The organism is Muricauda sp. SCSIO 65647 (assembly GCF_021534965.1).
In the GTDB taxonomy this organism is placed as follows: Bacteria; Bacteroidota; Bacteroidia; order Flavobacteriales; family Flavobacteriaceae; genus Flagellimonas_A.
Map to the genome: position 1 here is coordinate 3,694,856 of NZ_CP091037.1, position 115,343 is coordinate 3,810,198.

A 115,343-nucleotide genomic window follows, 5' to 3' on the forward strand; every position below is an offset into this window, starting at 1 on the left:
GGTACCAATGGTAATGCTTTGCCATCTACACTCGCAAGTAAAAAAAGACAACTATTTTGGTCAAAAACCTCCAGGACTTAAAGCAGAGTTATTTCATGATGGAAAATTGGTACTACATCCAAAAGGGGAAAATAGGAGCTTCAATGTTTCTTTTTCGCCTGATGGCAAGGAAATGTTTTTTTCCTACTACAAAGCCACAGAGAAAAACCCGGACCCTACCTATGAAATAAAAACGTTCAAACTGGTCAATGGTAAATGGATAGGCCCTGTAACCGCTTCATTTTCTGGTAAATATTCCGATGTGGACATTAATTTCTCGCCTGATGGCAATTATGTATTCTTTGCTTCTGATAGACCACAACCAAATTCAGCCGGACTCGACATATACTATGCCATAAAAACAGAAGGCGGTTGGTCTGAGCCAATGTACGCAGGTACTGACATCAACACAAATGAAGGAGAGGTATATCCTTCTGTCTCAAAGAATAGAAACGTTTTTTTTCGTTCAACACGTCCAGGCGGCTATGGTGATGATGATCTATATCGAGCCGAATGGGTCAATGGTAATTTTATAAATGTGAAAAATCTAGGCCCGAATGTGAATTCTGTATATGGAGAAAGCAATTCGGTAATTGCGCCAGATGAGAGCTATATACTTTTCTGCACTTCGCGACCTGAAAATGACAACATTCAGCAGATTTACATTTCTTTTCAAATAGGTGAAAATATCTGGACCAAGGCCACTCCAGTCGGAGCTGAAGTGAATACCAAAGCAGGTTCCAGTGCCCCAACGCTGACAGCCGATGGCAAGTATCTTTTTTTTAAGAAAGTGAAAGAGCCTTATCGTGGCATTTATTGGATAAGCACTGAAATTTTTGAAAAATTGAGACCTCTAAATAAACAGTGAACATAATAGATTGGTAACAATCCATTATAAAGAAACTGGGATTGAAAGTGTTGAATTTAAGGGCTGCTGTACGCTGCAGCCTTCTAGATACTTATAACTGAAAATCACTCTTAAAAATCGCAATCCCTTCAAAGGTCAACCGCCGCACCCTTGCCCCATTGGATTTACTTTCTAAGTTTGGGCAAATTAATTGGAATAACAACACGCACCAATCGAACCATCAAACGCGATATACTAAGCCCAAAGGTTTTCGATTGTATCGATACCCTCGATTTTCATCAAGTTTTCCAGGGGTTCGTCCAATACCTTGGCTATTTTCAGCAGGGAAAAAAATGTCAGGTTCCGTTCACCCTTTTCAATGAGGTTGTACCCACTACGGGAAAAACCGCAACGGTCGGCAACGAGTTTCTGTTTCATCTTTTTACTTAGCCGTATGGCACGTAGATGCTCTCCGAGCATGCGTTGCACCACTGTCTTTAACTTTCTTTCTTCTGGGGTAAGATTGACCAAGAGGGTATTGGATTTATACAAAGTTAGCGTACACAATTTAAAAATAAAGGGTTCTGCTGCAATACGTTCAAAACATCCATGAACTGCAGGTTTTTATCCATAAAGAACAACCTTTGACACACGCATATGTACCATACGCAAAATGTTGGAAAAGCAATGTGAATCAAATTACGGACGTTCAGTGTTCTTGCCACGGCCTTTCACCTATTGGCCAAGCTATCTGCAACCCTTGATATTATTTTTTCAAAGCCTACGGAAAGAAAAATATTTATACTAATTGTTGTATATAGAAATTTTTTGTTTATTTGCTCTCAACTTTTTGTAGGAATATTTTCACATCAGTATTAATGAACCACGGGAAATAATAATTGGAACGGTATCAAACAATCAAATTGAATATCGAAAGCAGATAAGAAATGAAAACAAAAAACGTACTTCCATTACCATTATTTATGTCTTTCTTTTTTTTGAACTCCTGTTCTAATGGAGGTATAAATTTTGAAGAAAAGAAAGATAGTATCTCAAACATACTGGACAAACAAAGTGTTCAAAATGCCCCGCTTAAAGATAAATTGACTTACAAAGAGTTTCATCTCACCTCCCTTATGGCCGAAGTAATTAAGGTTAATCCTGATTTTGATAAAATATCAGAGTTTAAAACTAGTAAAGGGGAAAGACCTGCCGTCTACATTAAAAGCTTATTACTAGAGAATGATTTGGGGTCAAAAGATGATGTAGACCCCTCTGTTGATGCATTTACTGATTTAGAAGGTGAAACATGGCATCCCGTACTGACACTCATAAATCAAGGTGTCGGTGGAGCTGATAATGCCACATTTGCCGTCAGTAGTTATAATGAAGATACTGGAGTAGAATTTGTTAAAGCCTATCAACTAAACGAAGTCGGAGAACTTGAATTGGTCGATGAAGATTATACCGAAGATGAATTCTCTAAGACGACCAGTAGTAAAGGTAACTTGTCAGTATATTCCTTATCACTGGTAGAATGCGGTCAACAACCCGCCGCAATTAAGAAAATAGCTTATCAAAATTGCGGTAGAAGTGTCGGAACCATCGGAATCGGAGGTGGAACTAGTGGAATTTCAAAGACTAGTTTAAAAATCACAAAAATGAAGATAAAGGATAAAAAAGAGTCCTGGTTAGAGAAAGCCGATGTCCAGATTTATGGCTGGTTTTTTCCATTTAGATCTTCCAACTGTGAAGATACCGCGAATGTTTGTCCACAAGGAAGCCGTGACTACACTGAAGCGATAGATATATGGTATCCTAATAATAAAAAAGGAATCAATCGACTAAATTTGCCAGAATATCGCTTGAGCAAGTATAGCAATAGGGATGTTAGAAAAGAAAGAAATAAAACAATAAATAAACACCTCATGTATGATGACAATCGCCCTGAAAGGGAAAGCGGAGTATATTTAGCGTATGTTATTTATGAATATGACGGGTGGCCAGCCCCACGAAAGTATATTTCATTTAACAATCATAACCGCTTTGTTGACGGCCTACCCTATCGATCCTACAATCAAAAATATCATTTTCAAATTGTTCGTGCCAATCGGGCATTTAAATGGGCCCCCGCTTTTAACGCCGTCAGACCTTTTGGTACAAGAGTAAATAATAGCGTTATCGAGTATACCTATTCTCCAGAACAATAAAGAGTAATATCGACAAATTAAATACAAAAGAGGATTCATTACTTAAGTCTTTTAACATGAAACCTCTATGTTTATAAACTAATTAAATAATTGTCTTATTAGAATTATTTTATGGATTCAACGAAAGAATGCATTCATAAAAAGAACTCTTTTTTTAGGCTTTTTTCGTTCATTGTGATTGCAATACCAATAATCTGTTTTTCTCAAGACTTAGAAAGAAAAGGAAAGTTTTTTTTCAGTTTAGGGCCGGAATATAGAATAACCCCTGTGTACAAACTCAACAATATCAGCCGGGAAGCCCTATTCACTAACCCTGACATGCAAAACTCTGGTATTTCGTTGAATATTGGGGTTAGCTATTACATTACAGAAAGGTTAAGTGTCGGATTTAATAACTCTTTTCGTTACGACTTAATCGTAAATGAATCGGATGGTATGGGGAATAATACAGGTGTTTCCAATGCAAAAAACGACATAATCTTTGGATATCATTTTAGTCTGGGTTATCATTTTCCCGTTTTTAAGAATGGGGACCTGTTCGCCAATGTAGGAGTCTCTCTACTTAACCGAAACACGGGGTTTTCTATTACTGAACCGGTTTTTAATGGCAATGGCGATATAGTTGGCTCAATAACGTCCCAGATGGACTTCGGCTACGGTGCGAATAGAATATCAATAGGGTATGCAAAAGGCAAGTCTAAAGTTATGATAGGAACTTACGTCTCAACGAACACGGGCTATTTTCAGGAGACTACTACATTTTGGGTTCCCTTTATAAATTATAGCTATGATTTTGGAAAGCTATAAATAAAACGAAAGCATTGGCAGTGAATCGGACCTCAGGTAATTCGAAAAAAGGCCATAACCATGAAACTCAACCGGAAATTGTCAATCCGAAAATTAGAAGAATGACATATACCGTTTGATATTATGTCAAAAAGCACTCCTTGCGGCACCAGTAAAATTTTATCGCTTCAGAAAGCCCTGAAACCGCCAGTTTTTCCAATTCATAAAAGGCCTTCTTCTCTTTAAAAGGAAAAACGGTATCAATTCAAGTCTGAATAATTTTCAAAATAAAGGTTCTTAATATCTTCTTAGTTCATCAAATGAAATAACAAAAATAAAATTGTTGTATATAGAAATATTTTTGTTTATTTGCCTTCAATTATATGTAAGAATATTTTTACAGATTTTTGATAAACTACGGAAGATAATAATTGGGACAGTACCAAATAATCAAACTGAACATCGAAAGCAGATAAGAAATAAAAAGACAAAACGAACTATTTCAAACTAGCCATTAACATTAAAATACAACATAAGATGAAACACTTCTACAAAGGGCCATTAGTACGGACACTCATTGCTTTGGCGATTGTCTCTTGTGAGTCTACGTCAATCGAGGGCATTGAGAATATAGAAACTGATGAATCATTGGGTGAGCGAAAAGAATTTATGAAAGAAACCTCCTTATTGATGGGCAGAGTGCTAGCAGATAGGGATGTAAGAAACGAAGTGGTATCAAAAATGGCAGAAATCGATAGCTATGGCGAATTGGCAAGCTTTTCATACTTACTGGGTGAGCGCAATGTACTGCGCAAGAACGAAGTTAAATTATTGAACACCGACAAAGCTTCGTTTTCAAAAGGAAAATCGTTGTTTAGACAGAAACTGATCGATGAAGTTGTCAATAATATTGAAGAGTATGATTACATTTCTTCTCAATTGACCGATCGAAACGTTGATGTCGGTTCCATAAGTTCAAAGTCCAATCAAGATGAAATTGGCCAAGAACTGGCCCAAATATTGGTCAACGAAGAATTGCAGATTTACTTGCCCTATGAAGACAAAATTATTGCGGGCAAGGGTTCTGAGGATGTTTTCTATGTAACCTACGACCCTTTAGAATATACAAAGACCAACGAAGCATTCAAGTACGACCCATCAATCTCTTCCGGTATGGGGCCAACCTTGCAGCCCATTGGGCCTGTTGACGACGATTTTCTAGATGACCATCAGGTCTTTGTCCTATCACCTATAGATAGTTGTGATATTGATGGCAGGAAGTGCAGCTATGAAGAGCTGTTCCCGGTTAGGGATGAAGAGCGAAACGATATTCACCCACCTTTTGCCAAGGGACCCAAATTATTGACCTATAATGTCAATCATAAGGATATAGAAGAAGATGATATTATCAGTACCGTAATGCCGCGTTTTCGGGTAAAGGGCAAAGATTGGTTAGGTTTTGCAGCCACTCACCAAAGAATAGAGGTGTTTCGAGGTTCACCAGATGGAAAAATTTCAGTACGCGGAGGTGCTATTACCGCTGAATCAAATGTGTACAAAATCGGTTATTTCAGGTTTCGTAAAAAAGGTGTGAAGAAAGGTTGGTGGCACAAGGTCAACAGAGAGTTCGATGCTGACTGGAATATGTCGGAAAACGAACAGGTGATCACAATTTTCTCTAAGCACAGGCTAAGGGGTGAAGTAGCTGCGGAACTGAACACCAAGGCTGGGCTCAAACTTGTCAACGGAAAGGTTATGCCCGTGGCCGAAGCGACGATTTCTTCTAAAGTAAAAATTTCTGTTGGAGGGGCCAAACTAAGGGGCAAGGTCCCGCTAACAAGAAGACAGGTACTTTCAACAATAATAGGAAATGGCATTACCAACGAGACCTATACTGATGGTGGCGTAAAGTACAATGTCAAGAAAGTTGGTATTTTCTCTTACTATCTCAAGCATTATTACACTAACCTTTAATAATTGACCCCAAGGCCGATTTGGTCTTGGGGTTTACAGCTATAAGTTATAGCCAACCTTACTTGCTTTGTCCATTGTATCCATACAGTACTGTCTCTGCATCATTATAATCACAATTGACAATCAATGATGTAGCCTCATGAATACAGGTAAGCTCTTTGATTCGCTCCTTTAACTTCTGTTCGGCCATATACACCCGTACAACGTTCTATACTTCTAAATTTTCCATTTTCGTTAGCGCGACCTATCCATCTCGGAATTGACTTTTATCATATCTTTGATAAGATATCGACCCTATTTTTATCGTATATATTGAAAAAACAAAACTTTCACCTCGATAAAGTTTAATCTCAAAGTATGAAAAAACTATTGTATTGTCTTATACTGACTTTCTTAATGACTTTGTTCGCATGTGAAAATAACGATGACATCTCCTCTCCAGACCCAAATCTATTTCTAGGAACCTGGCAGCTGGTAAGCTCAACAATTGATAATGACAATATTGTTTTGGATGAGTGTAGTGAAAACAGCAAATTGATTTTATATTGGTTCAGTGAACAGGATCCCGTAAATAATGCTCAACTCTATGACTATATACTGGATGAGAACGAAGAATGCGTAATAATTGAAAATATAAATGACGCGAGTTGGGCTCCTGCGCTAAACATAGATGCTTCAGGCAACATCACCCCAACTGTGGGTTTAAGGTTCGTATCAAAGGAAAAGGATACAGTGCTACTGGAACTGGACCGTAAAGATGAGCTACTGACCTTGAGTGGGCAATTATCAGTGGGCGGTGAATCGGTTTCCATACGGAGAGAGTACCGTAAACTATTACAACAAATTTAGTATTGACAAAAAAGTTTGGGTTTAGCTGTTAGCTGTGCTTGTCGAAAACATCTCAAAACGCCTGTAGATCTCTTGCTTCCTAGAGCCAATGTTTTAACAGAAAAGAAAAAACAGTTAGAATTCGTATTTAGTTAATTTTTAAATATGGGCTTTTGATATCTTGTTGACCTATTGTTCTTCTCTTCCCTCAGAAATTTAATTCAATTGGCAGCAGTCGCGACTAAAATTTCAATTTTTCATCTTTATCCCAAAGCCCCCAAAAAGCCCCTACGTCACCTTCGGCCCCAACTTTCCAAGATTCATCGAATGATGAAAAATAGAAAATCTCAATAGCTTCTTCTTTTGACCATTTCTGGGTATTTATGAAATACTTTATGAAATTGACCAGAGACGGATGTGCCCCATCTAGATTGGTGCCTTGACTTGGCCATCCCGTTTCTGAAATAATTACTTTTTTGCCACCCCCCGCTCGTTCAGCTTGCCTGAACATATCTTTCATGTACAAAAGGGAATAATCTAGATCACAACCTTCCCAAAACGGATAGCAATTGGCCAAAATAACATCACAAACTTCCGTTATTCTAGGCCGTTCCCGAAATTCGTAGTAGGCATCGACATAACCGACGGGCACATGTGTTATTGCCTCTTTGCCCCTTTTGATAAAGTCCAACAATTCATCCTCGCTCAAATCGCCCCTGTACATGACCTCATTGCCTATGGCCGCAATATCTACAAAACCTTCATTAGCCAATTTTATCAGACCTTCCAACTCTCGATTGTTGATATCGGGGTCGTCGCCCAACCATGCCCCAACAAGGGTTTTGATACCATATTCTTTGGCAATGCGCGGTATGGCCTCATTGCCTTCTGTACAAGAAAATGACCGGATCCAATTTGTATAAGGCTTGATAATCTCCATTCGTCGATGGATCTGATCTTCAGAAATCTGGTCCCCAGGCTGTTGATTTTCCACATATGGGCTAAAACACAGGCCATGCATGCCCTCGTCGAGCACCTCTCGGCAAAGTAGTTTCAGCTCTTTTTCACTTTTACCAGCATAATCCAATGAGGCTAGACTAAGAAATCGTTCTGCTTTGTACGACATTGCTTTCTACTATTTTTGTTAGTTCCTTTCTATTTTAAAACAACAAATTTAAACCGTAATGGCCTTTCTTTTTTCAAGTTCTGCACGTATTTCATTGGCACGCTTTTCAGATACATCATACTTTCGCATGACAAGCATCGCGAAAATTGTACCGGCCATGGGGAAAAAGCAAAAGAACGCCAGTAATCCATCCACCGCAGACTGTTGCCCGGTCGTGGCCAGGTCTGGGTTAAAGCCCACTATTGCAATTATGAGACCACTGAGCGCACCGGCTATGGCAAAACCTACTTTGACCATCCACCAGTAAATTGCACCGAAAATACCTTCTCTACGTTTACCTGAATTGAGTTCATCAATATCTATTACATCTGCGGTCATTGACATCATAATGGTAAACAAACTGCCTATGCCGAAAGAAAAGAAGGGTAGGCCGATGATATACATCCAAGGTTTGCCCGGCACAAAAAGAAAGTACAACATGATGTAACCCACAACTGAAATACCCTGAGACACCATGAAGGCTTTTTTCTTGCCCATAGCCTTGGCCATCCAGGTTACGGTCGGAATCACAATAAAGGTAGTGCCCAGTGCCCCTAAACAACCAAACAAAGATACCCAGATGCCCGAAGCGTCGGCGTCACCGTTGAACAATTTGTATACGACCACGAAAAATGTGAGTGCCGCAACAGTATTGAATGCATTGAAAATCAAGAACGTGGCAATACATATTTTTCTAAACTGACTGATCATGAAGGCCTCTTTAAAACTCTTGATTATCTTTTTCACACTATTGCCAATATTAGCGGAATTCAAAGGCTCATAATTTTCATTAAGCGTCGATTTACTTTTGATAAAAATTGCTGGGACCAAAGCACATATCGCACATGGAATAGCAACCCAAATTGCCAGTTCACGAACGGCCACATCTGCCGAGGGAAACCAATCTTGGTCGTACATGATCACCCAAAACCACGGAGCAATGACCCAGGCCCATTGGCCTATCCATTGGGCAATGGCCATGATATCGGTACGTTCATGAAAATCGTCACTCATCTCATAGCCCATTGCCACATAAGGGACGCTAAAAAAGGTCAGGCCCAGATAAAAAATGATCGACCAGAGAAAGAAATACCAAAAGTTGTATTGCAATGTATCCTCTGCATAGAGCTGCCACATGAATATAAAGGCTATACCCATAATAAGCCCACCAATCAAGACATACTGTTTTCTCCTTCCCCATTTAGATTTGGTATTGTCTGAGATAAAGCCCATAATGGGATCGGTAATCGAATCGAAGATTCTGGGGAAAAAATAGATGAGTGACCACATCCAACCCGGAAATCCCAAATCTTCTACAAGCACCACCATGAAAATTCCGAGAATGGCCGGGAACATTTGGTTGGCAAACATTCCAATTCCAAAAGCCAGCTTTTGACCAAATGGAACACTATCTTTATGTTCAGTACGCATCGGTGAGCTGTGGCATCTTGTTAATTTTTAACGGATTCATCTTTGGCGTGGTTTTCCACTAAAAAACTCCTCTACAGTTTTTTCTGGTATAAATCACAATGCGCTCTACTTCCTTAGCTCCGGCAGGCATTTCTTCCAATTGTAACCCTGGGTAATCATCAGCCTCCTTCCATTTTGCTATGGTAGCGCTGAAAAATGATGAGGCAGCGGAATCTGCTTCATAAACAATCAAATCATAGGCCTCTCCCTTGTCTCCGCCGAAACGGGTCACAACCTGCCATTCACCATCTCTTTTATAAGAAGTATTGGTATGGTCTGATTGCGGATAATACCTGTCATCAGTAGGTCTGATAATGACCCAAATATCTTTTTCATGGCGTTCGGGATAAACGCCCATTGTCAGAATACGACAGTCTACGGAGTCTTTATCGATTGGAGAAACGACTTTCACGGCATTTACCGGCCCGCTGATCTTTAACTTATTGCCTATGGAAACCTGTTCCATTTGGGTATTGTAATTGACCAAATCTGATGAATAGCTGCCATATATCATCAATAAAATACCCGTTATTCCGAACAGTACCGCAAGTTTGGTGTTGAGCAACCTTTTGCCCGAGTTTCCTTTTATACTGCCAAGGATCGCCACCAATGCAAGTAGAACCCCTATTGATATGATTATTATTTTTGTTGACATCTTTCTTTTTTAACTTTTGTTACCTATTTAACCATTCAACACGATTACAATACGCCCCTTCTTTCTTCGAGTAGGGCTTTGATCTCTTTTGCACGCTCTTCAGACAGGCTGTATTTCCACATCACCCAAATAGCCAAGGCTGCTGTTACTACAGGAATAATGATATCCGCGATTCGTAGTTTGGTCAAAGTATCGACCGTTTGTGTGGCCGCATTACCATCAAATCCGATTAATTTCAATACCAGACCTCCTAAAACGAGCGCCAAGCCTTGCCCCAGTTTTACGACCCACCAGTATAATGCCCCAAAGGTACCCTCTTTCCTTGGCATGCCATTGTTGAGCTCATCTAGATCACAGACATCGGCGGTCATACTCATCATCAAGGTGAACAAACTACCCAAACCAAATGACATTAATGGTATTGGAATAAAAGAAAGCCAAACATTATCGGGAGTAAACGCCCACCACTTCAAAGCGTATCCAACTATAGAAAGGGCCGTTGAAATAATAAACGCCTTCTTTTTTCCCCATTTCGTGGCCATTGCCGATACAATCGGAATCACTAAAAATGCCGAGACCAATGCACCTATGGAGCTAAACCAGGCCGGCCATGTCGCGGTGGCTTCATAGCTTCCGTTAAAAATGTAAAAAACGAAAATAAAGAAGCTGAAAGACGCTACGATTTGGTAACCATTAAATACCAAGAAAGTAGCACCACATAGTTTCATAAATGGCTTATTCTTTACGGCCTCTCCTATACTGACAAATAGGTCTTTTAAATTACTGAATATAGAGGAAAAGGTCAATTTTTTTCTATTTCCCATTTGGGCCGAATCCATGCCCCTACAAAAAATAGCCGGCAAAAGCCCGAGTAGCAAACAAGCTACCCCAACATAAATTGCCATGGTTCTTACGCCTTCGGCTTGGTTGCTAAAAATATCTGGATCGGCAATGATCACCCAAAACCAAGGTACAATTACCCAAGCTATTAGACCGACTGTTTGTGAAAATGCCATTAAACGGGTTCGCTCGTTATAATCTGAGGTCATTTCATAGCCCAAGCCGACCAAGGGTGTAGCGAACATGGTATTGCCAATAAGAAAAACCATTGACATAATGAGGAAGTACCAGAAGTTATAGTCTGAAGAATTGTTTTCATTAAGCTGCCAAAGAAAAACAAAGGTAACGGCACTCAGTATGCCCCCAACCAAAATGTAGGGCCTTCTTCTACCCCACTTTGAGCTTGTATTATCAGAAATAAACCCCATAATCGGATCGGTGATCGCATCAAAAAAACGGGGTAATCCACCCAACAAACCTGCCAAAAATGGATCCATACCGAAGGCTGTCAATAAGAAGAACATAAAGAAACCCAGGGCTCCCGGATAAAGGTTCAAAACCAAATGGCCCGCTCCGAAGGCCGCTTTTTGCCCTAAGGGGACTATATCTTTTGCAGCAGTTTTACTTTCAGACATCGTGTTATATTTATCGGTTCTTAAATTTGGTTAGCTATTCTCTGGTATAGTTTCAACCATTATTGTCTGTATGGCCTGTCCGCTTATTTGAACAGCCGTGGAACGCTCTCCCAAAACAAGGGAAAAGTTTCTAGGTTCGGCCTCTTGATTTAAAATGACCACGGCGACCGATCCATCAAGATTTTCAACAGCAGTGACCTGTAATACATCATCTCGGTTTTCAAAGCCTATTCTTATCGCACCGGGCCTGATATAACGACTAAAGTGTACCAATGTATGATATAGGGGTGTGAAGTACACCTCATCAGTTTTGGGATCCACAATGACCGATGCCACACACCAGTTCTTGAACCAATTGGGGCCACCCTGTTTATTCAACACCATGTTCCAGTCGATCCAACCGTCGACCCAATTGTTAAGGCAACCGATAATGTCTCGTGCATACCGGTATACCGGCACATATTTGGGGTGTAGGTGTTTGTCTTCTTCAGGTGCCCAGTCCCAACCCCAATCTGTCGCTTCTTTAGACCAGTACCATGAATCGTCTTGCCATTTGGGCACCTCTGCATCTACACAGGCCTCTGATTGGATCAGATACTTGTCAGGTGCCTTTTTATGGGCGTATTGCAAAGCATCTGGAAATACTTCATACGTGCTGGCGTACCAATGTACCGCGGTACCATCATAATATTTTGAGGTGGCCTCGTTCTTGTACATCTCATCGACCCATTCTTTCAAATGCTCACGGTTTTGGTCGTATCCCAAAATCTTGACTTCGGCTTTGCCATCGGCTTCCAATTTGGGCCCCAAATGGTTCTGTACAAATTGTGTCATTTCCTCAGGGGAATAGTGCATACTTTCCCAGTTATTTCCGTTACCAAGCGGCTCATTTTCCACCGTTAGTCCCCAAATGTCAATACCTTCATTTTTGTATGCGTCAATATACTTGGAAAAAAACAACGCCCAGGTATCATAATATTTTGGCAATAACTTTCCCCCAACATAGTCATTGTTGTCTTTCATCCAGGGTGGGGCGGTCCATGGTGATGCCAAAATCTTGAACCCATCTTTTGATATCGCCATCGCCTCTTTAATAATGGGGATGATGTCATCACGGTCTTCATCAATGGAAAAATGTTCCAGTTCTGTATCGCCCTCGACAGGTGCATAAGAATAATTGTTCAAAGAGAAATCACAAGAGTTCATGTGCGTGCGCGTCAATGAATACCTTGCCCCGTCCTCACCAAAATAGGCTTCCAAAATTTTATGGCGGTTTTGTTTGCCCAGCTGGTTCAACAAATGTGCCGATGCTTCGGTAAACGACCCTCCAAACCCTGTTATGGTCTGAAACTTTTGATCGGGCAACAGTTTTATGGTTGCCGTATTCCCATCGGAAGAAACCGCCGTTATTCTTTCTAGCTTATTGCCATTGGCCGAGGTTTCGTACACCGTCACGTGCAAAGACCGCTGTTTTTCGCTACACCCCAGCATACCCATGGTCAATACGATAAAAATATAATGTTTCGGTGTTCCCATTCCCCGATATCTTACCATTCATTTTTAATGATGAGCGTTGATTTCACTTGCCGTAGGGGGTACCAATACTTCACTCAGCAATGCCTCTTTATCACCATTATAGGTTTTTGTTATGGGGTTGCCATTTCTGGTCAATCCTTCAAACATACCTTTGTCCACCTCGTCCCAAAGCGCATATTTGGCCTTGCCATCAACCGTAAACAGGCCAAAGTGCTTTTCAGAATTTCCTGGATTGTTACCACCTTTCCATGGCTCATCAAAACCTTCGAAATAAAAGCATGACATTTTGGCTTCGTTTGTCCAGTCACGCATGTGTTGATAGTACAATGCTTCTTTGTACTCGTCACAGGCTTTAGAGCCCTTTGGCCCATAATAACCATCAGAAAAACTTGCCCACCCCGTTTCACCGATATGAATGGACTTGCTGATCCCCAGACTTTCCATATAATCCTTTACGGCTTGGTATTGGGCCATGGCATAATGTTTTGCCCTTAGCATGGCCACATCAACTATTTCCAAATGGGTCATGTCTGTATGTCCTTCAATCGGTTTTTGCCAAAATTCTGGCTGGTAGTGCGTGTCGTGCATTGGGTAGGTATGAATGGAAAGGAAATCTACCGCTTCTATTAATTTATTCAAATCCTCGACATGGTATTCGTCTCCACCGCCACCCCATGACGCAAAATTATCGGAGCTTGTAACCCATAAATCCTTTGAAAGCTTTCCTTCTTTTTTAAGGTCTTGTAAATGGTTGACCCATTTTAAGATTACGTCGGGTTGCACATAGTAGTCAGCTGCCCATTTGACCATGGCCTCATTGCCAACGGCCAGCACCTTTACGATGTCAGGATACTTGTTGGCAAGCCTGACGGCTTCCTCAACCTGTGGTTTGTTGTCTGCACTTTCTTGGTTGTGATCCGGTTCCATACCCGTCCAGGCATTAAGACAATCAATCCATATACCCAGCATAACATACATTTCCAATTCAGGGTCTTCTTTTTTCAGCTCAGTGATGGCCTGTAGCAAGTTAGCTGCTTGTGGTTTATGTACTTTATAGGTACGAAGCACTTTAATGCCCATTGCGGCCAATATTTTTACATCCTCCTTAAGCTCGTCCATTGTTGGCTCAATGTTATGGTCGGCATATCGGTACCCTCCGTATGACATGGCCAAATATTCAGGGTGTCCTAAAATGTCCTTTGCGCTTAGACTCAATTCTTTCGTCACGGTTTCGGTTTTGCTTTCTGTTTTTGAATTGTTTTTGCATGAAAATATGAATACTGGCAACAACAAGTACATCATTATTCTTATATGGTGCTTCATCTGTATCATGCCTATTTCTATTTTTTGAAGGATACGATTATTTTCTCGATTGCTCCAGTTCTATTCAAAACTTTGGCACTTGTTTCAGCATCGAGTTCAAGGCTGTCGAATTCAAGCGTCGTATTTTCATGGAAATCTACTTTTATGCCCTCCCTTTCTCCCAATTCATAAACAATCGGCACTTGACAATAGGTAAAACAAAGAGCGTCTTTTTCCAATTCAATTTTTTGCACTTCTTTTTTAACGTTAGTGTATTTGAAGGTCTTAGCGTGCTGTAAATACTCTTCTTTTCGTAACAAGTGCGGACTGAAAATCAATCTGCCGCCCTTTACAAAAACGCCCAGTTCACCGAAGCGACTAAGGATATCTTCTTTTACCTGACCTGTCATTCCCGGTTGTTGGGCTCCCTTTCCTGCAGGGGTATGGGAATAGGGATCCGTAGGAAAAGCACCATATAATTCAGGCGACTTATGCACCCCTATGCCTTCATTGATTTCATAATAATGTTCTAGCAACCGACCTATGATCTCCTCATTTTCCTTTTCATCAATCGCCCTCAAACAGGTTTCTTGAACAGCAAGAAGTAACTTAGAAACCATGTGCCAGTAGATCGAGCCCAGCCCTTCATAGCCAAAGAACGTTCCCGATCGCCCTGTAAAGGCCTTGTGGTTAAAAACTTCCTCGAAAGCTTGCAATAGCAATGGGGCATCCTTTTTTACGAGATCTCCATATTTTTCAGGTAATTGTGCCAAGGCCTCTTTTAAGCTATTGGCATTGTTGAAATTTCCATTGAAATGATAACCCCCATCAATATCTTTCTCTATTATTTCTGTATTCCCATCTTCTAGAAGCCGATTTGCCAAATCTGATTCTGCAATATTGGCCGATGGTATGTTGTTCTTTCGCGAAAAACGGGGAAGTTCTTTATTGGGATATAGAATATAGCTATACTGATCATGCCTAAAAAGTGTACTGTTCTTGAGTGCATCCAAGACTTCGAGAGAAGCTTTGCCCGACAGATATTTGGCGCTAAGTACCGCCACCTGACCTTCCAACATCTCTGATAGATATGAAATGGAAACTTCCGTATCATTCTCGACCGTCATCAAATTATAGGCGTGATATAGGTTGTCAGGGCGTTTGTTGGCATCTATACTATGCTCTAAGTATTGCCGGGTAACCTGAACAAATTTCAGCACATCTGTCTTTGTAATGGTTGTTTTATTGGCACTAAAACCCTTTTTATAAATTGTGTTTCTGTACTGGCTACCAGCATTTCCCAATCCATCCACCACAGTTTTTCTATCCGTGTCAGAAACCTTACCGGAAAGAATTGATTGGTTTTTGATAAGTACATCGGTTACATTATTGAAAAATAAGATGAGTTCTTCTGAAAGATAATAGCCATCATTTGGTATTGTTTCAACCAAATCTTCAAAGAACTTTAAAAACCTTCTCAGATAGTACAAGGTGACCATAGAGATACCATTGCCCACCAAGGCATTATTGGCATCGTTCCATTCGGGTCTTTGGGTGTTCATCCAAATACCTCCCTCGGGTATCAAATTGGACACTTTCGCCAAAACCGTGGCCAGTAATTTTTCAAGCAGGTTTACATGATGGATCGATTGATGGGCATCTTTCAACAAGGCTGCATCGGCACCTATTTGTCCTCTTTCCCTATTGATCTCATCATCGAGTTCAGCATCAAAGAGAATAGTGTCTTTTGGGTCTTTAAGAATATCCCCGTAGTCTTTTATTTTATAGGGCACATTGGCGTACACAAAAATATTTTCATTGAAATATGTCGCCAATTTGCTGGGGTAATGGTCTTCAATAAATTCTAAAAATTTTAGGAGATAAATAATTTGATGGTCTCCCCAATAACCGATGTATGACCAAGGGTCATCGGGTTCTATGGTTTCCCAATCAAAACCGCCCTTGGTCACCCGATATGGGTTATAGCCATCAAAAGTGGTCGCGTTGACAAACTTGAAGATCATGCTCTCAATAAAGACTGGATAAGAGTGCGCCAAGGCTTCCCAATTTTGAAAAATATCGCGCCAATTGCCCTCATAATCCAAAATCTTTTTGCCGTCATCTGTTTCGGTATTGATCGAGAACTTATTCCATGGACGGCTTGGATCGCCATGTCTTCTGCTAAATTTCAAGGGCATGTATTCACAAGCCAGTCTTTTGAAATCGGCATCTTGGCTATCTTCAGTACATTTTTTCAAAAAACTGCACGAAAATTTGTCGGGAAGTTCTTCTATGGCCGTCTTCTTGCGCTGATAAACTTTTTTATTTGCCTTTTCAATATAGTTGCGAAAATCTGTTCTTTCAATTTCATAGCCGTTATCAAAAATACCTCCACGCATGATATTGAAGAGTACGTTTGAAAAATGCCGTGTATCCCTCATTTTATCTGCTGTCAGTTGTATGGCATCTGCAGCAGTATTCAACCTTAACAATTCTTCAGAGCCTTTTTGAATATCCTTTTCGATAAGACCAAAAAGGTTCTTTTCTGTTTTGATCAAATGGGAAATCTCGGCCATATCAACTTTTGACTGATTTACCTCGGCGATCAACATCCAGTGCTTTTCGGCATTTGGTTTTAAACTGACATCCGCATTTACGAAATAAGCTCCCTTTTCGGCTTTGATGTCCACTTCTTGCTCAATTGCCCGTCCACCCCTAAAAGCATCCAACTGCATGGAAGAAAGCAAGTGTTTTGCTTTTTCCAAACCTGTTGACCAAACCGTGGTCGCTTTCAACGCTTCACTGGGCTCTGCCCTATCAACGATGATTGCACTGAGGGCATAAATGCCCAAACCTATATCGGTTTCAAGCTCGTTTTTCTTATAGGCATCTACAAGATTGCTACTTGCATTTTGCAATGCCGAAGCCACACCATAGGTCATGATATTCTGAATTCCATCCAGAACCGCTATTTTGACCTCATCTTCGCCGTTATTGACAAGGGTCGATTTCTTTACAAAACCAAATCTGCTGCTAGCGTTCCAATGGTAGCGAAAGGTCAGGCCCAAATCTTCATTTATTTCTTCAAAGACAATTTTGTTGCCATAGCTGTTTTTGTAAAGATTTCTATGGATTTCATAGATACCTGGATATGTATCTGAAAAAGGCTCCCACAAGAAGACTTTTCCCTTGGCCTGTACCTTAAGTATGGTCTTGCTGCCTGTTATATCGGCTGATTCTGTTATTTTATCATCTGTATAGTACGGAAACAAAGCCGACTCAGCGTTTTGTCTACCGGCCGATAATCCGCCATTGCTCGAGATGAACATCCAATGATTTGAATGGCTCACAATGCTCATGAAGAAAGGGCGCATGGCATCATAGTTTGAGATCTTGTAATAGTCTTCTTCTTCAAACTGAACCTGTTGGCCCTTGATTTCCTTTTTAGCCGTCTCGATTTTTGAGTTGCCTATATAAATATCCTTTCCAGACATTGATTTGATTCGATTCGATTTGAACAATGATTAAAGCAATGAAGGGTCGCTACACAAATATGCATCGACCCTTTATTAAACCTTATTTTCAATTCGCCGTAATGGCGAAGTCATCTACATAAAAGGTCACGTCTGCCGGTGTATTGCCTCCGTCAATATTACCAGGTTTAACGACTAACATGGTGTATACGGTTTCGTCCATGCTGTTTGGAAATGCATTGGCAGATAAATCAAAAGACATTTCTACCCACTCATTGGCCGAAGTCAGGGTCTGGTTATACGGCGCTGGATTACCAATCATACCACCATCATTGGGTATAGCGACAATCTCCAATCGTATTTCTTGATTGGGCAATGTACTATATATTTTAAAGGTAATGGTAGAATTGTTGGTAAATGTACCCGTAGCAAATACATTCTGAAAACCACCAAATCCGTCGGCACCACTAGGCTTTGTAAATTGATATACTTTGTCAGAGGTATTGATACCACCAGAAACGGGATTGTCAACAATTTCCTTAGTCTGCAATGAACCAAAAGATTCATTGAACCCTTCACAGTTTTCAAAGTCTACCGGAAAGGCGGTAACATCCATAGTGGGGCCACCGGAGCATCCACCTCCTCCAGAACTTCCGTTGCTGCACAGCCTTATGTTGTCGAACTGTATGGTCCAGTCAGCGCTGCCGTCGCCCGCCGTGCCGTTGTCCATGATGAGCGTGATGGCGGTGACGGCGCCCATATTGCCCGCCACGGCGCTAAAGTCATAGGTGATGGTCTCCCAGCCCGTTCCGGACGTTGGAACGATCACCTCGATGTTCAGCCCCTCCAACTTGAACAGGAGCTGCCTCACGGCTACCGAGTACACGTCTATCGAGAACACGCCCGAGTCGAAATCGATGTCAGGGTCGACCTCAATGGTGATGCCCCCGAAGACCTCGCCCGCATTCTTGACATACTGCCCCACTTTGGCGCTCATGTTCACCGAAGTGTCGGGATTGTCGATGATTGTACCGACCCCGCCGCCAAAATTGCTGAAGATGCTGTCGTCAGACGCTTCGAAGTCGTTCACCAGTTCACCACCGGCACAGGCCTCTAGTGTATTGCCCCCGCCCGAGCTTTCGTTGCTGCACAGCCTTATGTTGTCGAACTGTATGGTCCAGTCAGCGCTGCCGTCGCCCGCAGTGCCGTTGTCCATGATGAGCGTGATGGCGGTGACGGCGCCCATATTGCCCGCCACGGCGCTAAAGTCATAGGTGATGGTCTCCCAGCCCGTTCCGGACGTTGGAACGATCACCTCGATGTTCAGCCCCTCCAACTTGAACAGGAGCTGCCTCACGGCTACCGAGTACACGTCTATTGAGAACACGCCCGAGTCGAAATCGATGTCAGGGTCGACCTCAATGGTGATGCCCCCGAAGACCTCGCCCGCATTCTTGACATACTGCCCCACTTTGGCGCTCATGTTCACCGAAGTGTCGGGATTGTCGATGATCGTACCGACCCCGCCGCCAAAATTGCTGAAGATGCTGTCGTCGGACGCTTCGAAGTCGTTCACCAGTTCACCGCCGGCACAGGCCTCAATGGAACCGCCCATATTACCGCCCGATGTGGTTTCTACTTGCTCAACATCATCAATGTAGAAAGTACCTGCCGTGGTACCTGGGCCATCAACAAATAAGGTCAGTCTAGAAAAACTGTCAGAAGAAGTGAAATCAAAGGAAATCATCTCCCAGCCGGTTCCGCCATGACTTGCCGTAACTTCTGTATCGGTACCGGTTCCCTCTTCCAATTTCAACAACACATCTATGGGTGCATCTGACCAAAAATTCATGGTGACGGTCTTGTCATCCGTTAAATCCAAAGGCATTCCCAAATTGAAAAAGATGCCTTCAAACTCGGCCCCAATATTGGTAATGGCCCCTACTTGCGATGCAACATCGTTGGACCCCCCAGGTGCTGGATTGGCCACAATTTCAAAAGCCGCCCCACCAAACGTACCCACATCGTAATTTACATTCGAATCGTCAAAGGTAATCGGTGTGGTAATCGATTCTGGAACCACAATGACCAATTGGTCTTCAAAAGTACTGGAAGCCCCCGCGTTGTTTGAAGCAGTGAGCGTAACCGTGTAGGTACCCGTTTCATAGGTTTTTACCGGGTCGATTTCAGTCGATGTGGTTCCATCCCCAAAATTCCATTCAAATGAATCTGCATTTTCTGACAGATTGATAAATGTTACGGTACCCGAGTCTTCAATGAACGTTTGCGTAAATCTAGCTATGATCTCAGGAAGTTTATTGGCATCGTCATCGTCTTCACATCCTAAAAAGGACATGGCCAAAATCATGACGAAAAGAATTCTGGCTTTAATTGGTACTAGTCTCATTTTTTATAGAAGTTAGTTTAGTTTATTATCAAATACTCTCTCATATTCATATACTCTCACATAGTCCACTATCATGGTTTGTGGAAACTCGGTCTCTTCATTGGGCATACCTACAAAAGTGCCCCCTACCGCAAGATTCACCAGAATAAAGAAAGGCTTGTCAAAAACCCAAGGACCTGTTACATCTTCTGGGGTAATTTGATTGTACAGTACATCATCAACATAGAAGTTTACAAATTCAGGACCCCACTCAATACCAAAAATGTGGAACCCCGTATCAAAGCGGTCGTTTTCAAGGGTAAACTCTTTAGAAATCGCCTCTCCGGCCGAGTATCCCGGACCATGAACGCTTCCAATCAGTACAGAAGGTTCTTGGCCCCTATATTCCATGATATCAATTTCTCCGGCTCCTGGCCATGGGTTTTCATCAATATCTGCGCCCAACATCCAAAATGCGGGCCAAATACCTTGACCCCAAGGCAAACGAATTCGAGCTTCAAACCTTCCATATTTTTGCTCAAACAAGTCTTTGGTCAACAATCTTGCAGAGGTAAATTGGGCTCCTTCAAAAGATTCTTCACGGGCGGTAATCAGCAATACTCCATTTTCTACAATTACGTTTTCAGAACGATCTGTATAATATTGTAGCTCTTGATTGCCCCAGCCATCACCATCGGGCCCTCTACCAATATCGTAGGCCCAAAGACTTTGATCGGGTGCGCCGTCAGAATCAAATTCGTCAGCTAAAACTAGGGTGGTCAACGTAGTTACCATCTGCTCATCATCGGTCTCACAGCCTAAAAAAACCACTGTGACCACAAATAATGCTGAACAAAAAAGAGATGTTCCAATTCTTTTATAATTCGATGTCTTATTCATATTTGCATTTTTTTGTCCCTACTCTCTGTAGAGGTATATGTTGTCAACTGATATATTTGAAATAGTACTTGAAACGAAGCTTACCTGTGCAAGGTTACTGGTACTGGTCAAGCCTGTAAATCCTCCACCCGTTCCATTGGAAAAGCCGGTAAGCGGTATGTCTATACCGACCCATTCACCACTTGCCAATTGTGAATCGTCAATGGGCGTTGCTGCACCGACCGAATCATCAGAGTTCAAACCGTTGGCGACCCCATTGGCGCCAAAATCAGCCAGCTCGATGGTCAACGCATCGCCCGCATCAAGGGCCTCATCAATTTTTACATCAACATGAATATGGGTCATTTGGGTGGCGTCTACGGTTGGATTGGAAAACTCTACCGACACAAAGTTTAGATTGGTATAGCGAATAACGCTTTGGTCGGCAACCGCTATTGCCCCGCCAAGGGTCGTGGAACCACCAAAAAATCCATTAAAAAAGTCAACATTTATATTGTTGTACGAATCGCTAAATATCGAAATCACGTCTTCAGGGTTTCGTGCTGGCGGAATGGGCGCAAAGTCAAAGGGCCCCAATACGTTCAACTGCAAAGAACCAGCAGCGGCAACATTTGCCAAAGTAGCCGTGATATTGGCCTCACCAATCGCCAATACTGATACGACCCCCAACTCATTTACAGTGGCAACCGCATTGTCTGAAGATTCAAAATCAAAATAAGAAGGTTTTACCAATACCGTTACATTGTCTCCTGAGCCCACATTGAACGTCTGGGTGAGACCGGTCAATGTAATCGGGATATCCAAGAAGGCTTCTTGTGCTACATCGGCACCGTTCAAAATAGCAGGTCTAGCCTGAGCCACCGTACCTAATTTTTCAAATTTGATTTCATCGAACCAAAGAACGTATCCGCTTTCATCGTCTTCATTCTCTGCACCTTCGGCCAACCAGAACAAGCCTGTTAGGTTATTTAACTTTGAGGCATCCGGTATCGGAATCACATATTTCTCCCATCGGGTACTGACCAGCAAATTTTGCATCGTCACCTGAAATTTATTGTTGGTACTACCATCGATACCAAATCCTATTTCATTAATGTCTGCCGCTTTGGATGCCTTGGCATAAAATGTTAACGCATCAAAACCAGAGACATCTCTATTAGCCGTTGTATTAAAAGCAGCACCTACAAAACCATTGCCAAAAGCGGGCACATCAAATCGCATTGATGCGCTGCCCGCAAAAGCCTCGTCGGTATCTACGCTAAAAGCTTCAGGGTCAGCACCACCGTCCACAAAGGGAAAATAGTCCAATCCTGCAGAAAAAGTATCGATGAAGACATCGCCATTCGGCGGGAAGGTGGCAAACTCCACATCATCTGAAAAGTCTCTTTCACAGCTTGAAAAAGCAATGAGCGTCAAGCCAAAAAGAAGTACAAAACGTGTATTGATATATTTAGAATTTTTCATTTTTCAATCTTTTTATTTCCCAATATTGATGTGTATATAGGTCATGATTTCCCATTCGTTGCCGTTGTCAAACCCGACCGGACTTATCGTGGGCTCATTTGAAGATCCTTCCCCGGCATTTGGTAAATATCTCGGTGAGAATTCATTCAGCGATCGCCATATGCCACGTATGCCCACCTGTGTACTTGGCAAAATGAACCAATCGGGCTTGCCCAAGGTGGTCGATATATCCAACATCAATTGTACCGGGTAGGTCAAGTTGAAGTCTCGATGGTAGTCAAATGGACCCCAATCATTGATTTTTTGTTCGTAGCGCAGCTTGAAGTTTTTGTAGATCATTCGAACGTCTCCGCCAAAACGATTGATCAATCGTTGTGAATCTCCATTTCCTTGTCCGTTACCGTAGTAAAAATTACCGATAATGCCTAGGTCCGGGCCAATTTTTGAGACCATTCTAGAATGAACCTCCCAAAGGTCTTGCGCTGGTGCTGAATTGGGAAAGGCGAAGAACGTACGATCGGCCTGGAAACCGATATGGGCATCCATGGTCGTGGGCAGGTGACGGTATACAAAGCCCAGATTCATGGCGAACTTGGCATCTTCGGCCCTGTCATTGTCCCATTCATACATCCAAGTACCTGGTGTAGGGTCATAGGTGAAAAGTATCTCCCCAGCTGTGGTTTCACGGTTCGCCCGAACGGAGAAAGGATCATCAATAATATTCCGCAATCGCCCAGGGCCTTGAACATCTTGTGGCATGGCCTCAACCAGTGGTTTTTGCCACATAAAATTGGGCGCGATCTGAAAATTTCCCGCAGCAAAAGTAAATCCTGAGAACACACTGGTAACATTACCGCTTCCGGTATCTCTCAGTTTCCAACCCGTAAAGGTGAGTGTTTGGTCGGCACCGCCATTTGCAATTAGGCCCATTGCCGACGCCTGGCCATACCAATTGAATTTTCCACCCTCATAGGTAATCTTTGCCTTTCCTCCCCAATTATCGCTTGACTGGATTCTATCTTCAAAAACCACATAATCACCCGGGGTTCCGGTGACGTCTTGAAAGGCGATGCCATTCAATGGGCTACCTGCCCAAACACCGCCCAATGTGATGCCAAACTTGCCAAACTCACGTTCGATGGCGATAGAGGCCCTTTCAGTGGGCCAAGGTGGAATGACACCACTACGTACTTGGTTGACATCTAAAACACGGCGGCCGTTTTCATCTAAAACGACATCGGTTTCAAAGTCCCTGTGATAGATACCGGTAATATCAAACTTGCCAATATGCCTTTTGTACTTGAAGAGCATGGTCGGATTGGCCCCCCACCACAACTGCGGCCCCACAGCTACTTTCAAGCCTTTCAACACACCTTTGCCGTCAAGTTCCGCTCCTAGTATTTCTCCATTATAGATATCGAGGTTCGGACCATAATTGGCTTCAGGATAAAAGCCAAAAAAGTCTCCTTCATACCCCCAGTGGTAATGCCCGGTTCTATAAAAGCCCCTTATATCGAACTCTTTTGCATTCCATTCAAATTCAGCTTGGTACACCCGTACCCTATTTACATCTGAAACAACCACATCTCCCTGATCGGTACTCACATCGATCGGACGGGCATTGTTCTCATAAAAAATCTCATTGATGGGGTTTTGTGCCACGTTTCCGACAACGTTGACATTAACCTCTGCCCGCATGTTCGGGGCCGGATTTCCTTCCACTCCAACGAAGTACGACTGCAAATGGTCAAATCCCAATTGATTGGGGAACGTATTCGGGTCGTCTGGATTTGGGGTATCGGGAGTTGTTATAAGACTGCCGCCGGTACTAAAGGTGGCAAACTTGGCCTGAAGGTTGCTAATTCTAAGCAAGTTACTTTGCTCTCCCTGCAAAGCCGCTTTGTCACCCCGAGCCTTCAATACGGCATCCATCAATTCGATGTTATCAAAGTGGTTCTGTACAAAATTTAGGTCCACCCCTTCACCGTAAGGATCCACTTGATGGGCCTCTTTCAGTGCATAGTAGGCGGCACGGGGATATAGGTCATAAAGCCCCCTTGGATTTGTAGCGCCCTTGGCACAGATACCGAACCATTCTTCGTTCATGTTATTGGCTCCCACTTTTGCCAGATCACGTGCGTAGCCACCATTAGACCATGAAGCATTGTTGTCATGCACATCGGCATTTTTTCTATCGTCAAAACCAAATTTCCACCAACCATCACTGAACTGAAAAGTAAACCCTCCAATGGAATTGCCTGCTTTGCCAAGGCCAGCAGCATTCTCATATATTTCTTTCCAATTGCCCACCATGTAATAGGCCTGTGACAACTGGTCTTCCTTGTTCTCAATGGCATTGAATGCATCGGCTCCGAACTCAGTGAACATAACGGGCTTGTTCAATTTGTCTTTGACCACTTGAAACATATCACCGAATGAAACCCCGCGATAGGTGTTGGTTCCATAGATATCCACATCTTCACATTCATCTGCAACGATGTCTATGAACAAGACGTCTCCGTTACAAATGGCCACGGGGTGGTTGGCGTCCAGTTCTTTCATCTTTTTGGCCGCCTCGTTCATTAATCTGTACATAGGCCGTCCCCTGCTCTCCCCTATAAATTGTATTCTACCTTCATCATCGGGAAAATCTTCGGTTTCGGCCCCGGCCCAGAACAACCCATAGTTATTTTCGTTGCCCAACAGATACATCAGAAGCCCAGGCGTATTTTTGTAGCCTTGTACCAAATTTTCGATTTCCGTCATTAAAAACTCTGCGGTTTTGGGGTCATCATAAATAGTGACCGGTGTCCAAACACCATCCAAGGTCAAGCCATATCGACCAAAGGAGTGATTGAGCATTGTGTAGATCCCGTAATTCTCATAGATGTATTTGATCCATTTTGCCGGAACACCTGTATATTGGCGAATAACATTGACCCCCATATTTTTTAACAGGGACATTTCGGTATCAAGACCGGCTTTGATGACATCATCTGACTTTTCCCAAAATTTGGCATTCACGGTATTGGTGCCAATGGGTATGTAATCCCAGTTCATACCATTGATCATGAAATCCTTACCGTTGACCACCAACTTTTGGCCTTCTCCTTCGTCTACCACGACCACCTTGTCTGTCTGGGCATAGATTCCGGCCACAAACAAAAAGAGAAGTAATCTCAGCAAATTTTTTTTCATAATAGTTTGAGTTAAAGTTTGTTGTTCGATAAAGGAAAGCATCGTGCCCATTTTTGAGATGTGAAAAAGACACCAACGTCTTCCCCTTTTTCGCATCTCTAAACATATCTTAAAAAAATATCAACCCCATAAAAAACACCTCAACAAAAAATATACATGGCAAAAAAAAGAGCGGTTTGTTGACACATTGGCAAGGAACCGATTTATACAGGAGTTTTCAGACCATGGAGCTGCTCGCTTTTTGTCGAAAAATTAGATTTGTATAGGTATTGTTGAGGTATTGGCTGAAGAATGTACAGAATCTACAGTTTAAGGATGTAGTTCACAAGATTGGCATCATGCGATAAGTTCATTTTTTTTCGAAGTCTGTACCGTTTTATCTCAACACTGCGTGCAGATATATTGAACAATGGCGCTATTTCTTTAGAGGATAGGTTCAACCGCAGATAGGCACATAACCGTATGTCATTGGGAGACAAGTTCGGGTGTGCTTTTTTTAACTTTTTCAAGAATTTTCTGTCTGCATTGTTGAATGCTTCTTTGAACAGTTCCCAGTCATCATTCTGGTTGAGACTTTTATCAATAATATTGATGATGGGCTTCACTGAATCTTTATCCTCTGCATACGATAAAAGTTGTTCTTTGGCTTTTGAGAGCAATTCGTTCTTTCTTATGATACTCAAGGTAGAAGCGGCCAATTCGCTGCTCTTGTTCTTAAAATCTGTTTTGAGCTGCTCATTTTTTATTTTGATGATTTCCTTTTCATTTTGGGCCTTGGCCAATTCCATCTCACGCTTATTGCGCTCAATCAATTTTTGTTGCCGTTTATGGTAATGCCGTTTATATGAATAGTGAATCATGATCGAACCCAATATGGCCCCCAATGCATAAAGGGAAATCATCAAGGTGGAAAGATACCAGGGCTTTGCCACCTTAAAGGAATATGAAGCTGTGTTATCTGATAGGGCGTTGCCTATTTTTCCTTTCACTTGAAACTCATAATCACCAAATGGCAAATTCTCATACAATACGGTTGCTTTTTCTGACCAATCACTCCAGTCATCGTACATTCCCTCTAACCGATATTGGTATTGGGTATTGATGTATTTGTTGTATTCAGGGGCGTAAAAAGAGAACTCTAGATTATTTTCATCGTTGTCAAAACTGCCCTCTAGCTTCTTATCGAAAAAGCTCTTATTGGTATTAATGGCCCAATTGCTTACCTCACTGATATGAACATGAAATTTCTTGGGTTTTACCTCATTGGTGTTCATAATGAAATACCCTGAGGTCTTTCCGAGCAAATAATTTCCCCTATCATCGAGTTTCATGATATTTTCATAACCCAAAATACCATTTCTCACTTCTTTGGTCAGGGGCACACTTCTAATCTTCAATGTATTGGTCAACCCTACTGGGGATACATAATTTATATTTGATTTGCTGAAAACCCACAGTCTGTTATCGTTTTCATCGACAAGCAATTTGCCCGATTCATATTCATGTTCGTCGTAGATGTTACTTAAGAGACTGTCCCTAACAAATTTCTCATCATCATAGGTAAAGATTCCATCTTTATAGGCATACAACAAATCACCATTATACATCGCAAGGCCTGAATTGGAACCTTTTATCGAGGTATCGATGGTGACCTTCCCCGCTTTGGAAAAAGTGTCATCGACCACTACTTCAAAAACACCATTGTACTCATGGTTCACAAAGATTTTATTGCCGAGCGTCTCAAAATACCTTGATGAATTAGCAAACCCTTCTATCTTATTTCTAAGTTTCCAAGAACCATTCGACTTTTCTAGAACATACAATCCATCATAATTGCCCTGCAGCAACAAGTTTGGTCTATCTGCCAGCTTAGCTATCTGCCAAGTACCCTGTACGGACGCTATTTTTTGGGCCTTATTATCCCTGATCAAAAATGTACCGGTATTATGCCCACAAAACAAGGTACCATCGATTTCTTCCAAACACCAAACCTGCCCTTGGGTACCTGATATCAAGCGATAATCATCTGAACCATCAAATGGCTTATAAAACAGCCCTTGATTTGTTCCCAAATACAGATTGTCATTATGAATTGCCGATACATATACACTGCCCAGAATACCATTGGTATCATCAAATACCCGATAGGGCGCATCTAAATTCACATAGCTTATACCATAGTCAAGCCCTAGCCATATGTTACTATCGGCATCTTCAAAAACAGAGAGAACGGTATTGTTCGACAACCCTGTATTCTGGTCTATTTGAAAGAGCAGTTCCCCTTCTTTGCTTAGATGGATCATACCATTGGATATGGAACCCAAGACATAACTTTCATCCTTTAATTGAATACCGTCATATAGACTGAGATTTGACAATAGGTCATTGGGGAAATTCTTTGACTGAACCAAAGAACCATCGCTCAGTCTATAAAAACCATTCTGTTTTGTGAGGACCATTACGTCTTTTTCATTTCCAAACAACTGAATGACTTCGTCTTTTTTGACAATCTCATCGTCAAAAACCAAAATGTCTCTACCTGACTCAATTTTAAACACGCCCTCACCCATTCTTTGAAAATAGATGCCTTGACCAATTTTGAACATTTTAGTAATCGTGCTTTTCGAATCTATCGTACTTACAGAACCATCTCGTACATCATAGATATAAATTCGTTTCAACGATTGAAAAACGATGTATTCATCTACCGCTATTATGTTCCAGAATTCTTCATCTTCCAATAGGTCTATACCTATTTTCTTTGATAAAGAAGTATACTTTAGAATGCCCAGATCATTTTTTTCCCAATAGCCAAATTCCATAAAACAACCCGTATAGATTCGGTCATCAATGACATTGACCGAACGCATAATGGTCTCATTTATAGATGGATATAATTTGAAGCTGGCGCCATTGAATTCTATCAACCCTTTGCTGTTGGCTACATAGATCAGCTTTTCTGAAGACTGCGAAATCGCCCAGTTCTGATTTTCTCCATTATAATCGTAGGGATAAAAAACCTGTATCGGGGGTAACTCTTGAGCAATCAGACTCAATGGAACAAAAAACAATAAGATAATATAGAACCTCAAAAAATGATTGTTTTTAAGAGCTATCTAAAATTAAGCTATTTCATGGAACTGATATAATTAAAAAAGGATGGTAAGCGCTTTATGGGGCCAAGTATATTTCGGTTTTTCATGAATTGCTGAAACATCGATTGTTCACCAACAAAGACAATTCTTGAGTGTACGATCTGATTTAGGGCAACTTTTTATTCCCCATAGTTTTCAATGATCAAGGCGTCGGTCTCCTCTTGTGTTTTAAATACCTCAAAAGTTCTTCCCTGTGTTCTCAGGGCCCCCAAAGCGTTGGCATACTTAGCCGCCCTAATGTAGTTGGTAGGTTCTTCCAACAATCCGAAACCCAACCCACCGGCAAAAGAATCACCGCAACCTGTGGTATCGATGACATGTTCTACCTTGACCGACTTTACCATTTCATGACGAATTTTGCCATCTTCCTTAAAAAAGACGGCTCCTCCCTCGGCATCCAGGGTCACGATGAGCGATTCCACTCCCCTATCCAAGACATGTTCGGCCAGTTTCGGCAAATGGTCCGTTGAATGGGTCTCGAACTCAGTAAGGTCTTCAACATTATATTCCTTTTCAAACCAACAGCACATAGACTCTTCTAAATTCATTTTGAGCACATCGATATACGGAAGCCACTGATCGCGATCCACCCAAAAACGAATCAGGCGATCACCGGTAATGGTCAGTGTATTGGTCGGGCCATGAGCATCGAAAATAATTTTACCGTTGCTGTTTTCTTTGATATACTTCAACGTTTCAAGTGGTACCTCATAATCGGTAATGGGCACGCATACGAACACCTCACAATGCATGAGGTCTTTGACATCTTCTGGGATGATGGGGTTCATGAACCCTGTCTGCTTCTCTAAACGTTTGTTTTGATCTACGAAACGCAACTTGATGACATCGCCTTGATCGGCATCTGAAGTAATATGGTCAACGTTCAAATTCGAGTATGGGGCCAATAACTGTTTCACCGCATCCTCATCACGTTTTCGTACATGTGAAACAAGATGTACCGAGCCCTTATCACCCAAAAGCTTTGAAATGCCTATGGCAGTATGGGTGGCACAGCCATATTTTTCAATGACTTCGCCATGGTGGGTGGTAATATGATCTCTTGGTATTGGGCCAAGAACGGCTACATTATATTTGAGCATTTCTAAGATGGTGTTTTAAAAAAAGAAAATACAAAAAAACCTTGGTCTGTCATTACGTTTGACTTCAGAATGTTGGTCAACTGTCAAAAAAAAGCAATTCTTCAAATATAAATCCGTGCAGAAAAGAAGAAATTTTCGATGAATTTCATCGGTAAAGTGCAATTTTCATCGATAAAAGTCAAAAACCTATGAAAAATTCATAAGTATTGAAGGCGGTGGGTTCTGCATCTTTGTATCATAGTAACGCCCTAAATCTTAACTTATGATACGTTCAATTACCTACAGGCTGTGTCTTATTTTTTCCTTTTTCCTATTTGTGCACCATATAGGGGCACAGCATACCGACCATTTCTCGACGAATCACAAAAACCAAGAAACCAACAAAAGGGTAGGCGACTATCTTGATTTGTTACAACAGGGATTTTCTGAGAATGAAATCTTTCAAGATCTCGGCAATGCCAATTTGTTGGCCGAAAATTATGAAGCCGCCGTTTTTTGGTATGAAAAATTGTTGCGTCTTGACAGCAACAGCAGCTTCAATGACAATTACCAAGAACGCTATCGTTATGCTTTGGGCCAGTTGCAGAAAAAAGCATTGCGGCAGCCCGTAGCGAAAAAAAATTGGGAAACCTATGTAAAAGCTGATTACATCGATGAGGGCAGTAGATTTAAAAAATTGCTCCAAACCGATGTGGAAAGGCCCCAAACCATCACTGCTTCGATTCAACCAAAAATGGAAGGCAGCTTTTCGACACTACAAGGCTATGTGCCTTCTATGGCCACTACCAAAGATGGACGTATCGGCTATTTCAGCAAGGCCGTCTATAAAAAACCGTTGACAGGTATTTTTTCAAAGCGCCAGCTCATACACGAGATTTATCGTGCGGAAAACATAAACGGAGAATGGAAAAATGTTGAGAAAGTCACTGTTTGCCCTGAGTACTTTTCAGCAAAGCACCCCACCATTTCTGAGGACGGCGCAAGGTTGTTCTTTGCTTCGGATATGCCGGGAAGCTATGGCAAATACGATATTTATGTCGCCGATATAAAGGCAGATGGCAGCTTTGGTATCGCCAAAAATCTAGGCCCAAAGGTGAACACCAAAAAAGATGAAGGGTACCCCAATCTTTTTAATGAGACCCTTCTTTTCTTTGCTTCTGAAGGACGGGAAGGCTACGGTGGACTCGATCTTTACGCCGCCCAGGTAGCCCAGAACACGCTCACCACATCTGTCAACTTGGGCAGTCACATCAATAGTAGCCATGATGAGTACACCATTGCACTGAATCCTGAAAAGGGAATGGGCTATGTGGTCTCGAATCGTGGAGACAACAACTCAATTGAGCAATATGCCATCTCTTATGGTGATAATACCGACAATACGCTTATGGCCAATAGGGAAGAAAAGTTGATGAACCTTTTGAACAACGATGACTCAAAAATGGAATACTCGAATACCGTATTTGAGAACGAATAAGATAATCTTGGACACCATAAGACTACTATCGGTCAGATACCATAGGGGTTAAATCTGGTTTTTATTCGATTGCCACAGTTTTCATAAGTCGTTGGCCATTGGCCAAAATATCTGGCAGTTATTATAGGGAAAACGGGTTGTATTATTTCAATCTGGCCGATTTTACAAGACCTTGCGGATCATTGAGCTGCAAGGTCTTCTTTTATTTTGCACTGGCTTCCACTCCCAATTCAAAAAATGATAGACGAAAAAATCTTAACAAATAGTGCATTTGAACGAAAATGACTACAAAAAACACGTTGTCTTTTTAAAAAAATATATATTGGAAAGTAAATAATACAACCCTAATTCGAAAAATCCCCTAAATCTTACGCTTATGGAAACGTATTGCTACACTCAGACCCAATTGAATGGTTCAAGCTATAAACCACGTATAGTGGCCTTGCGACGGTAGCGAACCTTCCCTACATCATTTTATCTCTTTTTTACCCCAACCGGTCATGCCAAGCTAATGGCAGTTGCCATTACGTAAGCCTTTTGTAGCGTTCTTGCCTTGGCATGCCCCTGGCGCAGAGACCCGAACGGGCATTCTTGCCCTTTGGCATAGGGCCTTGCGGTAGAGAGGCCGTAGGCAATTGTATGCTTTTTTAAAACCAGTTAACCCAAATCTATATTAGTATGAAAACTTGTGCAATCAGGGTCGTCATTATTGACAATGACCCACAACTCCATCAACTTTATCGGTGCTATTTTGAGACTGTGACCGAGTATGAGCTCATGGGCATTTATTCGAGAGTGTCAGAAGTGCTATCAAACTTTGGTCGGTTGGCGCCCGATATTGTCATTTCTGAAGTTTCCCTTGGTGGGATTTCAGGATTGGAAGGCATAGAGCTCCTCAAAAAAAGGAAAGCCCCGATCAAAATTCTCATCATGAGCAATCAAAATGATTTTGAAATCATCAAAAAAGCCTTTAGAAAAGGTGCGAATGGCTATTTGACAAAACCTGTGACCAGTAACCGTTTGTTTCATGCCCTAGATGCCATCAAACAGCATGGTGCCGCCTTGGGGCACGATGTCGCCAAAAAAATCATCGGCTCGTTTCAGCAAAGACCCTTGGAAGCCTTTTCAAAAAGAGAGAACCAAATTATTGAGCATCTCGGGCAAGGCGCCACTTATAAAGTCATTGCCGACAAATTATATGTGACCCCCAGCACGGTAAACTTCCATATCCAGAACATTTACCTCAAGCTCAATGTGAACTCAAAATCAGAGGCGCTCGAAAAACTGAGATTGCTGCAAATGAAAGAATTGAATTTTGGATGAAGAAGAGTTGTTCAGCACGACAAAGCCCGCACCAGTGCGGGTTTTTTGATGTCAAAAACGCTTGACAAGATGCAGCCCCATTGCTCCATCGCTATATGAGGGCAACAACGTAAAGTCATTTTTCTTTTTGAAAGGATTCCATCGAAAGAGATAGTCAAAATGATAGACCAGCTTGGTCACTATAATGCCCACGGCCGCCCCTGCAAAAATGTCTGAAAGCCAATGTTTGTTGTTCATGACCCGCAATGCGCCGGTGGCCGTGGCAAAGCCATATCCGCTATAGGCCAGCAAGGCACTGCTATCTTTAAATTCTTCGTATAATACCGTTGCATTGGCAAAGGCATTCGAAGTATGCCCTGATGGAAATGCCTCGGCATTGAACGCATTGGGCCTTTCTTTATAAATGGCCTTTTTCATGCCAGCCGTGATCAATTGTGTAATGGCCGCCGAAAGCACAAGGTTTTTGGTCTGGTCGAACCAGTGGTTCTTTGCTTTGACACCGGCCAGGTCGGCAATGTACATCTGGGCAATGGGGGCATAACGAATGTAGTCATCCAAAGAAGTGTTGAAGTCATTACCCAACTCATCTTGGAGACCCGCCTGAAAATTTCTTTCAAAATCACTATCTGACAGCAGTAATCCGACCAAGAACAATGACCCCGGAAGAATGGCTTTTTTTGCAAGTGACTTTTCGGTAGGCCTTTCTAAAGAGAGGTTTTCAAATTGTCCGAAACCCAAGGTAACGGTCAACATAGAGGCCAAAAAGCTGTATATGAAAGATTTGGTCGACACTATAACTTGATCTGATCGTCATAGTAGTAACTTCAAATACGGCCAAATTATTGTTGTAGGGTACCTGCTTTCATGGCGTACCACTTTTTATGTACTGCCCAAACAAAATAAAAAACCCCAGCAGTTTTGCTGGGGTCCATACAATGAATTAAAAGACTTTACTTCACTTCCTCAAAGTCTACATCTTCTACATTGTCGCCTTCTGCAGAGTCGCTTTTGGCACCATCATCAGCACCTGCTGAAGTTCCGTCACCATTGGCTTGGGCTGCTTCTGCCTGTGCCTTGTACATTTCTTCGGAAGCTACTTTCCAGGCTTCGTTGATTTTTGTCAAAGCGGGCTCGATTACGGCCACATCTTTGGTCTCGTAGGCTTTCTTCAATTCTTCCAAGGCCTCTTCGATCGGTTTTTTCTTGTCATCTGACAGTTTATCACCGAACTCGTTCAATTGTTTATCGGTCTGGAAAATCATGGCATCGGCCTCGTTTAATTTGTCAGCCTTTTCTTTTGCTTGCTTGTCGGCCTCCGCATTGGCTTCCGCTTCGGCCTTCATTTTTTGGATCTCCTCCTCGGTCAAGCCCGATGAAGCTTCGATACGAATGTCTTGTGACTTGCCGGTGGCCTTATCGGTAGCCGATACTTTGATAATACCGTTCGCATCGATATCAAAGGTCACCTCAATCTGTGGAGTGCCCCTTGGTGCAGGTGGAATGCCGTCTAAATGAAACCTACCGATAGTCTTGTTATCGGCGGCCATGGGCCTTTCACCTTGCAGTACATGAATCTCCACCGAAGGCTGATTGTCTGCCGCAGTCGAGAATATCTGTGATTTTTTTGTGGGAATGGTGGTATTCGCCTCTATCAATTTGGTGAACACACTGCCCATGGTCTCGATACCCAATGAAAGCGGGGTCACATCAAGCAACAGTACATCTTTTACGTCACCTGTCAATACACCACCTTGAATGGCCGCACCAATGGCAACCACTTCGTCAGGGTTCACCCCTTTAGATGGTTTCTTGCCAAAGAATTTCTCAACGGCCTCTTGTACCGCTGGTATTCGGGTCGAACCGCCCACTAAAATGATTTCGTCGATGTCGCTTTTTGAAAGATTGGCTGCTTTCAATGCAGTCTCACAGGGCTCGATGGTACGCTTGACCAAATCTTCGATCATCTGCTCAAACTTGGATCGTGACAAGGTTTTTACCAAGTGCTTGGGCCCAGAGGCCGTAGCGGTGATGTACGGCAAATTGATCTCGGTCTGGGTCGAAGATGAAAGTTCGATCTTCGCCTTTTCGGCAGCTTCCTTAAGGCGCTGTAGTGCTATCGAATCTTCGCGAAGGTCCATGCTCTCTTCCTTCTTGAACTCTTCTGCCAGCCAATCGATGATCTTTTGGTCCACATCATCACCTCCCAAGTGGGTATCACCATCGGTGGCCAATACTTCAAATACGCCATCGCCCAGTTCCAAAATGGAAACATCGTGGGTACCCCCACCAAAGTCAAATACCACAATTTTTTGGTCGGTGTCTTTTTTATCAAGTCCGTATGCCAATGAAGCGGCAGTAGGCTCATTGATGATCCGCTCTACGGTCAATCCGGCAATCTCACCGGCCTCTTTGGTGGCCTGTCGCTGCGAGTCATTGAAGTAGGCAGGTACGGTGACCACTGCACGGGTAACATCTTGGCCCAGATAATCTTCGGCTGTCTTCTTCATCTTTTGAAGAATCATCGCCGAAAGCTCTTGGGGCGTGTACATGCGGCCATCGATATCGACACGGGGGGTGTCATTGTCGCCTTTTATCACTTTATAAGGTACTCTATTCGCTTCCCTTTGAGATTCAGAGTATTTGTTGCCCATAAACCGCTTGATCGAATATATGGTCTTATTCGGGTTGGTCACCGCTTGCCGTTTGGCCGGGTCACCTACCTTTATTTCGCCACCCTCGACGAAGGCAATCACCGAAGGGGTCGTTCTTTTTCCTTCCGCATTGGGTATGACCACTGGTTCGTTTCCTTCCATTACCGAAACGCACGAGTTGGTAGTTCCCAAGTCTATACCGATAATCTTACTCATATTTTATAGTTCTAGTGTTGAAATTTCATATTCTGTTCGACCAGTAAATGTCAATGATCGTGCCATCAACAGAAATATGACAAGGTGGCAGTTTTGTATTGGCCCGCTGCGTATCTTTGAACAAACACACCGTGTAAATGGAATGCATCAGCATTTTTGATATGCTCAAGATCGGCATAGGCCCTTCGAGTTCGCATACTTTGGGACCTTGGCGGGCGGCAGAGCGCTGGATTTCTGAACTTGTCGAGAAGGGTAACTTTGACAAGGTCAAAAAAATTCAGACGCAACTCTTTGGCTCCCTTTCATTGACGGGAAAGGGCCATGCCACCGATCTGGCCGTGGTGCTCGGTCTGTCAGGAGCCGATCCAGTGACCATTGCCATTGCCCATATCGACCGTATTATCGAGGGTGTGAAAACAAACGGCACGCTCATGTTCAACGGCCAGACCGCTTTGCCCTTTGCTATTGAAACGGACATTGTTTACGAAAAGGAATTCTTGCCCTTTCACGCCAACGGCATACGGTTTACGGCCTTACTCGAATCTGGGGCGGCCATCAGTGAAACCTATTACTCTATCGGTGGCGGATTTGTAGTAAAGGAAGAACGCACCAATTCTAAAAAGAACAAAGAAACTTTCAAGACCTTTCCCTTTCCCGTTCAACGGGGCGAACAACTGCTGCAACATTGTCACAATGAGAACAAGAGCATCTCGGCAATCGTGCTCTTGAACGAGCTTTCGCTCAGAACCGAGGCCGAGATCGATGAAAGTCTTGAGCACATCTGGCAGACCATGCTCGAATGCATGTACCTGGGCTGTCATACAGAAGGTAAATTGCCCGGTGGACTCGATGTAAGGCGCAGGGCATTTGAAATGCACCGTAAGCTGAAAGGAGACCTCCCCTACACTACCCCGAATGAGTGGCTACAGGTGATACGTCAAACAGAAGTAAAATTCCGCAGTATCTTGAAATGGGTAAGTTGCTTTGCCCTGGCCGTCAACGAGGTGAACGCCTCTTTGGGCAGGGTGGTCACGGCACCGACCAATGGCAGTGCCGGGGTCATACCCGCCGTATTGATGTACTATTTGGTCATCGAAAACCACAAGGCCGGTTTTGACCATATCAAAACGTTTTTGCTGGTGGCGGGTGAGATCGGCAGTATTTTCAAGAAGGGCGCCACCATTTCGGCCGCTATGGGTGGTTGTCAGGCTGAAATCGGAGTGTCATCGGCCATGGCGGCAGGGGCATTGACCGAATTGTTGGGCGGCACACCAGAACAGGTGTTGACCGCTGCCGAAATTGCCATGGAACACCATTTGGGACTCACCTGTGATCCCATTGCCGGTCTGGTTCAAGTACCCTGTATCGAACGCAATTCAATGGGGGCCATCAAGGCCATCAATGCAGCTGAACTGGCTTTGGAGACCAACCCGGCAGAAACCAAGGTGCCTTTTGACATGGTGGTCAATACCATGTGGGAAACCGCCCAAGACATGAACAGCAAGTACAAAGAAACCTCAGAGGGCGGCCTTGCCGTTGGGGTGAACATAAGCGATTGTTGAGAAAACATGAAAAAAAGAAGATCATTGGTCATGGTTATCTTGGTATTGGTCGTATCGGCTTCAATAGCCGGGGGCCTCTATTACAAACGAGTCACGGGTTCTGAAAGCACCGATGACATCATATATATCGAGCCTGAGACAGCATATCGCACCTTCGCTGATATCTTGGCACATGAAACCTTTAAGAACAAGGTGGTGTACGTCGATTTTTGGTTCACGGCCTGCCCGTACTGTGCCAAAGAGTTCAAGGCCATGCCCGCCCTGAAAGAACATTTCAAAGCTGAAAAAGATCTGGTATTTCTATATCTGGGTAAAGACAGGCGCATACCCGGTGAAAAATTTCGGTGGAAAAAGATGATAGCCAATAAGAACTTGACCGGGGCACATTATTTTATGAGTATCGACCAATACCGTAGCATTTGGGAAGAAACCGTAAAAGATCCAACCGTCACCCCGGGCTTTCCCCATTTTTTGATCGTGAACCGCGAAGGAACCATTATCGATGACGATGCCCCATGGCCCAGTGATCCTGAACTTATCACCGTGTTGAAAGGGGTGTTGGCATCACCCTGATGGTCCTTGATCAATATTGTTCGAAAACACTTCTGCCATTTGGGAGACCACATCGGCCTTTGTATTTAAAAGCATTGGTTTTTTAACCAATTTTCGCCATTTTTAGACAATTGCGTATATACCCTTGTTACCCAGCCTTAAAAGAAACAATGTAAATGCCAACAAAGCATCCACCGATTTCAAGTGAAGTATCAGAAAACATATGTCGAGTAATAGCTGCAATTTCACTAATTTCAAATCTATAAACCATTATCCCGATAGCTATCGGGAGGCCAGATTTTACGCGGAAAATCTCAGAAGGACTTTTCCACAGTGAAATCATGGACAAGACTGAAGTGTGCCATCATGCCCAACAAGAAATACATCTTAATGATTAATGTTCTCATGTTAGTCTGTACATTTTCTTTGGGAATTTATGGGCAGTCCACAGAAGCAAAACTTATCCTATTGGACAATTCTGAATTTGAGGGATATGGAAAAATCACTAAAGGCAATAAAATACTGTTTCGAATGGATTTGGAGGGTAAACCTGATAAATGGGACGGAACTCAAGTGAAAAGAATTGAATTTGACCACGGTTTTAAAATTGTTGCCTATGAATATGTGAAAATTGGAAAATACAAACCTACGCTTTACAGGGTCATCGAGCCAGGCTTTATGACCCTCTATGCTTACGATGAATCTTATTGGACGCCAAATCGTCCTATAGGCAACGATTTAATGGGCGGAAGTCAAAAAGTTTCTACAACTAGTTATTATATCAAGAGAGAGGACAAAGAATTTTTATGTACCGTAGTCCGAAATAAAAATGCGTGGAAAAAAAGACTGATCAATTGTTTTGAAGACTGCCCTGAAATAATGGAGATCATTAATAGTCAGAATGTTAGGGATTATGAAATTGAAGACTTAGTTTGGAATTTCAATGAGTACTGCGGAGGTATTAAAAATTGAAAAGTCTGCTGCAAACAGTGGCTATAGTCTACTAGGTTCTGGAGGGTTACTGTATTAGATTAACTTCAAACCTATGAACCATCAACGACTCAATTTGCCAAAACCATTGACACCAACTAAAAGAACAATATGAAAGTAACTGCCGAACATAATGAGCGAATGGCAAAACTGACTTTTGCCTCAGTGTATCCGCACTACCTTACGAAAGTGGAAAAAAAAGGCCGGACAAAAGAAGAGCTTCACCAAGTGATAACCTGGTTGACAGGCTTTGATGATGATAGAGTACAAGAATTGATCGATCAAAAAGCAACTTTTAAAACCTTCTTTCAACAAGCAACCTTACACCCAAACGCCCACCTGATAAAAGGGGTGATTTGTGGGTACCGAATTGAAGAAATAGACAATACGCTGACCCGACAGGTACGATATTTGGACAAGCTGGTGGATGAATTGGCAAAAGGCCGAAAAATGGAGAAGATCTTAAGGGTAGAAAAGCAATAAGCTTAAACGAAAATGAATTTTATAGTTTTAAGATGCAAATCAAGCTGAAAAGTCAGTGGCGAAAAGTCCACTACTATTCTTATGACAGACCGTTATGCAATTTGAGCAATGACCGATAAACAAAATACTATTGAAATTGAATTTTTAGACCACGTTGCGATTCGAGTCGCCGATATGGAAGCTTCTGCAAAATGGTATGAAAATGTGTTAGGGCTTAAAAGATATCGACTGTCTGAATGGGGAGACTTTCCAATATTTTTACTTTCTGGAAAGTCAGGAATTGCTTTGTTTCCTGCTGAACTTGACCATACCGAATTAGACCCGGCTTCAAAAAATGTGAAAATTGACCACTTCGCCTTTAATGTGACCAATGAAAATTTTGAAAAGGCCAAAAAGAGATATATCGAATTGAATTTGGAATTTAATATCCAAGACCATCATTACTTTGAATCAATATACACTAAAGACCTTGATGGGCATACGGTTGAACTGACCACGATCAAAGTAAATGAACGAGAGTTTTATAAATAAGAACAACAGGTATGGCCGATTAGATTATCCCTCGACTACACTCTTGGACATATAAGTAATCAAAACAAAAAATGAAACAGATAAAATGGTTCGATAGAAAATTCGATTTCGCCTTTGAGCAGAACATTTTTCCCAGTATCATCGAGAGACTTGGGGGTACATCTATTCGACTCAACCACAAAATCGGCCAAATGGCAACCGAACACTTGACCGCAAAGCTCGACGGCCGTTGGTCCATTCAAGAGAATATCGGCCACTTGATCGATCTCGAGCCCCTTTGGCAAGGCAGGCTTGAAGATATATTGAACGGCGTGGAATATATGCGGGCCGCGGATCTGGAAAATAGGAAAACCGATCAAGCAAACCACAACGAAAAGGAGATAGATCATTTACTGAATGAGTTTGCAACACTTAGGCAAACCACCATGAACAGTCTGACCGCGCTAAGTGAACCGCAGGTATATGAATATGCGTTGCATCCGAGATTAAAGAAGCCCATGCGGGTAATGGACCTGTTTCTTTTCGTTGCCGAACACGATGACCATCATTTAGCGAGAATAAGTGAGTTGAACGCATGGCTTACCACTAAGGCCAAAAACGATTGAAAAGGGTCTTGGTCAGACCACAGGGCGCCATAAACCAGAAAACGACCATCAAATGGGCTATTATATCGATTTGAGCAAGATTGACCTTGACCAGTATCTGACAAAACTTAAATCTGCAGATCTACTGCCCAGTAGAATGGTTCTAAAAGAAGAGATCGAAAACAACTTTGAGTCCATTAAGGGGCAAGGAATTTTTACCGTCGAAACACTGTTGCGGTCCATTGACACAAAGAAAAAGGTTCAAGGTTTTTCGAAGCAAAGTCACATAGACGAAAACTATTTGACCATACTGGCAAGAGAGTTGAAGAGCTATCGACAACCACCAAATAAGATCAGGGACTTTCCAGAACTCTCCCCAGAGGTCACCAAAAAGCTCGAAGAGGCAGGAATAAAGAACACCCAGCAGTTATATGATAAAATATTGACCTTTGAAGACAGGGCAAAACTTTCAAAAGAATTGGCAGTACATGGGAATGACGTTTTGAAACTTGCCAAACTGACCGACCTCTCAAGAATTCGGTGGGTCAACCATACATTTGCCCATGTTTTGATGGAAGCCGGTTATGATACGGCCAAAAAGGTCGCAAATGCCAACTATGAAAAATTATATGAGACCGTAAGGCAATTAAATGAAGAAAGAAAAATTTACAGGGCACATATTGGCCTGCACGATATGAAACTATGCGTGGAAGCAGCAAGGGAGTTAAGCCTTGAAATTGAATATTGAACCATGCGAATGTACGACCAGATGGCCAACAGCGTAATTCACAACCTTACTCAGTATAGCCTTCAATAAAGGTCTCGAACCTACCGGGTGTCAATGTTTCCCATACCGAAGCGATGGTCCAACCCACTGACATATGTGAATTCAAATACCCTTTTCCATTGGCCCCATAATCCCAAGTGGTGTGCTGCACAATTTCGGGCATATAGCCTTCTTTGCCGACACCGACCATATGGCCTTCATACGGTAACATTTGGTCCTTAATGGAAGAGATGATGACTTCTGACATTTTGATGAATCGCTCTTCACCGGTTTCTTTTCCCAGCCATTGCAAGACATGCGGAAAATCAAAGGCCCAAACGTCTATATGGTTATTCTCTGTGGATACATTGCCCCAACCGCGGGTCTTAAAATCGTTTTGGGCCAATAAGCTGTTGCTCTTGAAGGGAACGTCGTACAGGTAGTACCAACTCAGCCCGAAATAGGCTGCCTTTTTGGCCAATGACAGGTATTTTTCCCGTTGCGCCCCATCGGTCGCCTGTGCCAAGTGTGAGAACGAGATTGACGCTATTGCGGCCGCTTCCTTGTCCTCACAATCAGAATCTAAGGTTGATGAAAAATAATCGGCCTTATCAATGATGTTTTTCTCAGCGTATTCTCCCGCTTTGATGGCCACTTGCAAAAACTGTGGTTCGTCGAAATAGTATGAAGCCATGATCATGGGGGTGATGATACTTTGGGTGCTTCCCTTAGAACTATCGACAATTTCATAATCGATATCAAATTTGCGCGGTATGCTTCCATCTTCATGCTGCATCTCCGCAATCTTATGCAACAATGAAAAGACCTTCTTTTCGATTTCAGGACTTGATTTTTTCTGCCGCTTGTCAAAATCGAGCAACAAAAGAAGGTTCTTTATGCCCTCGCTCTGTTTTCTGAGGGTATAGACGTCTTCGGCATTGTCACCATAGATCAATTCGCGTATGAGGCCTGTTTCGGTAAATCCGTTTTGATAGTACGAACCCTGTACTTTTCTGGCCAAAGCGATATGGTCATGGTCTTGCAGGTCATGTCCGTACTCCAATAGGTTGTACGTATTGGCCAAGAGTTGTCCGCAAAAGCCCACTGACAGCACCCCGGTGGTCTCACAGGTCTTTGTATTGAACCAAAGTCCTGAAAACCCCTTTAGGTTCTTGGTCTCGGCATAACTTTCATAGAAATAGTTACTCAATATTTCCTTGATTTCAACGTCTTGTTTTTTGTTTGCAACAGGCGCTGGATCGTAGCTGTCAAAGGCATCTTGCCAGCTTTTTGCGACCACTGTTGTAAAATCGTTGGCCGTACCATAACTGATCTTCCAGATCAACTGTATCGTCTCGCCTTTCTCCATTGGGTAAAAGGCCTTGCTGGGCGGATTCAACTTCAATTTTGATTGATATGATTTGGGAATCTCCTCAAAGGGAAAACCGGCGTTGAGCTGTACCTTGTCAGCTTCCCATTTCCCTATTCCGAGGCTTCCTATCTGGGTCTTGATGGTGAGATTCCCAGAAATCGAATCTGGCGTTTCATCGAAGAGCAAAGAATCAGCCCTTGCCAATCTTACCCAGTTTTTTGAATCTTCATCGAATAGCACGGCAATGGGAAAACTCATTCTGTCCTCCCTAAAAGACCACAGATCTGCTGTTTTGAACGAAGGGGCATTTTCGGGCGAGCGAAGATTTCGCTTATACCAGAATCCCGGAAGCAAAAACTGGGCTTTTTCAAACGATGAGTTGATCGACCAAACTTTGTGCAGGCGTATGTTCTGTGCTTTCAGTGCATGCAGGGTGTACGTATATGAGACGTCTCCGTTTTCTTCTACCCTTGTCTTTTTGTCAATGGTAAGTCCTTCGTCCGCGCCATTGTTCAAATACGTGTCAATGGCCTTGGTCTGTTCGGAGCTATTGGAATGCAAGATCGTAATCGCCAATGGTTGGTCGATAATGTTGTCTGGCAGCATGCGCTCTTTCTTACATGAGGCGAGTATCAAGATCAAGAGGCATAGCGTCAAAATGGTGCTTGGTTTGTTCATGAACAGATAGTATACGGTAAAAACATCAAAAAGTATGGTCTATCTGAAATAATATCGACGAAGGCCAAACATGGGGCGACCAACACAAACGATCGCTTCATTTTTTAAAAGGCGCTTCACAAGACAGGTGACCAGTAGAGACTAGTGGTGGTTTTGCTAATCGGCATCTTTTTTGGTGCCCATATACCCATCAAATTTCAGTTTTGAAAAATTTCCCTCACTATCTGGTAAAAACTCCAAACGTGACCAGTATTGTCTGTTGATGAATTTGATGATCTGACCCTCTGCATCTACTGCTGGTATCATGGATGCACCATCTGAAAGCAACATGCCCTCTTCATAGCTTATTGCCACGGTACCATTGGGAGTGTAAAAATTTTCGTCGAATTGATAGGTGCCAACTAATTTTTGCGCCAAGTCATTTGTCACAGATGTTGGGCTGACCAGATTTAATTGTTCATAGGGTTCCCCAAAAACAATCGAGGCTATCTTGGGTACGTTGAAGTAGGGTACAAATATTTGGATATTTGACAACATGATCACCGTCAGATCTTCGTCGGGATAAACCGCAAAATAGCTTGAAAAACCTGGTGAGCCCCCACTTCGATAATAGCGCATGTGATTTCCTTGACTTCTATTGGATATACCGTAACCTAAACTGGTTCCATAATACGGACCTGTCATTTTTTTCCAAGAATCTGCTGACAACAACTTGTTTTGCATCAAGGCATGCGCAAACTTATCAAGATCTTCTGCGGTGGCGTAAATCGAAGCATGGCCAATTTTTGAAGACCAGTGTATCCGCTGGGCACGTTCCAATTCTGCAACACCTTGCTGCTTATACCCAATAGCTAGATCAGGAACGTCACCATATTCCATTTCATGGGCATAGTGGCCAGTATTGGTCATTCCCAAAGGAAGAAAAACTCGGTGCTTGAGATATTCGCCAAAAGATTGCCCAGATACCGTTTCCAAAACCTTGGCCAAGAGTATATACGAAGATCCCGAATGTATGTACTTTGTTCCAGGTTCGGCTTTGGGCTTCAATTTTTTTATGTAATCTACCAATTCATCCAGTGTATGGGCCGACTTGACCATTTCGTCGTACAAACCCTCTGCCTGTGAAACAAACCTTGGTAAACCAGATCTTTCGGTAAGTAAATGGTGAAGGGTTATGTTATCTCCATTTGGAAATTCTGGAATGAACTTAGAGAGTTTATCGTTTAGGTTTATTTTTCCCTCTTCAACAAGCAATAGAATACCTGCTGCCGTGAACATTGCGGAAACCGACCCTATAAAAAACTTGGATTCCGCTGTATTTTTCAATTGACTTTCCCTATCGGAATGGCCGTACGATTTCGCTATTATGGTAGTGCCGTTTTTTTTGACCAGAACGCTGCCACTGAAGTTATTTGAATCGGAAATCGGAAGGATCAACTCGTCTATTTTATCGGCAAGATGACCGTCGATACTATGGGAAGCAGGAGAATCTTGACCATGGGCCATGTGACCAATACTTACGAAAATTGCCAATAGGGCTAGGAGTTTTTGTTTCATGATCATTTTTGAACCATTTTAGTAAAGACTGGGGATTTCATTTTTGGTTACAAAAATTCTATGGTCGATTGGCTTATACCATTTGCCCATAAAAATGAAAACAAGTGTCAGACCTAATCAAGGCACCCGGCCCTACCCCTGGTATCGATAAGATATATGATTTTCCAGTCCCCATCAAAATTGATGAGCTGAAACGAGTTGATACCGCAATGGCTAAAATCACCGTTCAGCCAAAATTCATACCCTACCCATGCATTGGCCATGGTTCTATCTACCTGTATCGACCACGTGGTGAGCTTTTCCTCAAACGAAACGCTGTCAGGTATGTTGACAATCGATTCATACAACTTCTCAATACCTTGGCTTCGAAACATTGTTTTGCCCTCTTTGTTGCGTCCCGTCGTCTGCAACAGCACATTGTCGCCCACAACGCTTTTCATCAAGATGGAATCTTGTTTGTGGAAACCCTCAAAGAAAGTTTCGATAGTTTTTTTAACGGCATCTTGCTCTGTTTTCTGCGTATTGGTCTTTTGACCCATGGCCAAGACAAAAAAGCAAAATGATATTGCCGTAAAATAAAATTTAGTCATTGTTTTCATGAATTTCAAACCTACAAGATAATGAAAATGGATTCCCGCTTCCACCAAAATGGCGGGTAAGTTCGCATGAATGGGAAAAATCTCTTTACTTTAGCTGCAAAACCAAACCATAATGTCCATAGCCAAAAAAGAATATAAAAGGGTCACGGTCAAATCTCTCTACGAGATGAAGCAGAACGGCGAGAAGATATCCATGCTCACCGCTTACGACTATTCAATGGCCAAAATAATCGATTCGGCCAATGTAGATGTGATTCTGGTGGGTGATTCGGCCAGCAATGTTATGGCAGGCCACGAGACCACACTGCCCATTACGCTCGATCAAATGATCTACCATGCCTCTTCAGTAATCAGGGCCGTGAACCGTGCCTTGGTCGTGGTCGATATTCCCTTCGGACGCTATCAAAGCGACCCCAAAGAAGCGTTGCGCTCTGCCATTCGTATCATGAAGGAAAGCGGTGCCCATGGCATAAAAATTGAGGGGGGAATGGAAATCAAAGAATCAGCCAAACGTATCTTGAATGCCGGCATACCGGTCATGGGACACTTGGGACTTACCCCTCAGTCAATCTATAAATTTGGCACCTACACCGTACGGGCCAAAGAAGAAGAGGAAGCCGAAAAATTGATGGAAGATGCCAAGTTATTGGAAAAAATAGGATGTTTTGCCATTGTGTTGGAAAAGATTCCCGCAAAATTGGCCAAAAAAGTGGCTGAAAATGTTTCGATACCCATTATCGGAATCGGCGCTGGCGGTGGTGTTGACGGACAGGTCTTGGTCGTTCATGACCTTTTGGGCATGACCCACGAGTTCAATCCACGGTTCTTGCGTCGCTATATGAACCTTTATGAAGATATGGGCAATGCGATTTCGAACTATGTGGCCGACGTGAAGAGCGAAGACTTTCCGAACGAGGGGGAGCAGTATTGATTTTGATGTTTGGATAATTGGATCCTTCGAGTATTCGAAATCGCAATCAATCTGACATTCAATGATCGAATAAAATGACCTCTAAGTTTAAATCAACCTTAAAGTAATCATTTTGGACTTCCAAGAATCCAATAATCGAACAGTCCAAAAATCCAACTCAAAAAACCTTCAGGTCTTGTATGAGGACAATCACCTGATCGTGGTCAACAAACGCCCCGGTGATATTGTACAAGGCGACAAAACAGGTGATACGCCACTATCAGAAATAACAAAACAATACCTTAAAACCAAATACCAAAAACCTGGCAATGTGTATCTGGGGGTGGTGCATAGGCTCGACAGGCCAACATCGGGCATTATCGTCTTTGCCAAAACCTCAAAGGCCTTGCCCCGGCTGAACAAGCTCTTTGCAGCAGGAGAAGCACAGAAGACCTATTGGGCCGTGGTAAAAAATGCGCCACCTACCGAAAGTGACACCTTGGTCCATTGGTTGGTGCGCAATGCCAAACAAAACAAATCGTATGCGCATGCAAAGGAAGTGCCCGACAGCAAAAAAGCAGTACTGACCTACCACCGTGCCAAAAAATTGACCCATTATTTTTTGCTGGAAATCGACTTAAAAACAGGGCGTCACCATCAAATTCGTGCCCAGCTCGCGGCCATCGGCTGTGCCATCAAAGGAGATTTGAAATATGGCGCCGAGAGAAGCAACAAAGATGGCAGTATTCATCTGCATGCCCGAAAACTGTCATTGGTTCATCCTGTAAAAAAAGAGAAAATAGTATTCACTGCCCCTCCTCCATATGACCCGATCTGGAATGCCTGTTTATGATTTTTTGCTACTTTTAGAAAAACACTGAACCATGAAAAAAGTCTTTTTGAATTTGGCAGGTTTTCTGCTTTTTTCCTGTGGAAGCTATAACTCCATTGACAGTTTTTACGAGGCCCATAAAAACGATGCCCAGGTAACCGCTATTCGTGTACCACGCTTCATGTTCTCATTGGCCAGCGAGATTTCCCCTGAAATGAAATCTTTGGTGGGCAATACCAAAGATTTGCGCTACATGCAGTTTCCGAGCACCACAGAATCCCAGACCCGATTCTTGAACGATCAGATGAATTCTTTTGCAGGCGGCTCATTCATTGAAGTGTTCAGAAAAAATGACGAGCTAAAGCGCAATGTGGTATCTATTCGTGAGAAGCGTGATGTGGTCAAAGAAATTTTGATCTACAACAATGACAATGTAAATGGCTCTTTTCTTTATTTCAATGGTAATTTTGACCCCATGAAAGTACGTGAACTTGCCAAAAACAATGAGTTTCAGAATTTTTCAAACGGACTCTTGCCGCAGTTCAACTTACAGACCCCGGGGGTGGTCAACGAGTAGCGGCCAACGCCTTTTCACGAATGATTTCGGCCACGGGCCTGTTCTGCAGATGGCTTTCGAGCCATGAGAGAATATCCAAATACAAAAAGGCCCGTTTTTCATAGGGGTGATCTTCATATTTCTTCAATTCGTCATAGAGCTTTTGAAACTCGCTTCGAAGTTCATTGGGGTAGATATCGCCAAGACCCCTCAAAAACTTGATCATCTCTTTTTGAACAGCATGTAGATCGTTCATTTTCAGCAGAAACTTGTAGGTACTCTTGAGCTGTACCTCAAGATGATAGTCCATGCCCGCTTCATAATGGGCCACCAAACTTAGAACGCGGGCAAAGCACATCAGGTCTTCGCGCATTTTCAATTGCTTGTTGGTGATGATACGCTTTAAATACGCAATGCAGTTCTTGTGGTCGCCTACACCGAAATAGAGACAGGCAACCTTATAGTACAACAGCATCACATGATGTTGGTCGATGCGGTCACGGTGTTTTTTGATTCCATATTCGATAATGTTCACCAAATACAGTCCTCTTTCGAAGGTCCCTTCCAAAAAGTGTAGGTTCAATTTGTTGGAGTTGATGTACAGAAAAGACAATGAAGCGATGTTGTCGTTCTTTGGAAAGGCCTGACTGTTGACCATGGCCTCTAATTTTTCAAGGGTATCCTTGAATTGGGAAGCATACTTTACGAAGAACAGCGACTCCAATAAATAATGGTTTCCCTTTAGATAGAACACCGGGTTCAGGTAGATCATCTCTTTGTTTTCATAAAAGAGATCCACCCATTTGCTAGCGTATTTGTAAGATGACAAAAAGTCTTGGGTCAGCAGGCTATACCAGAGATGAGCCTTATACAGCCAGAGTTTCTCACGAAAGTCCAGTTCTTCGATCTTGAATTTGGGAAGATGTTTTTGAAAATAATCCTGTACCCGTTCAAGATCTTCATCATTTCGTGCATAGCCCACCTTCAGAATCATTCCATAGAGCTGCAATGACAGGTTTGATAGCTTGCTCGTCATTACATTTTGCTCAGATAACTGCTTTGCCTGTAGGGCCAATTCATCTGCTCGATCTGGAATACTTCGGGTGATGTACTGGGTCTCGATGATCTTTTCGAGCTCTACGATCTCATAGGCCACATTTTTCTCTTCATGTGCAATGGCCACTTGCTTGGCCTTGTCCAATAGTTTTAAACTCTGCTTGTAGAGTCCTTTTTGATAAAGAATAGTGGCAAAATCGAGCTGTTCCCTTATCTGTACCCTAATGTTTTGGTTTACCGGGTTTAACCGCAAACTGACCAGTATCTGTTTATATAGATGTGCCTTTAGGTTTGACAACTGTGTTTTTTTGACAATACCGCTTTTCAAAATGACGGCCTCATCATACTCACGCATCTTGTCGAGTAGGTTGAACAGGGCCAAAAATTTCGCATCGGCATTGACCCCCAATCGACCCACGTACAGCTTGAACTGTCGCTTCTCAGATTTTGAAAGGGATTTCACCAATACGAAAAGTGTATCTTTTTGGGTATTTGTCATCGTAAAAAATATCGCTTAAATAGCTGTTTTACAGCGTATTGAAACAAGCAAAAAACAGTTTAACATTGTAATGGATTTTACCACTCCATCTCTTCGGAAAAATACAAGGTTATCTTCGTATGTTCTATAGAAAACCTTCTGAAAACATGGGTAAAGATAAGGTACAAATTTTTGACACCACACTGAGAGATGGCGAACAAGTGCCGGGCTGCAAATTGGACACAGGACAGAAGTTGGTCATCGCCGAACGACTTGATGATTTGGGGGTAGATGTCATCGAGGCCGGTTTCCCGATTTCGAGTCCCGGTGATTTCAAATCAGTGAACGAAATTGCCAAGCTTGTCAAAAACGCTACTGTGTGTGGCCTGACACGCTCTGTCAAAAAAGATATCGAAGTAGCGGCAGAGGCCATTAAAGATGCGAAGAAACCAAGAATCCATACAGGAATCGGTACTTCTGATTCGCATATCAAGTTTAAGTTCAATTCAACTCGTGAAGATATACTTGAGCGTGCCGTCGCCGCAGTCAAATATGCCAAATCTTTTGTCGAGGATGTTGAGTTCTATGCCGAGGATGCCGGAAGAACCGACAACGATTATCTTGCAAGGGTCTGCGAGGCCGTTATCAAGGCCGGAGCCACCGTCTTGAACATTCCCGATACCACAGGATACTGTTTGCCCGAAGAATATGGCGCCAAAATGAAATACCTTAAAGAGAATGTCAAGGGTATCGAAAAAGCAATTCTTTCATGCCACTGCCATAATGATCTAGGTCTGGCCACGGCAAACTCCATTTCAGGGGTCATCAATGGGGCACGGCAGATAGAATGTACCATCAATGGTATCGGTGAACGTGCCGGCAACACTTCTTTAGAGGAAGTCGTGATGATTTTGAAACAGCACCCCTATTTGAATTTAGATACGGGCATCAATACCCGATTGTTGTACGATACCAGTCAGATGGTGTCTGAAAAAATGGGCATGCCCGTACAACCCAATAAAGCTATTGTCGGCACCAATGCATTTGCGCACAGTTCGGGCATTCACCAAGATGGGGTCATCAAAAAAAGGGAAACCTATGAAATCATCGATCCAAAAGATGTGGGCGTAAGCGAATCATCTATTGTATTGACCGCCAGAAGCGGTAGAGCGGCATTGGCCTACCGTGCAAAAAAGGTGGGCTATGAGTTGACCAAATTGCAATTGGATGCCGTTTATGAAAGATTTCTTCAATTCGCTGATCGAAAAAAAGAAATTATCGATGAAGACATTCACCAAATTGTCGAGACCAGCAACATCGATGTCAAAAGTTTGGCCTGATGCCGTTGCTATCATTCTGAAAGTAGGTCGCTCACTGTCTCTTCGAAATCTATTTTGAACGCTTCATACTTTTCACCCGTGGCCGGCCCGTTGAACCCCGTATGTATCTTTCGAACCTTTCCTTTCTTATCGATATAAATGGTCGTCGGATATGATAGTACATGATTGAGCATCGGCAGTTTCTCATTTGCCTTTAACTTGCTCGAAGTGCCAAATTGTGCCAGTAAAATCGGATATGGCACCCCTACCCTATCTTTTAATCTTTTGATGCCCTCAAAGGCTTTTTCCTTTGTCTTGGCATACTCAAAGGCCAATGCGATCATTTTCAGGTCGGGGTGTGGATTCTTTTTCAGGTAATCAACATAAAACTTGGTCTCATCGAGGCAATTGGGACACCAAGTGCCCATGATCTGTACCAACACCACCTTTTGTTTGAATGCTTCATCACCCATGCCCACCACGTTTCCATTGACATCTGGAAAGGAAAAATCAAAACGTTCAAAGTCTTTCCTCAAAAATGTGAGACTATTGGCATCGGGCAGCTCATAACCTTCATTGCGCCTCGCCATGAATTTTTCAACAGAATGATTTCCCGAGTAAAAGTGTCCATCAAGGGTACTATCGGTAGCATTGGCCACAAAAAGAAAGGCATGTGCGCCATCGAAGGTCGAGAGCTTAAGACTATCGCCATCGACCACACCCTCTAAATATCGATAATCTCCCGTAGTGGTACGAAAGGTGCCCGTTACTTTTTCATCATTTTGCACAAAAATTCCCTTGGCCATATAGGGGTTACCGGTATCATAATCGAATACTGTCTCCCATATACCTGAAATGTTCGTCAAAGGGGGCTTTGAGCTGTCGAACCTTGGTCGCTCACCAAATGTTGCGGTGAAGGGTACAACGCGGTCTAAGCTTTCCTTAATAAAATCCCCTATGATTTCGGTATCTGAAAAAGTACCCGCGATATATCCTTCAAAAACGGGCATTTTTATTATGATAGAGTCACCGTTAATGGCTATCTCATCAACAGAAACCCGTTCTTCACCATTTTTTACCTTAAAAACATAGTGGCCGTTATTTTTTGTTACATCTAGGTTAAAGGGCAGTATTTCATTTTCTGAAACCTGCATTTTTGCCCACCAAGAGCCCTCTTTCAATTGAACACTTTTTTTCTCTTGGCATGAACATACCAGAAGCATGACAAGGATAGATAATCGAAGTCTTTTCATATTCGCCAATTTATCAATTAAATCTCAAATATAAAGCCGTTTTCAAGAGCATATATACAAGGCGTAGATGTATTGAATGTAGCCCCAATGTTATATCTTTGCCGCTTAAATCGAGTGGATGAAAATTTCGTACAACTGGTTAAAGCAGTTTTTGAAATTAGACTGGGAGGCTGACCGAACAGCTGAACTACTTACCAACTTGGGACTTGAAGTTGAGGGGGTCACTTCTTTTGAGTCGGTCAAAGGCGGGTTAAAAGGTGTGGTTGTAGGCCATGTACTGGGTTGTGAAAAGCATCCGAATGCCGATCGTCTAAAACTCGCCATGGTCGATATCGGCCAAAACGTGCCTGTACAGATTGTGTGCGGTGCGCCCAATGTCGAAACAGGTCAAAAAGTAGCGGTCGCGACCATCGGAACCACTTTGTATTCACAAGAAGGTGAGCTTTGGCAGATCAAAAAGGGAAAAATACGTGGTGAAGAAAGCCATGGTATGATTTGCGCCGAAGACGAACTTGGCCTGGGTACCAATCATGATGGAATTATGGTGCTCAGTGAAGTGTTGACACCCGGAACCCCGTGCAGTAAGGTCTTTGAGGTCGAGCATGACGAGGTCTTCGAAATTGGCCTCACTCCCAATAGGTCAGATGCCATGAGTCACTATGGCGTCGCAAGAGACCTAAAGGCTGGGTTAGAGCGACTCGAACTAAAAAAAGAACTGATCACCCCTTCGACCAGCAATTTCTCGATTGACAACCGATCGCTCAAAATTGGTGTTGATGTTGAAAACAGCGAACTGGCACCAAGGTACTGTGGGGTGACCATCAACAATATTTTGGTGCAAGAATCACCCACATGGCTCAAAAATCGATTGAAGGCCATTGGTCTCACCCCAAAGAACAATGTGGTCGATGTCACCAATTATGTGCTACATGAGCTGGGGCAACCGCTGCATGCCTTCGATGCTGCGAAAATAAAGGGCGGTAAAATCGAAGTGAAGACCCTACCAAAAGGTTCAAAATTTGTTACGCTCGATGGTGAAGAAAGAGAACTGCACGAAGAAGATCTGATGATTTGCGATGCCGAAAAGCCTATGTGTATCGCCGGTGTTTTTGGCGGCATACATTCAGGTGTTACTGAAGACACCACCTCAATCTTTTTAGAGAGTGCTTATTTTGACCCTATTTCAATTAGAAAAACGGCCAAAAGGCATGGGTTGAATACCGATGCCTCATTTCGTTTTGAAAGGGGCGTCGATATTGATTTCACGGAGTATGCACTTAAACGGGCCGCTGTTTTGATCAAAGAGATTGCCGGGGGAGATATCAGCTCTGCAGTGGTCGATCTATACCCCAATAAGAAAAAAGACCACCAAGTTTTCTTGAGTTTCAAAAAAATCGACAACCTGATCGGAGAGGAAATTCCGCGTGATACCATCAAATCGATTTTGGCTTCTTTGGAAATCAAGGTAAGCAATGTTACCGAAGCCGGACTCGGACTCACCATACCCTCTTATCGAACCGATGTTGAACGTGAAGTGGATGTTATTGAGGAAATTCTTCGCGTGTATGGGTACAACAATATCGATTCAAAAGAAAAGCTTACGTCATCGATCATCAAAACTTCAAAGTATGACAACCATCGACTTCAGAATATTGTGGCCGATACATTGATCAGCTTGGGTTTCTACGAAATCATGACTAACAGTTTAATGCCCGCAGAAACCGCTGAATTTTTAAAGGCGGAAAAACCTGTTTCGATGCTGAATCCGTTAAGTTCAGATCTTTCGGTCTTGAGAACGACCATGATCCATTCTGGATTGCAGGCCATCGCCTACAACAGCAACAGACAGAAACAAAATCTTAAATTTTTTGAATTTGGAAAGACCTACCGCAAGAAAGTGGACGGTCATGACGAAAAGCAACATTTGGCACTTTATACCGTTGGAAACCGATTTGACAATACTTGGACCCAACCCATGGGAAAAACCGATTTCTACTACTTAAAGGGAATTGTGAAAGCGGTTCTTGACAGGTTGGGCCTTACATCACTTGAAGTAAACACAGAAATAGGCGAAAATCTTGTAGAGGGACTTTCCTACGTTCATGGCAAATTGAAAGTTGTTGAGTTCGGTATTCTCAACAAAACCGTTGTGACCCATTTTCATATCAAGCAAGAGGTATTGCACGCTGATTTCAATTGGGATGCCATATTGCAATTAATGCCGAAAGAGAAAGTATCGTTCAAGAGCATTCCAAAATTCCCTGAAGTAAAGCGAGACTTGGCATTGCTCATCGATGAGCAAACACAGTTCAAGGATATTCATGCCACTGCGCTGAAAACCGAAAAAAGCCTGCTCAAAGAAATCTCCCTTTTTGATGTTTACACCGGAAAGAACATTCCAAAAGGCAAGAAGTCGTATGCGTTGAGTTTTACCCTTTTAGATGAAAAGAAGACACTTACCGACAAGCATATCGATAAAATAATGGGTAAGTTGCAAGAAACCTTTAAGAGGGAGTTCGGAGCAGAAATACGATAATCTTGAGATCCCTATCCTTAAATCTTAACAGGCACGATCACATTGTCTATGACATGAATAACGCCGTTTCGCTGTTGTGAATCTGCTTTGACAATTTGGGCACGGTTGCCAAATTCATCTGTCAATATAATGTCAGAGCCCTCAATGGTAGCGAATATCTTTTTGCCCTGAACAGTGGTAAAAGAAGCTTCTCCCTCTCCCCTACAAAGCGATAGTAAAATTTTTGAGGCGCTGATCTCTCCGGCTACGATATGATATTTCAAAAGCGATCTCAAAGCCTTTTTGTCCTCAGATTTCAATAGATGCTCCATTTTGTCTTCAGGTAGGCAGGTGAACGCCTCATCCGAAGGGGCAAATAAGGTAAATGGACCTTGACTGTGAAGAATTTCCTCTAGATCGGCAGCTTTTAGGGCAGCGGCCAAAACACGATGGTCTTCAGAACCAAGGGTGGTCTCTGAAATGGATTTTTCATTAAAGGTATATACCGGAACCGCTACGGAAGATAGGCTTTTTACCTGTGAAAACAATGATGATGGCAAAAGGATGCCAAGCAAAACAAGGGCAAGAAATGGGACTCTCATAAGGGGTACGGGGCTATAATGTTCTTCAAATTCAACTTTCGGAATGACACATTCACCGATGCCTAATCGATGAAATGCACGAAACATCGACAAGATAACATTTTGAAGGAATTACTGGCATTAAAACTCTTGCAGTTCATAGAAATTAACAAAATGTTAACATTTCTTTTCGTCAACGTATCTTTACAACCACGGGTTCATTCTTTAATTTTGGGAAAAGCTATGAAAAAACATGTTCTTGAAAAAAACCAACATTGAAGATAAGTTGCGGCGACTTGCCCAAAAAAATGTCGTGGGCGACCAAATACTGGAAGAGGTGTATCAAATAATTAAAGAAGATGCGCTATCAACAGTACGAATTGAAAACGAATTGGCCAATTCGCCCAAAGCAACGGTGAACCAATTTGTATTCGATTTATTGGACACCGAAAATATATTCCACATCGATCAAATCAAAAAAATCTGTATTGACTATCGCCTTCGTTTTTTAGACACCAAATACTTCAAAGGAAAGTTTCCGCCCAGTGCGGTTTCAAAAATCAAAAAACTTGAAAGAGACCACGGCACACAACTCAAGGGTTTTAAAATCATGGCACCTTCAAGACTCTTCAAATTAGAGGACAAAGATGATCCCCTGTTATTTGCACCGCTTGGCAATGGCTATTATTACTTGGTTCATAAGTGGGGCAACGATTTACACCCTCTTCGAAAACTTTTGGTCTGGCCGTTTAAGGGCATCGGCAACCTGATCATCTTGGTATTGCTCATAAGCTATATCTCAACCTTGCTGATACCCAATGGATTGTTTTCTAAATCAAGCTCATCGTCAGAGTTTTGGATCATTTTCTTTTTTGTGTTCAAGTGCATCGCCTCAATAGTGATTTTCTATGGCTTTGCCTTGGGCAAGAATTTTAATCCCGCTATTTGGAACAGCAAATACTTCAATGCTTGATCAGACGGCTGGTACTGCGTACATTTTTTCACGTTGCGCCCGAATCGATTTGTCTGACATATACTCATCAAAGGTCAAGTAACGGTCAATGACGCCTTTGGGTGTCAATTCAATGATTCTGTTGGCCACGGTCTGCACGAATGCATGGTCATGGGTGGTCAACAAAACCGTGCCCTTGAACTTTTTTAGCGAGTTGTTGAAAGCGGTGATACTCTCAAGGTCTAAATGGTTGGTAGGCTCATCAAGCATCAGCACATTGGCCCTAAGCATCATCATGCGACTCAACATGCAACGAACTTTTTCGCCTCCTGATAGCACGGTGCTTTTTTTGAGGGCCTCTTCACCACTAAAAAGCATTTTTCCCAGAAAACCACGAATATAGACCTCTTCCCGCTCCTCTTCTGTCTTGGCCCATTGTCTCAGCCAATCGACAAGATTGATGTCCTCATCGAAAAAACTGGAGTTATCGGCCGGCAAATATGACTGCGTGGTCGTGACCCCCCACCTGAACGAGCCAGAGCCAGGTTTCATATTGCCGTTCAAAATTTCATAAAAGGCCGATGTGGCGCGAGAATCCCTTGAAATGATGGCCACCTTATCTCCTTTGGCCAAATTGATGTCGGCGTTTTGAAAAAGCAGCTCACCATCTTCTGAAGAAGCGGTCAGTTTTTCAACATTCAAAATCTGATCGCCCGCTTCACGCTCCCTGTCAAAGATGATGGCAGGGTATCGACGGCTAGAGGGTTTTATGTCTTCAACTTTAAGTTTTTCAAGCATCTTCTTGCGAGAGGTCGCTTGTTTGCTCTTGGCGACATTGGCGCTGAAACGCTGTATGAACTCTTGAAGTTCTTTGGCCTTTTCTTCAGCCTTTTTATTTTGCTGTGCGCGCTGTCTCGCCGCCAATTGGCTACTTTCATACCAGAAAGTATAGTTGCCTGAAAAGAGATTGATCTTGCCAAAATCAATATCGGCAATGTGTGTACAGACCGCATCTAAAAAGTGTCGATCGTGTGATACCACAATCACCGTATTTTCATAATTGGCCAAAAAGTTTTCGAGCCAGTTGATCGTGTCATAGTCGAGATCATTGGTCGGCTCGTCCATGACCAGTACATCAGGATTGCCGAAAAGGGCCTGCGCCAACAAAACCCGAACTTTCAACTTTGAATCGATATCGCCCATTGCGCTATAGTGCATGACTTCGGCTATGCCCAAATTTGATAAGAGGGCAGCGGCATCACTCTCAGCGTTCCAACCATCCATTTCTTCAAATTGCACCTGCAGTTCACCTATCTTCTCTGCGTTCTCATCAGAGTAATCGGCATAGAGGGCATCGATCTGTTGTTTGAGCTGGTGAAGAGGTTTGTTGCCCATGACCACGGTTTCCAAGACCTGAAAGTCGTCATAGGCATTATGGTTTTGCTCAAGAATCGACATCCGTTTTCCTGGTTCGAGATGTACACTGCCTGAAGTAGGTTCATTCTGCTTGGCCAACAATTTCAAGAAGGTAGACTTGCCTGCCCCGTTGGCACCAATAATGCCATAACAGTTACCCTGTGTGAATGTTGCGTTCACCTCGTCAAACAAGACTCTTTTTCCAAACTGTACGGATAGATTTGATACCGATAACATAGCGTTTCAAAATTTTTTGCAAAAATAGCCAAATTTATGGCTTGGCAACAATTTAAATCATACATCTGAAACCACTAGAAAACAGCGTTTTACAACATTTAACCAACCGTTAACAACCATGGTTTCATACGATTGTTAGTTTTGTTGGTCGAAAGTATACTGATTATATGGTTAGAGTTTTACTCGGTATCTCTTTGTTGGTGGTGCTTGGCTGTTCAGAAAAAACCAATGAAAGCGCCAAAGTGTATTTTGCTGGAGAGATTGTCAACCCTACCAGTGATTACGTTGTTCTGTTCAAGGATGACAGTGTCATAGATTCCGCACAACTTGATGATAACAATCGATTTTCATTTTCCCTTTCAGGCATGGAGGAAGGCCTTTACCATTTCGACCATTCGCCTGAGCTGCAGTACGTCTATTTCACGGAAGGAGATAGTATACTCATTCGTTTGAACACCGTTGAGTTTGACGAGTCCCTCGTATTTTCTGGCAAAGGAAGCGAAATCAATAATCTTCTGATTGAACTTTATTTGACACATGAAGAAGAAAAGCCTCTGGTCTACTCTTATTATAAGCTCGAACCAGAAGTGTTCACAAGTAATATGGATTCGCTCAGACAGGCAAAACTTGATTTGTTGGGCAGCCTACATGAAGAGTACGAAATCGGTGATAATGCCTACAAAATGGCAAATGCGTCCATCGATTACAATAACTACATTTATCGTGAAGAATATCCGTTCTACCATAGAAAAAAGACCCAAGAAGACAAAATACATGAATTCGGTGAAGAGTTTTACGGTTACAGACAGCATTTAGACCTTAACAATAAAGACCTTGCCTACTTCACCCCCTATTACCGTTACCTGAAGAATTATTTTAGCAACTTGGCTTATATGACCTGTTCTGAAGGCTGTGGTATGGAGATGCTCAAAACAAAAAACCACCTTCACTACAACAAGCACAAACTCTATTTGATCGACAGTTTGATACATGAAGAAGAACTGCGCAACAACTTATTTCGAAACGTGGCCATGGACTATCTTTTGAAAGAGCATAAGTGGAATGAAGACTGTGACAAGTTCATTGCCAAGTTCAGCAAGCTTTCAACCAATGAAAAGCACGTTGAGGAAATCAATGATCTATATAAGGGCATTCAACGTTTGCAACCCTCGAGCAATGTTCCTGAATTGACACTCATCAACAATACAGGAGAAAAAGTGAGTTTAAGGGATATCACCAAAGAAAAGAAAACTGCATTCTATTTTTGGTCGGGCACCCAAAAAGGGCACTTGCGAAATATTAGTAAGCATGTTGCCAAACTGAAAGATAAGCATCGTGAATATAATTTTGTGGGCATAAACCTGAGAACTTCACATGATCAATGGCTCAATCTCTTGAATGAATATAATTTAGATACCCAATATCAATATCGAAGTGATGACTTTGAGGCCATACAGAAAGGTCTCATTCTCGACAATCTCAATAAATGCGTCATTACAAACGATTCTTTGGTCATCGACGCATTCGCCAACGTTTATTATTCTTTCAAAAAATAAACCCCGCGAACAAACTTGAGTGCGAGGGGTCTGGATGCTTTATAAAAAGTAGTCTTTACGAATTTCCTTTTTTGTAATCTGCCAAAAACTTTTCAAGTCCGATGTCTGTCAATGGGTGCTTAAGCAGCCCCAAAATGGCGGAAAGCGGGCCGGTCATTACATCAGCACCAATTTTGGCACAGTCAATGACATGCATCGTATGGCGTATGGATGCCGCAAGAATCTCGGTCTGAAAATCGTAGTTGTCGTAAATATGCCTGATTTCAGAAATAAGGTTCAATCCATCGGTAGAGACATCATCTAAACGGCCGATAAATGGAGAAACATAATTCGCCCCTGCCTTGGCGGCCAATATAGCTTGCCCTGGTGAAAAGACCAAGGTGCAATTGGTTCGAATGCCCTTATCGGAAAAATATTTTAAGGCCTTCACTCCGTCTTTGATCATGGGCACCTTCACCACTATCTGTTCATGTAGATCGGCCAACTCTTCCCCTTCTTTCACCATACCGTTGAAATCTGTGGCCACCACCTCTGCCGATACATCTCCCTCAACTATGTTACAGATGTCGACATAATGCTTCATGATATTGTTTTTACCCGTGATGCCCTCTTTGGCCATTAGGGAGGGATTGGTGGTCACACCATCTAACACACCCAATTGTTGGGCTTCCTCGATTTGATCAAGATTTGCGGTATCTATAAAAAATTTCATGCTTTTTATGAGGTTTTAAGTTCTGCTAAAATTCACTGCGAATTTACAACAATAAAAAGTCGAATTTTTATATTCTTGGGTAAAAAATATGGATTGGAAAGTTTCAGTCGATCACTTGAATGGTAAACTCCCTAAAGACAGAATCTGCGCATGTAGGGCTACCATCGTATCCATCGATATCATAGGCTTCAACAAATAATTCAACTTCAAACCTATAAGTGCCCTCTTCTTCGGGAACACCAAAAAACTCGATTGATCTTCGGTTGATATCGTAGAAAATTCCTGGTGGCAATTCTCCATAAACATCAAAATTGTAGAAGTAGTCGTTGTCGTTGACCTCGTTGCGTATCTCAGCGGTGACAAGGCCATAATACTCTTCACCCACAAGACCAAGCTCCAATGGCCTATCATGAATTTCTGGATCGATATTAAAAATGCACTCGTAAATTTCATCACAGCCCTGAAGAAGAAGTAGGCCAGCCAGAAAACAGAACCCCAGAAGTCTTTTACCTTTTTCCATGTTTTTTGAAAATCAAAAAACGTGCCATCACTTCATAATTTATAGTGATTGAGCAAAAGTCTTTCATAAACCTTGCCGGGTAAAATTTTCTTTAGCACAATAGAGAGTTTTTGCATGAATGCGCCAACCAGATAATGAACTCTCGGATTTTTTTTCTGAATTACGCGATAGACCATTTTGGCCACTTGTTGCGGGTCTGCTCCGGTATTTACATGTTCATTGATCAAACTCAGGGTTCTACCATATTCTTGCTCATAGGCCGAACCACTGGTTACCGGGGCATGATATCTTCCGGCGGCGATATTGGTGGCAAAATCGCCCGGTGCGATGTTGGTGATGGAAACTCCAAACTTTTTGGTCTCCATTCTCAATGCCTCAGTAATCAATCCCAAGGCACCTTTGCTGGCCGAATAATACCCTCGAAACGGCAGGCCCATATAGCCGGCTATCGATGTTGTGTTTATGATCAGGCCCCCACCCTGTCTTCGCATTTGGGGCAGCACGGCCTTCATCATATGTATCGGGCCATGAAAATTGGTGTCGAAAACATTCAAGATTTCCTCATGTGGGGTTTCCTCAATAGGGCCTGTAATGCCAACACCGGCATTGTTGATCAACACGTCTAATCGCCCTTCCTTTGAAGTCACCTCTTCTACGGCCGATTTGGCGCTTTCGGGCGATTTCACCTGTAATTGAATGAGTTCAAAAGCATTGAAGTCAGAATGGTTTTTTAGATTTCTAGTGGTTCCATAAACCTTGTACCCCTTTTCTGAAAGATAGATCCCTATTGATTTTCCGATCCCAGAAGAGCCACCCGTTATCAACACGACCTTTTTTTCCATAGAAATGTCCTTTCCCTACAAAGAAAAGCATAAATATGTAATGGATGGAAGAGATTACGGCACCGTATGTTTTGGGTACAAAAAAAGGCAAGCTACCTACATCGCACCGCTACGACCACATACCCTTGCTGCGTTCCCGCCCTGGGGGATTCTGCAGGAGCTGGTCGTGTAGGACTTGCCTATGCAAATATACGACCTTTTAAATTTGTGGCAATCGCCGCACATTCTTAATTTCGGGGAGAATTCTGTTGAAGTTATACCTCTTTATATGCTTACCCGTATGCTCAAAATACTACATTCTTCAATCATTTTACTGTTCTTTTTGGCCTGTGGCGGAGAAAAAGACCCGGCCAAACTTTTTGATATACAACTTGAAGGAAACAAAAAGAAATTTCAGAAGAACCAAACCGTTGCCGTGGTACTGAAAAACAAGAAAGACCTGCCCGTTGAAAAAGTTGAATATTCAATTGACGGAAAGACGCTTGCACTGCACGATGATAAGATCACTTTTGATATAGAGAAACTCGGCAACAAACAACTTATGGCAAATGTGAGCTACGAAGATCGATCGGTGATCATCTCAAAGAAAATCAAGGTGCTGGCCGAAACAGGCCCTGAAGTGTATACCTACGAAATCATAAATACCTATGCCCATGACCCTTTGGCATACACCCAAGGTCTTGAGTTCAAAGGTGACACGCTTTTCGAGGGAACAGGTAAAAAGGGAAGCTCGACCCTACGAAAACTGGATTACAAAACCGGAAAGATCTTACAACAAGTCGATCTAGACGAATCGGTTTTCGGTGAGGGCATTACCATTTTGAACGATAAGCTGTACCAACTGACCTGGCAGAGCGGCATTGGCTACATCTACAATGTGAACACTTTGCAAAGACAGGCCACTTTCAACTATGGCAAAAGCAAGGTGGGCTGGGGGCTCTGCAATGACGGAAACCAGCTGTACAAAAGTGACGGCACAGAAAAAATCTGGTTACTGGATCCCGATACGCTTCAAGAAGAAAGCTATATCGAGACCGTTACCAACAAGTCTATTTTCAACAAGGCCAATGAACTGGAATATGTCGATGGAAAAATCTACGCCAATGTCTATCAGAAAGAGAGCATGATGATTATCGATGCCCGATCGGGCGCCATCGAAGGGGTGGTGAATTTCGGTGGACTCAAAAGCAAAGTGACCCGAGGCAAAGGGTGGGATGACCTAAATTCTGTATTGAACGGTGTGGCATATCATAAAGAACGCGGCACTTTTTTTGTCACGGGAAAAAACTGGGACAAACTCTTTGAGGTAAAAATCGTCAAAAAATAGTATGCGCCGGTATGCTGAAACGCGAAAGGTCGTTCATGGTGATCTAGACGAACTCGATCATGTGAACAACATTCGCTATATACATTGGATACAGGAAATATCAAAGGCACATTGGCTATCGGCCACAAATGCAACCCTTCAAAAATTGGGCATTTGGGTAGTTAGAAAACACGACATCACCTATTTCAAGTCGGCGCAATTGAACGATGAGCTATGTTTGGTCACCCATGTGCAACAAATGAAAGGCCCTATTTCAACAAGGGTGGTTGAAATATCGGACAATAAAACAGGGGTTTTATTGGTTAGAGCTATAACCGATTGGTGCTTTTTAGATACACAATTGCTTAGACCAAAACGAATACCCGAAACAGTGAACAAGCTTTTTCAGTAAACGGGCAGACCCATGCGTAATTTTGTGCTTATACTTGTTGCCGCCATACTTTGCATAAGTGCCGGATCTTGTCGAAAAGATTTTGATTTCGAACCTAGTGAAGGTAATCTCGAATTTTCAAAAGACACCGTTTTTTTAGATACCATTTTCACCAACATCGGCAGTGCCACCTATACGCTCAAAGTGTATAACCGTTCAAACAAAGACGTACAGTTGCCCTTTGTTGGCCTTGAGGGTGGTGAAGAAAGTGATTACCGTATAAATGTCGATGGCCTATCGGGCAAGACCTTTAGCGATATTCCCCTATTGGCAAAAGACAGTTTGTTCGTGTTCATCGAGACAACATTTGATATCTCAAGTGTGGGCGAAAACGAATTTTTATATACAGATGCCCTACTTTTTGGGGCCGGTGATCAACAACAACGTGTTGAACTGGTCACCTTGGTCAGGGATGCCATATTTCTGTACCCCAGAACACTTTCTGATGGCACCAAAGAAACACTGTTGCTCGGTCTTGATGAGGAAGGAGATGAAATACGTATTGAAGGATTTTTTCTTGAAGATGATGAGCTGCGCTTCACTGACGAAAAACCATATGTCATTTATGGATATGCGGCCGTTGACGAAGGAAATACATTGACAGTCGATGCCGGCGCACGTGTCCATTTTCACCAAAATTCGGGCATTCTGGTCACTTCGGGCGCTTCAATACAAATCAACGGCGCGCTGAGTGAAGATGGTGAACTACTCGAAAACGAGGTGATTTTTGAGGGAGATCGATTAGAACCTGGCTACGCCGACCTATCTGGCCAATGGGGCACTATTTGGTTGGCCGAAGGAAGCATTTCAAATCACATCGAATATTTGACCTTAAAAAATGCCACGGTCGGTTTGTTGGTAGAGGGTAATGCCGAATCAAGTGAAGCAAAGCTCATTCTAAAAAGCACACAGATTTTCAATAGTTCAAGTATAAACCTGTGGGCACGTAACTCATATATCAATGCCGAGAATTTAGTACTTGGCAATGCCGGACAGAGCGCACTTTATTGCAGCCTTGGCGGAAGATATGATTTTGCGCATGCGACCATTGCCAATTATTGGAATACGGGTTTTAGAAATAGCCCTGCCGTGTTGATCGATAATTTTGAAGAAACCCCGACACAAACGTTAGGTGGTGACTTGAATTCGACAAAATTCTCAAACTGTATCATAGATGGCAACAGGGATATTGAGCTGTTATTGAACAGAGACGATAGATATGGTTTTGAATTTGCCTTCGAAAACTGCTTGATCAAGTTCAATGATGTGAATGAAATATATACGAACAACCCCTTGTTCAATTTTGAAGACACGTCTAACTATCGAGACATCCTCTTAAATGGCAATACCCTTTTTGTGGGCCCCAATGAAAATGATTTTCGTATCACCGTAGATTCTGGGGCCATCGATTTTGGTGACGCCAATACGGCACTGCTGGTCCCCTTTGACATCATGGGCAATGATCGCACACCTACCCCCGATGCAGGAGCCTACGAATATGTTCTCGGGCAATAGGCGACGAAAATTCTTGTTAAAAAATTGAAAATCAGGTTTTTTTGCAGGAAAACCACAGTTTTTTTAAGGTAAAAATGCAATCGTTATTTTTTGGTACTTAGTAACTTGCGGCTAGCGAAGATGCTATGGACTATACGTACGCCATAATCGATTCTGACGCTGCCACTCACCTACAACTGCAATTGCAATTGCAAGAATATGGTGATTTCAGCTGTACGGCCACGGCCCAAAATATCAATGAAGGCTTGAACGCCATCTTGAAGTTTTTGCCCGATGTGGTAATCGTAAACCTGAGCAATGAAACTACCGATTGTCTGCAGATGGTCGCCGAACTGCACCAATTTCTGAAAAAGATTCCACTGATGATTGGTTATGCCAAAGACAAAGACCATGCCTATGATGCGCTGAAAAGTGGTTTTTTTGATTATTGGCTGTTGCCGCATAGCGAATTTGATATACGCAAGACCATTTTTAGAATTCGCAAAGAGGTACCTGCCGATAGCGTACCCACAACCATCTGCCTAAAGTCATATCGTGATTACCATTATTTGAACACCGATGACATTCTTTATCTCAAGGCAGACAACAATACCACTGATTTTATCATGAGGGATGGTAGCACGGTAAGCGCTTATAAGACACTCAAGACCTTCGAAAAAAAGCTACCGACAAACTTTATTCGCGTTCACCAAAGCTACATTTTGAACGGTAAGTATGTGGCGCGTATCAATTATGGCAAGTCGATCTGTACGCTGAAGAACGACAAAAGTCAGCTACCTTTTTCTAAGTCGTACCTCGATAAAATCGATGCCTTGAAGAACATGCTCTCCAAAAACAGCATCAAGGCATCTGAATAATCAAATTCTAGCAAATCGTTAACATTTACTAACAGACCTGGTGTATTTGCTCATACATTCAAATACGGTTGGTGTTAAAACCAAGTAATTTCTTAGTTTGTAAGAAATTACTTAACAATCTAATTTTTAACACTTTAAACGAGACACGAAAATGAGAAAGACACTTGGTATTTTGGCCCTATTGGTATTTGGGCTGGGGACGATTGCTTGTGAAGCCGAAACCAATTTGGAGGAGACTGAAGCCCTGTTTGAGAATTTAGATGATACGGCCTGCGATGGATGTGGAAGTTCCTCTAGTGATAGAGATGGCCAGTAACTGAACAATAATAAATTTCGAAGAAAAAGCCCCATGCTGGTTTCAGTATTGGGGCTTTTTTTTATCTTGTAGGTAGTGTTAGCCAGACGAATGAGGGAAATTACTACAAAAACCAACCTTTTCTTTAGTGCCGCCCTAATTCTTTTCATCTGGGGATGTGAACAAAAAAAGGATTACGATCCAAAAAATCATAACGTATCAAAAGATAGCGTGGCCCTATGGATAACGGAGGCACGAAATAATGATGCGCTATTGTCAAATCAAAAAAAGGGATTGCTCGACAAAGCATTCGAATATGCAGAGGCAAACTATTCTGACAGTGTAAAGACGAGGGCCTATTCAAAAATATCCCTGGCATTTAAAAGTCTTGGTGATACCTTGCGGTTCAAAAAAATAAATGCCGACCTGATGGTCTTGGCCCGTAAGATTGAAGACTACCAATCGTTGGGTGAGGCCCATTGGGATTTAGGAGCAATGTATAAGTTAATCAAACCCGACAGTGCCTATTACCACTATAAAGAAGCATACCAGCTTTTTTTGGAAGCGGACCTAGAGGAATCAGCAGAATACTATCCTGGCTGGATGCTATATGCCATGGCCCAAGTGAAGAATAACAACAAAGATTATATAGGAGCCGAAAAAGATATTGTAAAAGCCATCTCCTTTTTTAAAGAAAACGAAATTGAAAATAGACTATTTGATGCCTATAATCTCTTGGGGAATATTCAAATAAGACTAAACAGTTTTGATAAATCACTAGAGTATCATCTTACTGCAAAAGATTATTTAAAAGAAAATGCCACAAATTGGTTTGGCAAATTTATTTTCCACAAAAACAATGTTGCTTTCACCTACCTGCAAAAGAAAGATTATGAGAGGGCAAAAACGCTCTATGATGAGCTGATCGCTATTGATAGTTTTCAGGCCAAAGAACCAAGGTCATATGCTAGGGCCCTAAGCAGTCTTGCCTATGCCAAGTTCAAAAATGGTGATAAGAATACCGACAGTATCAAACAGTTGCTTCGCCAATCACATAAAATTTTAGATAGTTTGGGAGACATTTATACCAAAGCCCGTAACCATGAGTTCATGGCCGAGGTACTGGCCCATGAAAGAGATACCGCCAAGGCCATACAAGAAGCATTGGCCTCTAAAACAATTGCCCAAGAGACCAACAATAATGACCGTTTGTTGAGCACTTTTGAGCTATTGACCAAAATCGATGGAAAAAACAGTGCCGCCCATGCCACAGCCTATTTCAACCTGAACGAAGAATTGCAGGCCCAAGAGCGGAGCATTCGCGATAAGTTTGCCCGAATACAGATGGAGACCGATGAGGTCATCGAACAGAATGAGGCACTGTCAAGGCAAAAAAGAATCTGGGTCAGCGTGGCCGTGGGGCTATTGTTACTGGCCATTGCCGTTTATGTGATAATCAACCAAAGGGCAAAAAATCAAAAACTGAAGTTTCAACAAAAGCAACAAGAAAACAACCAAGAAATCTACAACCTCATGCTGGCCCAACAAGGCAAGTTTCAAGAAGGTAAACAGTTAGAACAAAAACGAATATCAGAAGAATTACATGATGGCATATTGGGTCAAATGCTGGGTATACGGCTTATTCTTACTGGCTTGAACGAGCGTGAAGATGAGGCATCGGTCAACCAAAGGGCCGAGCTTATAGAAAAATTGCGAGAACTTGAAGAAGAGATCAGAACCATTTCGCATGAACTCAATGCCGCTTCCTACCAAAAAATTCATAACTTTATATTGGCCATTGATGATTTGGTCAAGTCAATAGGTGAATCTGCAAAAATTAATTGCTCTTTTACCTATGATGATGAAATGGATTGGGACAAGCTTTCTGGAAATCTCAAGATCAATATGTACCGAATTGTACAAGAATCGTTGCAGAACTGTGTAAAGCACGCGAAATGCGATAATGTCTTGGTCAATTTTGAAGCACTTGACGACAACCAATTGAAAGTGACGATCAATGATGATGGCAAAGGGTTTGACATCAATAAGGGCAAGAGGGGCATCGGTTTAAAAAATGTGATTTCCCGTGTTGAAAAAATAAATGGCGTGTTGAGCATTAATAGCAAAATAGGCAAAGGCACATCGGTCACCGTAACCTTTGACAAAATATACAATACCGATATGCCCACCGGTGAACTATTGGGATCGACCTTCGCGCAACAAACATAAAATGTGATTAGTATTGAAAACACTACGAATATTAGCGATAGACGACCATGAAATGACCATGCTTGGTTATAAGTTCATCTTAGAGCGCTTGGTCTTTGATGATACCAACATCATAGTCGATACGGCAAACACCTTTGATACTGGAAAGGCCAGAATCGAAGAATCGGTGAATTCATTCAAGTATGATATTATATTTTTGGATGTTCAACTGTTTCCACCCGATGAAGACCAGCCCCATAACGGTGAAGACCTAGGTGTTTTGGCCCGTAAACTAGTGCCCGAGTCAAAGATTGTCTTTATGTCATCGTTCAGTGACAACTATAGGATCAACAGTATATTAAAGTCTGTCGACCCTGATGGCTATCTTGTAAAGACCGATATTGACCCTAAAACACTTGAAGATGCCATAAAGACCATTATTGATGGTACCCCTTACTACTCTGCAAAGGTATTGTCGGCCATTCGCAAAAAAATGTCGAACGACATCATTTTAGATGAAAAGGACAAGAAAATATTATACCACCTCTCTATTGGCACCAAAACCAAAGATCTTGAGAACCATGTCCAATTATCATCCTCTTCCATAGAGAATAGAAAGAGACACCTAAAGTCACTTTTCGGCACTGAAAACAAAAACGACCTTGCTCTTATCTTAGAAGCCAAAAAGCGAGGATTTATCTAAATTCTCTTCACGAAAAAGAAGTAGCAGCTTTACTTTTATCGATTTTAACTTTTTTTTAACAATCCGTTTTTTACAAAGTCACAAAAACCCCAGAATTTTTAAGGTTTTTACCGCGTCTATAGAATTATGATTATTCTAATTTAGAATGTGCCAGTGAGGTACATTGTTTTTGAATCAGCCAAAATAGAAGCACATGGGGGGAAGATTATTGCGGAATAAATTTCATGACAAACAAATAACCGGTCTAGAGTGCTTCAGAAAAAAACTGGAAAGGCATTTCTTTTCAGATGTTTTCGTTCAGCAGATTCTTGACAAAAATGGAGTGCCGAAGATGGTGCTGAATTTTTATGCCAATTATACCCTTGCACACTGTCTTTATCATTTCAACAATGGAGATTGGGGCAATTTTGACCAAGAACAGTGCAATGTACCTGAACATAAGACAGGACTAGGGAACTTGGTAAGTGAGTTGCAAGAACAAAATCCGTTCAAGGTAGATATAGCAGAGTTGTCACTACATTTAAAAGACGTTTCGATCGTCATTTCAAAAATACATGAAGATAGCATTACCAAAGAATTTGGCAACATCATGTCGGCCATAAGTGAAAATTTCGTCTATTTCACCAAAAGCCTTTCTGAAATGCCCTATGAGATTTTTATTCCCATATTCACCGAATTTACCTTGGTACCGCCAAACCCAACCGATAGCTTTGACCCATTCAAAAAAGATATTGGGTACTTTGACTATTGGGCACTCTACTTTGACTCAAATGAGAACAGCGATGCGTCAATTTATGATTTGAAGAACAAAGAGATTACTTTTGGTGATTTCTTGCTACTGGGCTAAGGCTTGAACAACGGCCTATCATGCATCATCGCATTGACCTTTTCACTTACTGAGGCTATTGTCTTTTCATCATCATGATGGATAATTACCTCGTCGATATAATCAACGATAATTTCCATATCACTTTCTACCAACCCCCTCGTGGTAATGGCGGCAGTACCCAAACGGATACCCGAAGTGATGAATGGTGAGCGATCATCAAAGGGCACCATATTCTTGTTGGCCGTGATATCGGCATTTTCGAGTGCCGCTTCGGCATCTTTTCCCGTTATTCCCTTGTTGCGCAAGTCGATGAGCATCATGTGGTTATCGGTGCCACCAGAAATCACTTTATAATCTTTATCGACAAAGGCCTTGGCCATGGCCGCGGCATTTTTCTTCACCTGTATGATATAGTGCAAAAAATCATCGGTCAGTGCCTCTCCAAAGGCCACTGCCTTGGCGGCTATGATATGCTCAAGAGGTCCGCCTTGATTTCCTGGAAATACGGCCAGATCCAACAATCCTGACATTTTTCTGAGATTACCGTTTTTCAGGCGAATGCCAAACGGATTTTCAAAGTTCTCGCCCATCAAGATCAATCCGCCCCTTGGGCCACGCAATGTCTTGTGCGTGGTAGTGGTCACGATATGGCAATGCGGAATGGGATCGTTCATAATGCCTTTGGCAATAAGCCCGGCAGGGTGAGAAATATCAGCAAGCAATAGGGCATTGACCCCATCTGCTATCTCGCGAAACCGCTTGAAGTCCATATCACGTGAATAAGCAGAGGCCCCGGCAATAATGAGCTTGGGCTTTTCTTTGTCGGCCACTTCTTGGATCTTATCATAATCGAGCATGCCCGTTTCTTCATCTACTCCATAGAAAACAGGATTGTACAGCTTTCCTGAGAAATTTACGGGAGATCCATGGGTCAAATGCCCGCCATGGGCCAAATCAAAACCCAAGATGGTGTCGCCGGGCTTCAGGCATGCATGATAGACAGAGGCATTGGCCTGCGAGCCCGAATGGGGCTGAACATTGGCATATACCGCCCCGAATAGTTCTTTTGCCCTGTCAATGGCCAATTGTTCGACTTCATCGACCACCTCGCAGCCGCCATAATATCGCTTACCGGGATAGCCCTCGGCATATTTGTTGGTCAGTACCGAACCTGCCGCCTCCATCACTTGCGGACTGGTAAAATTTTCTGACGCGATCAATTCAATTCCATTGGTCTGTCTTTCTCTTTCTTTTTCGATCAGGTCAAAAATCTGGTGGTCTCTTTGCATTTTGCCTTGAAGATTTTTAGGTGCTAAAAATACAACTAAATCCCATTTTCCTACCCGAATAATTTCCTTTTTAAAGAAAGAGTTATCCAATAAAAATGAACAATCCACAAAACAGTCCAATCCCAATAAAATCAGGTATTTCATCCAAAATATACTACCACTTGACGATTTTCGTTATCACTAAGTAAGATTTTGGCACGGCGGTTGAATGCTGTCTACCAAACCATAAAATCAAAAAGCCATGAAAAAACTATTACTCTTAATCGTATTGGTCATGCTTGTTGCCTGTGGCGGTGTGAAGAAGACCCAAGAGGCCCTGAACAGTGGCAATTATGCCACAGCCATGTCAAAGGCTATTACCGAACTTTCTGAAAACAAAACCAAAAAAGGGCACCAAGACTATGTCTTGTTGCTAGAATCTGCATTTCAGAAATATTCAAAAAGAGAGCTAGAGAGAATTACCTTCTTGAAAAAAGATGGAAACCCTGCCAACTATGAGGCTATTTACAAAGGTTATGTACAATTGAAGAATTGGCAAGAAAGAATTGAACCGCTATTGCCTTTGCCCATATATGATGAAAACCGAGATGCTGTTTTTTCCTTTAGAAACTACAACAACGATATTATTGCCAGTAAGAATGCACTATCAGAATATCTTTATGCCAATGCCGGACAATTGCTTGAAAGTGCCAATAGTAAAGCTGATTTCAGGCAGGCCTATAATGAACTGGCCTATTTGGAAGAGATAAATCCAGGGTATGGAGACACGGCCCCAAAAATGGAGGAAGCATATCAAAAGGGACTGGATTTCGTCAAAGTGGAAATCAACAATGATACCGAACAGGTCATTCCTAGACGTCTGGAAGAAGAACTATTGGATTTCAATGCTTACGGGCTTAACAACTTTTGGACCCAATACCACGCCAGACCTCTGAAGTCGGTGGCCTATGACTATGCGATGAACGTTGACTTCAAAGAGATCAACATCTCGCCCGAACAGGTAAATGAAAGGCAAATCACCAAAGAAAGGCAGGTCAAAGATGGTTATGAATACCTTTATGACCAAGAGGGCAATATAGTGAAAGACAGTCTGGGCAATAAAATCAAAATTGACCGAATGGTAACGGTTCGATGTGATTTTTACCAATTCACCCAATTTAAGAGTGCACAAATAGGTGCAAAGGTCAGTTTTACAGACTTGCACAACGGGCAGGTCATTAATTCGTACCCCTTGTCAAGTGAATTTATCTTTGAGCACATTTACGCGAATTTTGATGGTGATAGACGCGCACTTGACAATGACTTGGTAAGGTTGTTAAATTTGGGCGCAGTACCCTTTCCGACCAACGAACAAATGGTCTATGATGCCGGTGAAGACCTCAAATTAAGACTTAAAGATGTAATAAGGCGGAATAGCTTTAACTAAATCATAACCCTGGTCGGTCGACCGGGGTTTTTTATACCACACTGTTCAGATCAGTATCGGCTATGGCGCCATGCGAGGTGTGAAAAGTGACCGTGCCATTTTTGACCACCAATAGCTGAGGGGATTGATGCAACACACCGAACATTTCCGAAACCTTATTTGAAACATCTCTGTGAGCGTGCAAATCCAAAAAATAGAGGTCGGCTTGCTCTCCATTGAGTGGATAACCCTGCTCAAACATATTCAAGACCATTCTGCTGATGCCGCAGGTGGTGGAGTGCTTGAATATGAGCTGTGGCCTTTCTTTTGATTTGTCTTTTATTTCTTCTATCTGTTCAATGGAAGAAAGAACGATCCAAGGTAGATCATCAACTTTTTTCCCTGAGCTGTTCTTGCTTCCAAAAAGGTTTCCCAATAATCCCATACTGCAAATTTAGAATTTCAGTCGTGCTTATTGAAAAAGCTTACAAACTGACGAAATGTCTTTGTTTTTTAGGGTTTTCGCGACAATTTGACTGGTCTTGCCCTCTGGTAAGGTTGTTGACCTCCATAGGTAAAACTGTAGAAAATGAACTTTAATAATTTCACCATAAAATCTCAAGAGGCTGTACAGCAGGCCCAGCAATTGGCACAGGCATACGGCCATCAGCAAATTGAAAATGAGCACTTGTTCAAGGCCATCGGTGAGGTCGACGAGAATGTGCTTCCCTTTTTGCTAAAAAAACTGAATGTCAACAATGCACTTGTCGCACAGATCTTAGACAAAGAACTGCAACGTTTTTCGAAGGTCTCGGGAGCAGACATCATGCTTTCGCGTGAAGCCGGAAAGAGCTTGAACGAAGCCAGCATCATTGCCAATAAGATGGGCGATGAATATGTATCCATCGAGCATATGATCTTGGCCATTTTTAAATCAAAGAGCAAGATTGCCCAAATCTTGAAAGACCAAGGGGTCAATGAAAAAGACCTGAAGACGGCAATCGAAGAACTTCGCAAAGGTGGCAAAGTCACCTCTCAAAGTGCCGAGGATACCTACAATGCCCTGAACAAGTATGCCCGCAATCTGAACCAAGAGGCCGATAGTGGCAAGTTAGATCCCGTCATTGGGCGCGATGAAGAAATAAGGCGCGTGCTTCAGATACTTTCTCGAAGAACCAAGAACAACCCTATGTTGGTCGGTGAGCCGGGGGTTGGTAAAACGGCCATTGCCGAAGGTTTGGCCCATCGAATCGTACAGGGCGATGTACCCGAAAACCTAAAAGAAAAGACCATCTATTCTTTGGATATGGGCGCACTGATCGCAGGAGCAAAATACAAGGGTGAGTTCGAAGAGCGCTTGAAGGCCGTTATCAAAGAGGTCACCACTTCTGATGGCGACATTGTACTCTTTATTGACGAGATCCACACGCTAGTGGGTGCAGGCGGTGGTCAAGGCGCCATGGATGCCGCTAACATTTTGAAACCTGCCCTAGCGAGAGGTGAGCTGCGCGCCATTGGGGCCACCACTTTGGATGAATACCAAAAATATTTTGAAAAGGATAAAGCTTTGGAGCGTCGCTTTCAAAAAGTAATGGTCAATGAGCCCGATACTGAAAGTGCCATATCCATTTTGAGGGGTATCAAAGAAAAATATGAGACCCACCACAAAGTACGCATCAAAGATGAGGCCGTGATAGCAGCCGTTGAATTGTCACAACGCTATATCACCGATAGATTTTTGCCGGACAAAGCCATTGACTTGATGGACGAGGCCGCTTCTAAACTTCGGATGGAAATAAACTCAAAACCTGAAGAACTAGATGCCCTTGACCGTAAGATCATGCAGTTGGAAATCGAGATCGAGGCCATTAAAAGGGAAAAAGATGAAGATAAACTCAAGTCGCTGAACCTTGAATTGGCCAACCTAAAAGAAGAGAGAAATGAAATCTTTGCCCAATGGGAAAGTGAGAAATCAGTGGTTGACAGTATTCAAAAAACGAAGCAAAGCATCGAAAACTTCAAGCTAGAGGCCGAGCGTGCCGAACGAAACGGTGATTACGGCAAAGTCGCCGAGCTTCGCTACGGTAAGATCAAGGAAGCCCAAGAGCGGTTGGAAAAACTACAACAAGAACTTCAAGAACAACAAAATTCAGGTACCCTTATCAAAGAAGAAGTGACCAATGAAGACATCGCAGAGGTGGTTGCAAAATGGACAGGCATACCCGTGACCAAAATGTTACAGAGCGAGCGTGAAAAGCTATTGAGCCTCGAAAAGGTATTGCACAAACGTGTAGTGGGCCAAGATGAGGCCATAGAAGCGGTTTCTGATGCCATCAGACGTAGCCGAACAGGCCTGCAAGATGCCAAGAAGCCCATAGGGTCATTTATGTTCTTGGGCACCACAGGTGTGGGCAAGACCGAACTTGCCAAAACTCTTGCTGAATATCTGTTCGATGATGAGAACGCTTTGACGCGAATCGATATGAGCGAGTACCAAGAAAGACATGCGGTAAGTCGATTGGTCGGAGCCCCTCCCGGATATGTCGGTTATGACGAAGGTGGTCAATTGACCGAAGCGGTGCGAAGAAGACCCTATTCCGTCATCTTATTGGATGAGATCGAAAAGGCACATCCTGACACATTCAATATTTTATTGCAAGTGCTTGACGAGGGCAGGTTGACCGATAATAAAGGCTGTGTGGCAGATTTCAAGAACTGTATCATTATCATGACCAGCAATATGGGCAGCCATATCATTCAAGAGAAGTTCGAGAACAATGATGATCTGCACAGCGCCACTGAAGCGGCAAGAATTGAGGTTTTGGGATTATTGCGAAAAACCATACGCCCTGAATTCTTGAACCGAATCGATGACATCATCATGTTCACACCGTTGAACAGGGCTGACATCAAGAAGATTGTCGAACTACAATTAGATCTGCTAAAAAAGTTGCTTGAGGCACAGAACATCACCATCGATGCAACCAATGAAGCCATTGAGTACTTGTCAGAAAAGGGCTTTGACCCCCAATACGGTGCACGGCCCATCAAAAGATTGATACAAAAAGAAGTACTCAATAAACTGTCTAAAGAAATGCTGGCAGGCAAAGTGAAGACCGATAGTATCGTGTTGATCGACTCTTTTGATAACGAACTGGTCTTTAGAAATCAAAGTGAGCTAGTGGAATAATTAAGCTTTCAAGGCTTTTAAAATCCTTTTCCGGTTTTTTTCGGAAAAGGATTTTTTTGTTTCCGATCCCCAAAATATCAACGGTAAAAATAATTGCCACAACTACAAATAAGGTCCGAGGGCAGATTTTTCCATTTGAATCTTTATTTTAGCAGCTCTCATAACCTAGACCATGCCGATCGTAATTGCCCTTTTGGGCATCCTGCTACTTTTTTTGTTGATTGCCCGGGTAAAACTCAATGCCTTTCTCGCCTTCATCATTGTCTGCCTCTTTGTCGGAATCTTTCAGGGAATGGATTTACAACTGCTCGTCAAATCAATTCAAAATGGTATCGGCAATACCTTGGGCTTTTTGGTGTTGATTCTCGGTTTGGGGGCCATGCTGGGCAAATTGGTCGCCGATAGCGGGGCAGCCCAGCGCATTACCACCAAACTGGTCGATAAATTTGGAATCAGAAACGTGCAATGGGCCATGGTCGTCACGGGTTTTATCGTGGGTATCCCCATGTTTTATTCTGTGGGTTTTGTCATTTTGATCCCTTTGGTCTTCACCATTGCCATGTCAACGGGGCTTCCATTGATTTATGTGGGTCTACCGATGTTGACCTCATTGTCTGTGACACATGGCTATCTTCCGCCCCACCCTGCCCCGACCGCCATCGCTGCCATGTTCAACGCCGATATTGGCAAAACGTTGTTATATGGGATCGTTATCGCCATTCCGGCCATTTTGGTAGCGGGTCCGTTATTTGCCAGAACCATCAAAAATATCGAAGCGAAGCCATTGAAAGAATTTTACAATCCGGTATTGATTCCAGAAGAAGAATTGCCTTCAACGACCAACAGTATTTTGAGTGCCCTTTTGCCCATCATTTTAATAGCATTGGCCATAGCGGCAGAACAACTTCTTGCCGATGGGCTCTTGAAAGAGGTGCTTATTTTTATAGGAAACCCGGTCATCGCATTATTGCTATCAGTTTTGGTCGCGGTCTATACCCTGGGCATTGCACGGGGAAAGAAAATGAAAACGGTCATGAAATCACTTTCGGCCTCTGTGGCAAGCATCACCATGATTTTATTGATCATCGCAGGTGCAGGGGCGTTGAAAGAAGTGTTGGTCGACAGCAAGGTAAGCGAATATATTGCCTCGACCCTCGAAGGTTCAAGTATCTCCCCATTGATCTTGGCATGGCTCATTGCCACGGCAATACGTGTCAGTGTAGGTTCGGCAACCGTTGCCGGGTTGACGGCCGCGGGCATCGTACTGCCCTTGGCTTCTGGAACCGGGGTAAGCACAGAATTAATGGTCTTGGCCATTGGGTCCGGTAGTCTGATGCTCTCGCATGTGAACGATACGGGCTTTTGGATGTTCAAAGAATATTTCAATCTTACGGTAAAGGAAACACTCTCAACATGGACCGTCATGGAAACCCTAGTGGGTATTATGGGGCTATTGGGGGTCTTGACATTGAACATGATAATTTGATTACACCATGAAAAAATCTCCTTCAGAACGAATTAAGGAATTGGGCTTGCAATTTCCCCCGGCACCAAAGCCGTTGGGCGTTTATAAACCCATTTTGGTCGTCGACAACCATCTGTATGTATCGGGCCAAGGCACGGTCAATTTTGACGGCTCTTTGATGAAAGGCCGAGCTGGTGACGATCTCGATAAGGATCAAGCCAAAATAGCGGCCAGACAGGTGGGCCTTACCATGCTATCGACTATCATGACCCATTTTGGAAATCTCGATAAGATCAAAAGGGTCGTCAAGGTATTGGGCATGGTAAACTGTACTCCCGACTTTGGGCAACACCCCTATGTCATCAATGGTTTCAGTGAATTGATGGTCGAGGTATTTGGTGAAGAAAATGGTGTGGGGGTACGCAGTGCCGTGGGCATGATGCTACCCGATAACATTCCCGTTGAGATCGAGGCCATGTTTGAATTACATGGGTAGCATGCGACAAAAGTGGTATGAAATAACAAGTGATGAGCACTTCATTACCCCTTCTTTGGTAGTGCATCCTGACCGTATCCAAAGAAATATCGAGACCATGATACGAATGGCCGGTGGCCATGAATCACTAAGACCACATGTCAAGACCTACAAAATGGCCGAAGTTATTGAGATGCAGCTACGCATGGGTATTGACAAGTTCAAATGCGCAACGATCGCCGAGGCAGAACTGTTGGCCTCATGTGGAGCAAAAGACGTGCTTTTGGCCATGCAGCCTGTCGGGGCTTCCATTCCACGGCTTTTCAAATTGATCGATACCTTTCAAAATACGACCTTTTCAACCCTTGTCGACAATATCGATACCCTTGGTGCTCTCGAGAGATCTGCGATGAAAGAAAATGTGGTTTTGGATGTTTGGCTCGATATAAACAACGGCATGAACCGTACCGGAATCTTACCCGATGATTCGGCCATTGCCTGTTATCGGGCCCTATACGGTTCAGGGCATCTTAAGGCAAAGGGGTTTCATGTCTATGACGGCCATATCAGGAATGTACATTTCGAGGAACGTAAAAAGCGGTGCAATGAGGCTTTCGAACAGGTTGAAGTGCTGAAAGAAAACATTGAAAACTTAGGAATGGAGGTCGGGAATATTGTGGCCGGTGGTTCTCCCACCTTTCCAGTACATTGCCTAAGGGAAGGTGTACAAAAATCGCCGGGCACCGTATTGCTTTGGGATCAGGGCTATAGCGATATCTTACCTGAATCTGACTTTCTTTGTGCAGCGGTTTTGACGACCCGAATCATCAGCAAACCAGCTTCTGGTCTTATTTGTCTCGATCTCGGGCATAAGTCAGTGGCACCTGAAATGCCCTTCCCAAGGGTAAAATTTCAAAACCTTGATGATGCATGTCAGCAAATCAAGCATAGCGAAGAACATTTGGTCATCGCTTGTGAAAATCCAAAAAAATACAAGATAGGTGACTTGTTTTATGCGATTCCCTATCACATTTGTCCGACAGTGGCCAAATACGATGAGGTGTATATGGCAAAGAACCATAAAATTGCAGCTCGTTGGAAAGTAGCCGCTAGAGGCAACAAAATCTCTATTTGATCCATGTTCATATTCGATGCCCACCTAGATCTTGCCATGAATGCCATAGAGTGGAACCGCGATCTTCGGTTATCTGTTGAAGAAATCAGGGAGGTTGAAAAAGGCCTGACCGACAAACCCGATAGAGCCAAGAACACGGTTTCGTTGCAGGCTATGCGTAATGGCAATATCGGCTTGTGCGTGGCCACACAGATCGCACGGTACTCACCAGAAGGAAATCCGTTGCCCGGTTGGAATTCTCAGCAGCAGGCATGGGCGCAGACCCAAGGCCAACTCGCATGGTACAAGGCCATGGAAGATGCAGGTGAAATGGTGCAAATTACCAATGTTCAAGAACTGCACACCCATCTCGAAATCTGGAAAAATGATGCTCCCAACAAACCCATCGGCTACATCTTGAGCCTTGAGGGAGCAGATTCCATCATAAGCATGGAATATTTGGAAAAGTCATACGAATCAGGACTTAGGGCCATAGGTCCTGCCCACTATGGTCCGGGAGTTTATGCGCACGGTACCGATTCTGACGGTGGTATTGGTGCAAAAGGCCGTGAGCTGCTCAAAAAAATTGGAGAATTAAACCTCATTCTTGATGTGACCCATTTGTGCGATACCAGTTTTTGGGAAACCATAGACCTATACAACGGTCCGCTTTGGGCCAGTCACAGCAATTGTAGAAAGCTGGTAGATCACAATCGACAATTTTCAGATGAACAGTTGAAAGAACTGGTTCAACGTGAAGCGGTAGTCGGTATTCCCTTAGATGCGTGGATGATGGTACCCGGTTGGATTAGGGGCAAATCCACTCCCGAACAAACAGGAGTAACCCTTGAAACGATGGTTGGCCATATGGATCATATCTGTCAGCTTGCCGGTAATTCGTTGCATGTTGGCATTGGCACTGATTTGGATGGTGCCTTTGGCAAAGAACAATGCCCTGCAGACCTTGATACTATAGCCGATTTACAGAAAGTACCCAATTTATTGGGAAAAAGGGGGTATTCACAAACCGACATCGAGAATATCATGCACCGAAATTTCATTCGCTTCATACAGAATGTTTGGAGTTAACAGAAAGAAGCATTCCATAAATGCATACCAAACAGTATATATATTTTTATATATTAGTCTAAAATTACCAAGCGCCAACTACACACTACATGTCAACCAAAGCCGAACGTACCACCGCCTATATCATTGAGACTGTCGCCCCCATTTTCAACAAATTTGGATATGTGGGTACCAGTATGAGCGATTTGACCGAAGCCACTGGCTTGACCAAGGGCGCCATTTATGGAAACTTTGAAAACAAAGAGGCTTTGGCCCTCTCTGCTTTTGAATATAACCGAAATCAACTACTGGAGACCATTGATGAGAAATTGTCAGTTGAGGGTTCATCCATGAAAAAAGTATTTTCCCTGATCAGCTTTTATCGGCAATATGATGTTTTCGCACTGCCCATGGGAGGGTGTCCGATCTTAAATGTTGGGGTCGATGCACAACACAACAACAAGCTTCTGATTGCCGCGGTGGTAGAAACCATAAAAGAAATAGAGGGTAAGATTGCATTGGTGCTTGAGAATGGTGTCAACAGCAGAGAACTGCATCTTCCCGTGACACCCTTACAATTTGCCAAACAGCTCTATACCATGCTTCAAGGTGCTGTTGCCATGTCTACCATGACCCGAGACCGAAAATATCTGATGAATACCTGTGCCTATCTTGAGCAGTTGGTGATGCAAGAAATCAAAAAGTAGTTTTTTAGCGTTTCACCCTGAAAATCCAAGTTTTATCCGGGTATTTGCCATAATACTTGCTATCTCTGGCTTTTCTGGCTTCTTCGATGGTATTGAAACGTTTCAGATAGACGTAATTATAGCCGTTTAGCTCCCTGTAGAATGATTTGGGCTCAAGTCCCTTTTCATTCAAGGTCTTCATGAAGTTTTCAAAGTACTTTTTGGTTCCGAACACATTGGCAATAAGATAGAACCCCGGTTGAAGTCCGTCTGCAGTCAGTACTTCCTCATATTTTTCACCTGGTTTTATTTCAACCTTTTCTTCACTGATTTTAGCAATACTGTCTTTTTTGCGTTGGTCAGCCAATAATTGCCGTTCTAGCCTTTGGGCGGTAGCGATTGAATCTTGCGCTCTTTTCAATTGTGCTGCTGCTAAATCGGCTTTTGCAATGGAGTCTTGTTCCATCCTCAACCTCTTGGCAGCCTCTTCTACCCGTACGATGGAATCACTGATCTTTTTGGCCCGTTCGACCATGGCAATCGAATCTTGCTCCCTTTTCAATTGTGCGGCCACCAAATTGGCCTTCGCAATGGAGTCTTGTGCTATCCTCAACCTCTTGGCGGCCTCTTCTGCCCGTACGATGGAGTCATTGATCTTTTTGGCCCGTTCGACAATGGCAATCGAATCTTGAACCTTTCTATTGTACTCTGCCCTAGCAATCGAATCTTGAATTTGTTGCGCTCTGGCCAACTCGGCTTCCCGTTGTCTCAGTTTTTCATCCTCAGCACCAGTGTCAAGAACCTCTTGCTGTTCATCTTTCTGTGGTTTTGTCTCGTCTGCCACCAAGTCTTCCTCTTCAACTTCTACCACTTCTCTTCTAGAATTGGCATTACCAAAATGATAAGATGCCACTAATTCAAAAGTGGAATTCTCGTCGCTCAATGCAGAATCAGTGGCGAACTCGAACAAACCGCCGATAGAAAACTTTTTGAAAAGGGTCACCCCTGCCCCACCAGACAGACCATAAAAGCTGTTATAACCGCCCTGTGCCCAAAAAATGGAAGTCGCCAACAGGGCATTGATGCCGATCTGGGTATCGGCATCGGGCACCGACCGAAGATAGAGCATAGGTCTTACATACGATTCGCCCGCAGCAGCGAAAAGCTGAACTGGCAAATCATAGCTCAACAATCCTGAAAAAATAGTACCTGTACTCTCCCTATCATTGTTGCTCAAATTAACTTCCAAGGCATTTTCTAAAGCCATGGCAATGGCAAAATCTCCTGATTGCAGACGCACGCCCGGTGTCATTTGCAAAACAAAACTATCAGAGGTTTCCAATTGGGGCAGGTCGAGCTCATCATCTGACAAAAAACGATCATCGGCCAATTCTTGTTGAAAAGCCAATACATTGGCCCCTACGGTAAGTCTGGTACCATTGCCCACATCAAACGAATGGGCATAATTGCCAATACCACCGGTATTCAAAAAAATACCTGTATTATGCTGTAAAAATCCAATGCCAAAAGTAGATTCGGGTGTAATCGCCCCTGAATAATCAAAAAAAAGTGTCGTGGGGTTGCCATCTATGGTCTGCCATTGCCAGCGTGTCCAAGTAGAAAGAGCATTCGGATTGTTCCAATCCAATGAAAAAGTCGGATTGAACAAACTGGCGTTGAACCTGGTCAAATTGTGCTGTCGCAAATCTTCGGGCAATGAGACCTCTTGGGCCACGATTGTTGCTGATATACAGAGTAACACGCAAAATCCGAAGACATTTCGCATAAGAATGTGAAAATTAATACTATTTTTAACTAAATCTTAAAGTAGGAAAACGGACATGACAAGTACCATAAAACTAAAAAATTTATTTAAGGTTTTTATTTTTTCTTTCTCATTTCTTCTATTTTTTTCGTGCAAGGATTCCGCTGACAAGAGAAACCTCAATACAGAACCCGTCATCACCACTTTCTATTTGATAAGGCATGCTGAAAAAGATAGGGAAGACCCAAATAACCCAGATCCTGAACTCAACCAAGATGGATTGACCAGGGCCCTAAAATGGGCCGAAGTCTTTAACCCTATAATGCTTGATGCCATTTATTCGACCAACTATGAGAGAACCTCAATGACCGCTGCACCTACTTCGGTAAAGAAAGATATCAATATTCAATACCATGACCCCAGTACCTTGGATATCGAGGAGTTCAAATTACAAAACCAAGGGTTGAATGTATTGATCGTGGGCCACAGCAATACCACGCCGATGTTGGTCAACCGGTTATTGGGCATCGAAAAGTACAATCAGATGGATGACGCCGATAACAGTAGTATGTATATCGTGAGAATCATCGATGGCGAGGCCACTGATATCTTATTGAATATGCACTAATCAATTTTAGTGGCCTTGACATCTTTAAGTTCAATTTTCGAAAGCAGTTCAAGCGCCCCTGACAAAAACAGGCTGTCGATTTTATAGATATCTGCAGTTTTCTCTTTGGGCTTGTAATTATTGTAATCGACAAATCGAATACCGTTTACATAACGTTCGTTGAAGGCTTCCCGAAATCTGATGCCCCCGCCATTGACATGAAACTCGTAGGCTAAATAGTCGGGCTTAAAGGTTTCTTTGTCAAACCAGTAGATATAGATATCTTCAAAATCATCGCCCCCATTTTCCCTATCAAAGGTAATCTGTACTTTGTAATAGTCTTTTTCTTTTAAGGTGGACTCGCCCAACAGTTTCTTATTGACCGCCTTATCATTCAAACCATACGGAAGCCTCACGAAATAATGCACTGAGTTTACAGAATTGGCATAGCGGTTCGCCACGCTATCGGGCAGTTGAATCAAACTATCGTTGAAAAATCGCTGTAACTTTCCTTTAGCCAACACATCGGTGATCGTTACAGAGTCCGTTTCAAAAATTCGCTTAAGCACTTTTTTGCCCTCGTTTTGGCCAGATACGTAAGCCTTGTCCCTAAAAACAAAAAAAACGTCATGGGAATCGAACAATTTTCCTCCTGATGCTTCTATTGATTTATCGATGATTTGCTGTGCGTTCAGCCTTTCTTTTGTGGCATCATGGCAAGAAACAAAAAACAAAAGTGTTGCAATGGCAAGATATTTCATTTGATTGTTTTATACAGGGAGTTCGTAAAAAACCCCAAAACATTACAAATCTGTTTATTTTTGTGCCCCATGCAGAAAAACATCAATATAAAGAACAAAAGGGCGCGTTTCGACTACGAAATCCTTGACAAATATACAGCGGGTATCGTATTATCGGGCACAGAGATCAAATCGATTCGTCTGGGCAAGGCCTCTTTGTCTCAAAGTTTCTGTGAATTCAATGATAAGGGCGAATTGTTCGTCATCAATATGCAGATCGATGAGTATAGCCATGGCACCCATTACAACCACCGGCCCAAAGCCGAGAGAAAACTCTTGCTCAACAAAGGGGAGCTCAAGAAATTACAAAAAGAAGTAACGACTTCTGGCCTTACCATCATACCCTTGAATCTTTTCATAAATGATAGAGGGTTGGCCAAAGTGAATATTGGGCTTGCACGCGGTAAAAAGCTTTATGACAAGCGTGAGACCATCAAGGAAAGGGAAAACAAACGAAACCTGTCGCGTATCAAGAAGAACTACAACGGTTGATTTTAGTTTTTATCTTCAAGAAGTGGAACAAAACGAAAGGCGCCCAATTCTTTTTTCTCGAACTTTTTTTCAGATTTGCGTTCAAAGAGCACCATGGTCTGTTCTTCCACACCAACGGGTATGACCAACCTACCCCCTACTTTCAACTGTGATAGCAATGTCTTTGGCACCTTGGGTGCACCTGCCGTTACTATTATTCCATCAAAAGGAGCATCTTCGGGCAAACCTTTATACCCATCGCCAAAAACCAGTTTTTTAGGCCTGTAGCCCATTTTCTCGAAAAAGAGCTTCGTCTTTTTAAATAGTTCTTGTTGGCGTTCAATGGTGTACACTTTCGCGTTTAGTTTCAATAAAACGGCTGTCTGGTAACCGCTACCCGTGCCAATTTCAAGAATTTTGTTCCCTGGCCTTACCTGCAGAAGCTCTGTTTGATAGGCTACGGTATAGGGTTGCGAAATAGTTTGGTCAGCACCGATCGGGAATGCCTTATCTTGATAGGCATGGTCTTCAAAACCACTATCTAAAAAAAGGTGTCGGGGCACGGTTTTGATGGCCTCCAAGACTTTTTGATCTTTAATGCCCTTGCTGGCCACCACTTCGGCCAACTGGTTGCGCATGCCCTTATGCTTATGTGTGTCTCTCACTTTGTTGGTTTGGTCAAGCGAATTTAAAAAGTTCTGTTAGAACTTTGACACCCATGGTTTCGATTTAAGTGTATAGATATGTATTTTTGACGAAAATGGATATTATGCTGAAAGCAGGTGTGCTCGGCGCGGGCCATTTAGGAAAAATACATCTTCGTTTGCTCAACGAGTCGCAGCACTATGAATTGGTAGGTTTTTACGACCCTGACGAGATCAATGCCAAAAAAGTGGCCGATGAATTTGGGTACAAACATTTTGACAACATCAATGCTCTCATCGATGCCGTTGATATGGTAGATATCGTCACCCCGACCCTTTCGCATTATGACTGTGCGAAAAAAGCCATTGAAAAAGGCAAGCACATCTTCATTGAAAAACCGGTGACCAATACGCTTGAAGAAGCCGAAGAGCTCATCAAACTCAAAAATAAAAAGGGCATTAAGGCCCAGGTCGGGCATGTCGAAAGGTTCAATCCGGCCTTTTTGGCCGTAAAAGATGAGATTGCAGATCCTATGTTCATCGAGACGCACCGTTTGGCAGAGTTCAACCCCAGGGGCACCGATGTGCCCGTGGTACTCGATTTGATGATACATGACATCGATGCCATTTTGAGCGTGGTCAATGCCGATGTAAAAGAAATCAATGCCAGTGGGGTATCGGTGATCAGTGACTCGCCCGATATAGCCAACGCCCGTATTGCCTTTGAAAATGGCTGCGTGGCCAATCTTACCGCTAGCCGCATTTCGTTGAAGAACATGCGCAAGTCTAGGTTCTTTCAACGAGATGCCTACATTTCCGTAGACTTTTTGGAGAAGAAAGTAGAGGTCGTCAAAATGAAGGATGCCCCTGAAAACCCAGGTGATTTTGACATGATCCTGCAAAATGCCGAAGGCGAGAAAAAACAGATATATTTTGAGAATCCTGATATACGGCCCAATAATGCCATTATGCAAGAGCTCGAAACCTTCGCGGTGGCCATACAAGACAATACGGAACCCATCGTGACTTTAGAGCAAGGCGCCAATGCACTTCGTGTGGCGTTACAGGTAATCAACTCATTCAACAGAGAATAATGAAAAACATTGCAGTCATCGGGGCAGGCACCATGGGCAACGGCATTGCCCATGTATTCGCCCAAAACGGCCATCAGGTAAACCTTATCGATATTTCTGAAGATTCCCTAGAAAAAGGTCTGGCCACCATCAATAAAAACTTAGACCGGATGTTGGCCAAGGAAGCCATTTCTGAGGAAACCAAAAAGCTGACAATCCAGAACATATCAACCCATACGGTGCTGAATGATGGGGTCAAGAATGTAGATTTGGTCATCGAAGCCGCGACAGAGAACATTGAGATAAAACTTGGCATTTTCAGGGAACTGGATGCAATCTGTGCTGCGTCCACTATTTTGGCCACCAATACCTCTTCCATCTCTATCACACAGATCGCCGCAGCTACGAAAAGGCCCGAAAAAGTCATTGGAATGCATTTTATGAATCCGGTGCCCATCATGAAATTGGTCGAGATCATCAGGGGCTACAGCACCTCAGATGAAGTGACCAAAACGATTATGGAACTTTCAAAAGAACTGGGGAAAACGCCCACTGAGGTGAATGACTACCCTGGTTTTGTGGCCAATCGAATCTTGATGCCCATGATCAACGAAGCGATCGAGACATTGTACAACGGCGTAGCAGGTGTCAAAGAGATCGATACAGTGATGAAGTTGGGCATGGCCCACCCTATGGGACCTTTGCAATTGGCAGATTTCATCGGACTCGATGTTTGTCTCTCGATTTTGAATGTGATGTTCGAGGGGTTCAAAAATTCGAAATATGCCCCTTGCCCCCTTTTGGTCAATATGGTCATGGCCGACAAATTGGGCATAAAATCAGGAGAAGGCTTTTACGATTATTCTGAATCGCGAAAGGCAGAAAAAGTAGCACCCCAATTCAGCTAGATGGCCATCGTTAGACCTTTCAAGGCCATACGACCTGTGCGGGACAAAGCTCCCTTTGTGGCCTCTCGCTCATACGAAGAATATAGCGCCGATGAACTACGATCGGTAATGAGGTATAATCCCTTTTCGTTTTTGCATATCATCAATCCGGGATACAAATTCAATAAATCGATAAGGGGATCTGAACGGTTCAAATTGGTGCGCAACCGATATCTTGAGTTTTTGGAGAACAATATTTTCATAAAAGATGAATCGACCTGTTTCTACCTCTACCAGATCGGTAAGGAAAATTTCAAAAGTCTGGGCCTTTTCTGTGCCACCAGCGTGGTCGATTATCAAAAAGGTATTATCAAAAAGCATGAAGATACCATCCTTAAACGGGAAAAGCTCTTTGCAGATTACCTCGAAACCGTTGGTTTCAATGCTGAACCAGTGCTGATGACCTATCCTGACAATGAGACCATCTCTTCCATCTTAAAAAAAGAGATGCAGCAATTACCAGAATACGACTTCACCACTACAGATAAGATCAGCCATCGCCTTTGGAAAATCGATGACCGGAACACCATCGAGACCTTACAGGGAATTTTTTCTGAAATGGATAGTCTGTACATCGCTGACGGCCATCACAGAATTGCCTCATCTGCTCTTTTCGCCAAGAGAAAAAAGGCTAAAAATGAGGCACATACCGGCAAAGAAGCCTATAATTTTTTTATGAGCTACCTGATTCCCGAGTCGGAGATCAAGATTTATGAGTTCAACCGTATGGTGAAAGATTTGAACGGACTTTCGAAAAAGGAGTTTTTGATACAGCTTGATGAACATTTTAGAATCGAAGAACATAAAGACAATCTTTACCGGCCTTCCAAGAAACATCATTTCAGTATGTACCTAGAGGGGGTGTTTTACTCTTTGTACTTAAGAAAGAGGCTATATCAGTTCACCGATGCCCTCAATAGGTTAGATACCCAAATTCTGTACAAGACCATACTAGAGCCCATTTTAGGCATTCAAGACTTGCGAAATGACAAACGTATCGCCTACGGATATGGCAAGTACAACCTCATCAAAATGAAAGATAGCATCGACAGGGGTGATTTTGCGGTAGGGTTCAGCCTTTTGCCCATAACCTTTCAAGAGATAAAGGATATTGCCGATGCAGGTTTGGTGATGCCCCCCAAAAGCACGTATATTGAACCCAAATTACGAAGTGGGTTGACGATTTATGAGCTTTGAACAATGTCGATAAAAGCAAATATTCTACACATCAAAAATAGTTTGTCAGATCATGCGGCCCTGGTCGCGGTCACAAAGACAAAATCAACCGTAGAAATTCTCGAGGCCTACGATACCGGGCATCGTGTTTTTGGTGAAAACCGAATTCAGGAAATGACCGAAAAATGGAAAGCCTTGCCAAAAGACATCGAATGGCATATGATCGGCCACGTACAACGCAACAAGGTAAAATACATGGCTGAATACGTGTCATTGGTACATGGGGTCGACAGTTTCAGGTTGTTGAAGGAGATTGACAAACAGGCCAAGAAATATGACCGTGTGATTGCTTGCTTGTTTCAGATGCACATTGCTGAAGAAGATACCAAGTTCGGACTTGATGAGGAAGAGCTCCATGAAATTTTATCTTCGGCAGAATTCAAATCCCTTGAAAATGTCAACATCAAGGGACTAATGGGGATGGCCACCTTTACCAACGATGAGAACCAAGTCAGAAAAGAATTCCGATATTTAAAAACTATTTTCGACAACGTAAAAGAGCGACTTACCGATTGTACCATTCTATCGATGGGCATGAGCGGTGATTACAAAATCGCCATTGAAGAGGGCAGCAATATGGTGCGCATCGGAAGTAGTATTTTTGGGACCAGAAACTATTAGACCGTATGTACGCCATACTGGACATCGAAAGTACCGGAGGAAAATACAACGAAGAGGGCATCATAGAGATAGCCATATACCGTTTCGATGGTCATGAGGTCGTTGATAGGTTCATCAGTTTGGTGAACCCTGAGCGTGAGATACAGCCCTATGTTGCCAACCTTACGGGAATCAAAAACAAAATGCTGCGCACAGCGCCCAAATTTCATCAGGTGGCCAAACGCATCGTTGAGATTACGGAAAATACTGTTTTGGTGGCCCATAACGCCCAGTTCGATTACCGGATACTCAGAACCGAATTCAGAAGGCTGGGCTATGATTTTCAAAGAAAAACCCTCTGCACAGTTGACCTATCGAAAAAACTGCTTCCCGAGGCCGAATCACATAGTCTCGGCAAGTTGGTACGTTCATTGGGCATTGCGGTCAGCGACCGTCACCGGGCAAACGGTGATGCCACCGCCACCTTGAAGCTTTTTAAATTACTGTTGGCCAAAGACACCGACAAATCGATTTTAAAAGATTTGGTGCGGGCAGAATCTTTAGGGGAACTGTCGCCCAGACAATTGGATATGGTCGAAGAGATGCCATCTGAGACCGGTGTCTACTATCTGCACAACAAAGAAGGGGAAATCATTTTCATCGGAAAGTCAAAAAACATCAAAAAGCGGGTAAACCAACATTTTACCAATGTCGGAAAGCTGGCCAGAGCCCTGCAAAAAGAGACCAAAAAAGTTTCTTACGAAAAAACCGGAAGCGAATTGGCCGCTTTGTTGAAAGAGTACCATGAGGTGAAAAAGAACATTCCCCAGTACAACAAAAAATACGTCTATAACGGTTATTCCCATGGAGTATATATCAACACAGACGCTAAGGGCTTTTTGAACTTCACCGCAGCAAGGGCCAATGGTCAGGTGGCCAGATTGAGCAGTTTTGGCTCAATGAAGGCTTCCAAAAACTTTCTGGTGCAACTCAATGAAAAATATCAGCTAACCGAAAGAAATTCACAAGAAGAACACAATAAAAAGGTTCAAGGCATCTTAAAAAAGTACAGCACCGAAAACAGAGATCTCATATTGATCGATAGAGGGAGGCAAACGGGCGAACGAAGTGTGTTTCTTATCAAAAAGGGCATGTTCAAAGGCTTTACCTTTGTTGATTTGAACCATCAAATCAATAATATTCATATCTTAGAATCGTTGATTACCCCGATGCAAGGCGATGCCCATACCACACATGTCATTGAATCGTACCTGAGAAAAGAAAAGGCCTTAAAGATTGTTGAACTGAATCAGTAATCACTAAAAGTGGAAAAATCAAACAAAAGCTGGAGAGCAAAACTTCATGAGGTGATTTATGGCACCCATACCCCAGCGGGCAAAATGTTTGATATCATCTTATTGATAGTGATCCTCTACAGTATCATTGTGGTAATGCTAGAGAGCGTGCCACGTTTTGACATCAAATACCATAGGTTTCTTGATATCTCAGAATGGATCGTAACCATACTTTTTACCGTAGAGTATATTTTGAGAATCATCTGCATCAAAAAGCCCAGCAAGTACATTTTCAGCTTTTTCGGGGTCGTTGATTTTCTTTCGACCATTCCCAAATACCTATCTTTTTTCTTGGTAGGTTCACAGTACATTACCGCTTTTCGTGCTTTACGATTATTACGGGTCTTTAGAATTCTGAAGCTCGTGCGCTTCGTCGGAGAATCGAACAACCTGCTTAGGGCCCTTAGGGCGAGTAGGGCAAAGATTTTCATTTTTGTATTCTTTGTTTTGATTGTTTCGGTGCTTTTGGGTACGGTCATGTATTTGGTCGAAGGTCCCGAACACGGCTTTAACAGCATTCCGCATAGTATTTATTGGACGATTGTCACACTCACCACGGTCGGCTATGGCGATATTTCACCTGAAACGGGTTTCGGGCAATTTCTTGCTACACTTATCATGATCATTGGCTATGGAATCATCGCAGTGCCCACGGGAATTGTATCAGCAGAATATACCCGATCTACTAAAAAGCGGGATGTTGAAAGCAATGGCAGAAGCTGCTCAGACTGCGGGTGTGAAATTCAACGTGATGATGCCAAATTTTGCAGAAAATGTGGCCATAAATTAGATGATTGATGTATGGAAGGAAAAGTCCTTGTGTGCGTCGTCGGCCCCACGGCCATAGGCAAGACCAGGTTGGCCATTGCCTTGGCGCTACATTTTGAGACCGAAATTATCTCGGCCGATTCGCGTCAGTTCTATAGGGAAATGACCATAGGCACCGCAGTGCCGTCAGAAGAGGAGCTGCATGCGGTGCCCCATCATTTCATACAGCACAAAAGTATTTTTGAACCCTATTCCGTCGGTGATTTCGAACAAGATGCCCTCGCCCTATTAAAAAAATTGTTCCAGACAAAAGATGTTGTCATTATGGTCGGGGGCAGTGGTCTTTATGTGGATGCAGTGGTCAAAGGCCTTGACGACTTTCCTGAAATTGACCCAAGTGTACGTCGATCATTGGTCTCTGCATTGAAGGAAAAAGGCATAGGGTATCTACAAGAAGAGCTGAAACAACATGACCCCGAACATTACAAAAACGTAGATCTTCAAAACCCGCATCGCCTAATTCGTGCCCTTGAGGTTTGCTTGGTCTCTAAAAAACCGTATTCCTCTTTTCTCAAAAAAAGGAAAGCAAAACGATTCTTTAAAACCATATATACGGGATTACATGCAGATAGACCGGTCATTTATGACCGCATCGACCGAAGGGTAGACCTGATGCTCGCCAATGGATTGGTAGAAGAAGCCAAATCACTATTTGAACACAAAGCGCTGAATGCATTGCAAACCGTTGGCTATAAAGAGTTGTTTGCACATTTCGGGGGGCATGGGTCTTATGAAGAAGCTGTTTCAGAAATCAAGAAGAACACCAGAAGGTTTGCCAAACGGCAATTGACATGGTATCGAAAGAACGAGAACATTCTCTGGGTCAATTACGACCAGACCACTGAAAAAATTGTAAAAAAGCTTGAAAGTCGAATCAAAGCGCTGTGCGATGACTGACTCAAAACGAATCTTCTTTGTCATGGGCGTCTCTGGAACGGGAAAAACTACCGTGGGAAAGCTGTTGGCACAAACACTATCCATCTCCTTTTTTGATGGAGATGATTACCATCCGAAAGAAAACATTGAAAAGATGGCCTCTGGTGTGCCCCTCAACGATGATGATCGGGCCGGATGGCTGAAAAGTCTAAACGATTTGGCCAAAGAACAAGTGTCCAACGGGTGTGTAATCGCTTGTTCTGCACTGAAAAAAAAGTATCGAGACATTCTTTCAGAGGGCATTGGTCAGTTTGTACGTTTCGTTTATCTGAAAGGGTCGATATCTGAGATACGGGAAAGGTTAGAAAACAGAAAAGGGCATTTCATGCCCAAAACCCTTCTACAATCGCAATTTGATGCCCTAGAACCCCCAGAAGGTGGTATTACCGCCTTGATCAGCGCTTCGCCAGAAGAAATTGTCAGACAGGTGCTTGAGAAAATAAAAAGCTGACGACGAAGAATGCTTTGAGCTTTTTCAAAAAAGAAAAACCGTCCTCTAAGAAGACGGTTCTTTTGGTCAAAGACCTATTGTTCTTTATTTCTCCTTTTCAGATTTTACGACCAATCTGAAACCTTCTCCGTGAATGTTCAAGATTTCGACCACATCATCACGCTTTAGATATTTTCTGAGTTTGGCAATATACACATCCATGCTTCTTGATGTGAAGTAATTGTCATCTCTCCAAATCTTGGTAAGTGCCAATTCTCTGGGCATCAAATCATTTTCATGCAAGGCCAAAAGCCTCAAAAGCTCATTTTCTTTTGGTGACAGTTTAATGGGGTCCTCATCTTTATACTTTAAGAACCTCAATTTCGAATTCAAATGAAAATTGCCTATCTGAAACTCAAATTGCTTGCTGTCTGCCAAAGTGTTCGATGCCTTTCTTTGAAGTATAGCTTTAAGTTTCATCAACAGTACCTCTGAATCAAAAGGCTTGTTGAGATAATCATCGGCACCAGCTTTGTAACCCTTCAGCACATCTTCTTTCATGGTTTTGGCGGTCAGAAAGATTATGGGCACGTTTTCATTCTTTTCACGAATTTCCTTTGCTAGTGTAAAGCCGTCTTTATAGGGCATCATGACATCTAATATGCAGACATCAAAATTGTCTTTTTTGAATTTCTCAAATCCCTCCATGCCGTTTTTGGCTAAAACAACGTCAAATTTGTTCATAGAAAGATAATCTTTCAACACAATGCCAAAATTGGGATCATCTTCAACTAAAAGTATTTTTTTGTTCTCTGTTTCCATAGTTTTTATATTAGTGGAAGTTTGATGTAGAAAGTACTGCCTTTTCCTTTCTCGCTTTCTGCATAAACCTCTCCCTGATGGTCTTCTATAATTTTCTTTACGTAGGCCAGGCCGAGGCCATGTCCCTTAACGTTATGTATGTCACCGGTATGTTCTCGGTAGAATTTCTCAAAAACCTTTTTTAGCACTACCTTGCTCATACCTGCCCCCTGATCTTGAACTTTTATGATCAGATGGTTCTTTACAACTTCAGTGTACACATCAATTTTAGGGGCATCTGGTGAGTACTTCACCGCGTTGTCCAAAATATTGACCATAACATTGGTCATATGCATTTCGTTGGCCAAAATTTCTGCCCTAGGGGCTTCTAGATTTGTTTTGACATAGCCTCCCCTATCTTTTACGATCAATTCGACATGCGCCACCGCATCACCAATAATGTCGTGGGCATCTACCCTATCCTTACTGATATCCAATTGGTTTTTCTCCAATTTTGATATTCTGAGAACATTCTCGACCTGGGCATGCATACGCTTGTTTTCATCTTTTATCATACCCAGATAGCGGAGTACCTTGTCTTTATCCTCAATTGACTGCGGATTTCGAATGGCCTCCACTGCCAAATTGATGGTAGCTATCGGCGTCTTGAACTCATGGGTCATGTTGTTTATAAAATCAGACTTTATTTCTGATATCTGCTTTTGCTTGATTAACTGATAAATAGCACTTGAATAGGCAATTACAATGACCAGTGTAAAAATCAAAGACAATGCCGCCATACCCATTATCGATTCCAACAAAAACTTTTTCTTCTTTGGAAAAGTAAGCAGCAATGAAAAGTTGGTCTTGCCCTCACTATCTTTAAGAATGGGTGCCTTATATAGTGTTGATTCTGAAAATTTGAATTTTCTAGATTTAATCTTTGTCGGATAACCGCTACTGTACACCCCATATTCATAGTCGATGTCAATGCCCCTATTGTTTAGCTCACGGCCGAGCAACAACTCAAGTTCATGCTTTGAAACCCGCTTATGAATAGGCACTTTTTTGGCTTCTTCCATAAAGACATCTTCGAATTGGGCTTTTTCCATATTGCTCAGCCCGCCCAATTTTTCCAATTTTTGAATGGGGGTCAACTTATAACGCTTTCCATCCAGGCCGTAATCTTCTTTTAGGACGATCTTGGTACGCTTACTGGTATAATTTTTAATCGTAGTGGTGTCTTCGCTACTGAAATTGTCAAAGAACGTTGATGTTATGCCATAGTCTTCTTCGAGGATGCCGTGGGAATAAAAGAGAATCTCATTGGAGTTCAAATCCCTATCAACAAAGAAGAAATTCTTAAGCTGGGTAGCCTTTGGATTTCCAATACTGTCAATCAAGGTTGCCAACCTATCAAAATACTCCTTCCTCTCTCTGCTCTCAACTTTGTTGGCCACCTTGTCCAACACATCGGCCACAGCATTTGAGAATTGCTCCTCCTTATCCTCTACCGAGGTTTTGATCCAATAACCTTGGACAAAAATTATCCCAATAAGGGACAAACTCATAAGAATGACGAGAAGAACAAACAGCTTCTTGTTCATTGCCGTAAAATTAGAAATTTAACATTCAGGCCCTTTTCCGTTTAACCTAACCTTAACAAAAATGTTAAATTTTTCGTTCTTGAAAGATTTTCAAAAGTTCTGAATGAATACGTCCGACCTTTTTCTTGGTGGTTTCAAGGTCATTGTTTTCAATCACAAAATCTGAACACTCGATTTTCGATTTATCGTCCAATTGATTTTTAATCCTTGCCATGACCTCTTCTTCAGAAACCCCATCCCGGTCAGTGACCCGCTTGATTCGTGCCGTCTTGGGGGCAGTGACCAAAATAATCTTGTCGTAGCGGTCTTGCATCTCATTTTCAAAAATGAGTGCGGTCTCTTGAATGACATAGGGGGCGTCTTGCACTGACATCCAATCAAAAAAATGATCTTTGACCGCAGGGTGCACAATTTGGTTGAGCTGAGCGAGCAATTGTTTGTCACCAAACACTCTTTCAGCTATTAATTTGCGGTTCAGTCGACCTTTTGTATAGGCTAGCTCTCCAAAAAGTTCAATAATCGCGTTACGCACGGTCTTTGAAGAGTGCATCAATTTTTTGGCCTCTTCATCCGATTCATATACAGGCACACCCAATTGCCTGAACATTTCTGCGACCGTAGTCTTACCACTACCTATGCCCCCTGTTAGACCAACCAACATTATTTTGTCTTTTCAAGAATAAATTGAACTTGATTCTCTCGTAGCTTTACATCATAAACATTTTCTGGCTTTTTATCAAGTTTCAACAACATGTGGCTAGACGCCCTTGCATTTTCATAATCGGCGATGACCTCAAAATCTTTGTCGGTCAAATCGCGTAAACGGTCCACTGCCGCCTTACATACCACTGCTACCGTGTTAGGAAAAATCTTGATGTCAAACTGCTCAGGTAGATTGACCACTTTGATGGGTATATCAAATACTTTCTCGGAAAATCGTACGATTTTACCGGCAATTCTAACCTTGGTATGTGATAATTCGCTATTCTGTATTTGTTCTGGCATTGACAACCTGAGTTCTTGTGAAAAATCGGAAGAAAGCTCTTTCAGTTCCAAATCTACCGTTGAAATCTCTGTTACCCCATCGATTTCTACTCCCGGACCCTTTAAGATAACGGTATCGGGCTCAATTTGTAACGGTCCCTCCAAGAAATAGTTTTGACTTAACTGCAACGAGACTCTTGGTTTTACAGGTACTTTTTTGGCAGCCACCTTATAGAGGTCGATATAGAGTAAATTGTGCTCTACCTCTATCAAAGAAGTACTTTTGGCCAATTGCGTCTCCAAGCTTTTTTTTAGTTGCAGTGCGTCCACAAAATATTTTGAGTCGTTCTCTTGTACTGTCGATAAATCAAGGGTAATGCCCTTTAGGTTTAAGTTATAGTACAAAAACTGAAAACCATTTGCCTTTAGCTTTGCGGTAATCGTATTGTTTGCATCTTTTGTGAGTAAAAGCGTATCGGGCAGATTGGAATAGTTCACATTGAAAGTAACCCTCGACTCATAGGGCTCAGACAACTTGCTGATAAGCCATATGACAAACGAACAGGCCAAGAAGATAAGAAATACCTTGACCTTACGTCTGTTCAGATTGCTGAATATTTCTTTTAGCACGGGCTCGAATTCTTAAAAAACAACTTTGGAAACAACTCTTCGGGCTGTTTACCACTAAAGTTAACCAAGATCGTGGACTTGACGAAACCCCATCCATAACCTATAAACTGGATCAAGGTGGCATAAATGGACAAAAAACCTACAATGAGGCTTCCATTTTTTATACTGGAATGAATAAAAACCAACGAAAAATATAGCAGGTATAATGCCAATGGTTCATAGAAACCTTTAATCGTTATCGCAACAGAAAACAGTAACCCTATAACAAAAACAGTGGGAAACCAATAGGTCAATTTCACTGTGGTCGGGTGCCATTTGTTCAGAATGGGGCGAACCATTCCGAACTTGTTGACCTGCTTGTAAAACTTGGCCCAATCAATGCGCCGCTTGTGAAAAACGTAGGCATTTTCGAGTAGCCGTGACCCATAGCCCAATCGCCAGACCCGAAAGGTGAGGTCTGGATCCTCGCCCGGATGAATGTTACCAAAACCATTGGTTTTTTGGAAGACTTCCTTTGAAAGTCCCATGTTGAAACTTCTGGGTTGAAATTTGTCAATGGCCGTTTTGTTTCCGCGAATTCCTCCCGTGGTCAACGTAGAGGTCATGGCATAGTTGATGGCTTTTTGGGTTACGGTGAATGATTTATGGGCAGTATCTGGCCCGCCAAAGCAATGCACAAAATCTTTATGAAGTTCCCTATTCACTTCACCCAGATAGTGCGGTGGCAATAGGCAATCAGAATCCAAAATGATAAAATAGTCACCCTTGGCATGTTTCATACCATAGTTTCTCGAGTCTCCTGGACCTGTATTCTCTTTTTGAAAATAGGCAATGGTAAGTCGCCCACGGTATTTTTCTATGACATCTGTCGCAGTCTCAGTGGAACCATCTTCGACAATGACCACTTCAAAATCTTCATCAAAATCTTGATCGACAAGGCTTTGCAACAGCTCATCTACCTCTATGGGTCGATTGAACACAGGAATGATTATCGAAAAATATAGCTCCATCAAAAACAGAAAAGCCATCCGCCTTGGGCAGATGGCCGAATGAAATTTTGTAGTTGCCCGTTACTTTGAAAACTCATCAATGACTTCTTGGCTAACCCCTGTATTTGAAAAACCCCCGTCATGAAAAAGGTTCTGCATGGTCACTTTCTTCGTCAAATCTGAAAACAGGGTAACGGTATAGTTGGCGCAATCCAATGCCGAGGCATTGCCCAAGGGCGACATTTTTTCGGCATAGTTGATAAAACCATCAAATCCTTTTACGCCCTGGCCTGCAGTTGTGGGCGTAGGCGATTGTGAAATGGTGTTCACACGTACCTTTTTCTCCTTTCCGAAGAAATAGCCGAAACTACGGGCCACAGACTCTAAATAGGCCTTGTTGTCGGCCATATCGTTGTAATCAGGAAAGGTTCGCTGCGCGGCCATATAGGTCAACGCCACAATACTGCCCCATTCATTCATGGCATCGGCCTTGTACAGCGCTTGCATCACTTTATGGAAAGAAAGCGCCGAGACATCCCAGCCCTTCGCGGTGAAGCCATAGTTTTCGTCAGTATATGCCCTACCCTTGCGAACATTTACAGACATGCCGATGGAGTGCAGTACAAAATCCAATTTACCGCCCAGAATCTCCATTGCCCTTGAAACCAAATTGACAAGGTCTTCTTCGTTGGTTGCATCTGCAGGAATGATTTCTGAACCGGTTTTCTTCGCCAGCTCATTGATTTGGCCCATGCGCATGGCGATGGGTGCATTGGTCAGCACAAATTCACCACCTTCTTCATGAACACGTTCAGCGGTTTTCCATGCGATGGAGTTTTCATCCAACGCACCAAAAATAATCCCTTTCTTTCCTTTGAGTAAATTATGTACCATATCGTAAATCGGTTTGGTGTGGGCAAAGATAGCAAGTTTAACGGGTTTCTCTTGCTTCTTGTTTCCATTGTTTATGAACCCGTTGTGAGCTCAATACCCCTCAAGGAACTTGCAACAATTGTTTGGCATGTGCCAAAGCGGAATCTGACATGTTCTTGCCCCCCAACATCTCGGCCAATTCAACCACCCGTTCATCTTCGGTAAGCTTCTTGATTCGTGTCATGGTCTTGCCGTCAAACTCTTCTTTGAAGACCTTGAACTGGGTCTCTCCCTTTGAGGCGACCTGTGGTAAGTGTGTGATCGAAAAGACCTGCATAGAACGGCTCATCTGTTCCATTATATTGGCCATGGTATTCGATATTTCTCCCGATACACCAGTATCTATTTCATCGAAAATCATGGTGGGCAGGCGTTCATATTTGGCCAAAATCGATTTGATGGTCAACATAATGCGGGAGAGCTCGCCTCCAGAGGCTACTTTTTTCAATTCCCCGTAGTCTGATCCCTTGTTCGCCGAAAATTGAAAAATCAGGTCATCTCTACCGTTCAATCTAAAATTGTCACTGGCTTCCAACACAATCTTGAACGTGGCCGAGGGCATCCCCAAATGAGATAGTTTATCTTGAAGCATGTTCTTCAGTTTCGGAATCACGGCATTTCTATTTTCCCGAAGGGAAACTGCCAGTTTGTGCAATACGGCTTCTTTGTCCTCGACAGCTTTTTGTGCCGATGTAATCTGCGCTTCAAGATTTTCGACCTTACCGACTTTTTCTGACAGTGCTTCTCGAATCGCTATAAGTTCTTGAATATTGGCTGCTTGATGCTTTTTCTGTAAATCGTACAACATTTGTAGCTGGGTGTTGACCTCTTGCAACCTTTGGGGGTTCACCTCTACCCCGCCCCTCAATATGTCCATTTCTGATGAAAGGTCATCCAGTTCAATCATTACCGACTGTATTCGCCCATACAGAGATTCAAAATTGTTTCCATACCCTGAGATGTTTTGAACCGCCCGCTTTAGCTCTTCCAATCTGGTAAGAATGCCCAGCTGCTCGTCATTTAGCAGCTGATCGCTCTGCGATAATGTCTCTAGAATTGATTCGACATTGCTCAACTGTTCGTATTCTTCTTCGAGTTCAATTTGCAAACCTTCCCTCAAGTCGGTCGATTGGAGCTCATGCAATAAAAAACTGTTGTAATCGTGTTCTTTTATTGCTTGCGATTGAAAATCCAATAGCGATCGTAGGTCACGTTGCGCCGCTTTATACCCGTCAAGAACTTGTCGGTAATCATCTAAAAGGTTATCGTTGTTGGCCAAGGCATCGACCACTTTCAACTGAAATTCGTTTTCGGTCAGTCGCAAGGTCTGATGTTGCGAATGCACATCCACCAAACTATTTCCCAGCGAAGAAAGTATGTCAAGTGTAACAGGTGAATCGTTAATGAAGGCGCGTGATTTTCCGCTCGGATGTATTTCCCTTCTTAAAATGGTCTGTCTATCATAATCAAGATCGTTTTCCTTAAAAAATGGTTGCAGGCCATAGTTGTCAATTTCAAACTCGGCCTCGACAATACATTTTTGTTCTTTGTTTCGTAAAGAAGACAGGTCGGCACGTTTACCCAATACCAAAGAGAGGGCTCCCAAGAGAATGGACTTGCCCGCCCCTGTCTCGCCCGTAATAGTAACAAAACCAGTAGGAAACGACACATTTAGGTCGTCAATCAGCGCATAGTTTTTTATGGAAAGGTTTGTCAGCACCTATTTTTACGTAATAGGCGTAAAGATAAAGGTCTTTATAGAAAATGGCTAGTAATTTATCGCATTCCAAGTACTGGAATAAAACGGGGCCACCTTGTTCAGGGTTTCTTTCAGCTTCACGATATCGACCTTGGGGCCGTCGGAGAAGATGTTCTGAATTTCTTCAGCCTTTGCATCAAAAAAAGTCTGTAGCAGAAAGGCGTTTGGCCGACGCTTGATAAGGGTTTCGAAAAGCCTCAGGCTTCCGGCGATGACCTGTTTGCCCGTACTATTGTTATCTGCCAAGATATCAAGGCCCTTTCGATGATAGTTGTACATGGCAATTCGATATTCCCTAAAAGAGTTTGACAACAGGTCGTCAACCAGTTCAAATCGTGTACGTTCGCCGGTCTCTTGGCCCCATCCTGAAAAATTGGTGCCCTGCGCCTGGGTAACGATGTTCTGTGCGTTGCGAAAAAACTCATCGCCTCCTTCGAGAGAAAAGGTATCGGCATCCAACCCTAAAATCATATACACATAATATGAAATCACCCCCACCAAATTGGAGTCAAATGAATTGGGGTTATAGACCAAGGGCTCAAACTCTTGGTAAATAAAATTAAAGGCATTGTCTTTATAGTTGAACACCGGGCTCTCATACGAAGAGTTGAAAACAGGTCGGCTGGACTGTATTTGGATGTTTGCCTCAAACTGATCTGATTCATATCGTGTGACCGTGATGAATATTCGGGCACTGACCCGTTCATTTTCTTTATAGACCCGGTCTGTCCACTTGGTTTTATTGATAAAATCGGTCAGTGAGCGCTCCAGCGTCTTGAAAATCTGCTGATTGGTCTGCCCCACTTGGTCAGAGTTGACCGTAACCGCACAATCCAATTCTTGCGCATTTACGAATTGAAGCGCAAAAACACCAAAAAAAAGGAGCAACAGCCTATGCATTGATTCTAACGATGATTTCTTTCCAAATATCGGAAGCCACTTCAGACTTCGTCTTTACTTCAAACGGTTTAACCGTCAGATTCTTGTCCATGAACGTAATTTTGTTGGTGCCTTGGCCAAAACCGGCTCCCTCGTCATTTAAGGAATTCAAGACAATGGCATCTAAATTCTTCCGTTGAAGTTTGCCCTTCGCATTCTCTAGTTCATTTTCGGTCTCTAATGCAAAGCCCACTAAATATTGCCGTTTTTTCTTTTCACCCATTGAGCGAAGAATATCTTTATTGCGCACCAATGTAAGGCCCAAGTCACCCGCTTCTTTTTTGATTTTTTGTTCAGAAACATCTTTTGGACGGTAATCGGCCACCGCGGCGGCGGCAATGGCCACATCGACATTCTCAAAATGTTCGTGTACTTTTTGGTACATCTCTTCTGCAGTGGTGACCCGAACTACTTCGATGTTCGAATGCTCAGCAGACAAACTGGTGGGCCCGGATACCAAAACGACGGTCGCGCCCAAATCGGCAGCTTTCTTGGCCAATTCAAAGCCCATGGTACCCGAAGAGCGGTTGCCCAAGAACCGTACAGGATCAATGGGCTCGTGGGTCGGACCTGCGGTTATCAATACTTTTTTGTTGCTTAGGGGTAGCCCAGAGCGAAGAAAATCTTCCAAAAAATGTACAATGGCCTCTGGTTCGGCCATACGGCCTTCGCCAAAGAGTCCGCTCGCAAGCTCGCCCGATTCTGCCGGGATCATTACATTGCCGAACGATTGCAATTTTTTAAATGTTTCCTTTGTGGATGGATGTTGGTACATATCCAAGTCCATGGCCGGAGCGAAGAATACAGGGCATTTCGCCGAAAGATAGGTCGCCAACAATAGGTTGTCACAAGTACCATGGGCCATTTTAGACAGCGTGTTCGCCGTAGCCGGTGCAATAAGCATCATATCGGCCCAAAGGCCCAACTCTACATGGTTGTTCCACGAAAGGCTTCCATCTTCCTCATTGATAAAATCCATCAAAACAGGATTCTTCGAAAGCGTTGAAAGTGTCAGGGGCGAAACAAAAGAGCTGGCACTTTGGGTCATTGTAATCTTGACCGCTGCACCAGCTTTTATGAGTAATCTCGTAAGAAAGGTGGTCTTGTAAGCGGCGATTCCTCCGGTAATGCCCAAGAGAATGTTTTTACCGCGCAACATACCTATTCTTCGTTATCTTCCTTTTCGGTATTTCGATGATAAATCTTGTCTTCAAGCCATTCTTGAACGGCCAATGCATGGGGCTTGGGAAGCTTTTCATAGAATTTGGAAACCTCAATCTGCTCTTTGTTCTCAAAGACTTCCTCAAGACTATCGCTATACGTCGCGAATTCTTCCAGTTTTTCCAACAATTCTTTTTTAATCTCAGAATTTATCTGAATGGCCCTTTTCGACACGATGGAGATAGCCTCGTAGATGTTGTCCGTTTTTTCATCGAACACATTCTTGTTATAAGTGAGGGTGGTCACTGGTGCTTTGGTATTTTTTAAATCGTTCATATTATTGATAAACTTATTATTTCGAAAAATCTTGCATCTCGTTCATGAGCTTTTTGTAGAGATCGTCAGCCTCTTTGGCATATTTGGTCTCAGGGTATGATCGCTTTAAGGCGTTGTAGGCGGCGACAGCATCATCTAACCGCTCTTTTTTCCTGTTAGGGGTACTGTTCAATGCCAAATTCGTAGATGACTTCAATTTATAATAAAAAGCGTCTTCACGATAAATAGAACCCGGATTCTCGGTGATGAAATTGTCCAATGCCGTTATGGCCGAAATGAGCACATAAAAATCAAACTCGCCCAATTTATCAAATTGCTTTGCAATCTCGAATTGTTTCCGCTCTTTTTTGGTGGTCAGTTCAGCGGCCATTTTATTGGCCTCATCAAAATACTCTGAATCAGGATAGGTATTGATAAATGCCTGTAATTTTGAAAGGGCCTTGTCGGTATCGGTTTGATCCAAAGAGTACCGTGGCGAAAGCTCATAATAACTCTTTGCTCCCAAAAAAGAGGCTTGTTGTATTTTATCACTATTCGGATATGACTTCACAAAACGCTCAAATTGGTAGCCAGACAAATAATAATCGCCTATCTGAAAATATGAATCGGCGAAAAAGAACATCACCCGCTCACCCTGTGGCTTACCGGCATATTTGGGAGCTATTTGCTCAAAAAGTCGATTTGCCCTCTTAAAATCACCCTCATTATATTTTCTCTCGGCCAGGTCATACTTCACTTTGACATCTTCACTCTTGAGCACCTTTTGGTATTCATTGCATGAAGAAAAAAGAAGAATAATGGCAACAAGGGGCAGCAATAACCTCATCTTGAAAAAAATATTTTGCAAAATTAATGATAATGAATGGATATTAAAAATACCACTGCCATCAAAAGTATATTGAAAACTGGATGTCGCTCGCTTTTTTAGGGAAGATTTAACGCAATCAAACTTCCTCCTTTTGCGTGGACTTCAAAAATGCCTTGATTTTTTGTTTAAGATAGGGAGTAGCCTCAACCAAAGGTAATCGGACCTTTGCGGTCGAAAGCCCCAAAAATTCAAAAATGGTCTTGATCCCTGCAGGATTTCCTTCCTCAAAAATCAACTGCATACCGTTCAACAGGGCATGGTGAACCTCATATGCCTCATCAGATTTGTTCTGAAGTGCCAAATCGACCATTCTTGAGAATTCTGAAGGAAGTCCCTGGCCCAATACGGAAATGACCCCTGCCCCACCGGCCAGAATGGTAGGCAAGGCTGTAAAATCATCGCCCGAAATCACCAAAAAATCCTCAGGTTTGCGCTTTATGATGGTATTGATCTGTACCATATCACCACATGCTTCCTTGATGGCCACAATGTTTCTGACATCGTGTGCAAGCCGTAAAGTGGTCTCTGGCAACATATTGCTGCCCGTTCGCGAAGGCACATTGTACAATATCACCGGCACTGGCGATGCCTTTGCAATCGCTTTAAAGTGTTGAAATATGCCCTCTTGGGTAGGTTTGTTATAATAGGGTGATACTGAAAGGATAGCAGAGAACTCAGAGAAATCGTACGTCTGCAAATCGTCGATCACGGCCTGGGTGTTGTTGCCGCCCATACCGACCACCAAGGGTACGCGCCCAGCATTCACCTTTGCGATGGTCTGCATCACCAGCCTTCGTTCTTCAGACGATAAGGTGACCGATTCAGCCGTCGTTCCCAAGGCCACCAAGTAATCGACCCCTCCTGAAAGGCAGTGTTCCACTATGGCTCCCAAAGCCTTATAATCTACAGAAAAGTCATTTTTGAACGGTGTTACCAAAGCAACTCCTGTGCCCATCAACTGTTCCATCATTTCACTTCTTTCATTACTTTCAAATACTTGTGCAGTTCGGTTTTAAAAGCCTTGAAATCATTAAAGGGTGTATGTAAGATCAAATCGTTCAGTTTAGTATCCACTTCGCCGAAACCGACCCGTAACCGTGCCGGGGTCTTTACCGTCAACAATTTCATCATCAGGTTGTCATCGGTGTAATAATTGATCAGCAAATCATATTCCCTTCCCAAGAACTCCAAAACATAACCATTTTCAATCTCTCCTTTCCAACCCAGATCCTTGTCTGAAAACATCGGAATCGCATAAGGGGAGTTCTTATCATACTCCCGCTTATACCCGATGACCTTGACCGCATTGGGCCTCAATGAGAGTTCATTGGTCAACTCATAAAAAACTTCGGCCCTGTCAAAACGGTCAACATCAACGATACAGGCAATACGGGATATACCTTGGCTACGCGAAACCGCTACAGTGGGATTTTCAAGCTCTTCGTCTAGAAACTTCTGCCCAGATTTAACCTTAAATTTATCCCGAAAAGCCTTGAATACCATATATTTTTTCCATTTTTACAAATGTAAAGAATATACGAACATCTGGGGGTAAAGATAAGCCGAGTGAACATTTTAAAAATGAAACATTTTGTTGTTTTTATAACAATTGTATGTTTCGCTTCCTGTAATGAAAATCCTGTAACGGTACAAAGAATAAAGGGTGAACAGATTGCCATCAACGAATCGTTACAAGCAGTTGATTCAATTGAGAACACCATACAGCCCTACCGAAACCGGTTGACAGCTGTAATGGACAGTGTACTCACTTTCGCTCCCAATACGTACACAAAACAAGATGGGGAACTGAACACTTCGGCCGGCAATTTATTGGCCGATCTTATTTTGGAACAATCCAACAAAGTCTTCAAGCTACGTACCGGAAAAGAAGTTGATTTTGTGGTACTTAACCATGGCGGCATACGTTCGATTATTTCAAAGGGTAATGTAACCGTTCGTAACGCCTTTGAAGTAATGCCTTTTGAGAATTACATCGCAGTGGTAGAAATACAGGGCAGGGCAGTCAGAAATCTGATATCATTTTTGATCGAATCGAATCGGGCCCACCCCATCGCTGGTCTTCAAATCAAAATTGATAATGAAAAAAAATTGGTCGGGGTGACCATAGATGGAGAACCTTTCGATGAAAACCGAAAATATTATGTGGCCACTTCAGATTATTTGGTGCAAGGGGGTGATGACATGGGGTTTTTCAAAAATGCAGATACAGCGATCGTAATCGACTATCTCGTTCGAAATGCCATGATTGATTATTTTGGAAAAGTAGACACCCTCAATGCCCATGTCGATGATCGATTTATACAGTTGAGATGAACAGACGAAACTTTTTATCAAGAACGGCAGCAGCTACGGCCTTCACAGGTTTGGGCGGGTTGGCACTGAATGGTTGCAAGCAGTTCGGGCAAAAACACATCACCATTTTGCATACCAATGATGTGCATAGCCATATTGACCCTTTTCCAAGTGACCATTCGCGCCATCCGAACCTGGGCGGTATTTCAAGACGTGCCGGTTTGATTTCCGAGATTCGTGATGACAACCCCCATACGTTGCTTTTCGATGCCGGGGATATTTTTCAGGGAACGCCCTATTTCAACTTCTATGGGGGAGAATTGGAGTTCAAACTCATGAGCATGCTCAAATACGATGCGGCCACCATCGGAAACCATGATTTTGATAATGGTGTTGACGGACTCTTGGCGCAACTGCCAAATGCGAAATTTGAGCTGCTGTCAGCCAATTACGACTTCTCAAATACGGTATTGGACAGCTTTGTGAAACCCTATCAGATCTATGTTCGTGATGAAATTAAAATTGGGGTATACGGACTCGGCATCAAACTCGAGGGACTTGTTACCAAAAAACTCTATAAAGAGACCAAACACCTCAATCCATACGAAATTGCCTTAGACACCGAACGGAAACTTAAAGAAGAGGAAAACTGCGACCTTATCATCTGCCTTTCGCATTTAGGGTACGATTATAAGGGCAACCCTGACCGTGCAGATGACCTGACCCTAGCAGTAAAGACCGGGCACACCCATTTGATCATTGGGGGGCATACCCATACATTTCTTGATAAACCAACTGTGCGCACCAATAAAAATGGAAATCCCGTATTGGTGAACCAAGTCGGTTGCTATGGTATCAATCTAGGTCGAATAGACTTTTATTTTGATGATGCAAAAGAAGTTTCTGCAGAAGGCATCAGTATTTCGGTCTAAAACTGTAACGATCGATTTTTGTCGTTGTCTTTAGCCAAACCATCAATCAAAAAACACATGCAAACCCTCATCAAAATGACGATGCTGCTTTTTTGTGGCGTCGTCATTACTTTCTCTGTACGCGCACAATCAGAAACTGTTTTCAATGATGTGCATTTTTATGAATCCCTTGCCATGGTCAAAGAAAAGATCGGTCCTGATGTAGTATCGCACACGGTGGTACAAATCGATGACCCGAGCTTTCCACTTGCCGAAAAAAGTGAATCACATTTGTTGTGCACCAACTTAAAGACCAAAAACGGAACCATTGCCCAAGTGGTATTCACCTTTGCCGATGACCGATTGCACTATATTGAGGCCAGGGGCAATGCCATTACCAATTTGCTAGAATCAAGAAAAGATACCGCAGATAGCTATATGCACTATAAAGTGCATTTTAAAGATGGCCTTTTCGCCGATGTCGAAAAAGACATTGTTTGGCTATTGACTGATGAGGCCATGCATCCGAATTTGAATACTTGGGAAAACCCGTATTTGTCACAAGGCAAAGCCATCGATTTGGGCTATCTACAATCAGGAAAGGTTCCTGAATTTATTGAAATGGGTGCGGATTTAGAAAGCCTGCGGCCAAAGCTTGAAGCCAATAGCCATTTCGTGCACGAGCAGAAACTAGATGGCTCTGACCCCAACGCACAATTACAACTGAACTGTTTTGGGGTCGAATATGCAGGTTTCCCCAGAAAAATCGAGGCCCGTTTCGGCGATGGAAGATTGAACGTGGCCTGGATATTGACAGGAAAAGGTGAAGAAGACCGCATTCGGCAGAAATTAATGGCCGAGTACGGCGAACCCATATTCGTGAACGAGGCATGGGAAATGTTCAACGACTGGACCATAGGCTTAAGAAAAGACAAACCCGAAGTGTTGCTGTTGACCAAAGAACTGGGGCAATTCTATAAAAAAGAATACTTCAAGCAATAGTGCCCGTACGCCCCATTGGGGCAATCTATACACCCATTCTGACCAACCATACAGAAGTTACGGTACTGGCCACATGATAACAGTAAAGGTTGTAAGAAAATTACTAGCTTTCTTCGTAATAGAACCTGTGGACCATGGAAAAAGTACAGATATTTTGGGATCCCAAAGGCATTGAGCTTGACCGACTCGGCAAAAAATCAAAATCGGGCGATCCCGCCGATGGCGATACCCCATATGTACGTATGCCCATTCGCATGTTGGGCATCGATACCCCAGAGACCAGTTATCAAGGTGGTGAGGCTACGGGCAACAACAAACTGAATGAATTAAAAACTTTGCTCGAAACAGGTAACTATGACAACTGGATCGACCCAGCTTTCAAAGCCCACATTTTGCCACGATTGGTCAATGCGGGTACCCGACAGATCTCACAGGGGCAACAGGCCAAGGCTTTCTTTAAAAACTTACTCGATACCCGACTGGCCAAACCCAACGGCACCAATCGCAGCCTTTTTGTACTGGCCGCCGATGAGCACTTTGACCACTATGGACGACTGCTAGCGTACATTGCGCCCAGTTTTACCACAACAGAGCTGGCCACGGTAAGTTTTGACGAACGAAAGACCTTCAACCTATTGTTGTTAGAGTCTGGCTGGGCCTCTAGCATCATCATTTACCCCAACCTGCCCAAAAATTCCGATCTGCGGTTGGCGCGAACGGCCGTCAAAAATGCCGTTGAAAATGATTTAGGTGCCTGGGCCGATCCCTTGATGCTCACCGCCTACGAATACCGCATGTGCATAAAGCTTTATAATGCCTGCAAAAAGGCAAAGGCCAGCAACGGTTTCTTTGTCAAAGAATCTGATTGGGTGCAACGCTACTGCATTGACATAACGACCCTTAAGGTTTATAATCCCCAACACTACCTACAAGTACAGCCCTATAACCGTTTGTTCATTTGGGGCAATGACATTCGTAAGGCTGTGGGCGAACTGAATTTGATTGCGGCAGAATAGGCCAAGCATTTTTATCAACCATTGGTACGCCCATCATTTTTGATAGGGACAGTCCCATAATTATCCATTATTTAGACGGTTAGCCCAAAACCGCCTCCACCAACATTTTCAGCTCTTCATCAAAACCCATAGTAGGAAAGGGCCTTCCCGCTTGGCGATACCAATAGCCCGCGTTCCATTCATCGCCCTCTTTGCGATGCAGATAGGCATGTACCCATTTGGCCATGGGGTCGGTCAATTGATCTACCAAATGGTGGGCAGCATGCCAATCGCCATTGGCATCGTGCCAAAGAGCTTGCAGTACAACGGGCCATGTATTGGATGGAACACCTAGATGCAACGTCTCTTGAAATTCATCAAAATTATTCGGTGCTTTCATCATGAATGTATTGTGGCCAAGCCCGATGAGCCAAGATGCCCCCGCAGATCATTATCAACAAATGATACGGGGTATCCAATTCAATGGTAAATACCCGACCCAAGACAAACAATAAAACAATCATAGCGAAAAAGGCCAAAAAGCCCGAGAGTTCTCGCTGCTTGGTGTGTACGATTCGATTGTAGAATACTTTGGCAATCAACCCCCCCAGCAAAAAGTTTAACCAAATCAGTTCGGTTCGATTCTCTTCGATGACCTTGCTAAAAGTAGGGAAACCTTTATCTTCAAGAAAAACAAGCACTATATCGATGATCACCATAAGCCCCAACAGCGAGGCGATGACAATCTTGATAATCCTTATTGTCTTATTGTTTTCCCTTAAAAAAGATTTCACTTGCATAACTAGAAATTCATCGACCAAAAAAGGTGCCCGTAAAACAGACCCAAAATCAGTAGAATACTCAAAAACCACACTGGTTTTTTAAAAGGTACTTTGAACCCTATCAATGTCATGATCGCAGCCAAAGAAAATAAAATGATAACGGGTAGCCCATCCCCTAATCCAAAATAATCGGTTTTGACCCCCAAAAATAAGTGCCCCATAATCGCACCCAATCCGAAAGGAATAAAAAACAATTTGTCTTTGGCCGCCTCAAAAAGAATGATATTCGAGGTATCATTATCCACTTCATTGAGGTTCAATACAATTTCAAGTGCTACATAGACCACGGCAAAGCCCGCCATAATATATGTGACCAACCGGTATGCTTCGCCCATGTTTTCCATTTCACGCGTTAAATTAAAGAAAACCTAGAAAATTCGTACACATCTGTCAGAAATACTGGAAGAATCAGTACCCCGTATTATCATTGTGCAATTACGTAACTGCCTTTATCAGAGAAAAGCTTTTATGAAATCATCCCTAAAAAGTCTTGTTCAGAAATAATGGGCACCCCCAAACCTTCGGCCTTCGTCTTTTTACTGGGGCCCATATTGGCCCCTGCCACCACATAACTGGTCTTCGAAGAAATGGAAGAGGCGACCTTGCCCCCATTGTCTTCGATCAGTTTTTTGAGTTCGCTGCGGCCAATGGTTTCGAAAACACCCGAAACCACAAAGGTCTTTCCTTTCAATAGATCGGACTGATGCTGTAATTGTTCTTCAGAAAGTGAGAATTGCAATCCGTAGGTCTTCAATCGATTCACTGTTTCAAGATTGGTCTGATTTTGGAAAAACTGCACTACACTTTGCGCGATTCGTTCCCCAATCTCATCAACAGCGGTCAGTTCTTCTTCTGATGCGGCCATGAGCGCATCGATGTTCTTGTAGGCCTTGGCCAGTTTCTTGGCAACGGTCTCGCCCACATAACGGATACCGAGTGCGAACAGCACCCGCTCGAAAGGGATTTTTTTCGATGCCTCTACCCCATTCACCAAATTCTCTGCCGATTTCTCGGCCATCCGCTCCAGCGGAATGATTTGGTCAACGGTCAACATATAGAGATCGGCATAGTTATCGATCAGCCCTTCTTTGAACAACAATTCTACGGTTTCACCGCCCAATCCCTCGATATCCATCGCCTTACGTGATATGAAATGTTGTATACGCCCCGTAATCTGTGGTGGGCAGCCTGTATCGTTCGGACAAAAATGTTGGGCTTCACCTTCTTTCCGAATCAGTTCGGTGCCGCATTCTGGGCAATGTGTAATGTATCGGGTCGGTGTTAAACCCAGAGGTCTTTTGGTCAAGTCTACCGCAATGATCTTGGGTATGATCTCGCCCCCTTTTTCCACAAAAACGGTATCCCCCTCCCGAATATCGAGCTTTGCGATTTGGTCGGCATTGTGCAACGAGGCCCGTTTCACCGTAGTGCCCGCCAATAGCACAGGTTGCAAATTGGCAACGGGAGTGATGGCCCCCGTGCGACCTACCTGATAGGTGATCTCATTGAGAATGGTAGCTTCTTGCTCGGCCTTGAACTTATAGGCCATGGCCCATCGGGGTGCCTTGGCGGTATGGCCCAGCTCTTCTTGTTGTAACAGACTGTTTATCTTAATGACCACACCGTCGGTTTCATAAGGCAGTTCATGGCGATGTACATCCCAATATTCCACAAATCTCAAGACCTCATCGGTGGTCTTGCACAATTTGGCCACGGGCGGTACCTTGAACCCCCAGGCCCGGGCTTTTTCCAAGACTTCAAATTGGGTTTTAAGACCCGATGCACCCACGATACTGTACAAAAGACAATCCAATGGGCGTTGGGCGACCAAGGCGCTGTCTTGCAGCTTCAACGACCCTGAGGCAGTATTTCGTGGATTCATGTAAGGTTCTTCGCCATTTTCTATACGTTCTTGGTTCATTTTGGCAAAGCCTTCCAAGGTCAAGATAATCTCTCCGCGAATATCAAATTTTGACGGGTAGTCGCCCCGAAGCTTCAGCGGTACCGATCCGATGGTCTTGATATTTGTGGTCACATCATCGCCCTGAAAACCGTCGCCACGGGTAACCGCCCTTGCCAATTGCCCATTTTCATAGGTCAGATTGATAGAGGCCCCATCGTATTTGAGCTCGCAGACAAATTCAACGGGCACGTCGCCGAGAATACGCTGAATACGCTTTTCCCAGTCCTCTAAATCTTCTTTAGAGTACGAATTGTCTAAAGAGTACATGCGATGTTCATGTGCTATGGTCTCAAAGTTCTTGGTCACCAAGCCCCCTACCCGAAGGGTCGGCGAACTGGGATCATAAAACTCAGGGTGCTTTTCTTCGAGGTCTTGAAGCGCTTTGAGCTTCATATCAAATTCGTAATCTGAAATGGTCGGTTTGTCGAGCACGTAATAGTTGTAATTGTGCTCTTGCAGTTCTTTGCGAATGGTTTTTATTTTTTGCTCAATAGTCATCACACTTGTCCTTTTTTTAGCCACTTGGGCACAGGAATCGGTTCATAATCACGCATTTTTTGAAGTAGTCTAACAATGCGGTCATCGACCTGTATCATTTCGTAGTTTTCTTTCTTTAAGAACTGTTGGTCAATCATCTTTCGCAACATGGCCAACAATTCGTCATAAAACCCATTGGTGTTCAAAATGCCTATGGGTTTTTGGTGCAGGCCCAATTGTGCCCAAGTGATTATTTCAAAAAACTCTTCTAAAGTACCATAGCCCCCGGGAAGCATGATAATCCCCTCTGAAAGTTCGTACATTTTCAGTTTGCGCTCATGCATACTCTTGGTAATGATCAACTCGCTCAAGCCAGAATGATAAACCTCGCGAAGCATTAAAAAATCAGGAATGACCCCGATTACTTTTCCACCATTGTCGAGACAACCTTGGGCGACATGGCCCATGACCCCTATGCGGGCTGCGCCATAGATCAAGGTGATGTTTTGGTCGGCCAGTGTACTTCCCAATTTTGAGGCATCTGCAATTATTTTAGGGTCTTCACCCTCGCTGCTTCCACAAAATACAACGATGCTATGCATAGACTTCACGTTTTATTGCATTGATTTTTAACTCCATTCTGCCCTGATCATTCGGTCGTTCCCAAAAATATCCTTTTTCAATTCAATATCCTTGAAATTTTGTTGCTGCAGCAGTGTTACGGTCTCTTCGCCCAAATATTGATTGACTTCGAGGAAAAGGCTCCCGCCCACATTCAGATGGTATTTGGCAAACCTTGAAATAGCTTTGTAAAACACCAATGGATTTTCATTCGAAACGAACAAGGCTTCCCGCGGTTCATATTTTTTGACATTGTTCTTGATTTCTGCCTTTTCAGATTCCCGCACATAGGGCGGATTTGAAACGATAAAATCAAAATGAAAATCCATTTTCTTACCATCCAAAATGTTCTTCTGAAGGAATTGCATCTCCACCCTGTGCATTTTGGCGTTCTCTTTTGCCACCTTGAGCGCTTCAACAGAAACATCAAGTGCGTACACTTGTGCATGGGGAAGGTTTTTGGCAAGTGCAATGGCAATGCAACCACTGCCTGTACCAATGTCAAGAATTTTGATCTTCGAGTCATTGAACACGCTTTGACTTTTCCCTATGTGCAAAAACCACCGTACCAGTTCTTCCGTCTCGGGCCTTGGGATCAAAACATGTTCGTCGACCTTGAAGACCATATCCATGAAATGGGCTTCGCCCAAAATGTATTGTACGGGTTTCTCTTGTTTTAATTGTGACAATGCCTCAAACAGGGGCCGCTCTTCTTCATTGTTCAGGGCAAACTGGGGCTGCATGACCAAAGTAAAACGTTCAAGCTGCAAATAGTGCTCGATCATTAGATGAAAAAAACTGTCAATTTCCGCTTTCGGATATAGGTTTTTTAATTCTAGATGGAAGATGTTCTTGATTTCAGAAAGCAGCATAGGTCAAAGTGTCTTCAGCATCCACACAGAGCAAGAAGTGTGTCCTGTATCGCCCATGGGTCCATCGATATACTCAAATCCGTTCTTTTCATAGAGTTTTCGGGCGGCATCCATATAGGGCATGGTTTCAAGGTAACATTTGTCAAAACCAAATTCCTTGGCCTTCCCAAGGCAGAGGTCTAGTATTTTAGTGCCGAATCCACGTCCACGGGCCTCCTTCAAAAAATACATTTTCTGCAGTTCGCACACATTGCCCCCGTAATTATCCAATGGGGCAATGCCCCCACCACCGATGACTTCTCCATCTTCCTCGATTATGAAATAGAAAGCCCTTGGCCGGTCGTAGGCTTCGTACATCTGGTTCAAGGAAGTATCGGCATATGCGGTACCCGTCTTGGGGATTCCCATATCTTCAAATACGCTTCGTATCAGGGCCGCCACCTGTTGATTATCGTTTTGCGAAATCTCGCGAATATTCGCGTTCATCGTCTTTAATTAAATGACCTATTTTTGCTGGGTGAAGATAGCGGAAAAATATATGCATCGATGCATCAAGTTGGGCAAAAATGCCCTTGGTTTGGCTGCTCCGAATCCAATGGTGGGCTGTGTTATCGCCCACGATGGCAAAATTATTGGTGAAGGCTTCACAAGTGAACACGGTGGGCCACATGCCGAGGTGAACGCCATACGGTCCGTCAAGAAAAAAGAACTGCTCAGGGAAGCTACTTTATTCGTGACCCTAGAGCCTTGTTCACATTTCGGAAAAACACCACCTTGTGCCGATTTGATCATAGAGCACCATATCAAGAATGTGGTCATCGGGGTGCAAGATCCGCATGATAAAGTGGCTGGATTGGGAATCAAAAAATTGAAAGCTGCCGGCTGCCAAGTGACCGTTGGCGTCTTAGAAGAGGAATGTCGCGAGCACCACAAACGCTTTCTGACCTTTCATGAAAAAAAACGCCCCTATATCATCTTGAAATGGGCGGAAACTTGGGATGGATTTATCGCTCCCAAGCAAGAAAAACGGACGGGAAAACCCCAACCGTACTGGATTACCAATGAACACTCACGTCAATTGGTGCACAAATGGCGAAGTGAGGAACAAGCTATTTTGGTGGGCACCAAAACGGCGCTGGAAGACAATCCGAAACTGAATGTCCGCGATTGGGAAGGGAAAAATCCCATAAGGGTGTTATTGGACAAGGAACGAAAAATCGATAACACCTACCACGTGATGGACAAAAGTGTCAAAACGATCGTTTTCACTGAAGAACAAAATGCCGTCGACAACATAGACGGAATTATATTTGAACCCCTTGATTTTCAACGCAATGTGGCCCAACAACTTTGCAGCAGCCTCCACCACCACAACATCAGCAGCATAATCGTCGAAGGTGGCGCAAAAACGCTACAGACCTTTATCGATGAAAACATGTGGGATGAGGCAAGGGTATTCAAGGGGAAGACCATTTTTAAGGAAGGAATCAAAGCTCCTGCCCTTTCTGGGATACCAATAACGACCAATACTATTTTGAACGACACCTTGACCATACTGACTCCATGATCAAAAACATCATTTTCGATTTCGGCGATATTTTCATAAATCTAGACAAATCGGCCACGGCGCGTGCCATGGCGAAGCACGGATTCAAAGGCCTGACCCCAGAGCTTGACCAATTGTTCAAAACCTATGAAAAGGGATTGGTGGGTTCAGGTGAATTTTTACAAAAGGTAGGAAAACTGTTCCCTACTGCCCATGAACGTGAATTGATCGATGCCTGGAACGCCATTCTTTTAGATTTTCCACCCTATCGGTTAAAATTTCTTGAGAGACTTTTCGAAGAAAAACGACACCGTCTTTTTCTCTTGAGCAACACCAATGAAATACATATAAAAAACGAACAGCAAAAAATGGGCGAAGCCTTTGAGCGTTTCAAAAGTTGTTTCGAGGGGTTTCACCTTTCATATGAAATGAAGATGCGAAAGCCCGATAGCGAAATCTTTGAATTTGTCTTGAACGAAAATGGCCTGGACCCAACAGAAACATTCTTCATCGACGATACAAAAGAAAACATAGAGGCTGCCGCAGGTTTGGGCATCAAAACATGGCACCTTCAGGTTGGTGAGCAAGATGTTGTACAACTCGACCAATTCATGCCATGATAGATCTCGCCCTAAGCATCTTTTGTTCTAGCCTCATTTTTGTGGTATTCAAATTATACTCGCGTTTCAATATCGAGACCTTTTACGCCATCGTGGTAAACTATGTTGTGGCTTGTACCACAGGTCTCTTGTTTTACGAAAAGAAAATTTTGATCGGTGAAGTAATGCAGGCCTCTTGGATTTGGGGTACTCTTCTTTTAGGTGTACTTTTTATCACCGTCTTCAATCTCATGGCCAAGACCTCGCAAGAAAATGGTGTTTCGGTGGCATCGGTGGCTACGAAAATGTCGTTGGTGATTCCCGTTCTGTTGGGCGTCGCGCTCTACAACGAAAAGCTGTCCTTTCTCAATATTATTGGTATTCTTTTGGCCTTGGTGGCCGTTTATTTTGCTTCTGTCAAGAAAAATAGACTCAGCCTTTCAAAAAGCAGTCTTTTGCTGCCCGTATTGGTCTTCTTGGGGTCTGGCATCATTGATTCGAGCATCAAGTATGTTCAAGAGACCCAGTTGGAAAAGTCAGAATTTCCGTTGTTTTCATCAGTGGTCTTTGCTGCGGCAGCGCTTACAGGAATCATGCTCATTTTGGTA

Annotated in this window: 105 protein-coding genes and 1 other RNA gene (2 of these 106 running past the window's edge); 53 read left to right on the forward strand and 53 right to left on the reverse strand. The window is 42.9% G+C overall.

What is annotated here, in order from left to right; all coding sequences use genetic code 11:
• Nucleotides 1–907, forward strand: partial view of a hypothetical protein gene (locus L0P89_RS16410; protein WP_235266200.1) — the 3' portion only. 26 nt of this gene lie to the left of the window's left edge; the window shows 907 of its 933 coding nt (coding positions 27–933); the start codon falls outside the window, past its left edge; the stop codon is at nt 905–907.
• Nucleotides 908–1,141: 234 nt separating this feature from the next.
• Here L0P89_RS16410 and L0P89_RS16415 read toward each other — a convergent pair whose 3' ends face one another.
• Complete coding sequence (locus L0P89_RS16415) at nt 1,142–1,438, reverse strand: helix-turn-helix domain-containing protein (RefSeq protein ID WP_235266201.1); 297 nt, start codon at nt 1,436–1,438, stop codon at nt 1,142–1,144.
• A gap of 395 nt (nt 1,439–1,833) precedes the next feature.
• On the opposite strand from L0P89_RS16415, the gene L0P89_RS16420 reads away from it, so the two are divergent.
• From L0P89_RS16420 to L0P89_RS16430, 3 genes are all read left to right on the forward strand, one after another.
• Entirely contained in the window at nt 1,834–3,096 is a 1,263-nt protein-coding gene (locus tag L0P89_RS16420) for a hypothetical protein (protein ID WP_235266202.1), read from the forward strand.
• A 111-nt stretch (nt 3,097–3,207) separates the two neighbouring features.
• Nucleotides 3,208–3,903, forward strand: coding sequence for a hypothetical protein (locus tag L0P89_RS16425; protein ID WP_235266203.1), 696 nt, complete (start codon nt 3,208–3,210; stop codon nt 3,901–3,903).
• A 516-nt stretch (nt 3,904–4,419) separates the two neighbouring features.
• Nucleotides 4,420–5,856: a hypothetical protein gene (locus L0P89_RS16430; RefSeq protein WP_235266204.1), complete on the forward strand. Its 1,437-nt coding sequence runs from the start codon at nt 4,420–4,422 to the stop codon at nt 5,854–5,856.
• 58 nt (nt 5,857–5,914) lie between these two features.
• Here the strand turns inward: L0P89_RS16430 and L0P89_RS16990 are convergent, their stop codons facing one another.
• A complete protein-coding gene (locus tag L0P89_RS16990; RefSeq protein ID WP_262911458.1) occupies nt 5,915–6,046 on the reverse strand; it encodes a hypothetical protein in 132 nt (43 codons plus the stop codon).
• 167 nt (nt 6,047–6,213) lie between these two features.
• Here L0P89_RS16990 and L0P89_RS16435 point away from each other — a divergent pair, with 167 nt between their 5' ends.
• On the forward strand, nt 6,214–6,705 hold the full coding sequence (locus tag L0P89_RS16435; RefSeq protein WP_235266205.1) for a hypothetical protein: 492 nt from the start codon (nt 6,214–6,216) through the stop codon (nt 6,703–6,705).
• Nucleotides 6,706–6,925: 220 nt separating this feature from the next.
• Here the strand turns inward: L0P89_RS16435 and L0P89_RS16440 are convergent, their stop codons facing one another.
• From L0P89_RS16440 to L0P89_RS16500, 13 genes are all read right to left on the reverse strand, one after another.
• Complete coding sequence (locus tag L0P89_RS16440) at nt 6,926–7,810, reverse strand: glycosyl hydrolase family 17 protein (RefSeq protein WP_235266206.1); 885 nt, start codon at nt 7,808–7,810, stop codon at nt 6,926–6,928.
• 48 nt (nt 7,811–7,858) lie between these two features.
• A complete protein-coding gene (locus L0P89_RS16445) occupies nt 7,859–9,280 on the reverse strand; it encodes an MFS transporter (RefSeq protein ID WP_235266207.1) in 1,422 nt (473 codons plus the stop codon).
• A 58-nt stretch (nt 9,281–9,338) separates the two neighbouring features.
• The gene (locus tag L0P89_RS16450; RefSeq protein WP_235266208.1) at nt 9,339–9,974 is read right to left on the reverse strand and encodes a hypothetical protein; all 636 of its coding nucleotides are present in this window, start codon (nt 9,972–9,974) and stop codon (nt 9,339–9,341) included.
• A gap of 44 nt (nt 9,975–10,018) precedes the next feature.
• Complete coding sequence (locus tag L0P89_RS16455; RefSeq protein ID WP_235266209.1) at nt 10,019–11,449, reverse strand: MFS transporter; 1,431 nt, start codon at nt 11,447–11,449, stop codon at nt 10,019–10,021.
• Nucleotides 11,450–11,479: 30 nt separating this feature from the next.
• Nucleotides 11,480–12,946 carry a glycoside hydrolase family 30 protein gene (locus L0P89_RS16460; RefSeq protein ID WP_409557579.1) on the reverse strand — a complete coding sequence of 489 codons (1,467 nt, stop codon included), beginning with the start codon at nt 12,944–12,946 and terminating at the stop codon, nt 11,480–11,482.
• Nucleotides 12,947–13,009: 63 nt separating this feature from the next.
• A complete protein-coding gene (locus L0P89_RS16465) occupies nt 13,010–14,308 on the reverse strand; it encodes a glycosyl hydrolase family 17 protein (RefSeq protein WP_235268064.1) in 1,299 nt (432 codons plus the stop codon).
• A 17-nt stretch (nt 14,309–14,325) separates the two neighbouring features.
• Entirely contained in the window at nt 14,326–17,781 is a 3,456-nt protein-coding gene (locus tag L0P89_RS16470; protein WP_235266211.1) for a hypothetical protein, read from the reverse strand.
• 88 nt (nt 17,782–17,869) lie between these two features.
• Complete coding sequence (locus L0P89_RS16475; RefSeq protein ID WP_235266212.1) at nt 17,870–20,167, reverse strand: PKD domain-containing protein; 2,298 nt, start codon at nt 20,165–20,167, stop codon at nt 17,870–17,872.
• 12 nt (nt 20,168–20,179) lie between these two features.
• Nucleotides 20,180–21,046: a family 16 glycosylhydrolase gene (locus L0P89_RS16480; protein WP_235266213.1), complete on the reverse strand. Its 867-nt coding sequence runs from the start codon at nt 21,044–21,046 to the stop codon at nt 20,180–20,182.
• Nucleotides 21,047–21,064: 18 nt separating this feature from the next.
• A complete protein-coding gene (locus L0P89_RS16485; protein WP_235266214.1) occupies nt 21,065–22,510 on the reverse strand; it encodes an Ig-like domain-containing protein in 1,446 nt (481 codons plus the stop codon).
• Nucleotides 22,511–22,522: 12 nt separating this feature from the next.
• Nucleotides 22,523–25,708, reverse strand: a complete 3,186-nt coding sequence (locus L0P89_RS16490) for a glycoside hydrolase family 2 TIM barrel-domain containing protein (protein ID WP_235266215.1) — start codon at nt 25,706–25,708, stop codon at nt 22,523–22,525.
• Nucleotides 25,709–26,010: 302 nt separating this feature from the next.
• Nucleotides 26,011–28,800 carry a triple tyrosine motif-containing protein gene (locus L0P89_RS16495; protein WP_235266216.1) on the reverse strand — a complete coding sequence of 930 codons (2,790 nt, stop codon included), beginning with the start codon at nt 28,798–28,800 and terminating at the stop codon, nt 26,011–26,013.
• 182 nt (nt 28,801–28,982) lie between these two features.
• Nucleotides 28,983–29,963 carry a carbohydrate kinase family protein gene (locus L0P89_RS16500; RefSeq protein WP_235266217.1) on the reverse strand — a complete coding sequence of 327 codons (981 nt, stop codon included), beginning with the start codon at nt 29,961–29,963 and terminating at the stop codon, nt 28,983–28,985.
• 262 nt (nt 29,964–30,225) lie between these two features.
• Here L0P89_RS16500 and L0P89_RS16505 point away from each other — a divergent pair, with 262 nt between their 5' ends.
• Both L0P89_RS16505 and L0P89_RS16510 read left to right on the forward strand, forming a co-directional pair.
• Entirely contained in the window at nt 30,226–31,440 is a 1,215-nt protein-coding gene (locus tag L0P89_RS16505; RefSeq protein ID WP_235266218.1) for a cell envelope biogenesis protein OmpA, read from the forward strand.
• 678 nt (nt 31,441–32,118) lie between these two features.
• A complete protein-coding gene (locus tag L0P89_RS16510) occupies nt 32,119–32,763 on the forward strand; it encodes a response regulator transcription factor (RefSeq protein ID WP_235266219.1) in 645 nt (214 codons plus the stop codon).
• Between the two features lie 51 nt (nt 32,764–32,814).
• Here L0P89_RS16510 and L0P89_RS16515 read toward each other — a convergent pair whose 3' ends face one another.
• Both L0P89_RS16515 and dnaK read right to left on the reverse strand, forming a co-directional pair.
• Nucleotides 32,815–33,555 carry a phosphatase PAP2 family protein gene (locus L0P89_RS16515; RefSeq protein ID WP_235266220.1) on the reverse strand — a complete coding sequence of 247 codons (741 nt, stop codon included), beginning with the start codon at nt 33,553–33,555 and terminating at the stop codon, nt 32,815–32,817.
• 158 nt (nt 33,556–33,713) lie between these two features.
• Nucleotides 33,714–35,630: a molecular chaperone DnaK gene (gene dnaK, locus L0P89_RS16520; protein ID WP_235266221.1), complete on the reverse strand. Its 1,917-nt coding sequence runs from the start codon at nt 35,628–35,630 to the stop codon at nt 33,714–33,716.
• A gap of 137 nt (nt 35,631–35,767) precedes the next feature.
• Between dnaK and L0P89_RS16525 the strand changes: the two genes are divergently transcribed.
• The 7 genes from L0P89_RS16525 to L0P89_RS16555 all read left to right on the forward strand — a co-directional run bounded on the left by L0P89_RS16525 (nt 35,768) and on the right by L0P89_RS16555 (nt 41,080).
• Entirely contained in the window at nt 35,768–37,192 is a 1,425-nt protein-coding gene (locus tag L0P89_RS16525; protein WP_235266222.1) for an L-serine ammonia-lyase, read from the forward strand.
• Nucleotides 37,193–37,198: 6 nt separating this feature from the next.
• Nucleotides 37,199–37,765: a TlpA family protein disulfide reductase gene (locus tag L0P89_RS16530; RefSeq protein WP_235266223.1), complete on the forward strand. Its 567-nt coding sequence runs from the start codon at nt 37,199–37,201 to the stop codon at nt 37,763–37,765.
• A gap of 345 nt (nt 37,766–38,110) precedes the next feature.
• Entirely contained in the window at nt 38,111–38,716 is a 606-nt protein-coding gene (locus tag L0P89_RS16535) for a hypothetical protein (RefSeq protein WP_235266224.1), read from the forward strand.
• 129 nt (nt 38,717–38,845) lie between these two features.
• On the forward strand, nt 38,846–39,217 hold the full coding sequence (locus L0P89_RS16540) for a DUF2200 domain-containing protein (RefSeq protein ID WP_235266225.1): 372 nt from the start codon (nt 38,846–38,848) through the stop codon (nt 39,215–39,217).
• A 108-nt stretch (nt 39,218–39,325) separates the two neighbouring features.
• Entirely contained in the window at nt 39,326–39,748 is a 423-nt protein-coding gene (locus tag L0P89_RS16545) for a VOC family protein (RefSeq protein ID WP_235266226.1), read from the forward strand.
• Nucleotides 39,749–39,819: 71 nt separating this feature from the next.
• Nucleotides 39,820–40,353: a DinB family protein gene (locus tag L0P89_RS16550; protein WP_235266227.1), complete on the forward strand. Its 534-nt coding sequence runs from the start codon at nt 39,820–39,822 to the stop codon at nt 40,351–40,353.
• 52 nt (nt 40,354–40,405) lie between these two features.
• The gene (locus L0P89_RS16555; protein WP_235266228.1) at nt 40,406–41,080 is read left to right on the forward strand and encodes a DUF4332 domain-containing protein; all 675 of its coding nucleotides are present in this window, start codon (nt 40,406–40,408) and stop codon (nt 41,078–41,080) included.
• 46 nt (nt 41,081–41,126) lie between these two features.
• On the opposite strand, the gene L0P89_RS16560 is transcribed toward L0P89_RS16555, so the two are convergent.
• The 3 genes from L0P89_RS16560 to L0P89_RS16570 form a co-directional block, all read right to left on the reverse strand.
• Nucleotides 41,127–43,148 carry a hypothetical protein gene (locus L0P89_RS16560; protein ID WP_235266229.1) on the reverse strand — a complete coding sequence of 674 codons (2,022 nt, stop codon included), beginning with the start codon at nt 43,146–43,148 and terminating at the stop codon, nt 41,127–41,129.
• Between the two features lie 156 nt (nt 43,149–43,304).
• Nucleotides 43,305–44,705, reverse strand: a complete 1,401-nt coding sequence (locus tag L0P89_RS16565; protein WP_235266230.1) for a serine hydrolase — start codon at nt 44,703–44,705, stop codon at nt 43,305–43,307.
• A gap of 113 nt (nt 44,706–44,818) precedes the next feature.
• The gene (locus L0P89_RS16570; RefSeq protein ID WP_235266231.1) at nt 44,819–45,295 is read right to left on the reverse strand and encodes a nuclear transport factor 2 family protein; all 477 of its coding nucleotides are present in this window, start codon (nt 45,293–45,295) and stop codon (nt 44,819–44,821) included.
• A gap of 121 nt (nt 45,296–45,416) precedes the next feature.
• Between L0P89_RS16570 and panB the strand changes: the two genes are divergently transcribed.
• From panB to L0P89_RS16585, 3 genes are all read left to right on the forward strand, one after another.
• Complete coding sequence (gene panB, locus L0P89_RS16575) at nt 45,417–46,235, forward strand: 3-methyl-2-oxobutanoate hydroxymethyltransferase (protein WP_235266232.1); 819 nt, start codon at nt 45,417–45,419, stop codon at nt 46,233–46,235.
• A gap of 175 nt (nt 46,236–46,410) precedes the next feature.
• On the forward strand, nt 46,411–47,067 hold the full coding sequence (locus L0P89_RS16580; protein ID WP_235266233.1) for an RluA family pseudouridine synthase: 657 nt from the start codon (nt 46,411–46,413) through the stop codon (nt 47,065–47,067).
• Between the two features lie 31 nt (nt 47,068–47,098).
• Nucleotides 47,099–47,623 carry a DUF4252 domain-containing protein gene (locus tag L0P89_RS16585; protein ID WP_235266234.1) on the forward strand — a complete coding sequence of 175 codons (525 nt, stop codon included), beginning with the start codon at nt 47,099–47,101 and terminating at the stop codon, nt 47,621–47,623.
• On the opposite strand, the gene L0P89_RS16590 is transcribed toward L0P89_RS16585, so the two are convergent.
• Nucleotides 47,613–49,157: a hypothetical protein gene (locus tag L0P89_RS16590; RefSeq protein WP_235266235.1), complete on the reverse strand. Its 1,545-nt coding sequence runs from the start codon at nt 49,155–49,157 to the stop codon at nt 47,613–47,615. The genes L0P89_RS16585 and L0P89_RS16590 overlap by 11 nt on opposite strands.
• Before the next feature lie 146 nt (nt 49,158–49,303).
• Here L0P89_RS16590 and L0P89_RS16595 point away from each other — a divergent pair, with 146 nt between their 5' ends.
• The gene (locus L0P89_RS16595) at nt 49,304–50,476 is read left to right on the forward strand and encodes a 2-isopropylmalate synthase (RefSeq protein ID WP_235266236.1); all 1,173 of its coding nucleotides are present in this window, start codon (nt 49,304–49,306) and stop codon (nt 50,474–50,476) included.
• A gap of 11 nt (nt 50,477–50,487) precedes the next feature.
• Here the strand turns inward: L0P89_RS16595 and L0P89_RS16600 are convergent, their stop codons facing one another.
• Nucleotides 50,488–51,708 (reverse strand): peroxiredoxin, encoded by a 1,221-nt coding sequence (locus L0P89_RS16600; RefSeq protein ID WP_235266237.1) that lies wholly within the window; start codon nt 51,706–51,708, stop codon nt 50,488–50,490.
• Between the two features lie 118 nt (nt 51,709–51,826).
• Between L0P89_RS16600 and pheT the strand changes: the two genes are divergently transcribed.
• A complete protein-coding gene (gene pheT / locus L0P89_RS16605) occupies nt 51,827–54,244 on the forward strand; it encodes a phenylalanine--tRNA ligase subunit beta (RefSeq protein WP_235266238.1) in 2,418 nt (805 codons plus the stop codon).
• Nucleotides 54,245–54,261: 17 nt separating this feature from the next.
• On the opposite strand, the gene L0P89_RS16610 is transcribed toward pheT, so the two are convergent.
• On the reverse strand, nt 54,262–54,912 hold the full coding sequence (locus L0P89_RS16610) for a fasciclin domain-containing protein (protein WP_235266239.1): 651 nt from the start codon (nt 54,910–54,912) through the stop codon (nt 54,262–54,264).
• Between the two features lie 145 nt (nt 54,913–55,057).
• Here L0P89_RS16610 and L0P89_RS16615 point away from each other — a divergent pair, with 145 nt between their 5' ends.
• Nucleotides 55,058–55,777, forward strand: coding sequence for a hypothetical protein (locus L0P89_RS16615; RefSeq protein ID WP_235266240.1), 720 nt, complete (start codon nt 55,058–55,060; stop codon nt 55,775–55,777).
• On the opposite strand, the gene L0P89_RS16620 is transcribed toward L0P89_RS16615, so the two are convergent.
• Nucleotides 55,778–57,409 carry an ABC-F family ATP-binding cassette domain-containing protein gene (locus L0P89_RS16620; protein ID WP_235266241.1) on the reverse strand — a complete coding sequence of 544 codons (1,632 nt, stop codon included), beginning with the start codon at nt 57,407–57,409 and terminating at the stop codon, nt 55,778–55,780. It abuts the gene before it with no gap.
• A 167-nt stretch (nt 57,410–57,576) separates the two neighbouring features.
• Between L0P89_RS16620 and L0P89_RS16625 the strand changes: the two genes are divergently transcribed.
• Nucleotides 57,577–58,965: a TlpA family protein disulfide reductase gene (locus L0P89_RS16625; protein WP_235266242.1), complete on the forward strand. Its 1,389-nt coding sequence runs from the start codon at nt 57,577–57,579 to the stop codon at nt 58,963–58,965.
• Between the two features lie 55 nt (nt 58,966–59,020).
• Here the strand turns inward: L0P89_RS16625 and fsa are convergent, their stop codons facing one another.
• The 4 genes from fsa to ffs form a co-directional block, all read right to left on the reverse strand.
• Nucleotides 59,021–59,677 carry a fructose-6-phosphate aldolase gene (gene fsa / locus L0P89_RS16630; RefSeq protein WP_235266243.1) on the reverse strand — a complete coding sequence of 219 codons (657 nt, stop codon included), beginning with the start codon at nt 59,675–59,677 and terminating at the stop codon, nt 59,021–59,023.
• A 103-nt stretch (nt 59,678–59,780) separates the two neighbouring features.
• Nucleotides 59,781–60,197, reverse strand: coding sequence for a hypothetical protein (locus L0P89_RS16635; protein ID WP_235266244.1), 417 nt, complete (start codon nt 60,195–60,197; stop codon nt 59,781–59,783).
• A 32-nt stretch (nt 60,198–60,229) separates the two neighbouring features.
• Complete coding sequence (locus L0P89_RS16640) at nt 60,230–61,039, reverse strand: SDR family oxidoreductase (protein ID WP_235266245.1); 810 nt, start codon at nt 61,037–61,039, stop codon at nt 60,230–60,232.
• A gap of 82 nt (nt 61,040–61,121) precedes the next feature.
• Nucleotides 61,122–61,220: signal recognition particle sRNA small type (gene ffs, locus L0P89_RS16645), an RNA gene on the reverse strand.
• Between the two features lie 99 nt (nt 61,221–61,319).
• Here ffs and L0P89_RS16650 point away from each other — a divergent pair.
• The 8 genes from L0P89_RS16650 to L0P89_RS16685 all read left to right on the forward strand — a co-directional run bounded on the left by L0P89_RS16650 (nt 61,320) and on the right by L0P89_RS16685 (nt 69,221).
• The gene (locus tag L0P89_RS16650) at nt 61,320–62,366 is read left to right on the forward strand and encodes a glutaminyl-peptide cyclotransferase (RefSeq protein WP_235266246.1); all 1,047 of its coding nucleotides are present in this window, start codon (nt 61,320–61,322) and stop codon (nt 62,364–62,366) included.
• Between the two features lies 1 nt (nt 62,367).
• Nucleotides 62,368–62,757 (forward strand): acyl-CoA thioesterase, encoded by a 390-nt coding sequence (locus tag L0P89_RS16655; protein WP_235266247.1) that lies wholly within the window; start codon nt 62,368–62,370, stop codon nt 62,755–62,757.
• 12 nt (nt 62,758–62,769) lie between these two features.
• On the forward strand, nt 62,770–64,311 hold the full coding sequence (locus L0P89_RS16660) for a hypothetical protein (protein WP_235266248.1): 1,542 nt from the start codon (nt 62,770–62,772) through the stop codon (nt 64,309–64,311).
• 125 nt (nt 64,312–64,436) lie between these two features.
• On the forward strand, nt 64,437–65,168 hold the full coding sequence (locus L0P89_RS16665) for a LytTR family DNA-binding domain-containing protein (RefSeq protein ID WP_235266249.1): 732 nt from the start codon (nt 64,437–64,439) through the stop codon (nt 65,166–65,168).
• A 151-nt stretch (nt 65,169–65,319) separates the two neighbouring features.
• Complete coding sequence (locus tag L0P89_RS16670; protein ID WP_235266250.1) at nt 65,320–65,484, forward strand: hypothetical protein; 165 nt, start codon at nt 65,320–65,322, stop codon at nt 65,482–65,484.
• A 90-nt stretch (nt 65,485–65,574) separates the two neighbouring features.
• The gene (locus L0P89_RS16675) at nt 65,575–67,692 is read left to right on the forward strand and encodes an ATP-binding protein (protein ID WP_235266251.1); all 2,118 of its coding nucleotides are present in this window, start codon (nt 65,575–65,577) and stop codon (nt 67,690–67,692) included.
• A 13-nt stretch (nt 67,693–67,705) separates the two neighbouring features.
• On the forward strand, nt 67,706–68,374 hold the full coding sequence (locus L0P89_RS16680; protein ID WP_235266252.1) for a histidine kinase: 669 nt from the start codon (nt 67,706–67,708) through the stop codon (nt 68,372–68,374).
• Between the two features lie 193 nt (nt 68,375–68,567).
• Nucleotides 68,568–69,221, forward strand: a complete 654-nt coding sequence (locus L0P89_RS16685; protein WP_235266253.1) for a hypothetical protein — start codon at nt 68,568–68,570, stop codon at nt 69,219–69,221.
• Here L0P89_RS16685 and glyA read toward each other — a convergent pair.
• Nucleotides 69,218–70,492 carry a serine hydroxymethyltransferase gene (gene glyA / locus L0P89_RS16690; RefSeq protein ID WP_235266254.1) on the reverse strand — a complete coding sequence of 425 codons (1,275 nt, stop codon included), beginning with the start codon at nt 70,490–70,492 and terminating at the stop codon, nt 69,218–69,220. The two genes, L0P89_RS16685 and glyA, sit on opposite strands and share 4 nt — an antisense overlap.
• Before the next feature lie 241 nt (nt 70,493–70,733).
• Here glyA and L0P89_RS16695 point away from each other — a divergent pair, with 241 nt between their 5' ends.
• Nucleotides 70,734–71,918 (forward strand): hypothetical protein, encoded by a 1,185-nt coding sequence (locus tag L0P89_RS16695; protein ID WP_235266255.1) that lies wholly within the window; start codon nt 70,734–70,736, stop codon nt 71,916–71,918.
• A 31-nt stretch (nt 71,919–71,949) separates the two neighbouring features.
• On the opposite strand, the gene ytxJ is transcribed toward L0P89_RS16695, so the two are convergent.
• Nucleotides 71,950–72,342 carry a bacillithiol system redox-active protein YtxJ gene (ytxJ, locus tag L0P89_RS16700; protein WP_235266256.1) on the reverse strand — a complete coding sequence of 131 codons (393 nt, stop codon included), beginning with the start codon at nt 72,340–72,342 and terminating at the stop codon, nt 71,950–71,952.
• A gap of 144 nt (nt 72,343–72,486) precedes the next feature.
• Between ytxJ and clpB the strand changes: the two genes are divergently transcribed.
• The 6 genes from clpB (at nt 72,487) to L0P89_RS16730 (ending at nt 79,916) form a co-directional block, all read left to right on the forward strand.
• On the forward strand, nt 72,487–75,087 hold the full coding sequence (gene clpB / locus L0P89_RS16705) for an ATP-dependent chaperone ClpB (protein ID WP_235266257.1): 2,601 nt from the start codon (nt 72,487–72,489) through the stop codon (nt 75,085–75,087).
• A 172-nt stretch (nt 75,088–75,259) separates the two neighbouring features.
• Entirely contained in the window at nt 75,260–76,573 is a 1,314-nt protein-coding gene (locus L0P89_RS16710; RefSeq protein WP_235266258.1) for a gluconate:H+ symporter, read from the forward strand.
• 7 nt (nt 76,574–76,580) lie between these two features.
• Nucleotides 76,581–77,048, forward strand: coding sequence for a RidA family protein (locus tag L0P89_RS16715; RefSeq protein ID WP_235266259.1), 468 nt, complete (start codon nt 76,581–76,583; stop codon nt 77,046–77,048).
• A 1-nt stretch (nt 77,049) separates the two neighbouring features.
• A complete protein-coding gene (locus L0P89_RS16720) occupies nt 77,050–78,162 on the forward strand; it encodes a D-TA family PLP-dependent enzyme (RefSeq protein WP_235266260.1) in 1,113 nt (370 codons plus the stop codon).
• A gap of 3 nt (nt 78,163–78,165) precedes the next feature.
• On the forward strand, nt 78,166–79,230 hold the full coding sequence (locus tag L0P89_RS16725) for a dipeptidase (RefSeq protein ID WP_235266261.1): 1,065 nt from the start codon (nt 78,166–78,168) through the stop codon (nt 79,228–79,230).
• Between the two features lie 89 nt (nt 79,231–79,319).
• A complete protein-coding gene (locus tag L0P89_RS16730; protein ID WP_235266268.1) occupies nt 79,320–79,916 on the forward strand; it encodes a TetR/AcrR family transcriptional regulator in 597 nt (198 codons plus the stop codon).
• Between the two features lie 4 nt (nt 79,917–79,920).
• Here L0P89_RS16730 and L0P89_RS16735 read toward each other — a convergent pair whose 3' ends face one another.
• The gene (locus L0P89_RS16735) at nt 79,921–81,681 is read right to left on the reverse strand and encodes a PorP/SprF family type IX secretion system membrane protein (RefSeq protein ID WP_235266269.1); all 1,761 of its coding nucleotides are present in this window, start codon (nt 81,679–81,681) and stop codon (nt 79,921–79,923) included.
• 55 nt (nt 81,682–81,736) lie between these two features.
• Between L0P89_RS16735 and L0P89_RS16740 the strand changes: the two genes are divergently transcribed.
• Nucleotides 81,737–82,288, forward strand: a complete 552-nt coding sequence (locus tag L0P89_RS16740) for a SixA phosphatase family protein (RefSeq protein WP_235266270.1) — start codon at nt 81,737–81,739, stop codon at nt 82,286–82,288.
• Here L0P89_RS16740 and L0P89_RS16745 read toward each other — a convergent pair.
• Nucleotides 82,285–83,028, reverse strand: a complete 744-nt coding sequence (locus L0P89_RS16745) for a DUF6503 family protein (RefSeq protein ID WP_235266271.1) — start codon at nt 83,026–83,028, stop codon at nt 82,285–82,287. The two genes, L0P89_RS16740 and L0P89_RS16745, sit on opposite strands and share 4 nt — an antisense overlap.
• A 69-nt stretch (nt 83,029–83,097) precedes the next feature.
• Here L0P89_RS16745 and smpB point away from each other — a divergent pair, with 69 nt between their 5' ends.
• Nucleotides 83,098–83,559: an SsrA-binding protein SmpB gene (smpB, locus tag L0P89_RS16750; RefSeq protein ID WP_235266273.1), complete on the forward strand. Its 462-nt coding sequence runs from the start codon at nt 83,098–83,100 to the stop codon at nt 83,557–83,559.
• 2 nt (nt 83,560–83,561) lie between these two features.
• Here smpB and L0P89_RS16755 read toward each other — a convergent pair whose 3' ends face one another.
• The gene (locus tag L0P89_RS16755; RefSeq protein ID WP_235266275.1) at nt 83,562–84,203 is read right to left on the reverse strand and encodes a protein-L-isoaspartate(D-aspartate) O-methyltransferase; all 642 of its coding nucleotides are present in this window, start codon (nt 84,201–84,203) and stop codon (nt 83,562–83,564) included.
• A 104-nt stretch (nt 84,204–84,307) separates the two neighbouring features.
• On the opposite strand from L0P89_RS16755, the gene L0P89_RS16760 reads away from it, so the two are divergent.
• Genes L0P89_RS16760 through L0P89_RS16795 form a run of 8 tightly spaced genes read left to right on the forward strand, consistent with a single transcriptional unit; the run spans nt 84,308 to nt 91,608 of the window.
• Nucleotides 84,308–85,276 carry a Gfo/Idh/MocA family protein gene (locus L0P89_RS16760; protein ID WP_235266276.1) on the forward strand — a complete coding sequence of 323 codons (969 nt, stop codon included), beginning with the start codon at nt 84,308–84,310 and terminating at the stop codon, nt 85,274–85,276.
• Nucleotides 85,276–86,163, forward strand: a complete 888-nt coding sequence (locus tag L0P89_RS16765) for a 3-hydroxyacyl-CoA dehydrogenase family protein (RefSeq protein ID WP_235266278.1) — start codon at nt 85,276–85,278, stop codon at nt 86,161–86,163. The genes L0P89_RS16760 and L0P89_RS16765 overlap by 1 nt, the downstream gene beginning before the upstream one ends.
• A complete protein-coding gene (locus L0P89_RS16770; RefSeq protein ID WP_235266279.1) occupies nt 86,164–87,399 on the forward strand; it encodes a DUF1015 domain-containing protein in 1,236 nt (411 codons plus the stop codon). It begins immediately after the preceding gene.
• Between the two features lie 3 nt (nt 87,400–87,402).
• Nucleotides 87,403–88,059 (forward strand): YggS family pyridoxal phosphate-dependent enzyme, encoded by a 657-nt coding sequence (locus L0P89_RS16775; RefSeq protein ID WP_235266280.1) that lies wholly within the window; start codon nt 87,403–87,405, stop codon nt 88,057–88,059.
• A 5-nt stretch (nt 88,060–88,064) separates the two neighbouring features.
• The gene (locus tag L0P89_RS16780) at nt 88,065–89,354 is read left to right on the forward strand and encodes an exonuclease domain-containing protein (protein ID WP_235266282.1); all 1,290 of its coding nucleotides are present in this window, start codon (nt 88,065–88,067) and stop codon (nt 89,352–89,354) included.
• 9 nt (nt 89,355–89,363) lie between these two features.
• The gene (locus L0P89_RS16785) at nt 89,364–90,191 is read left to right on the forward strand and encodes an ion transporter (RefSeq protein ID WP_235266284.1); all 828 of its coding nucleotides are present in this window, start codon (nt 89,364–89,366) and stop codon (nt 90,189–90,191) included.
• 3 nt (nt 90,192–90,194) lie between these two features.
• Nucleotides 90,195–91,118 (forward strand): tRNA (adenosine(37)-N6)-dimethylallyltransferase MiaA, encoded by a 924-nt coding sequence (gene miaA / locus L0P89_RS16790; RefSeq protein WP_235266286.1) that lies wholly within the window; start codon nt 90,195–90,197, stop codon nt 91,116–91,118.
• Complete coding sequence (locus tag L0P89_RS16795) at nt 91,111–91,608, forward strand: gluconokinase (protein ID WP_235266287.1); 498 nt, start codon at nt 91,111–91,113, stop codon at nt 91,606–91,608. The genes miaA and L0P89_RS16795 overlap by 8 nt, the downstream gene beginning before the upstream one ends.
• 84 nt (nt 91,609–91,692) lie before the next feature.
• Here the strand turns inward: L0P89_RS16795 and L0P89_RS16800 are convergent, their stop codons facing one another.
• The 13 genes from L0P89_RS16800 to L0P89_RS16860 all read right to left on the reverse strand — a co-directional run bounded on the left by L0P89_RS16800 (nt 91,693) and on the right by L0P89_RS16860 (nt 104,097).
• Entirely contained in the window at nt 91,693–92,409 is a 717-nt protein-coding gene (locus L0P89_RS16800) for a response regulator transcription factor (RefSeq protein WP_235266289.1), read from the reverse strand.
• A gap of 5 nt (nt 92,410–92,414) precedes the next feature.
• Complete coding sequence (locus tag L0P89_RS16805) at nt 92,415–93,995, reverse strand: sensor histidine kinase (RefSeq protein ID WP_235266291.1); 1,581 nt, start codon at nt 93,993–93,995, stop codon at nt 92,415–92,417.
• Between the two features lie 64 nt (nt 93,996–94,059).
• A complete protein-coding gene (gene coaE, locus L0P89_RS16810; RefSeq protein WP_313790935.1) occupies nt 94,060–94,656 on the reverse strand; it encodes a dephospho-CoA kinase in 597 nt (198 codons plus the stop codon).
• Nucleotides 94,656–95,609: a YbbR-like domain-containing protein gene (locus tag L0P89_RS16815; protein WP_235266292.1), complete on the reverse strand. Its 954-nt coding sequence runs from the start codon at nt 95,607–95,609 to the stop codon at nt 94,656–94,658. Before L0P89_RS16815 ends, coaE begins: the two co-directional genes overlap by 1 nt.
• On the reverse strand, nt 95,603–96,619 hold the full coding sequence (locus L0P89_RS16820) for a glycosyltransferase (RefSeq protein ID WP_235268066.1): 1,017 nt from the start codon (nt 96,617–96,619) through the stop codon (nt 95,603–95,605). Before L0P89_RS16820 ends, L0P89_RS16815 begins: the two co-directional genes overlap by 7 nt.
• Before the next feature lie 60 nt (nt 96,620–96,679).
• Nucleotides 96,680–97,492 (reverse strand): enoyl-ACP reductase, encoded by an 813-nt coding sequence (locus tag L0P89_RS16825; protein ID WP_235266294.1) that lies wholly within the window; start codon nt 97,490–97,492, stop codon nt 96,680–96,682.
• Between the two features lie 100 nt (nt 97,493–97,592).
• On the reverse strand, nt 97,593–99,251 hold the full coding sequence (gene recN, locus L0P89_RS16830) for a DNA repair protein RecN (RefSeq protein WP_235266296.1): 1,659 nt from the start codon (nt 99,249–99,251) through the stop codon (nt 97,593–97,595).
• A gap of 48 nt (nt 99,252–99,299) precedes the next feature.
• Nucleotides 99,300–100,190 (reverse strand): DUF4835 family protein, encoded by an 891-nt coding sequence (locus L0P89_RS16835; protein ID WP_235266298.1) that lies wholly within the window; start codon nt 100,188–100,190, stop codon nt 99,300–99,302.
• Complete coding sequence (coaBC, locus tag L0P89_RS16840; protein ID WP_235266305.1) at nt 100,183–101,388, reverse strand: bifunctional phosphopantothenoylcysteine decarboxylase/phosphopantothenate--cysteine ligase CoaBC; 1,206 nt, start codon at nt 101,386–101,388, stop codon at nt 100,183–100,185. Before coaBC ends, L0P89_RS16835 begins: the two co-directional genes overlap by 8 nt.
• A 2-nt stretch (nt 101,389–101,390) precedes the next feature.
• Nucleotides 101,391–101,726, reverse strand: a complete 336-nt coding sequence (locus L0P89_RS16845; RefSeq protein ID WP_235266307.1) for a DNA-directed RNA polymerase subunit omega — start codon at nt 101,724–101,726, stop codon at nt 101,391–101,393.
• Nucleotides 101,727–101,742: 16 nt separating this feature from the next.
• Nucleotides 101,743–102,552, reverse strand: coding sequence for an outer membrane protein assembly factor BamD (locus tag L0P89_RS16850; RefSeq protein WP_235266309.1), 810 nt, complete (start codon nt 102,550–102,552; stop codon nt 101,743–101,745).
• Nucleotides 102,553–102,670: 118 nt separating this feature from the next.
• On the reverse strand, nt 102,671–103,561 hold the full coding sequence (gene dapA, locus L0P89_RS16855) for a 4-hydroxy-tetrahydrodipicolinate synthase (protein WP_235268067.1): 891 nt from the start codon (nt 103,559–103,561) through the stop codon (nt 102,671–102,673).
• Nucleotides 103,561–104,097, reverse strand: coding sequence for a DUF6913 domain-containing protein (locus tag L0P89_RS16860; RefSeq protein WP_235266311.1), 537 nt, complete (start codon nt 104,095–104,097; stop codon nt 103,561–103,563). Before L0P89_RS16860 ends, dapA begins: the two co-directional genes overlap by 1 nt.
• 78 nt (nt 104,098–104,175) lie before the next feature.
• Between L0P89_RS16860 and L0P89_RS16865 the strand changes: the two genes are divergently transcribed.
• The 4 genes from L0P89_RS16865 (at nt 104,176) to L0P89_RS16880 (ending at nt 107,836) form a co-directional block, all read left to right on the forward strand.
• A complete protein-coding gene (locus L0P89_RS16865; protein WP_235266312.1) occupies nt 104,176–104,928 on the forward strand; it encodes a 5'-nucleotidase C-terminal domain-containing protein in 753 nt (250 codons plus the stop codon).
• Complete coding sequence (locus tag L0P89_RS16870; protein WP_235266314.1) at nt 104,925–105,839, forward strand: metallophosphoesterase; 915 nt, start codon at nt 104,925–104,927, stop codon at nt 105,837–105,839. The genes L0P89_RS16865 and L0P89_RS16870 overlap by 4 nt, the downstream gene beginning before the upstream one ends.
• 57 nt (nt 105,840–105,896) lie before the next feature.
• Nucleotides 105,897–106,820, forward strand: a complete 924-nt coding sequence (locus L0P89_RS16875) for a hypothetical protein (RefSeq protein ID WP_235266316.1) — start codon at nt 105,897–105,899, stop codon at nt 106,818–106,820.
• Between the two features lie 134 nt (nt 106,821–106,954).
• The gene (locus L0P89_RS16880) at nt 106,955–107,836 is read left to right on the forward strand and encodes a thermonuclease family protein (protein WP_235266317.1); all 882 of its coding nucleotides are present in this window, start codon (nt 106,955–106,957) and stop codon (nt 107,834–107,836) included.
• A 79-nt stretch (nt 107,837–107,915) separates the two neighbouring features.
• On the opposite strand, the gene L0P89_RS16885 is transcribed toward L0P89_RS16880, so the two are convergent.
• The 7 genes from L0P89_RS16885 to L0P89_RS16915 form a co-directional block, all read right to left on the reverse strand.
• Nucleotides 107,916–108,218, reverse strand: coding sequence for a hypothetical protein (locus L0P89_RS16885; RefSeq protein ID WP_235266318.1), 303 nt, complete (start codon nt 108,216–108,218; stop codon nt 107,916–107,918).
• A complete protein-coding gene (locus tag L0P89_RS16890) occupies nt 108,199–108,615 on the reverse strand; it encodes a hypothetical protein (protein ID WP_235266319.1) in 417 nt (138 codons plus the stop codon). Before L0P89_RS16890 ends, L0P89_RS16885 begins: the two co-directional genes overlap by 20 nt.
• 2 nt (nt 108,616–108,617) lie before the next feature.
• Nucleotides 108,618–108,992, reverse strand: a complete 375-nt coding sequence (locus tag L0P89_RS16895) for a hypothetical protein (protein ID WP_235266320.1) — start codon at nt 108,990–108,992, stop codon at nt 108,618–108,620.
• A 131-nt stretch (nt 108,993–109,123) separates the two neighbouring features.
• Nucleotides 109,124–111,118 carry an NAD-dependent DNA ligase LigA gene (gene ligA / locus L0P89_RS16900; protein WP_235268068.1) on the reverse strand — a complete coding sequence of 665 codons (1,995 nt, stop codon included), beginning with the start codon at nt 111,116–111,118 and terminating at the stop codon, nt 109,124–109,126.
• A complete protein-coding gene (locus L0P89_RS16905; RefSeq protein WP_235266321.1) occupies nt 111,118–111,699 on the reverse strand; it encodes a TIGR00730 family Rossman fold protein in 582 nt (193 codons plus the stop codon). The genes ligA and L0P89_RS16905 overlap by 1 nt, the downstream gene beginning before the upstream one ends.
• A gap of 27 nt (nt 111,700–111,726) precedes the next feature.
• The gene (gene prmC, locus L0P89_RS16910) at nt 111,727–112,590 is read right to left on the reverse strand and encodes a peptide chain release factor N(5)-glutamine methyltransferase (protein WP_235266322.1); all 864 of its coding nucleotides are present in this window, start codon (nt 112,588–112,590) and stop codon (nt 111,727–111,729) included.
• 3 nt (nt 112,591–112,593) lie between these two features.
• The gene (locus L0P89_RS16915; RefSeq protein ID WP_235266324.1) at nt 112,594–113,076 is read right to left on the reverse strand and encodes a GNAT family N-acetyltransferase; all 483 of its coding nucleotides are present in this window, start codon (nt 113,074–113,076) and stop codon (nt 112,594–112,596) included.
• Nucleotides 113,077–113,107: 31 nt separating this feature from the next.
• Here L0P89_RS16915 and ribD point away from each other — a divergent pair, with 31 nt between their 5' ends.
• The 3 genes in view from ribD to L0P89_RS16930 are tightly spaced (each overlapping or abutting the next) and all read left to right on the forward strand, a layout consistent with a single transcriptional unit that may run on beyond the window.
• The gene (gene ribD / locus L0P89_RS16920; RefSeq protein ID WP_235266326.1) at nt 113,108–114,157 is read left to right on the forward strand and encodes a bifunctional diaminohydroxyphosphoribosylaminopyrimidine deaminase/5-amino-6-(5-phosphoribosylamino)uracil reductase RibD; all 1,050 of its coding nucleotides are present in this window, start codon (nt 113,108–113,110) and stop codon (nt 114,155–114,157) included.
• Nucleotides 114,154–114,756: an HAD family hydrolase gene (locus tag L0P89_RS16925; protein WP_235266329.1), complete on the forward strand. Its 603-nt coding sequence runs from the start codon at nt 114,154–114,156 to the stop codon at nt 114,754–114,756. The genes ribD and L0P89_RS16925 overlap by 4 nt, the downstream gene beginning before the upstream one ends.
• Nucleotides 114,753–115,343, forward strand: partial view of a DMT family transporter gene (locus L0P89_RS16930; RefSeq protein ID WP_235266330.1) — the 5' portion only. 273 nt of this gene lie beyond the right edge of the window; only the first 591 of its 864 coding nucleotides appear in the window; its start codon is at nt 114,753–114,755; the stop codon falls past the right edge of the window. The genes L0P89_RS16925 and L0P89_RS16930 overlap by 4 nt, the downstream gene beginning before the upstream one ends.

What these genes read in the sequence shown, in the direction of transcription:
- L0P89_RS16420 (WP_235266202.1), top strand. Translation starts at nt 1,834, where the DNA reads ATGAAAACAAAAAACGTACTTCCATTACCATTATTTATGTCTTTCTTT.
- L0P89_RS16425 (WP_235266203.1), top strand. Translation starts at nt 3,208, where the DNA reads ATGGATTCAACGAAAGAATGCATTCATAAAAAGAACTCTTTTTTTAGG.
- L0P89_RS16430 (WP_235266204.1), top strand. Translation starts at nt 4,420, where the DNA reads ATGAAACACTTCTACAAAGGGCCATTAGTACGGACACTCATTGCTTTG.
- L0P89_RS16990 (WP_262911458.1), bottom strand. Translation starts at nt 6,046, where the DNA reads ATGGCCGAACAGAAGTTAAAGGAGCGAATCAAAGAGCTTACCTGTATT.
- L0P89_RS16435 (WP_235266205.1), top strand. Translation starts at nt 6,214, where the DNA reads ATGAAAAAACTATTGTATTGTCTTATACTGACTTTCTTAATGACTTTG.
- L0P89_RS16440 (WP_235266206.1), bottom strand. Translation starts at nt 7,810, where the DNA reads ATGTCGTACAAAGCAGAACGATTTCTTAGTCTAGCCTCATTGGATTAT.
- L0P89_RS16445 (WP_235266207.1), bottom strand. Translation starts at nt 9,280, where the DNA reads ATGCGTACTGAACATAAAGATAGTGTTCCATTTGGTCAAAAGCTGGCT.
- L0P89_RS16450 (WP_235266208.1), bottom strand. Translation starts at nt 9,974, where the DNA reads ATGTCAACAAAAATAATAATCATATCAATAGGGGTTCTACTTGCATTG.
- L0P89_RS16455 (WP_235266209.1), bottom strand. Translation starts at nt 11,449, where the DNA reads ATGTCTGAAAGTAAAACTGCTGCAAAAGATATAGTCCCCTTAGGGCAA.
- L0P89_RS16460 (WP_409557579.1), bottom strand. Translation starts at nt 12,946, where the DNA reads ATGGGTATGCTGGGGTGTAGCGAAAAACAGCGGTCTTTGCACGTGACG.
- L0P89_RS16465 (WP_235268064.1), bottom strand. Translation starts at nt 14,308, where the DNA reads ATGAAGCACCATATAAGAATAATGATGTACTTGTTGTTGCCAGTATTC.
- L0P89_RS16470 (WP_235266211.1), bottom strand. Translation starts at nt 17,781, where the DNA reads ATGTCTGGAAAGGATATTTATATAGGCAACTCAAAAATCGAGACGGCT.
- L0P89_RS16475 (WP_235266212.1), bottom strand. Translation starts at nt 20,167, where the DNA reads ATGAGACTAGTACCAATTAAAGCCAGAATTCTTTTCGTCATGATTTTG.
- L0P89_RS16480 (WP_235266213.1), bottom strand. Translation starts at nt 21,046, where the DNA reads ATGAATAAGACATCGAATTATAAAAGAATTGGAACATCTCTTTTTTGT.
- L0P89_RS16485 (WP_235266214.1), bottom strand. Translation starts at nt 22,510, where the DNA reads ATGAAAAATTCTAAATATATCAATACACGTTTTGTACTTCTTTTTGGC.
- L0P89_RS16490 (WP_235266215.1), bottom strand. Translation starts at nt 25,708, where the DNA reads ATGAAAAAAAATTTGCTGAGATTACTTCTCTTTTTGTTTGTGGCCGGA.
- L0P89_RS16500 (WP_235266217.1), bottom strand. Translation starts at nt 29,963, where the DNA reads ATGCTCAAATATAATGTAGCCGTTCTTGGCCCAATACCAAGAGATCAT.
- L0P89_RS16505 (WP_235266218.1), top strand. Translation starts at nt 30,226, where the DNA reads ATGATACGTTCAATTACCTACAGGCTGTGTCTTATTTTTTCCTTTTTC.
- L0P89_RS16510 (WP_235266219.1), top strand. Translation starts at nt 32,119, where the DNA reads ATGAAAACTTGTGCAATCAGGGTCGTCATTATTGACAATGACCCACAA.
- dnaK (WP_235266221.1), bottom strand. Translation starts at nt 35,630, where the DNA reads ATGAGTAAGATTATCGGTATAGACTTGGGAACTACCAACTCGTGCGTT.
- L0P89_RS16525 (WP_235266222.1), top strand. Translation starts at nt 35,768, where the DNA reads ATGGAATGCATCAGCATTTTTGATATGCTCAAGATCGGCATAGGCCCT.
- L0P89_RS16530 (WP_235266223.1), top strand. Translation starts at nt 37,199, where the DNA reads ATGAAAAAAAGAAGATCATTGGTCATGGTTATCTTGGTATTGGTCGTA.
- L0P89_RS16535 (WP_235266224.1), top strand. Translation starts at nt 38,111, where the DNA reads ATGCCCAACAAGAAATACATCTTAATGATTAATGTTCTCATGTTAGTC.
- L0P89_RS16540 (WP_235266225.1), top strand. Translation starts at nt 38,846, where the DNA reads ATGAAAGTAACTGCCGAACATAATGAGCGAATGGCAAAACTGACTTTT.
- L0P89_RS16545 (WP_235266226.1), top strand. Translation starts at nt 39,326, where the DNA reads ATGACCGATAAACAAAATACTATTGAAATTGAATTTTTAGACCACGTT.
- L0P89_RS16550 (WP_235266227.1), top strand. Translation starts at nt 39,820, where the DNA reads ATGAAACAGATAAAATGGTTCGATAGAAAATTCGATTTCGCCTTTGAG.
- L0P89_RS16555 (WP_235266228.1), top strand. Translation starts at nt 40,406, where the DNA reads ATGGGCTATTATATCGATTTGAGCAAGATTGACCTTGACCAGTATCTG.
- L0P89_RS16560 (WP_235266229.1), bottom strand. Translation starts at nt 43,148, where the DNA reads ATGAACAAACCAAGCACCATTTTGACGCTATGCCTCTTGATCTTGATA.
- L0P89_RS16565 (WP_235266230.1), bottom strand. Translation starts at nt 44,705, where the DNA reads ATGAAACAAAAACTCCTAGCCCTATTGGCAATTTTCGTAAGTATTGGT.
- L0P89_RS16570 (WP_235266231.1), bottom strand. Translation starts at nt 45,295, where the DNA reads ATGACTAAATTTTATTTTACGGCAATATCATTTTGCTTTTTTGTCTTG.
- panB (WP_235266232.1), top strand. Translation starts at nt 45,417, where the DNA reads ATGTCCATAGCCAAAAAAGAATATAAAAGGGTCACGGTCAAATCTCTC.
- L0P89_RS16585 (WP_235266234.1), top strand. Translation starts at nt 47,099, where the DNA reads ATGAAAAAAGTCTTTTTGAATTTGGCAGGTTTTCTGCTTTTTTCCTGT.
- L0P89_RS16590 (WP_235266235.1), bottom strand. Translation starts at nt 49,157, where the DNA reads ATGACAAATACCCAAAAAGATACACTTTTCGTATTGGTGAAATCCCTT.
- L0P89_RS16595 (WP_235266236.1), top strand. Translation starts at nt 49,304, where the DNA reads ATGGGTAAAGATAAGGTACAAATTTTTGACACCACACTGAGAGATGGC.
- L0P89_RS16600 (WP_235266237.1), bottom strand. Translation starts at nt 51,708, where the DNA reads ATGAAAAGACTTCGATTATCTATCCTTGTCATGCTTCTGGTATGTTCA.
- pheT (WP_235266238.1), top strand. Translation starts at nt 51,827, where the DNA reads ATGAAAATTTCGTACAACTGGTTAAAGCAGTTTTTGAAATTAGACTGG.
- L0P89_RS16610 (WP_235266239.1), bottom strand. Translation starts at nt 54,912, where the DNA reads ATGTTTCGTGCATTTCATCGATTAGGCATCGGTGAATGTGTCATTCCG.
- L0P89_RS16615 (WP_235266240.1), top strand. Translation starts at nt 55,058, where the DNA reads ATGTTCTTGAAAAAAACCAACATTGAAGATAAGTTGCGGCGACTTGCC.
- L0P89_RS16620 (WP_235266241.1), bottom strand. Translation starts at nt 57,409, where the DNA reads ATGTTATCGGTATCAAATCTATCCGTACAGTTTGGAAAAAGAGTCTTG.
- L0P89_RS16625 (WP_235266242.1), top strand. Translation starts at nt 57,577, where the DNA reads ATGGTTAGAGTTTTACTCGGTATCTCTTTGTTGGTGGTGCTTGGCTGT.
- fsa (WP_235266243.1), bottom strand. Translation starts at nt 59,677, where the DNA reads ATGAAATTTTTTATAGATACCGCAAATCTTGATCAAATCGAGGAAGCC.
- L0P89_RS16635 (WP_235266244.1), bottom strand. Translation starts at nt 60,197, where the DNA reads ATGGAAAAAGGTAAAAGACTTCTGGGGTTCTGTTTTCTGGCTGGCCTA.
- L0P89_RS16640 (WP_235266245.1), bottom strand. Translation starts at nt 61,039, where the DNA reads ATGGAAAAAAAGGTCGTGTTGATAACGGGTGGCTCTTCTGGGATCGGA.
- L0P89_RS16650 (WP_235266246.1), top strand. Translation starts at nt 61,320, where the DNA reads ATGCTCAAAATACTACATTCTTCAATCATTTTACTGTTCTTTTTGGCC.
- L0P89_RS16655 (WP_235266247.1), top strand. Translation starts at nt 62,368, where the DNA reads ATGCGCCGGTATGCTGAAACGCGAAAGGTCGTTCATGGTGATCTAGAC.
- L0P89_RS16660 (WP_235266248.1), top strand. Translation starts at nt 62,770, where the DNA reads ATGCGTAATTTTGTGCTTATACTTGTTGCCGCCATACTTTGCATAAGT.
- L0P89_RS16665 (WP_235266249.1), top strand. Translation starts at nt 64,437, where the DNA reads ATGGACTATACGTACGCCATAATCGATTCTGACGCTGCCACTCACCTA.
- L0P89_RS16670 (WP_235266250.1), top strand. Translation starts at nt 65,320, where the DNA reads ATGAGAAAGACACTTGGTATTTTGGCCCTATTGGTATTTGGGCTGGGG.
- L0P89_RS16675 (WP_235266251.1), top strand. Translation starts at nt 65,575, where the DNA reads ATGAGGGAAATTACTACAAAAACCAACCTTTTCTTTAGTGCCGCCCTA.
- L0P89_RS16685 (WP_235266253.1), top strand. Translation starts at nt 68,568, where the DNA reads ATGGGGGGAAGATTATTGCGGAATAAATTTCATGACAAACAAATAACC.
- glyA (WP_235266254.1), bottom strand. Translation starts at nt 70,492, where the DNA reads ATGCAAAGAGACCACCAGATTTTTGACCTGATCGAAAAAGAAAGAGAA.
- L0P89_RS16695 (WP_235266255.1), top strand. Translation starts at nt 70,734, where the DNA reads ATGAAAAAACTATTACTCTTAATCGTATTGGTCATGCTTGTTGCCTGT.
- ytxJ (WP_235266256.1), bottom strand. Translation starts at nt 72,342, where the DNA reads ATGGGATTATTGGGAAACCTTTTTGGAAGCAAGAACAGCTCAGGGAAA.
- clpB (WP_235266257.1), top strand. Translation starts at nt 72,487, where the DNA reads ATGAACTTTAATAATTTCACCATAAAATCTCAAGAGGCTGTACAGCAG.
- L0P89_RS16710 (WP_235266258.1), top strand. Translation starts at nt 75,260, where the DNA reads ATGCCGATCGTAATTGCCCTTTTGGGCATCCTGCTACTTTTTTTGTTG.
- L0P89_RS16715 (WP_235266259.1), top strand. Translation starts at nt 76,581, where the DNA reads ATGAAAAAATCTCCTTCAGAACGAATTAAGGAATTGGGCTTGCAATTT.
- L0P89_RS16720 (WP_235266260.1), top strand. Translation starts at nt 77,050, where the DNA reads ATGCGACAAAAGTGGTATGAAATAACAAGTGATGAGCACTTCATTACC.
- L0P89_RS16725 (WP_235266261.1), top strand. Translation starts at nt 78,166, where the DNA reads ATGTTCATATTCGATGCCCACCTAGATCTTGCCATGAATGCCATAGAG.
- L0P89_RS16730 (WP_235266268.1), top strand. Translation starts at nt 79,320, where the DNA reads ATGTCAACCAAAGCCGAACGTACCACCGCCTATATCATTGAGACTGTC.
- L0P89_RS16735 (WP_235266269.1), bottom strand. Translation starts at nt 81,681, where the DNA reads ATGCGAAATGTCTTCGGATTTTGCGTGTTACTCTGTATATCAGCAACA.
- L0P89_RS16740 (WP_235266270.1), top strand. Translation starts at nt 81,737, where the DNA reads ATGACAAGTACCATAAAACTAAAAAATTTATTTAAGGTTTTTATTTTT.
- L0P89_RS16745 (WP_235266271.1), bottom strand. Translation starts at nt 83,028, where the DNA reads ATGAAATATCTTGCCATTGCAACACTTTTGTTTTTTGTTTCTTGCCAT.
- smpB (WP_235266273.1), top strand. Translation starts at nt 83,098, where the DNA reads ATGCAGAAAAACATCAATATAAAGAACAAAAGGGCGCGTTTCGACTAC.
- L0P89_RS16760 (WP_235266276.1), top strand. Translation starts at nt 84,308, where the DNA reads ATGCTGAAAGCAGGTGTGCTCGGCGCGGGCCATTTAGGAAAAATACAT.
- L0P89_RS16765 (WP_235266278.1), top strand. Translation starts at nt 85,276, where the DNA reads ATGAAAAACATTGCAGTCATCGGGGCAGGCACCATGGGCAACGGCATT.
- L0P89_RS16770 (WP_235266279.1), top strand. Translation starts at nt 86,164, where the DNA reads ATGGCCATCGTTAGACCTTTCAAGGCCATACGACCTGTGCGGGACAAA.
- L0P89_RS16775 (WP_235266280.1), top strand. Translation starts at nt 87,403, where the DNA reads ATGTCGATAAAAGCAAATATTCTACACATCAAAAATAGTTTGTCAGAT.
- L0P89_RS16780 (WP_235266282.1), top strand. Translation starts at nt 88,065, where the DNA reads ATGTACGCCATACTGGACATCGAAAGTACCGGAGGAAAATACAACGAA.
- miaA (WP_235266286.1), top strand. Translation starts at nt 90,195, where the DNA reads ATGGAAGGAAAAGTCCTTGTGTGCGTCGTCGGCCCCACGGCCATAGGC.
- L0P89_RS16795 (WP_235266287.1), top strand. Translation starts at nt 91,111, where the DNA reads ATGACTGACTCAAAACGAATCTTCTTTGTCATGGGCGTCTCTGGAACG.
- L0P89_RS16800 (WP_235266289.1), bottom strand. Translation starts at nt 92,409, where the DNA reads ATGGAAACAGAGAACAAAAAAATACTTTTAGTTGAAGATGATCCCAAT.
- L0P89_RS16805 (WP_235266291.1), bottom strand. Translation starts at nt 93,995, where the DNA reads ATGAACAAGAAGCTGTTTGTTCTTCTCGTCATTCTTATGAGTTTGTCC.
- coaE (WP_313790935.1), bottom strand. Translation starts at nt 94,656, where the DNA reads ATGTTGGTTGGTCTAACAGGGGGCATAGGTAGTGGTAAGACTACGGTC.
- L0P89_RS16820 (WP_235268066.1), bottom strand. Translation starts at nt 96,619, where the DNA reads ATGGAGCTATATTTTTCGATAATCATTCCTGTGTTCAATCGACCCATA.
- L0P89_RS16825 (WP_235266294.1), bottom strand. Translation starts at nt 97,492, where the DNA reads ATGGTACATAATTTACTCAAAGGAAAGAAAGGGATTATTTTTGGTGCG.
- L0P89_RS16835 (WP_235266298.1), bottom strand. Translation starts at nt 100,190, where the DNA reads ATGCATAGGCTGTTGCTCCTTTTTTTTGGTGTTTTTGCGCTTCAATTC.
- coaBC (WP_235266305.1), bottom strand. Translation starts at nt 101,388, where the DNA reads ATGTTGCGCGGTAAAAACATTCTCTTGGGCATTACCGGAGGAATCGCC.
- L0P89_RS16845 (WP_235266307.1), bottom strand. Translation starts at nt 101,726, where the DNA reads ATGAACGATTTAAAAAATACCAAAGCACCAGTGACCACCCTCACTTAT.
- L0P89_RS16850 (WP_235266309.1), bottom strand. Translation starts at nt 102,552, where the DNA reads ATGAGGTTATTGCTGCCCCTTGTTGCCATTATTCTTCTTTTTTCTTCA.
- dapA (WP_235268067.1), bottom strand. Translation starts at nt 103,561, where the DNA reads ATGGAACAGTTGATGGGCACAGGAGTTGCTTTGGTAACACCGTTCAAA.
- L0P89_RS16860 (WP_235266311.1), bottom strand. Translation starts at nt 104,097, where the DNA reads ATGGTATTCAAGGCTTTTCGGGATAAATTTAAGGTTAAATCTGGGCAG.
- L0P89_RS16865 (WP_235266312.1), top strand. Translation starts at nt 104,176, where the DNA reads ATGAAACATTTTGTTGTTTTTATAACAATTGTATGTTTCGCTTCCTGT.
- L0P89_RS16870 (WP_235266314.1), top strand. Translation starts at nt 104,925, where the DNA reads ATGAACAGACGAAACTTTTTATCAAGAACGGCAGCAGCTACGGCCTTC.
- L0P89_RS16875 (WP_235266316.1), top strand. Translation starts at nt 105,897, where the DNA reads ATGCAAACCCTCATCAAAATGACGATGCTGCTTTTTTGTGGCGTCGTC.
- L0P89_RS16880 (WP_235266317.1), top strand. Translation starts at nt 106,955, where the DNA reads ATGGAAAAAGTACAGATATTTTGGGATCCCAAAGGCATTGAGCTTGAC.
- L0P89_RS16885 (WP_235266318.1), bottom strand. Translation starts at nt 108,218, where the DNA reads ATGATGAAAGCACCGAATAATTTTGATGAATTTCAAGAGACGTTGCAT.
- L0P89_RS16890 (WP_235266319.1), bottom strand. Translation starts at nt 108,615, where the DNA reads ATGCAAGTGAAATCTTTTTTAAGGGAAAACAATAAGACAATAAGGATT.
- L0P89_RS16895 (WP_235266320.1), bottom strand. Translation starts at nt 108,992, where the DNA reads ATGGGCGAAGCATACCGGTTGGTCACATATATTATGGCGGGCTTTGCC.
- ligA (WP_235268068.1), bottom strand. Translation starts at nt 111,118, where the DNA reads ATGACTATTGAGCAAAAAATAAAAACCATTCGCAAAGAACTGCAAGAG.
- L0P89_RS16905 (WP_235266321.1), bottom strand. Translation starts at nt 111,699, where the DNA reads ATGCATAGCATCGTTGTATTTTGTGGAAGCAGCGAGGGTGAAGACCCT.
- prmC (WP_235266322.1), bottom strand. Translation starts at nt 112,590, where the DNA reads ATGCTGCTTTCTGAAATCAAGAACATCTTCCATCTAGAATTAAAAAAC.
- L0P89_RS16915 (WP_235266324.1), bottom strand. Translation starts at nt 113,076, where the DNA reads ATGAACGCGAATATTCGCGAGATTTCGCAAAACGATAATCAACAGGTG.
- L0P89_RS16925 (WP_235266329.1), top strand. Translation starts at nt 114,154, where the DNA reads ATGATCAAAAACATCATTTTCGATTTCGGCGATATTTTCATAAATCTA.